Here is a 115,343-nt window from a genome sequence, read left to right as displayed (position 1 = left end):
GCTGGTCGCCCATACCGTAAAGCGCAACGATTTTGCCTTCCAGATTGAGATCGTCCAGTTGCTCCCAGACGGCTTCCCAGTCCTCCTGAATTTCGCCAAAATCCCAGGTGGGGATGCCTAAAATGAGCACGTCGTACTGCTCCATTAAGGCGGGGGCGTCATCCTTGAGGTTATGTAATGTCACCAGCTCCGGGCCGAGAATATCGCGAATTTTCTCTGCGGCCATCTCGGTGTAGCACGTGCTGGAACCGTAAAAAAGACCCATGTTCATTACGTTACATCTCGATTCTGCTATAGCGTTGCGGGTAGTGTAACAGAATCGCTGCATTCACGGCACAATGAGGCATAATGCACCCAAAGTCAGCGTGAAGTGGGGAGCGCGAATGGAACAGGATTTAGCGCGTATTGAGCAGTTTCTGGATGCCCTGTGGCTGGAACGAAATCTGGCGGAAAATACATTAAGCGCGTATCGTCGCGATTTATCGATGGTCGTTGCGTGGTTGCATCATCGCGGAAAAACGCTTGCGACGGCGCAGGCTGATGATTTACAAACGCTGCTGGCTGAACGGGTGGAGGGCGGATACAAAGCGACCAGTTCCGCACGCCTGTTAAGCGCTATGCGGCGCTTCTTCCAGCATCTGTACCGTGAAAAGTATCGTGAGGATGATCCGAGCGCGCAGTTGGCCTCGCCTAAGCTTCCGCAGCGTTTACCGAAAGACCTTAGCGAGGCGCAGGTTGAGCGGCTCTTGCAGGCGCCGCTTATTGATCAACCTTTGGAGTTGCGCGATAAAGCTATGTTGGAAGTGCTGTATGCCACCGGTTTGCGCGTGTCGGAACTGGTGGGGCTGACAATGAGCGATATCAGTCTGCGGCAGGGCGTGGTGCGGGTTATCGGTAAAGGCAATAAAGAGCGGTTGGTGCCGTTAGGCGAAGAGGCGGTATATTGGCTGGAAACGTATCTGGAGCATGGGCGTCCCTGGTTACTCAATGGCGTATCGATTGACGTATTATTCCCCAGCCAGCGTGCGCAGCAGATGACGCGGCAGACCTTCTGGCACCGTATTAAACATTATGCGGTACTGGCTGGAATTGATAGCGAAAAACTATCGCCGCATGTTTTACGTCACGCTTTCGCCACGCATTTGCTGAATCACGGCGCCGACTTGCGCGTTGTACAAATGCTACTTGGGCATAGCGATCTTTCGACGACACAAATTTATACGCATGTCGCAACGGAGCGTTTGCGTCAACTTCATCAACAGCACCATCCGCGGGCATGAGTGCTGACAGGAAAGGATAGTTTATGAAAAAGCGTTTTATGATGTTCACTTTACTGGCGGCGGCGTTTTCAGGCGTGGCCCATGCGGATGATGCGGCTATCCGTCAGTCGCTGGCTAAGTTGGGCGTTCAGAGTACGGAAATTCAGGCCTCGCCAGTGGCAGGGATGAAAACCGTCCTCACTCACAGCGGCGTACTGTACGTCACTGATGACGGCAAACATATTATTCAAGGGCCGATGTATGACGTGAGCGGCGCGCATCCGGTAAACGTGACGAACAAACTGCTGATGAGCCAGCTAAATGCGCTGGAAAAAGAGATGATCGTCTATAAAGCGCCGGATGAGAAACATGTCATTACTGTTTTTACCGATATCACCTGCGGCTATTGTCATAAGCTACATGAAGAGATGAAAGATTATAACGCGCTGGGGATCACGGTACGTTATCTGGCCTTCCCGCGCCAGGGGCTGGAAAGCCAGGCGGAGCAGGATATGAAATCTATCTGGTGCGCCAAAGACAAAAACAAAGCGTTTGATGACGCCATGGCAGGTAAGGGCGTGAAACCGGCAAGCTGTGACGTGAACATTGCTGATCATTATGCGTTGGGCGTGCAGTTGGGCGTTAGCGGTACGCCAGCCATTGTATTGAGTAACGGCTATGTGGTGCCTGGCTATCAGGGACCGAAAGAGATGAAAGCGTTTCTTGATGAGCATCAAAAACAGACCAGTGGTAAATAATACGCGTGAAACAACAGAGACAACTTCGTCGGCGCGAGGCTGATGAGACGGCGGAACTCCCCGCCGATCTTCCTCCATTACTACGACGTTTATATGCCAGCCGGGGCGTTCGTAGCGCCCGCGAACTGGAGCGCAGCGTGAAAGGAATGCTGCCCTGGCAACAGCTTAGCGGCATAGATAACGCGGTGGAGATCCTCTACAACGCCTTTCGCGAAGGTATCCGCATTATTGTTGTTGGCGATTTTGACGCCGACGGCGCGACCAGTACTGCGCTAAGCGTATTGGGAATGCGTGCGTTGGGATGTGACAACATCAGTTATCTGGTGCCTAATCGCTTTGAGGACGGCTACGGTTTAAGCCCGGAAGTGGTCGATCAGGCGAAGGCGCGCGGCGCGCAGCTTATCGTCACCGTAGACAACGGCATTTCATCCCACGCCGGCGTAGCGCATGCAAAGACGTTGGGGATTCCGGTGATCGTGACCGATCACCACCTGCCAGGCGACACGTTGCCGGAGGCCGAAGCGATTATTAATCCCAATCTGCGCGACTGCGAATTCCCGTCTAAGTCGCTGGCGGGCGTCGGCGTGGCGTTTTACCTGATGCTGGCGTTGCGAACATTTTTGCGCGACAAAGGATGGTTCGACGAGCGCAACATTGCGCCGCCGAATTTGGCGGAGCTGCTGGATTTAGTGGCGTTGGGAACGGTAGCAGACGTTGTGCCGCTGGACGCTAACAACCGTATTCTGACCTGGCAAGGGCTAAGTCGTATTCGTGCCGGGAAATGCCGTCCGGGAATTAAAGCGTTGCTGGAGATATCGAATCGCGATCCGCAGCAGCTTGCCGCCAGTGATTTAGGCTTCGCGTTGGGGCCTCGCCTGAATGCCGCCGGCAGGCTGGATGATATGTCCGTTGGCGTGGCGTTACTGTTGTGCGACAACCTCGGCGAAGCGCGTGTTCTGGCCAGCGAGCTGGATGCGCTTAACCAGACGCGCAAAGAAATAGAGCAGGGGATGCAGGCGGAAGCGCTTATCCTGTGCGAAAAGCTTGAGCGCAGTAGTGAAACGCTTCCGGGCGGTCTGGCGATGTATCATCCTGAATGGCACCAGGGCGTGGTCGGAATTCTGGCGTCGCGCATTAAAGAGCGTTTTCACCGCCCGGTGATCGCCTTTGCGCCTGCGGGCGACGGCACGCTAAAAGGCTCAGGCCGATCGATTCAGGGGCTGCATATGCGCGATGCGCTGGAACGGCTGGATACGCTTTACCCTGATCTGATGATCAAGTTCGGCGGTCATGCGATGGCGGCGGGATTGTCGCTGGAAGAGCATAAATTCGAGCAGTTTCAGCAACGTTTTGGCGAGCTGGTGACGGAATGGCTCGATCCTGCCCTATTGCAAGGCGAGGTGATCTCCGATGGTCCATTAAGCGCGGCGGAGATGTCTATGGAAGTGGCGCAACTGTTGCGGGATGCCGGACCGTGGGGGCAAATGTTCCCGGAACCGTTATTCGATGGTCGTTTCCGTCTGCTACAGCAGCGTCTGGTGGGCGAGCGTCACCTCAAGGTGATGGTGGAGCCTGTCGGCGGCGGCCCGCTGTTGGATGGCATCGCATTTAATATTGATACGACCTGTTGGCCGGATAACGGCGTGCGGGAGGTAGAACTGGCTTATAAACTGGACATTAACGAGTTTCGCGGCAACCGTAGTTTACAGATTATTATCGATGATATTTGGCCGCTATGATCGGGGCGATTTAACAACACTTTCGCTGTAATTAAGGGGCGAAATCCGCTAATATTTCGCCCTTATAACCGCATTTTGACAAGTCAAATAAAAGAAATCAGACCATGTTTGAAATTAACCCGGTGAATAACCGCATTCAGGACCTCACGGAACGCACCAACGTTCTTAGGGGGTATCTTTGACTACGATGCTAAGAAAGAGCGTCTGGAAGAAGTAAACGCCGAGCTGGAACAGCCGGATGTCTGGAACGAACCTGAGCGCGCGCAGGCGCTGGGAAAAGAGCGTTCATCGCTCGAAGCGATCGTCGATACGCTTGATCAAATGGCTCAGGGGCTGGACGACGTTTCCGGGCTGCTGGAACTGGCGGTAGAAGCTGACGACGAAGAGACGTTTAACGAAGCCGTCGCGGAACTGAATACGCTGGAAGAGAAGCTGGCGCAGTTGGAATTCCGCCGGATGTTCTCCGGCGAGTACGATAGCGCCGATTGCTATCTCGATATTCAGGCCGGTTCCGGTGGTACTGAAGCACAGGACTGGGCCAGCATGTTGCTGCGTATGTATCTGCGTTGGGCGGAAGCGCGCGGCTTCAAGACGGAAGTCATTGAAGAGTCGGAAGGGGAAGTCGCCGGCATTAAGTCCGCGACTATCAAAATCTCCGGCGAATATGCCTATGGCTGGCTGCGCACTGAAACCGGCGTACATCGTCTGGTGCGTAAAAGCCCGTTCGACTCCGGCGGTCGCCGTCATACCTCGTTTAGCTCCGCGTTTGTGTATCCGGAAGTGGACGACGATATCGATATCGACATTAACCCGGCGGATCTGCGTATCGACGTCTATCGCGCGTCTGGCGCAGGCGGTCAGCACGTTAACCGTACGGAATCCGCCGTGCGTATCACCCATATTCCAACCGGAATCGTGACGCAGTGCCAGAACGACCGTTCGCAGCACAAAAACAAAGACCAGGCCATGAAGCAGATGAAAGCGAAGCTTTATGAACTGGAGATGCAGAAAAAGAACGCTGAAAAACAGGCGATGGAAGACACTAAGTCCGATATCGGCTGGGGAAGCCAGATTCGTTCCTATGTCCTGGACGATTCCCGCATTAAAGACCTGCGTACTGGGGTGGAAACCCGCAATACACAGGCGGTACTGGACGGTAGTCTGGATCAATTTATCGAAGCAAGTTTGAAAGCAGGGCTATGAGGAATCAACATGTCTGAACAAAACGCACAGGGCGCTGACGAGGTAGTCGATCTTAACAATGAAATGAAGGCACGTCGCGAGAAGCTGGCTGCACTGCGTGAGCAGGGTATCCCGTTCCCGAACGATTTCCGTCGTGACCGTACCTCAGACCAACTGCACGCAGAGTTTGACGCGAAAGAAGCTGAAGAACTGGAAGCGCTGAATATTGAAGTGTCCGTCGCGGGCCGTATGATGACTCGCCGTATTATGGGTAAAGCCTCTTTTGTTACCCTGCAAGACGTAGGCGGCCGTATTCAGCTGTATGTGGCGCGCGATGATCTGCCGGAAGGCGTTTACAACGAGCAGTTCAAGAAGTGGGATCTTGGCGATATCCTCGGCGCGAAAGGTAAGCTGTTCAAAACCAAAACCGGCGAGCTGTCTATCCACTGCACCGAACTGCGCCTGCTGACGAAAGCGCTGCGTCCGTTGCCGGATAAATTCCACGGCCTGCAGGACCAGGAAGCGCGCTATCGCCAGCGTTATCTGGATCTCATCTCTAACGATGAATCCCGTAACACCTTCAAAACCCGTTCGAAGATCCTGGCCGGTATTCGCCAGTTTATGGTTGCTCGCGGCTTTATGGAAGTCGAAACGCCGATGATGCAGGTGATCCCAGGCGGCGCGTCTGCCCGTCCGTTTATCACCCATCACAACGCGCTGGATCTGGACATGTACCTGCGTATCGCGCCGGAACTGTACCTCAAGCGTCTGGTGGTTGGCGGCTTCGAACGCGTATTCGAAATTAACCGTAACTTCCGTAACGAAGGCATCTCCGTGCGCCATAATCCTGAGTTCACCATGATGGAACTCTATATGGCGTATGCGGACTACAAAGACCTGATCGAGCTGACTGAGTCTCTGTTCCGTACGCTGGCGCAGGATGTTCTGGGCACCACCCAGGTTCCGTACGGTGATGAAGTGTTTGACTTCGGTAAGCCGTTCGAAAAACTGACCATGCGTGAAGCGATCAAGAAATATCGTCCGGAAACGGATATGGCTGATCTGGACAACTTCGACTCCGCGAAGGCGATTGCTGAAAGCATCGGCATTCACGTCGAGAAGAGCTGGGGTCTGGGCCGTATCGTCACCGAGATCTTTGACGAAGTCGCTGAAGCGCATCTGATTCAGCCGACCTTCATCACCGAATATCCGGCTGAAGTGTCTCCGCTGGCGCGTCGTAATGATGTGAACCCGGAAATCACTGACCGCTTCGAGTTCTTTATCGGCGGTCGTGAAATCGGTAATGGCTTTAGCGAGTTGAACGATGCGGAAGACCAGGCGCAGCGTTTCCTGGATCAGGTTAATGCAAAAGCGGCGGGCGACGACGAAGCCATGTTCTACGACGAAGACTACGTGACGGCGCTGGAACACGGTTTACCGCCGACAGCGGGTCTGGGAATTGGTATCGACCGTATGGTGATGCTGTTTACTAACAGCCACACGATTCGCGACGTTATTCTGTTCCCGGCGATGCGTCCGGTGAAATAAGATGTAAATTGCCGGATGGGGCATCAGCCGCCATCCGGCATCTCTTCGTTCAGGCGTAGCGCCATCAGGCAATCTTTAACGCTGGCAGTAATTGAGCAGTCGTTCACGCGCTTGTTCGTCTGACGCTTGCATGACCATCCACGGGCTAAATGCCCACGGCGTAGCGAGAAGGCTTTTCCATACGCTTTTAAATTCGCTCCACTGATAGTCCATCACCTCTTCGCTGTTAACCTGTAACACACTGGTTGCCCGCGCGGCAAATACCGGACAGACTTCATTTTCCACAATACCGTTTGGATCTGTCGCTCGATAGCTGAAGTGCGGATAGACGGGGGTGAGATCGGTAATTTCCACGCCGAGTTCGAACCGACAACGGCGGATGATCGCCTCTTCGGTGGTTTCGCCTTGTTGCGGATGACCGCAAACCGAATTCGTCCACACGCCTGGCCAGGCTTTCTTGCTCAGCGACCGTCGTGTTACCAGCAACTGACCATCTTCGTTAAATAGCCAGCAGGAGAAAGCCAGATGCAAAGGCGTATTAAGCGTATGAGCCGCATACTTTTCCAGTGTGCCGGAAGGCTTATCCTGCTCATCCAATAAAACGACATGTTCCTCAGTCATGAAAGCTCCTGAAAATTAAAATGACCCGGCAGCATGGCCAGGCCATATACTCAGACGATCAGCGTAGCGCATAACAGAAAGAAAGGCATTACCAAAACAGGCCCTGACAGAACGCAGACGAGCGCCATTGTGCCGTGAGTCGATATTATGCTGGCATATCGGATATTCGCGGCATCATCATCCACGCGGCCCCTTTCCGGCGTCAATGGATTGGGCATACGGCATTTGGCTGCTATCATAAGGCGTCTGTCAATAGAGTGAGGAATGGTTTTGAGCGCAGGACGCCTGAACAAAAATAGCCTGGGTATTGCGGTGCTGTTATGCACAGGGCTGCTGCTGGCGGGGTGTTCCAGTAATTCCGGCTCAGGAACGTATTCCGGCTCCGTCTATACCGTTAAGCGCGGCGATACGTTGTATCGTATATCGCGCGCCACGGGAACCAGCGTGAAAGAACTGGCCCGACTGAATGGCATTTCTCCGCCTTATACTATTGAGGTGGGGCAGCGAATTAAAGTGCGCGGCAGCGCAAAGAGTAGCAGTTCAACACGCAAAACCAGCAATAAAACAGCAACAAAAACTGCCGCGGTCAGACCGTCATCTTCGGTGCCAAAATCCTCCTGGCCGCCGGTGGGGCAGCGCTGTTGGGTATGGCCTGCCAACGGTAAAGTGATTTTACCTTATTCCACCGCAGAGGGCGGAAATAAGGGCATCGATATTGCGGGCGCGCGCGGAACGCCTGTTTATGCGGCGGGAGCGGGTAAAGTTGTCTATGTCGGGAACCAGCTGCGTGGTTACGGCAATCTCATCATGATTAAGCACAATGAAGATTACATTACGGCTTACGCTCATAATGACACCATGCTGGTTAATAATGGGCAAAGCGTTAAAGCGGGGCAAAAAATCGCTACGATGGGCAGCACGGATGCCGCATCCGTAAGGCTACACTTCCAGATTCGCTACCGGGCGACGGCCATCGATCCGCTGCGTTATCTGCCGCCGCAGGGGAGTAAACCGAAGTGCTGACGGTGAATTAATCGCCAGTCAGCCAGTAAGTCTCTTGCCAACCAGAACGTAAGGTTTATAATGCCTTACGCATCTCAAAGCGGGCGTAGTTCAATGGTAGAACGAGAGCTTCCCAAGCTCTATACGAGGGTTCGATTCCCTTCGCCCGCTCCAGACAAATATCTTCTAATATTTACTAACCCCACGAATTTACAGCAATTTTTCCTGTCGGCCCCACAGTGAACAGGGTTTCAATGCCTATGTCGGACGGCTCTGGCGACTCTGGTAATGACTTTATCATTCAGCCCGCAGCACAACGATGCCTGGTCTGGAATGCATGTATTCCATAAACGGTGTGTCCACCACTTTTCTGTTTGCGGCCAATGAGGAGGCGTTCCGAAACCACACCTGTTCATCATGGCGAACTACGATACCCACATGTGAAACGTCCAGCCCGTCAAGCGGGGAGTAGACACCGATATAGTCCCCATTTTTTAGGTGGTTCATGACCTGCTGGTTGATGGCTCTTCCGGGAATATAATTTATTTTACGAGGATGGATGCCCAGACCAGGAATGTACTCGCCGCCATCAGGTTTATGGTTAAGCTGCTTGTCAACAACGATATAATCAGGGCTGATATACGGCGTTACATCCCGTGCATTACGCGGTACTGCGGCGAACCAGTCAGAGAAGAAGTGCCGGCGGCTGAGATAAGCAACTTTGCCTGCGGCGTAGCGAGTCCTGGCAAGATTATGCAGAAACGATTTCTGATTATCGCTGCGGGCCAGGGCCTCAACGTAATCAGCCAGGGTAAAGCAGTCCACGCCGTTGAAATTCGCTACAAGGACTTCGGGTGTGCCGGGCCCACCGATGAGCGTATTTGCCTGATAAGGTGTTCCGAGAAAAGCAGACGATACGCGGCTGATAACTTCTCCATGGTTTTCGCCTTTATAAGGAATGACATCCGACTGGATAATCCGACTTACTTTTTCTGCCGTAACGCTGTCCATGCTGGTCTGATATTTTTCTGTGCCAGGGACGGTACAGGCCGTCAGATGCGCCGACATAAGCAAAATTGTCCATGCATTTACCTTCATTATCATCTCCGGAAAGGTTCAAATCCCTTTTTTACCTTTACCGGAAATGGTTGTGATGGATACAGAAAAACGCCAGAGGTTGATTACAGGTTGAGTAATCTGAACGCTGATGATGATAAATGTGAAGATCATCATACGACTTTATTCGCAGTTGTTTTTTGCCTGATCCTCAAAGCCAACATGCCCATTCAGGCTGGCTTATAAGTCAGAGTGTAGATTGCGACGTGTCCGATCAGCGATTCTGACGCGTCCACCTCGGTGTGGCGGTCGTCGCTGACGATCACTTTGACATGGAGAATTTTGTATTCACTGAATGTTCGAACCGGACCACCTCCCAAGAGGTGAAGGAATAGTCCATCAGACGGATTTCCTGTCGCGCGGTCTCAATTATCTTAAGAACAAGCTGGAGATCTGTACCTTCCGGATAAAATCCTGCCTCAATGATGGCTGCGTAAGTATGTGGTACTGGCGCACACAGAGCCAGACCGAGCAAACCGGGCAGAAGCCATCGGCACATATGTTTTTTATGCATTGTTTGCATGGTATTTCCTTCATTGGATGTATTCAGAAATGCCGGAGTCGGGGAAACTCGTTTTCCCCGATTGCCGGGGTTGGACAAGGATGCCCTGCGGAGTGCGCGTTAAGCGACTGGATTATTTTTTCCTGTATATCTCTTTGACATATACATCGCCTCTACTCATAATGGATATACGCGTTGTATATCCAGAAAGGAGGCAGTTATGCACACAACACTTTTTTTTAGTAACCGGACCCAGGCAGTCAGATTGCCTAAATCGATATCCTTTCCGGAGGATGTGAAACATGTCGAAATCATTGCGGTTGGTAGAAGCAGAATCATTACTCCAGTCGGAGAATCCTGGGACAGCTGGTTCGATGGCGAAGGCGCCAGTACTGATTTTATGAGTACCAGAGAACAACCCGCAGTACAGGAACGGGAAGGATTTTGATGCTGAAATTCATGCTTGATACCAATACCTGTATTTTCACCATCAAAAATAAGCCCGAACACATCAGAGAACGCTTCAACCTCAATACATCCCGAATGTGTATCAGCTCCATCACCTTAATGGAGCTGATTTACGGTGCTGAAAAAAGCCTGGCGCCGGAGCGTAATCTTGCCGTCGTGGAGGGATTTATCTCCCGCCTTGAGGTTTTGGATTACGATACACAGGCAGCGATACATACCGGTCAAATCCGTGCCGAACTGGCCCGCAAGGGAACACCTGTCGGGCCTTATGACCAGATGATTGCTGGCCATGCCCGTAGCCGCGGACTGGTCGTCGTCACAAACAATCTCCGCGAATTTGAACGCATTCCGGGTATCCGAATCGAAGACTGGTGCTAATTTCTGCATCAGATGTTATCCCCGGATTCAAACTCTTTTCCGGATTGTAGTGGCACAGTCAATTTGGTTAGCTGCTTAATGGTGGTTTGCATCACATTTTTAGCTGGTGGTATTTTTTTATGTTGACTGGAGATATCTGCCAACAGCATAACTTTTACGGCCAGATAATAAATAAAAGAGTACCAAAATGTCGTATTCTGACATGTTTACGAAGGGAGTACCGCTCCCTTCTTTTTTTGTTTCCTGGATACTCACTGAACAATGCCGTTACTGCCCGATAACTGCCGCATCCCCCTCTCCATAGCCGTTTCCTGCAACTTAAATCACAGACGTTGATTTACCAGGCCGATAGGCCTTCTTTCCCGTTATATACCCTTCATACTTCAAGTGGCTTATGTGTTAGCTACGGATTACTCAGTCCATCCATGGGCCTCGCCCTGACGGGCCGTCGCATGCGACGTTCAAGTCTGCTCCCGGCAGATTTGTTGCTCTCCCCGGTCACAGCGTTATCTATGCTCCCGGGGACTCACTCCCTTGCCGCCTTTCAGCAACTCAAATTATTTTTGGTATATATCAGTGAACTTCTATTTTTGTCAGTTTTTATTTTCCAGTTTATTTATTATTAAATACTGTTTCTGGCCTGGATATATTTTCGTGAATAGCCTCCCGACAGCCGGAGATAAAGTTATTTGCTGGCGTAACAGTGCTCATAATTTAAAAGATTTATTTATAGTTTGTTATCACGGAAAGATTTTAACTTAATACATGCCAGTAAGGCATCAGGTAAAATAACCGGAGAGAAGAAGATGAACAAAATGCTATTAGCCGGAAGTACCGGTATTGTTCTGCTGTCTGCTGCAGCCAGTCCGGTATGGGCAGACGATAATGCCAGTACATTTTCACTTGGATACGCCCAGTCCCATACTAATCACGCCGGGACGTTGCGTGGGGTACGGCTGGCAAACAACTATGAAATGTCACCGGACTGGGGGCTGACAACCTCATTTGCATGGCTAAATGGAAGCCAGCGCTATTCCGATGAAAGCAGTAATGGTCGTGTAACAACCCGTTATTACTCCCTGCTTGCAGGCCCCTCATGGAAAATAAATAACCAGTTAAGTCTGTATAGTCAAGTGGGCCCCGTATTATTGCATCAGCGTGATCACGGGATAAATGAGTCTGACAGTAAGGTCGGATATGGTTATTCTGCTGGCGTGGCTTATACCCCGGTCAGTAGTGTCGCTATAACTCTGGGTTATGAGGGAGCGGATTTTGATGCTACCCATAACAGCGGAAGCCTTAATAGCAATGGTTTTAATCTTGGCGTGGGTTACCGGTTCTGAATAGGATAATCCGATAAAAAATGTTACTTTGTGGAGATGATGGATTATGAAAAGCCATATTATGCCAGGCGTTGCGCTGATGGTTATCCTGTTTTCAGGAAATATTATGGCCGCAACAAACATGACTGATAACGTTACTCTGAATAATGACAAGATATCCGGACAGGCCTGGCAGGCCATGCGTGATATCGGAATGTCGCGATTCGAGTTGTTTAATGGTCGCACCCAAAAGGCGGAACAACTGGCTGCGCAAGCAGAAAAACTCCTGAACGATGACAGCACTGACTGGAATCTGTATGTCAAATCAGATAAAAAAGCCCCAGTTGAAGGAGACCACTATATTCGGATAAATTCATCGATTACGGTAGCAGAAGATTATCTCCCTGCGGGCCAGAAAAATGATGCTATTAATAAAGCAAACCAGAAAATGAAAGAAGGAGATAAAAAAGGGACTATAGAGGCCCTGAAACTAGCAGGCGTCAGTGTTATTGAAAATCAGGAACTCATTCCTCTTCAGCAAACCCGTAAGGATGTGACCACAGCGCTTTCCTTGATGAACGAAGGAAAATACTATCAGGCAGGTCTGTTACTGAAATCAGCTCAGGATGGCATAGTTGTAGACTCTCAGTCAGTTCAGGAATCACCCACGCACTCCGTGCAGCACGACGCCGCGCATTAATATCCCCCAGCCTGCTGTATACATTACAGCAGGCAGCATTATGTCTGACAGCTATTACCAGTTTGTTCTTTGCTGTCGGCATTGTTTTTAAATTTCATCCGCGAAGTTCAGAAATGTCAGGGTACCTGCATTTATATCTATTGTGATGCCCATCACAAATACAGAAGAATATCATTTCATTTATTATTTTTTATTCCTTCCACTTATGATGGTTCATAATGATTTATTAAGTTAATGTTTTGGAATTAAATGCCTTTTACTTGCATTATATCCAGTTTTTTATGCTACCAGTAATTTCATTGTTATATATGATTAGTATTATGTTTTGTAAATATCCAGTGTAATGGAAAAGCAAAACATACATTCCAGATAATATATTACAAAATATTTCATGTCCGCTGCGAATATCTGTCTGTTAGGTATTCACCCGCTTATAATTACATTAAAAAGTATTTCTTTGATGATTATTCTTAAATTACGATCATAATCATCGATCGTATCGATCTATTTTTATTGTTTTAATTTGAATAAGAATTTTCTTACAACTGATTAGGCATTAGCTGAAATCAATATTTTTCGATGGAAAGTTCAGGTGCTTCGTTTAACACCAGGCGTTTATTATTCATACGAATCTTTTCTGAACGCTTTCATTAATACCCTCAGAGTTGTTTTCAGCCTTTGCAAAATAATTCTCATTCACCCAAAGGACATATTATCTATGCGTAATAAAATAATACTTGCCATGGCGGCTGCCGGTATGATGTATGGTGCTTCTGTATTTGCCGCCGATACTACACCCACAGCAGGCCCGTTCGGCTCAGGTAAAATTCTTTTCACTGGTACCATCACCAACTCACCCTGTGATATCGCACCGGGCGACGATGCGATCACCGTTCCGTTTGGACAGATTTCTTACCGTAAACTGAATACCGCCAATGCAACCACGGACTCAAAACCGTTCACCATTCATCTGCAGAACTGCGCCTTCGATCCGAATGAAACTACAATAGCCGGCTCCGCAGGGAAAATGTCTAAAGTAACCGTCTCTTTCAGTGGCACAGCAGATACCTCAGGTAAAGCTTACGTCAGCACCGGCAGTGCCCAGCATGTTGGTGTGCAGCTTCTGAAAGGTGACAACACCTCACTGATTACACCCAATACCCCGATGCCGGATGGCGACGCCCAGCAACTGCAGGCCGGGAATAACGAACTCAACTTCTTTGCCCGCCTGATAGCCCTGACAGATGCCGCAACTCCTGGCGATGTTAACGCATCCGTCACCTACACCCTGAAATACCTGTGATTTCACGCGGTAAATAACGACAGGGAGAAGCCGTCCACGGAGGGGATCGGACGGCTTTTATATCTGACTGTGCCTGCGGGCTGTCTGTTACACGGACGACAACACGAAAGCGCCATGCCATGAAAATTACCCGGCTTGCCATTCTGATTACCCTGACATTTTCCGTCCTGAAGTCGCAGGCCACGGAGTTCAATGCCAGCCTGCTGGACAGCGGGAACCTGTCTAACGTGGACCTCACGGCCTTCAGCCGCGAGGGGTATGTGGCGCCCGGTAACTATATTCTCGATATCTGGCTCAATGACCAGCCGGTACGGGAACAGTATCCGGTCAGGGTTGTACCGGTTGCCGGACTCGACGCGGCCGTCATCTGTGTGACAACAGACATGGTGGCCATGCTGGGTCTTAAGGATAAGATTATTCATGGCCTGAAACCCGTTACCGGTATCCCGGACGGGCAATGCCTTGAGCTGCGCTCCGCTGACAGTCAGGTACGGTACAGCGCTGAAAATCAGCGTCTGACCTTCATTATTCCCCAGGCCTGGATGCGTTATCAGGACCCGGACTGGGTGCCCCCTTCACGCTGGAGCGACGGCGTCACCGCCGGCCTGCTTGATTACAGCCTGATGGTCAACCGCTATATGCCGCAGCAGGGGGAAACCTCTACCAGCTACAGCCTCTACGGCACCGCCGGGTTTAATCTCGGCGCCTGGCGATTGCGGAGCGATTACCAGTACAGCCGTTTTGACAGTGGGCAGGGCGCATCACAGTCCGATTTTTATCTGCCGCAGACGTATCTGTTCCGTGCCTTGCCAGCACTGCGCTCAAAACTGACGCTCGGACAGACGTACCTCAGCTCCGCTATTTTTGACTCCTTCCGCTTTGCCGGGCTCACTTTGGCCAGCGATGAGCGCATGCTGCCGCCCTCTCTTCAGGGGTATGCCCCGAAAATTAGCGGCATTGCGAACAGTAATGCACAGGTCACCGTCAGCCAGAATGGTCGCATTCTGTACCAGACCCGGGTGTCGCCGGGGCCTTTTGAGCTTCCCGACCTGAGCCAGAATATCAGCGGCAACCTGGATGTCAGCGTCCGGGAAAGCGACGGTAGCGTCCGGACCTGGCAGGTCAACACGGCCAGCGTCCCCTTTATGGCACGCCAGGGACAGGTTCGCTATAAGGTGGCCGCCGGACGTCCGCTGTACGGCGGGACGCATAACAACAGCACGGTCAGCCCTGACTTTCTGCTCGGGGAGGCCACCTGGGGAGCATTTAACAACACGTCGCTGTATGGCGGCCTCATTGCCTCCACCGGCGACTACCAGTCCGCGGCGCTCGGGATCGGCCAGAATATGGGGCTGTTGGGCGCTCTGTCTGCGGACGTCACCCGCTCAGATGCGCGGTTGCCGCATGGGCAGAAGCAGTCCGGTTACAGCTACCGTATCAACTATGCCAAAACGTTTGATAAAACCGGCAGTACCCTGGCGTTCGTCGGATACCGCTTCTCGGACCGCCATTTTCTGTCCATGCCGGAGTACCTGCAGCGTCGGACCACTGACGGCGGCGATGCATGGCATGAAAAACAGAGCTACACCGTGACTTATAGCCAGTCCGTTCCGGTACTCAACATGAGCGCGGCCCTCTCGGTAAGCCGGCTCAATTACTGGAACGCACAGTCCAACAATAACTACATGCTCAGCCTCAACAAGGTGTTCAGTCTCGGCGACCTTCAGGGACTCTCGGCCTCGGTGTCGTTTGCCCGTAACCAGTACACCGGCGGGGGTAGCCAGAACCAGGTCTACGCCACCATCAGTATCCCGTGGGGAGACAGTCGCCAGGTGAGTTACAGCGTACAGAAAGATAACCGGGGCGGCCTGCAGCAGACCGTGAATTACAGCGATTTCCATAACCCGGACACTACATGGAACATCAGCGCCGGTCATAACCGTTATGACACCGGCAGCAACAGCAGCTTCAGCGGCAGCGTGCAGAGCCGTCTGCCGTGGGGCCAAGCGGCAGCGGACGCCACCCTGCAGCCCGGACAGTACCGCAGCCTGGGCCTGAGCTGGTACGGCTCGGTGACTGCCACCGCCCACGGTGCCGCTTTCAGCCAGTCGATGGCCGGGAATGAGCCCCGCATGATGATAGATACCGGAGACGTGGCCGGTGTGCCGGTGAACGGCAACAGCGGGGTGACCAACCGCTTCGGGGTGGGCGTGGTGAGCGCCGGCAGCAGCTATCGCCGCAGCGATATTTCGGTTGATGTGGCCGCCCTGCCGGAGGACGTGGACGTCAGCAGCTCCGTCATCAGCCAGGTGCTGACGGAGGGCGCGGTGGGCTACCGGAAGATTGACGCCAACCAGGGGGAGCAGGTGCTCGGTCATATCCGGCTGGCTGATGGCGCAAGTCCGCCGTTTGGCGCCCTGGTGGTGTCCGGGAAAACCGGCAGAACCGCGGGGATGGTCGGAGATGGCGGTCTGGCCTACCTGACAGGTCTCAGCGGGGAAGACCGCCGGACCCTGAATGTGTCCTGGGATGGCCGGGTGCAGTGCAGACTCACCCTGCCGGAAACGGTGACACTCAGCCGGGGGCCGCTGTTACTGCCCTGCAGATAAAAATATCCCTGTCACAGAGCAGGTCTAAAGGAGAAAACAGGTGAAAAACAGCAGAAGAAGCCGTGTGATTTTACTCGCACTGGCGGCGGCATGGAGCCAGTACAGCCCGGCGGCCGTCAATGTTGACCGGACCCGTATTATCATGGATGCGCCGCAGAAAACGGTGGCCATCACGCTGAATAACGATGACAAAACCACGCCGTTCCTGGCGCAGTCCTGGGTGACGGATGCTGACGGGGTGAGAACCGATGCGCTGATGGCGCTGCCGCCGCTGCAGCGTATTGATGCCGGACAGAAATCCCAGGTCCGTATCACCCAGGTTCGCGGGCTGACAGATAAGCTCCCTCAGGACAGGGAAACACTGTTCTGGTTTAACGTGCGGGGCGTTCCCCCGAAGCCGGAAGACGACAACGTCCTGCAGCTGGCCATGCAGAGCCAGCTGAAACTGTTTTACCGTCCGAAAGCCATTATCAGAAGCAGCAGTGACCAGCCGGAAAGAAAGCTGACTGCTGAGCGGAATGCGGGACATCTGACCCTCAGAAACCCGACGCCGTACTACATCACTGTGGCGTGGCTGGGAGCAGACCGTAGCCACAGGCTCAGCGGTTTCCGCGAGGGCGTGATGGTGCCGCCCCTGGGGAACCTGCCTTTAAAGGCTGTTCTGCCGGCAGAAACCCGGACGCTGTGGGTGGGGTATATTGATGATTACGGGGGACTGCAGATGAATCGCTACACCTGCGATGCCCTGAACTGCGCGTTTAAGGACGCAGGGGCGACATCATGACAGAATGGATTTTTAATCTGAAAACAAAACTGACCGTGCTGGTGATGATGTTGTGCTCTTTATGTGTGACTAAAGTGTATGCGGTTGAGCTAGGTATAAATGAATGTGCAGTCACTTCCGGTCAGAATATTAATTTAAGAAGTATAAATTTGACAACCGATGATTTTAAACCTGGCCCGGATTCGGTTATCTATACAATCAATCAGGATGCAGTTTTTAAATGTTACATGGGATATGACACGCAATTTCCACAGCTGGTATTTAATCAGGGCTACTTCAGTAAATTTACCAAGACACTAGATGCGATGGGACTTGGATTCAGAATGTCCATTCAAGAAACAGGAAATGCTTCAAGTGTTGTTTCGTTCTCCTGGGATGAAATAAAGAGTACTCAGTCAGGAAATGAGTTACGAAAAGAGTTTGGCACAAAACTACCTGTTGGGACTACAGAACGAAAAGTAAGGATAACACTGGATTTCTTATATACAAAAGCATATTCAGAGAGTAGTGCAGTTACAGCTTTTACGGGGATAAGTAATGTTTTAAATATTGTACCTTTTTCTTATTCTTTGAGACAAAACGGATTTGTTTTATCTGGTTTTAATGTGAGAATTCTCAGAAACGGATTGGGTAAAGTTGACATTGTTCCATTACAGGTCAACTTTGGGCATATTTATACGACTTATGAACCTTCACAGACCAGACAGGCAAATTTTACAGTGATCGCCAGGCAGGTTTTACGACCGGCTATGGGACAGGAATTCACGATCCCTCTGGCCATCACCTTCGGGAAAGGTGCACTGACACAGGATACCGGGCAAACTCTGAATCTTGTCAGCCTGGATGGCCCCAACAAAGGTCAGCCTAATGGGCTCCGGCTTTCAATAAAAGATGATAAAGGAAAAGAGATTACTTTTGATAAACAAGAAGTACTGGGGGATATTACTATTACAGGAGCTGTCACCGGTAATGTGTCGAAGGTATATACTGCAGTAATAACCCCGACCCCGGGGGGAAGTGTAAAGACAGGAACGTTTTCTGCTGCAATACCCGTTACTGTTACCTATAACTAATCGGGGGGGCAGATAATAAAAATAAAAGAACTGACTGAGTTATCGGGGAACTAATCCCGAATAAACACACATTAATAATAAATACTATTTAAGAGTTGTTCTTCACCTCCGGGAAATCATTTACCCAGTTATGGAGAGGTTTTATGTGCCCTGATAATACACACGCAAAAAAGCAGTACCTTACCCCTGGTAACGATATTCATTATCCCGGACAGACCAACCATGATGCCTGTTTTATTCCGGTAAGTGTCCGCCAGTATGCCGGCGAGCCCCTGTATATCATTGTGGCACACTGGTGCCTGTTGCAGCAGAACTGGGTTCAGCGTAACCAGATAGCAGAGGCGTTTCACATCACGGCCAGACGGGCCAGCTACCTGATTGCCTATCTGCGAAGCAAAACATCGCGGGTGGTCAGCATCTGCCGTCACCAGACCCTGCCTAATAAAGCACGACGCTATGAGATTTATGTTATCCGGGTTCTTGACAGTCCCACCCCGTCCACGCGCCGTGAAAAAGCCGGACCGCCGCTGGTATCAAAACGCCGGGTCGGTAATGGTGACAGGTCGATGGCAAATGAACTGTGGAACCGGCTGTGCAGTAACAGAAATGCGGGGAAGATCCTGAAAAAGAAGGAGGATGAGGATGACGGAACATAACCGGATACCGGCCCGGCAGATTATCGTTTACGGTGACTGCTGGCCGGTGACGATCGCCGTGGCACACCTGGTCCGGAGATTTATGCCGGGCTGCAACTGTGAAACCGCATACAGGCAGCCTGTTCTGTTGCAGCAATTACGTCGGAAACCGGAGGCCATACTGATACTGTGTCTGCGTCCCCGTGAACATCTCTTTTTGTTCTATTCCCTGAGACAGATACTGCCGGACTACCCGGTTATGATTATCAGCGATGAGCTGTTTTTCAGCGACCGGGTGGTACTGAAGGTATACGGCGGCATCCCGGCGCTGCTGGAGCAGGAACTGGCGGAGATACTTATTCGGTGGCGGCGGGATGAACAGTGGGCCGGGGGCGCACGCCTGCGCAGGACAGGAGCGCTGGACGCCTTTTTGTTATCTCCGGATCCGGTGACGGGCTTTCTGGAAGTGCCACCGATATTTAACAATCCGAAGCGGTTGATGAACTATATGGATCAGTTGATGCACCGGGAGATACTGGCATGCGGAGTGAGCCTGGCCCAGTTACGCTTGCTTCAGGAAGTTTACCGTGGACGAGGAAGGTTGTCAGCGTTGTGTGGAAGGCTGAATACACAGGAGAAGCAAATCTGGCAGGACAAATACCGGTTACTGGTGAAGCTGGGAATGCGGAACCGATTACGGGAACTGCTGTTTGGTACCCGGTTTTGTAAATCACTGCAGCGAACCCCGTTTATCGCTCCGCAATAACCCGCCTCCGGCGACCCTATCCGGAAACACTGACACGCCGGCTAAACCCGGTGGCGGTGGGGTATTTTTTGCCTGTGGTGTAGTGGAGTAAAATACAGAATTCAGGCGGGACGCTGAATGTATGGCCTTTCATACCGTTTGATAAGTAAAAACGCTTCTGGAATGAAACCCGACGTGAATGATACGGCCTGAGCAGAAGCGTTACATATTTACTGCATGATCCCGGTATAGCCATGAATTCCCATATACACGCCGACCAGACCAATCAGAATGCTCGAAAAATAGGGCGCCCGCCGGGCAAGCGTCGAAAAACCACTCCAGCGCTTTGCTGCCTGTTGAACGCTTATCGCCGCGCCCACGCCTACCGTCACCAGTGTTAATGCCAGGCCAAGACTAAAGCTCAGCACCATCGTGGCGCCCAGCGTAAACGCTTTAAGCTGGATACAAATCAGTAAAACGGTGATCGCAGCCGGACAGGGGATAAGCCCTCCGGTCAGGCCGAATAGCAGGATCTGTCCATTAGTCACTGTTTGACCATCAAAACGGCGTTGAATATCGGCAGCATGGGCGCGTTCATGGGCATCCTGATACGCTTTTGACGTTGCACCTTCCGGATGTATGTGACCATGATGGTCGTGGTCGTGGTCGTGGTCGTGGTCGTGGTCGTGGTCGTGGTCGTGGTCGTGGTCGTGGTCGTGGTTGTGATGATGGTTTCCCGCCAGCCACTGCTGCTCGCCTCGCCATGTCCGCCAGAACATCCAGCACGCGGTGCTCAGAATAATGATCGCAGAAATTAACTGCAGCCATGGTTCCACTGATTGTGCGGTGAATGCCCGGCTAAGATACATCCCACCCAGAGCGATTAACCAGACGATCGCGGTATGAGAAAGCGTTGCTGCCAGACCGAGCATGACAGCCTGTTTAACCGTACCTTTAATGGCAATGATAAAAGCCGCCATCATAGTTTTGGAGTGCCCTGGTTCAAGCCCGTGCAAAATACCTAATAAAATGGCGCTGGGAATGAAGAACCAGCCGTTTCCTTGCTGAAGAAGTGTCGAAAATTCACCCATGAGAATGATTCTTAGTTGTTTTATGTGGGGCGTCATTCTACTCCCCCCCAGTATGGAATACTACCCCCCAGTAGCATCGTAATGCTATAATTTGTATTCGTTAATGTTAGTGAGGTGTTGTAATGTCACATACCATCCGGGACAAACAAAAGCTTAAAGCCAGAACCAGCAAGATTCAGGGGCAGGTGATAGCGCTAAAAAAAATGCTGGATGAACCGCATGAATGCGCGGCCGTGTTACAACAGATCGCGGCGATTCGCGGCGCGGTAAATGGCTTAATGCGCGAGGTGATTAAAGGGCATCTGACCGAGCATATCGTTCATCAGAGTGATGAAGCCAGACGTGAAGAAGATCTGGACGTAATATTAAAGGTGCTGGATTCTTATATAAAATAGCCGGGAGTTATATCCCGGCTATCTTTTACTTTAGCCGAAAAACATCACCGATACGCAAAGTAAACCGACGACCAACGTAATGAAATTACCTACTGAACGGTAGGGTTTCAATGCCGGTATCAGGTACGTTGACAACGTGGGCATAATAAACAGAATCATCGCAATGAGCGGGCCGCTAATGGCATAAATCATAGAGATGGCATTCGGGTTAATACAGCAAATAATAAACGTAATCCCGGAAACCAGCATGATAGATAGTGCGCGATTGAACGCCCGGCTTTTTTTCACGCCAACCTGCTGTAGAGTGGTTCTTACCATTTCGGTTGCGCCCTCAATGACGCCGAAATAGGTGCCGAGGAAAGATTTCGACATGGCCACGACGGCAACGATAATACCGGAAATAGAGAGCCAGGCCGGCGCATTGGGCATCATCGAGAGCGCGGAAAGGATGGTAACGCCTTCGTTGCGCGCGTCTTCAATGTATGACGGCGGAATGGAGAGCAGGCAGCTAAAGACAAAGAACAGCACGCTCAGGCAGATAATCAGATAGGCGACCTTCATGATCTTTTTGCATTTATCCATGGCCTGATCGCCAAAATTTTCCCGTCTGTCGATGGCAAACGTCGAAATAATGGGCGTATGGCTAAAAGCAAAAACCATCACCGGAATAGAAATCCATACCTGGTGCAACGTGTGACTATCCAAAGACATCTGCCCGGTCAGTAACGAGGGTTGCCAGCTTCCGGTTAAGTAGAGCGAAAGGAACAAGAAGTAAGCGATAAGTGGAAAGACTAAAAAGCCCATTACGCGAAGAGTGGCATGTCTTCCCATTAAGAAAATCATATTCAGGATAAGTACTACGCCGAAGCTAACTGCCATCCGGATGCGAATATCTATCTGAATATGCTTCGCTAATTGCTCTGTCAGGGAATTGGTAATCGCCACCGCATAAATTAATACCACGACAAAAAACGCAATAAAATAAAGCGTGGTAATAATACTGCCGATTTTCTTGCCGTAATAATGGGTAACGGCGCCAGTAATTCCCTCACCTGCAGAAGTCTTTGAGGAAAGAATAAACTGACACAGCGCTTTATGCGGCCAGTATGTTAGAGGCCAGGCGACCAGCGCGGTAATAAATAGCACGATTGCGCCTGCCGATCCCAACTGGATGGGAAGGAAAAGAGTGCCTGCGCCTACAGCCGTTCCGTATAATGCAAAACTCCAGAGAGTCTCATCTTTTGACCAAATTTTAGACATTATTTGAATTTATCAACTATAAAACACACAAAAAGAAGCGCAATTTACCATAAATAGCGTCAGTTGGGGGCGTTTTAAGCAGATGGATGTCGTGGAGGAGGAGGGCCGGGAGCGTTGCGATCCCGGCAAAAAAGAGCAATATCATGCACTAACGCGCTGTTGGCGGCGGGTCACTATTCGCTGGCGTAAAACATCGTATGCCCAGTTGTACAGCATCGTGTACGGCAAAAAGAACAGGAAGAAACCAATTTCCAGGGTGAATGCTTGTAGCAGGCTGACATTCAGTACCCAGGCGACAATACTCACGCCAATGACAATAAACCCACTTTCAAATCCTAACGCATGGAGTGCGCGCACTTTGGCGGTTCGTCTCACCTGATGCGCGGGCCACAATCGATCAAACAGAGCGTTATAAATGATATTCCAGATCATGGCCGTCGTTGCCAGCAATATCGTCAGGCCGCCCATCTCCAGCACCGAGCGCTGCATTAGCCAGGCGGTCGTTGGCGCCAGTATCGCAGTCGCAATACCTTCAAAACAGACAGCATGGAAAATACGCTCCGGCAGCGAGCGACGTTGTATGGCGTCATGTTGCATAAACGAAAAAACCTTACTCTTAATCAAGCTAAAGAAATTTCCGCTATTTTATCGTTTAATGTGATACCTAAAAGATAACATCCATCGATAAAGTAGATAGGTTATGCGTTACTCACCTGAAGCGTTAATGGCATTTGTTGAGACCGTCTCTTGCGGTTCGTTTTCTGCGGCGGCGCGCCGCCTGCGTAAAAGCCAGTCCACCATTAGTACCGCCATTGCGCATCTGGAGGCGGATCTGGGATTTTCATTATTTGATCGATCTTCGCGCCAGCCCGTTCTGACCGAAGAAGGAAAACGGGTGCTTAGCTATGTTCAGGCTATTTTATCGGCGAGCGACCGTCTGGATGAGGTGGCGCTGACGTTATCCGGCGAGACGGAGGCAAGACTCACGTTCGTCCTCTCTGATACCCTGCACCCTGACAGTCTGGAAGAGTTAATGGCGCAGTTTGATCGTCAATTTCCGCATACCGAGTTTGAATGCTTGATCGGAGAAAATGATGATGTCATCGACCTGCTGCAAAAAGGGCGTGCCCAGATAGGTCTGATTGAAGCGCGTGATGACTATCCCACAGACATTGGCGCGACGCGTCTGCCTGTTCAAAGCTGGATGGGGGTTTATGTGGGGACCACGCATCCGTTGGCGTCGCAGACGAACCTGCAATGGGAGCAACTGCATACCTGGCGCGAGCTGCGTCTGAATACCTACCTTGACTCTAACGCCAACATTACGCGCGGCCCGGCCTGGTCAGCGCCAAACTATTTATTGCTGTTGAGCATGGCGGTTCAGGGATTTGGCTGGTGCGTATTGCCCTGCGCGCTGGTGGAAGAGTTTGCGGCGGAAAAACCGCTGGCGCAGCTGGATGTTCCTGGCTGGCCGAGGGCGATTGCTATTGATTTGTTGTGGAACAAGAAGACGCCGCCCGGAACGGCGGGGAACTGGCTTCGCTACCATTTGCAGCAGAAATAAGCTGCGTCACCGTCAAATCAGTGTCATTTCCTTTGTGATAAAACTCACTTTTTTTAAACAATCAAGATAACTAATTTTAACAATGCTCTACTATGGCGGTGTCATTTTGCGCTGAGGTGGTAATGAAAGAGGTTGTGATAGTGGGGGCTTTACGGACACCCATCGGCTGTTTTCAGGGAACGCTGGCCCGTCATTCCGCCGTCGAGCTGGGGAGCATGGTCGTAAAAGCGTTAATTGAGCGCACCGGCGTGGACGCTAACGCTATCGATGAGGTCATCCTCGGTCAGGTGCTGACGGCTGGCGCCGGGCAGAATCCGGCGCGCCAGTCAGCCATCAAAGGAGGGCTGCCGACTACCGTTTCCGCTATTACCATTAATGACGTTTGTGGTTCCGGTTTAAAAGCGTTGCACCTGGCGACGCAGGCTATTCAGTGCGGCGAAGCGGACATTGTTATTGCGGGCGGGCAGGAGAATATGAGCCGTGCGCCGCATGTCCTCAATGACAGCCGTACCGGCGCGTTGCCTGATGCCGACAATCTGGTGGATAGTCTGGTACATGATGGCTTATGGGATGCCTTCAACGATTATCACATTGGCGTGACGGCAGAAAACCTGGCGCGGGAATATGGCATCAGCCGCGAGTTACAGGATGCTTATGCGCTCAGTTCGCAGCAAAAAGCCAGGGCCGCGATTGATACCGGGCGTTTTAAAGATGAGATTGTCCCCATCGTCACGCAACGTAATGGGCAGACCGCAATTGTCGATACGGATGAACAACCGCGGGCCGACGCCAGTGCGGAGGGGTTAGCCCTGCTGCATCCGGCGTTTGATAGTTTAGGTTCGGTGACGGCGGGTAATGCCTCCTCAATCAACGATGGCGCCGCCGCGGTGATGATGATGAGCGAGACGAAAGCCCGGGCGCTGGGGCTGCCGGTGCTGGCGCGCATCCGCGCGTTTGCCAGCGTCGGCGTCGATCCTGCGCTAATGGGGATTGCGCCGGTATATGCTACCCGGCGCTGTCTGGAGCGTGCCGGCTGGCAATTGACGGAGGTCGACCTTATCGAAGCCAACGAAGCGTTTGCCGCCCAGGCGTTGTCGGTAGGAAAAATGCTGGAATGGGATGAGCGACGGGTAAACGTTAATGGCGGCGCGATTGCGCTGGGGCATCCCATTGGCGCTTCCGGCTGTCGAATTCTGGTTTCACTGGTGCACGAAATGGTTAAACGCGACGCGCGAAAAGGTCTGGCGACGCTGTGTATCGGTGGCGGCCAGGGCGTTGCTTTAACCATTGAACGCGACTGATCCTGCGCCAGCCATCCTTTTCCTGCTTCAGTATTCCGTTGTAAAAAGCCCTCTATCACGAGGGCAAAGCCAGTGACAGAACCCCCTTTTTCGTTATAGCGCAGAACGTCTTGCCGCGTCGGGCATTGCAGACGCATACCGCTTTTAATTCAATTCGCACATCAGACCCCGTTCCAAAATAAGCTCCAATTTTTATCTGGGTAACCGCATACAGCATCTGGCGCACATGTCTGAAAATCAGACATGTGCGTAAGTTTTAGCGCCGTTCGTGATCGCTAGAGCAGTTTTAAAAATAACCAACCATATAAATGAAACGTTGTTTTATTTATTGTTGAAAACCTTTATCCAGGCGACTATGATGCCGTTAAATAAATCAAAACAGTGTTTTGAATTTTATGCCATTGCGATCGATTTATCATTGGAGGGAAAAGTGGACGTAAGGCAAAGCATCCATAGCGAGCACGCTAAAACGCTGGACACCCAGGCGCTGCGACGCGAGTTTTTAATAGAAAATATTTTTGTCGCTGATGAATATACGATGGTCTACAGCCATATCGACCGTATTATTGTCGGCGGCATTATGCCCGTCAGCCATTCTGTTGAAATCGGCGGAGAGGTGGGTAAACAGCTTGGCGTTTCCCGGTTACTGGACCGCCGCGAGCTGGGCGTCATTAATATTGGCGGCGCGGGCGCCATTATCGTTGACGGGCAGCGCCATGATATTGGTCATCGTGATGCTCTGTATATTGGTAAAGGGGCGAAAGAGCTGGTCTTCGTCAGCAATGAGGCGAGCAGACCGGCGAAGTTTTATTACAACTGCGCGCCAGCGCATACCGCTTATCCGACGAAAAAAGTGTCGCCTGCCGACGTTGCGCCCGTCACCTTAGGCGATAACCTCACCAGTAACCGTCGCACCATCAATAAATACTTCGTACCGGATGTACTGGAAACCTGTCAGCTCAGCATGGGACTCACCGAACTGGCGCCCGGCAATCTATGGAACACCATGCCATGCCATACCCATGAGCGCCGTATGGAAGTGTACCTCTATTTCAATATGGAAGAGGACAGTTGCGTTTTCCATATGATGGGGCAGCCTCAGGAAACCCGTCATATTGTGATGCGTAATGAACAGGCGGTTATTTCCCCAAGCTGGTCAATACATTCCGGCGTTGGCACCAAAGCCTATACGTTTATTTGGGGCATGGTGGGAGAAAATCAGGTCTTCGATGACATGGATCACGTTGCGGTACAAGATCTGCGCTAGTCGCGACCGGTGATAACGCCTGTGCGTGACAGGCATGACAAAAATAAGGATTAACAATGATTTTGAATGCATTTTCTCTTGAAGGTAAAGTCGCGGTTGTGACGGGGTGCGATACCGGATTGGGGCAGGGGATGGCGTTAGGGCTGGCGGAAGCGGGCTGTGACATTGTCGGTATTAACATTGTTGAACCGACGGAAACTATTGCGCGCGTCACCGCTCTGGGACGTCGTTTTTTAAGCCTGACAGCCGATCTGCGTCAAATCGATGGCATTCCGGCGCTACTGGAACGGGCGGTGGCGGAATACGGTCATATTGATATTCTGGTGAATAACGCGGGTTTGATCCGTCGTGAAGATGCGATTGATTTCACGGAAAAAGACTGGGATGACGTCATGAACCTGAACATCAAGAGCGTGTTCTTTATGTCTCAGGCGGCGGCAAAACATTTTATTGCCCAGGGCAACGGCGGCAAAATTATTAATATCGCGTCTATGCTTTCCTTCCAGGGCGGCATTCGCGTTCCGTCTTATACCGCGTCGAAAAGCGGCGTAATGGGAATAACGCGTCTGATGGCGAACGAGTGGGCGAAACACAATATCAATGTGAACGCCATCGCGCCGGGCTATATGTCCACGAATAATACCCAGCAATTGCGCGCTGATGCACAACGTAGCGCCGAAATTCTCGACCGTATTCCGGCTGGACGTTGGGGACTACCGGGCGATTTAATGGGGCCGGTAGTCTTCCTGGCATCCAGCGCCGCTGATTATGTTAACGGCTATACCATAGCGGTAGATGGCGGTTGGCTGGCGCGTTAATCCGCTACTGACAAATGCGTTTCTGGGAAAATCGACGCTTTGGCCGAAAAACTGATAAAGCCCTGTCCTCGTACAGGGTTTTTTTATGATCTTATTAGCATAGTCCATATTGTGGGTTTAACTTAATCCATATATTGTTAAATAATAGCTATGATCAATGCTTTAACTTATTGAAATATTGGTGGTTTGAAAAAATACCCGGCAACGGCGTTAAATTTAAAAAGTGTAATATCCATCACATATCGCTATAGCGTAGCCATTTAATCCATATTTATGCCGTTTCCAGCCTGACACTTGAGGAAGAGTATCCCGTACTTTCAGGCTATGTCTTACTCTGTTGTGGCAGGAAAATATGGTCTCTATTAATCATGACTCTGCTTTAACGCCGCGTTCGCTTCGCGACACACGACGTATGAATATGTTTGTTTCGGTTTCTGCAGCGGTAGCGGGACTGTTATTTGGTCTGGATATCGGCGTTATCGCCGGGGCGCTGCCTTTTATTACCGACCATTTCGTACTGACCAGCCGGCTGCAGGAATGGGTCGTCAGCAGCATGATGCTTGGCGCGGCAATTGGCGCATTATTTAACGGCTGGCTTTCATTCCGGCTGGGGCGTAAGTATAGCCTGATGGCTGGCGCGATTTTGTTCGTGCTCGGCTCGCTGGGGTCGGCGTTTGCTTCCAGCGTGGAAGTATTGATTGGCGCCCGCGTGATACTGGGCGTAGCAGTAGGGATTGCGTCCTATACCGCGCCGCTTTATCTCTCTGAAATGGCAAGTGAAAATGTTCGCGGCAAAATGATCAGTATGTATCAACTGATGGTGACGTTAGGCATTGTGCTGGCTTTTTTATCCGATACGGCATTCAGCTACAGCGGCAACTGGCGCGCGATGTTGGGCGTGCTGGCGCTGCCTGCGGTGTTGCTCATTATTCTGGTGGTATTCCTGCCGAATAGTCCGCGTTGGCTGGCGCAAAAAGGTCGCCATATTGAAGCGGAAGAGGTGCTGCGTATGCTGCGCGATACCTCGGAAAAAGCCCGTGATGAACTGAATGAGATTCGGGAAAGCCTCAAACTCAAGCAGGGAGGGTGGGCATTATTTAAAGCTAACCGCAATGTTCGCCGCGCCGTGTTCCTCGGTATGCTGCTACAGGCAATGCAGCAGTTCACCGGCATGAACATCATTATGTACTATGCGCCGCGCATTTTTAAAATGGCCGGCTTTACCACCACGGAACAGCAAATGATCGCCACGCTGGTGGTCGGACTGACCTTTATGTTCGCGACTTTTATCGCCGTCTTTACGGTCGATAAGGCCGGTCGTAAACCGGCGTTAAAAATCGGTTTCAGCGTAATGGCGTTAGGGACATTGGTGTTGGGCTACTGCCTGATGCAGTTTGATAACGGTACGGCATCAAGCGGCCTCTCCTGGCTTTCCGTTGGGATGACGATGATGTGTATCGCCGGTTACGCGATGAGCGCCGCTCCGGTGGTGTGGATACTGTGTTCGGAAATCCAGCCGCTGAAATGCCGTGATTTTGGCATTACCTGTTCAACCACGACAAACTGGGTATCGAACATGATCATCGGCGCGACATTCCTGACACTGTTGGACAGCATTGGCGCGGCAGGTACATTCTGGCTTTACACCGCGCTGAATATCGCTTTTATCGGCATCACCTTCTGGCTGATTCCGGAAACCAAAAATGTCACCCTGGAGCATATCGAACGCAAGCTAATGGCGGGCGAGAAGCTAAGAAATATTGGCGTGTAATCACCCCTCCCATGCCGGATGACGCCTGTTATCCGGCATGATGAAAAATAGACTGGAAACGGATGTGTAAGTTTGTTTCACTGCCATAATGCTTTAAAAAAAGGAGAGCGCAGTGAAAACGATCGGGCTGTTGGGGGGGATGAGCTGGGAATCGACTATCCCTTATTACCGTTTAATCAATGAAGGCATTAAACAGCAGCTGGGAGGCCTGCACTCGGCGAGCTTACTGCTGCATAGCGTAGATTTCCACGATATTGAAGTATGTCAACGCCGCGGCGAGTGGGATAAAGCGGGCGATATCCTGGCGCAGGCCGCGCAGGGGTTACAGCAGGCGGGCGCAGAAGGCATTGTGCTGTGTACCAACACCATGCATAAAATCGCGCACATTATTGAATCTCGTTGTTCTCTGCCTTTCCTGCACATCGCGGATGCTACCGGGCGAGATATCGCTCGTCAGGGGTTGCATCGCGTGGCGCTATTAGGGACCCGCTATACGATGGAGCAGGATTTTTATCGCGGGCGGCTGGAACAGCAATTTGCGATTGAGACCATCGTGCCGGAGGCGGACGATCGGGCGCGTATCAATCAGGTCATTTTTGACGAGCTCTGTCAGGGGACATTCACCGACGCGTCGCGCCACTATTATTTACAGGTTATCGAACAACTGGCTGCGCAAGGCGCGCAGGGCGTTATTTTTGGCTGCACTGAAATAGGTTTGCTTGTTCCCCAGACGCAAAGCGCACTACCGGTTTTCGATACCACGGCAATTCATGCCGCAGATGCCGTGAGCTTTATGCTTTCGTCATCGGCCCCAGAATAACCTCCAGCGGTTCGACCAGGCGCGAAAGGTGCGTTTGTAAATGCTTACTGAAGGCGTCAACCAGCGCGGAGGCGGGGCGGTGTAGCGGGCGAATCAGGCTGACGGTAAAGGGCACGTCAATGCTGAAGCGGCGAACGGTGACGCCGCTGGCGGCATAGTCCAGCGCGGTCAGCGGGTTAACGATCGAAACGCCCGCCCCGGCGCGCACCATCGCGCAGACGGAGGCCGCGCTATGCGTTTCCACCACCATTCTGCGCTTCACCTGATGTTCGGCAAATAACGTATCCAACAACTGTCGATAGCTGTCCAGGCGGGAGAGGCTGATAAAGTTTTCCCTCTGAAAATCGTCTGGCGTCAGTACCGTTTTGGCGGCAAGCGGATGGTCGCAGGGCAGTACGCATACTTCATTTAGCGTTAGTAACTCGGTACGGGTTGTTCCTGCCGGGGCATGAAGCGTCTCCGTCAGCCCTAAGTCGTGGCGCTGGGCGGAGAGCCACTCTTCCAGCAACGGCGACTCCTGCGGCACAATATTCAGGCTGACATCCGGATAACGCGCCAGAAAAGGCGGTAGTAGCGGCGGCAAAAAGGATTGTGAAAAGACCGGCAGGCAGGCGATAGAGAGTTCGCCCTGACGGAACTCGCGCAGACTTTCCGCCGCGCTGACGATGCGATCCAACCCATACCAGGAGCGTTGTACCTCTTCGAACAGGCGTAGCCCTTGCACCGTCGGATGTAAGCGCCCGCGTGTGCGCTCAAACAGCGTTAATCCCAGCACTTTCTCAAAACGCGCCAGCTCGCGACTGACGGTAGGCTGCGAGGTATGCAGCAGCCGCGCCGCTTCGGTGAGATTTCCGGCGGTCATTACGGCATGAAAAATTTCAATGTGACGTAAATTAACGGCAGCCATACGTTTCCCTGAATCATTTATCCCATATCATTTTTGCATAGACTGACAATAAAACGATATTTTTTATTCTTTCTAAGGTATGGCGTAATCGTTAAAAAGCCTGTTCCGGAGTTTGTTATGTCATTGCCGCATTATTACGCTGAAACTGACCTTAACGCTGAAAATTTGCTCAGATTGCCAGCTGAATTCGGCTGTCCGGTCTGGGTCTATGACGCGCACATTATTCGCCGTCAGATAGCCGCCCTGCAGCAGTTTGACGTCGTGCGTTTTGCGCAAAAAGCCTGTTCGAACATTCATATCCTGCGCTTAATGCGCGCGCAGGGCGTCAAGGTGGATTCTGTTTCATTGGGGGAGATCGAACGTGCGCTGGCGGCGGGCTACGATCCGCAAACGTGCCCTGATGATATCGTTTTTACCGCCGATGTGATTGACGCCGCCACGCTGGCGCGCGTCAGCGAACTGCATATTCCGGTCAATGCCGGCTCGGTAGATATGCTGACGCAGCTTGGTCAGGTTTCGCCTGGGCATCGCGTCTGGTTGCGCGTGAATCCTGGCTTTGGTCACGGCCACAGCCAGAAAACCAACACCGGGGGCGAAAACAGCAAACACGGCATCTGGCATAGCGATCTTCCGGCGGCGCTGGCGATAATGCAGAAATACCGACTGAAACTTGTCGGTATCCATATGCACATTGGTTCCGGCGTCGATTATGGCCATCTGGAGCAGGTTTGCGGCGCGATGGTACGCCAGGTGCTGGAATGTGGTCAGGATGTGGAGGCGATTTCGGCAGGCGGCGGACTCTCGATACCTTATCGTGAGGGAGAAGAGCCCGTTGATACGCGCCATTACTATGGCCTGTGGAACGCGGCGCGCGAGCAAATCGCCCGCCATCTGGGACATGCGGTCAAACTTGAGATCGAACCCGGACGTTTTCTGGTGGCGCAATCGGGCGTGCTGGTAACGCAGGTGCGTAGCGTAAAACAGATGGGAAGCCGCCATTTCGTGCTGGTCGACGCTGGTTTTAACGATCTGATGCGCCCGGCGATGTACGGTAGCTATCACCGTATTTCGGCGCTGGCGGCGGATGGTCGCGCGCTTGAAAATGGCCCGTGGGTCGAGACGGTGGTCGCCGGGCCGCTATGCGAATCAGGCGATGTTTTTACGCAGCAGGAAGGGGGAATGGTTGAAACACGCGCCTTACCTGCGGTCATCCCCGGCGATTACCTCGTATTGCACGATACCGGCGCGTACGGCGCGTCTATGTCATCGAATTACAACAGCCGCCCGCTCCTGCCGGAAGTGCTGTTTGACAATGGACAGGCGCGGCTGATCCGCCGTCGTCAAACCATTGAAGAGCTGTTAGCGCTGGAGATGCTCTGAAGCGCATCATTAGGCCGGACGTTGAAAAAACGGGCCCGCGGCGACGGACTCGCGCAGAATCAGCGTGCCGGTAAAGGGCGGGATCGGGGCGACCGGCTCGCTGTTCGCCAGACGAACGGCCTGATCGATCGCGGTGGCTATCATATCCTCGATGGGTAAATAGACTGTTGAAAGCCCCGGTTCAAGCCAGGTTGCGCCCGGCGCATCGTCAAAACCAAACAGCGACACATCCTGCGGGATGCGTAATCCGGCCTGGCGCAGCGCTTTTGCCGCGCCCAGCGCCGTGTCATCATTACAGGCGAATAGCGCGCTAAACGTGACGCCTTCCTCCAGCAATTCCCGGCAGGCGTCATAGCCACGCGTCAGCGTGTAATCGCCGTATTTCACTTTTGCCGGTTGCCAGGGGATGCCGTATTTTTCCAGCGCCTTGCGATAACCCGCTACGCGTGATGTGCCGGTGGGAGTATGAACAGGCAGCGTAATACAGGCGATATCGCGATGGCCCTGCGTAATCAGATATTCCACCGCCTGGAATGCCGCCGTCTCCTGCTCGAAGAAAATAGCGCGATCGCGGGCCTGAGTGACGTTGCGATTAATAATCACCAGCGGCATTTCCGTGGCGTCAATCAACGACAAAATCGCCGGCTCATCCATATAGCGAGTGTAAAGAATAATAGCGTCGCACTGTCTGTCGGCCAGCATTTGTACGGCTTTCTGCTCTCGTTCCGGCGTATCGTGACCATCGGTGACGATCAACTGCTTGTTATGCAACTCCGCCTGGCGCGACGCCCGGCGCAACAAACTGCCAAAATAGAAGCCGTCAAACGTAGAGACGACCAGACCGATGCTGTTGCTGGTGCGATTCGCCAGCGAGCGTGCCAGCAGGTTGGGGCGATAGTCCAGAGCCTGCATCGCCGTAAACACTTTCTGGCGCGTGCTTTCTTTTACCTGCCCCGTCCCATTCAGCACTCGTGAGACGGTGGCCTTTGATACGCCCGCATGGCGGGAAACATCCAGCATTGTCGCCATCATGCTACCCTGATTAATCGGTTGTCGACAGGTGCCCGGTATCCGTCGGCGTGGACACCGAATGTCGGCGTACCAGTGTCGGACTAAATACATGAGTTACTTCTGGCGTAGGGCATTTCCCTGCCAGCGCTAAGGCCAGCTCCGCCGCCTGTGTCGCCATGGTGACGATCGGATACCGAATGGTGGTCAGTCGGGGACGCACATAGCGTGAGACCAGTACATCATCAAAACCGATGAGCGATACTTCGCCCGGCACCCCCACGCCATTATCATTTAATACTCCCATCGCGCCGGCCGCCATCGAGTCGTTATAGCAGGCCACCGCGGTAAAATTTCTGCCGCGACCTAATAACTCAGTCATCGCCTGCTCGCCGCCGCTTTCATCCGGTTCGCCGAACGTCACCAGCCGATCGTTAGCCGGGATATGGCTTTCCGCCAGCGCATCGTAATAGCCCCTCAGGCGATCTTCGGCATCAGAGATAGTGTGATTGGAACAGATATACCCAATACGCGTATGACCTTGCTGGATCAGATGCCGGGTCGCCAGCCATGCCCCGTAACGGTCATCCAGCGCGACACAGCGGTGTTCTAACCCCGGTAAAATGCGGTTAATCAGCACCATGCCGGGGATTTGCTTCATTAATGAGGCCAGGTCCGCATCCGGAATCATTTTGGCGTGTACCACTAACGCTGCGCAACGATGACGAATCAACTGTTCAATAGCCTGACGCTCTTTTTGTTCGTTATGATACCCGTTGCCAATCAGTAAAAAATTGCCGGTGTGATACGCCACCTGTTCAACGGCTTTCACCATCGCGCCGAAAAAAGGATCGGAAACGTCGCCGACCACCAGACCGAGGGTTTCCGTTGCCTGCTGTGCCAGCGCGCGCGCGTTGGCGTTAGGGTGATAGCTCAAGGACTCCATTGCGCTGGTCACCGCCAGCCGGGACGCTTCGCTGGCTTTTGGCGAATCGTTAATAACGCGAGAAACGGTGGCGACTGAAACACCGGCCAGTCGGGCTACATCTTTTATGGTCGCCATGATAATACCTATAGTGGGTAAACGCTTACATTACGCCAGTTTTACGGAAAATGAACGTCTGTTCAAGCCTCTTGCCCCGCCGTGTCGGGCAAATGTGACCTGCACGGGAGAAATGCGTCTGTAAAGTGACAATACAAATCTTTCGTTACAGTTTGCGAAGCGCTGTTGCGATTGTCTGCTGGCAGGCCAGCGAGTCAGGTTGATAGAGTGGTGATCCCAGAGGTATTGATAGGTGGAATCAACGTCATTGTTGATCACACGAATTACACCAACCTGCGTAGAGATGCGCAGGTTTTTTTTTGTTTCGCCTGAACCTGTAACAGTAACGGATAATTTACACAACTCGTTGCATTTCCGTTTATTCCTTTGCGTTTTCGGACTGGCGATGCAGACGCGCGAAGCCCACAATCAAGATCCCAGAGGTATTGATTGGTGAGATTATTCGGTACGCTCTTCGTACCTGTCTCTTGCACCAACCTGCGCGGATGCGCAGGTTTTTTTTCGAACCTATTTTGCTATCGCTCCTGTTACGCAACTCGTGTAATCTGCCACAATTCATGTTTTAGCGAATTGTCGGCCAAAGGGAGTTGAAATGCTGTTTGGATTTTTCCGTAACCTGTTTCGCGTGCTTTATCGTGTGCGCGTCACTGGCGATGTCCGGGCGCTACAGGGGAACCGGGTCTTAATTACCCCCAATCACGTTTCATTTATCGATGGTATGCTACTGGCGCTGTTTTTGCCGGTACGGCCTGTCTTTGCGGTATATACCTCCATCAGCCAGCAATGGTATATGCGCTGGTTAACGCCGCTGATCGATTTTGTGCCGCTCGACCCCACTAAACCCATGTCCATTAAACACCTGGTGCGTCTGGTGGAACAGGGGCGTCCAGTGGTGATTTTCCCGGAAGGGCGGATTTCCGTGACCGGCTCGCTGATGAAAATTTATGACGGCGCAGGCTTTGTGGCGGCAAAATCGGGCGCAACCGTCATTCCGCTCCGCATTGACGGCGCGGAGCTGACCCCTTTCAGTCGCCTGAAAGGTCTGGTTAAACGGCGCTTATTCCCCCGCATTCAGCTTCATATTTTACCGCCGACGCAAATACCGATGCCGGAAGCGCCGCGCGCGCGCGACAGACGTAAGATAGCGGGTGAGATGCTGCACCAGATCATGATGGAAGCGCGTATGGCGGTGCGCCCGCGCGAGACGTTATACGAATCGTTGCTGGCGGCGCAATATCGTTACGGCGCGGGTAAAAACTGTATTGAGGACATTAACTTTACGCCGGATACGTATCGTAAGTTACTGACCAAGACGCTTTTTGTTGGCCGGATTCTGGAAAAGTACAGCGTTGAGGGCGAGAAAATCGGTTTAATGCTGCCGAATGCCGCCATCAGCGCGGCGGTGATTTTCGGCGCGGTTTCTCGTCGCCGCATTCCGGCCATGATGAACTATACGGCGGGGGTAAAAGGGCTGACCAGCGCGATTACCGCGGCGGAAATTAAAACGATTTTTACCTCCCGCCCGTTCCTCGATAAAGGTAAATTGTGGCACCTGCCGGAGCAGCTAACGCAGGTTCGCTGGGTTTACCTGGAAGATTTAAAAGCGGACGTCACACCCGCCGACAAGATGTGGATTTTTGCCCACCTCCTGGCGCCGCGACTGGCGCAGGTAAAACAGCAGCCGGAAGACGCGGCGATCATTCTTTTTACCTCCGGCTCGGAAGGGCACCCGAAAGGGGTGGTGCACAGCCATAAAAGCATTCTGGCGAATGTCGAGCAGATAAAAACGATTGCGGATTTCACCGCCAATGACCGTTTTATGTCGGCGCTGCCGCTCTTTCACTCGTTCGGTTTGACGGTGGGCCTGTTTACGCCGTTGTTGACCGGCGCGGAAGTGTTTCTTTATCCAAGTCCGCTGCACTACCGCATTGTGCCGGAACTGGTCTATGACCGTAACTGTACCGTGCTGTTTGGTACGTCAACCTTCCTCGGCAACTATGCGCGCTTTGCCAATCCGTATGATTTTTATCGCCTGCGCTATGTGGTGGCCGGTGCGGAAAAACTTCAGGAGAGTACCAAACAACTGTGGCAGGATAAATTCGGTCTGCGCATTCTTGAGGGCTACGGGGTAACGGAATGCGCGCCAGTAGTCTCGATTAACGTGCCGATGGCGGCTAAGCCTGGCACTGTTGGCCGCATTCTGCCTGGCATGGACGCGCGTCTGCTGGCGGTGCCCGGTATTGAAAACGGCGGTCGGCTACAGCTGAAAGGGCCGAATATCATGAATGGCTATCTGCGCGTGGAAAAACCGGGCGTGCTGGAGGTGCCGTCGGCGGAAAACGCCAGAGGCGAAACTGAGCGCGGCTGGTACGACACGGGCGATATTGTACGCTTCGATGAAAATGGTTTTGTGCAGATTCAGGGGCGCGCGAAACGCTTTGCGAAAATTGCTGGCGAAATGGTCTCGCTGGAGATGGTCGAGCAACTGGCGCTTGGCGTTTCGGCGGACAAAATGCACGCTACCGCCATTAAAAGCGATGCCAGCAAAGGTGAAGCGCTGGTACTGTTTACGACTGACAGCGAACTCACCCGAGAAAAATTACAGCACTATGCCCGTGAACACGGTATTCCGGAACTTGCCGTCCCGCGTGATATCCGTTATCTGAAACAGCTTCCCTTGCTTGGCAGCGGGAAACCCGATTTTGTGACGCTGAAAAGTTGGATGGATGCGCCGGAACAACATCATGAGTGAGTCAGTACGTACTAACACCTCCATCTGGTCGAAAGGGATGCTGTCGGTGATTGTCGCGCAGTTTCTCTCGGCTTTTGGCGATAATGCGCTGCTGTTTGCGACGCTGGCACTGCTGAAAGCTCAGTTTTACCCGGACTGGAGCCAGCCTGTTTTGCAAATGGTGTTTGTGGGCGCTTACATTCTTTTTGCGCCGTTTGTCGGCCAGATAGCGGACAGCTTTGCCAAAGGCCGGGTGATGATGGTCGCCAATGGTCTTAAACTGGCGGGAGCGGCAGGTATCTGCCTCGGCGTAAATCCTTTTGTCGGTTATACGTTGGTCGGGATCGGCGCGGCGGCTTATTCTCCGGCGAAATACGGTATTCTGGGTGAACTGACGACGGGCGATAAGCTGGTGAAAGCCAATGGCATGATGGAAGCCTCTACGATTGCGGCGATTTTGCTCGGTTCTGTCGCGGGCGGCGTATTAGCCGACTGGCATGTCATCGCCGCGCTGGTTGCCTGCGCGTTGGCCTACGCTGGCGCAGTGGCGGCGAACCTGTTTATCCCGAAGCTTGTGGCGGCGCGTCCAGGACAATCCTGGCGGTTGTCGGCGATGACGCGTAGCTTCTTCAGCGCTTGCGTTGTCCTTTGGCGTAACGGTGAAACGCGTTTTTCGCTGGTGGGGACCGGGCTATTCTGGGGCGCAGGCGTGACGCTGCGTTTTCTGCTGGTGCTGTGGGTGCCGGTGGCGCTGGGGATTACGGATAACGCCACGCCGACTTACCTGAACGCCATGGTGGCGGTAGGCATTGTGGTCGGCGCGGGCGCGGCGGCAAAACTGGTGACGCTGGAGACCGTATCGCGCTGTATGCCCGCCGGGATTTTGATTGGCGTTGTGGTTGCGATCTTCTCATTACAGCACGCATTGCTGCCTGCTTATGCCTTGTTGCTGTTGATAGGTATGCTGGGCGGCTTTTTTGTGGTGCCGCTCAACGCTTTGCTCCAGGAGCGCGGTAAGAAGAGCGTTGGCGCCGGGAATGCCATTGCCGTACAAAATCTGGGCGAGAATAGCGCCATGCTATTAATGCTGGGACTGTACTCGCTGGCGGTGCTGGTTGGCGTTCCGGCAGTGGCGATAGGTATCGGCTTTGGCGTGCTGTTCGCGCTGGCGATCGCGGCGCTGTGGATCTGGCAGCGCCGGCAGGCATCATACTGAGTGAATATGCCGGGCGGCGAGTGCGCGTTATCCGGCTTACATTGTCTCTGTAAGCCCGGAAGCGTAGCGCCACCGGGCACTGACCATCACGGCGCCGGGTAGGTATAAACCTGATGCGCCGCCTCAATCTCCGCCAGAACCTCTTCGCTTAACGTCAGATGCAGACTTTCCACATTCGTCTTGAGCTGCGCCATCGTGGTTGCGCCCAGTAACGTACTGGCGACAAACGGCTGGCGGCGAACAAAGGCCAGCGCCATCTGCGCCGGATCAAGATTGTGACGCTTCGCGATATCGACGTAGGCGGCAACGGCTTTTTGCGCCTGTTCGCCGCTGTAACGTGTGAAGCGGCTGAACAAGGTATTCCGCGCGCCTGCGGGTTTGGCCCCGTTCAGGTATTTACCGGTTAATGTGCCAAACGCCAGACAGGAGTAGGCGAGCAATTCAACACCTTCATACTGGCTGACTTCCGCCAGCCCGACCTCGTAGCTGCGGTTTAACAGGCTATAGGGGTTCTGGATCGTGACAATACGCGGCAGGTCATGTTTTTCCGCCAGATGCAGATAGCGCATAACGCCAAACGCTGTCTCATTTGAAACGCCAATATAACGAATCTTACCCGCTCGCTGAAACTCACTTAGCGCGTCTAACGTCTCCAGCAGACTTACTACTGGCGTGGAGTCCGTCCAGTTATAGCCGAGTTTACCGAAGCAGTTAGTGGGGCGCTGCGGCCAGTGCACCTGATACAAATCCAGATAGTCGGTCTGCAATCGGGTCAAACTGTCGTGTAGCGCTTCGCGAATATTTTTACGATCCAGCGCCTGATGAGGCCGGATGCCTTGATCATTATTACGTGCCGGTCCGCTAACTTTGCTGGCGATGATCAGTTTTTCACGGTTGCCGCGTTTGGCGAGCCAGTTACCGATATAGGACTCCGTCAGCCCTTGTGTTTCCGGGCGCGGCGGTACCGGATACATCTCGGCGGCATCGATAAGGTTAATGCCATTTGCGATGGCATAGTCGAGCTGTGCGTGAGCGTCGGCTTCGCTGTTTTGTTCACCAAATGTCATTGTGCCCAGCCCTAGCGTACTTACTTCGAGCGAGCTGTGGGGTATACGGTGATAGTGCATAGCCGTTTCCTTTTTATTATGAAGTCAGAAATTCCCGACAAAGGACAATAAAAATGGCAGAGGGAAGGCAAAAGGGAAAGTAAAATTGCAGGCTGCGCGGCGTAATTGTTACCGGGCGTGGTCGCCACGCACCGTTACGGGACGCAGCCTGAAGGCTTGCAGAACGCTGACCTCGATCACAGGCCACCGCTTAACGTTCGATGATTTGAGACACTTCGTCACGGTTGATTTGCATCTCGTTTCCCTGTGCATCGGTATAGCTGACCAGACCGGTATCATCGTCAACTTGCGGTTTTCCATCGGTCAGGATCATACGACCATCTTTCGTCGCCATTACATAATCGCTGCTGCATCCGGATACCGCAAAAGCCAACCCTACTGCGGAAATTACAACTGCCCACTTTTTCATCCGTTTGTCCTCACATAGCCTGCATCTGATAATAGTCTGTTAATCATATGTCTGATAATAGTCTAGTAATAACGCGCAGCTCTGCATGTCGGAAGCAGCAAAATCTTAATCTGTGAGAAGAAAGGAAATAAAGTGAGTATTCGCTCCCCGGCGGGGGAGCGAGACAGGATTACAGCGGATTCTTTTTATTACGCAACAGGTTCAGGCTCTCTACTGCGATAGAGAAGAACATGGCGAAATAGATATACCCTTTCGGAACGTGAACGTCGAAACTTTCCAGAATCAGGGTAAAGCCAACCAGGATCAGAAAGGAGAGCGCCAGCATTTTTACCGACGGATGACGATCGACAAACTCGCCGATGGGCCGTGCCGCAAACATCATGACGCCCACGGCAATAACGACTGCCGCCATCATAATAAACAGATGATCGGAGAGGCCAACCGCTGTGATAACTGAATCAAGGCTGAAAATAATATCCAGCAGCATAATCTGCACTATTGCGCCCAGGAAAGAAGAAACCCGGGTTTTTAACCCTTCTTCTTCGCCTTCGATGGACTCATGGATCTCCTTGCTGGCTTTCCAGATTAAAAATAACCCGCCCAGTAACAGAATGAGATCGCGGGCGGAAATCGCTTCGCCGAAAAGCTCAAACAGCGGATTAGTCAGCCGGGTGACCCAGGCGATTGACGCCAGCAGCGCCAGGCGCATAACCATCGCCGCCGCCAACCCAAGCCGCCGTGCGTGGTTTCGTTGCGCCGTAGGAAGTTTTGCTACCACCAGAGAAAGAAAAATAATGTTGTCGATCCCAAGTACAATCTCCAGCAGCGTCAGCGTACCGAGCGCCAGCCAGGCATTAGGATCGGTTATCCATGCAAATAACATCGAACAAAGTCCTGCCAAAAAAAGAAGCGGTAATTATAGGCCCGTCGAGTGACGGGCGAAAGCCCAGGCTGAATTTGCGCAACCAGGAACGGTGTAAAATAGCGGCGACAATACGCTTACGTTTATCGAGCGTCGGTCCGACGCGTAGCCATAGCGGAGGCGCATTTGCGTGTAATGGACGTTACGGATTTTGCAATAAAAAATGGCGAGCCAGCAGCGCCTGCGTAAAATTTTTTTTCAGATAAAATCCACGCGGTAGCGTCAAAATAGGTTCCCCGCGCGCGCCGATAGCCTCGGTGAGCGCCCTGGCATTGGCGGCTTTGGGTCGCAGTTGCAAGACTTCGCCATGACGGGCGGTAATGCGTTCCACCTGGCCCAGCACTATCATGTCCATCAGCTCTTCCCAGTCGAGGCGTAGCTGCCTGTCCTCTTCTTCACTCGGACTCCAGAGTAGCGGCGAACCTACGCGGCGTTCGGCTAACGGTATGCTGCGATCGCCTTCGACCGGCACCCATAGCACGCGCTTCAATTTATGCCGTACGTGACTTGTCTCCCAGGTCACGCCGCTGTTACCGGTTAACGGCGCCACGCAGACAAAGGTTGTTTCCAGAGGACGACCCAGACTATCCACCGGGATGGTTTTCAGTTCTACGCCTAATGCGGCGAAATCCTGCTCCGGCTTGCTCCCGGCGCTGGCGCCGAGCCAGATCTCCAGCAAGACGCCGATCCAGCCTTTGTCTCGCTTCAAATCTTTAGGCGTGGTAATGCCGGCCATCGCCGCCAGCTCGCCTAACGTATAGCCGGAAAGCTGCCGCGCCTGGGCTAACAGCAATGCTTCCGAAGCAGGCGGAGTCAGTAGCGGACAAAGAGCGGACATGACAATTACCTTAGGTCAAAAAATGAGCAGTGATTTTATACCGTATGGGCAGAGTTTATCTTTTTCTGTGTCTTATATTCAATAGACTGATTTTTATTGCCTTTTTTGTGTTGTTTCTTCGTGTTGCGCAACGCTGAAGCGGGTTTTCCAATTCTGGTCACTGACAATGAACAGGATCTTACACTATGTTATCCACAGAAAGTTGGGATAACTGTGTAAAACCACCACTACTGTTTCCATTTACAGCCTTGACGTGCGACGAAAATCGAAAATTCAGACAAATAGTGCGTAAGTTATTGGCACAATCTGTGGATAAAACCGACGCTGGTTGATCTTTCATCAGCATAAGGATCTTAGATGTGATGCTGGTCACGCTTTATGAAGGTAGCATGTAAGATTTGTCTATAACGCAATGAATATAAGGCACTATTTTTACTGTCTCCAGCATGAGGAATTCAGACTGTTCTGGGTTTTCCCGTGGTAATTCCATACTTCTTCACAACTATATCCACAGAAAAGGTGAATAAAATGGCGCAAGGGCGTCATCATCTGTTTATAACTCGGCTATTTACTGTGAGTTATTCAATTGTTATTAGGCTGTGTCACTATTACAGAGTGGTTTACCGCCTCACTGGAGTATGAAACAATCGTTCATATATAAGGTTTATGTTGAGGTAGTCCGGTGATTGATGACGATGGCTACCGCCCAAATGTAGGTATCGTAATTTGTAATCGTCAGGGGCAGGTGATGTGGGCCCGGCGATTTGGTCAGCACTCCTGGCAGTTCCCGCAGGGCGGGATAAATCCAGGGGAGTCGGCAGAACAGGCGATGTACCGGGAACTGTTTGAAGAAGTTGGGTTAAGCCGTAAAGATGTGCGGATCCTTGCTTCTACTCGCAACTGGTTGCGTTACAAGTTACCAAAACGTTTGGTGCGTTGGGACACAAAGCCGGTATGTATCGGCCAGAAACAAAAGTGGTTTCTTTTGCAGTTAATGAGCGCCGACGCCGAAATCAATATGCAAACCAGCAGTACGCCGGAGTTTGACGGCTGGCGCTGGGTAAGTTACTGGTATCCGGTTCGACAAGTGGTGTCATTTAAACGCGATGTCTACCGCAGGGTAATGAAAGAGTTTGCAAGTGTTGTCATGGCGCTTCAGGATAATCCCCCTAAGCTACAAAGCGCGCCTGCTTATCGACGTAAAAGAGGTTAAGCCACGCAAATTATGCTCACTCGCCTGCGCGAAATAGTCGAAAAAGTGGCCAGTGCGCCGCGTCTGAACGAGGCGCTGAATATTCTGGTCACGGATATCTGTCTTGCGATGGATACTGAGGTTTGCTCGGTTTACCTGGCCGATCATGACCGACGCTGTTATTACCTGATGGCGACGCGGGGGTTGAAAAAACCGCGTGGTCGAACCGTTGCGCTTGCGTTTGATGAGGGGATCGTCGGTCTGGTGGGCAGACTGGCGGAACCTATTAACCTTGCCGATGCGCAAAAACATCCCAGCTTTAAATACATTCCTTCGGTAAAAGAGGAGCGTTTTCGCGCGTTTCTCGGCGTGCCGATCATTCAGCGTCGCCAACTTCTCGGCGTGCTGGTCGTACAGCAGCGCGAATTGCGCCAGTACGATGAAAGCGAAGAGTCTTTCCTCGTCACGCTCGCTACGCAGATGGCGGCTATCCTGTCACAGTCGCAGGTCACAGCGCTGTTCGGGCAATACCGGCAGACGCGAATCCGCGCGCTTCCTGCGGCGCCGGGCGTGGCTATCGCAACGGGCTGGCAAGACGCGACCATGCCGCTGATGGAACAGGTTTACGAAGCGTCTACGCTGGATACCTCTCTTGAACGCGAACGACTGACCGGCGCTCTGGAAGAGGCGGCGAACGAATTCCGACGATACAGCAAACGCTTTGCCGCCGGCGCGCAAAAAGAGACGGCGGCCATTTTCGATCTGTACTCACACCTGCTTTCAGACGCCAGACTGCGTCGCGAACTCTTCGCCGAGGTCGACAAAGGCGCTGTTGCGGAGTGGGCCGTTAAAAAAATCATCGAAAAATTTGCCGAGCAATTTGCGGCGCTAACCGATAACTACCTCAAAGAACGTGCGGGAGACTTACGCACGCTGGGGCAGCGGCTGTTATTCCATCTTGATGATTCAGTTCAGGGGCCAAACGCCTGGCCGGAACGTTTTATTCTGGTCGCGGATGAGCTGTCGGCGACCACCCTGGCGGAGCTGCCGCAGGACAGGCTGGCGGGCGTTGTGGTGCGCGACGGCGCGGCAAACTCGCATGCGGCGATTATGGTGCGCGCGCTCGGTATCCCGACCGTCATGGGCGCGGATATCCAACCTTCGGTGCTACATCGCCGTACGTTGGTGGTGGATGGCTATCGCGGTGAATTACTGGTCGATCCTGAACCCGTGCTTATTCAGGAATATCAGCGGCTCATTAGTGAAGAGATAGAACTCAGTCGTCTGGCGGAGGACGACGTCAATCTTCCCGCCCAACTGAAAAGCGGCGAGCGAGTCAAAGTGATGCTGAATGCCGGGCTCAGTCCCGAGCATGAGGAAAAGTTAGGCAGTCGGATCGACGGTATCGGCCTGTACCGTACTGAAATTCCCTTTATGCTGCAAAGCGGGTTTCCCTCGGAAGAAGAGCAGGTGGCGCAGTATCAAGGGATGCTGCAAATGTTTAACGATAAACCGGTGACGCTGCGGACCCTGGATGTGGGAGCGGATAAGCAACTGCCCTATATGCCGATCAGCGAGGAGAACCCGTGTCTGGGCTGGCGCGGGATCCGCATTACGCTGGATCAGCCGGAGATCTTTTTGATCCAGGTCCGCGCGATGCTGCGCGCCAATGCGGCGACTGGCAACCTCAGCATTTTGCTGCCGATGGTCACCAGTATTGATGAAGTCGATGAAGCGCGGCGTCTGATCGAACGCGCCGGGCGCGAGGTCGAGGAGATGATCGGCTATGCGATCCCGAAACCGCGTATCGGCATTATGCTGGAAGTACCATCAATGGTATTTATGCTGCCGCATCTGGCTAACCGGATCGACTTTATCTCGGTCGGCACCAACGATTTAACGCAATATATCCTGGCGGTAGATCGCAACAATACCCGCGTGGCCAGTATTTACGACAGTCTGCATCCGGCTATGCTGCGCGCACTGTCCATGATCGCGCAGGAAGCCGAAAAACATGGCCTCGATCTTCGCTTGTGCGGCGAGATGGCGGGCGATCCGATGTGCGTGGCGATTCTTATCGGTCTGGGATATCGCCATCTTTCGATGAATGGCCGTTCGGTAGCGCGTGTGAAATATCTGCTGCGGCATATCGATTTTGAAGACGCGCAAACCCTTGCCAGACGCAGCCTTGAGGCGCAGATGGCGACCGAAGTGCGTCATCAGGTGGCGGCGTTTATGGAGCGCCGCGGGATGGGGGGATTGATTCGAGGAGGGTTGTAACGACTGGAGCGGGAAAAGAGAGTGACTGTGGATTCACGGCGCAGACAACACGCCTGCAAGATGAAAGACAATGCGTATACATATCTTTTAACGGTAATCGGCATCTCGCTTTTAACCCTTGTGCTATTATTCGCACCTTTGGAGCGTCTGCAACGCGCAGGCGCGCTTATCAATCGCTATCTCTTCAGCGAAATAACAAGAAATTGTGGTGACAGATGACCAGTAGCTATCTGCATTTTCCGGACTTTGATCCGGTCATTTTCTCAATTGGGCCCGTCGCGCTTCACTGGTATGGCTTGATGTATCTGGTGGGGTTCGTTTTCGCGATGTGGTTGGCGGTGCGTCGCGCTAACCGTCCGGGAAGCGGTTGGACCAAAAACGAAGTTGAAAATTTACTCTATGCAGGTTTCCTGGGGGTCTTCCTGGGGGGGCGTATTGGCTATGTCCTGTTTTATAACTTCCCTCTGTTTCTGGATAACCCGCTCTATTTATTCCGCGTCTGGGACGGCGGCATGTCCTTCCACGGCGGGCTTATCGGCGTGATACTGGTGATGATTATCTTCGCCAGGCGCACGAAGCGCTCGTTCTTTCAGGTGTCTGATTTTATTGCGCCGTTAATTCCGTTCGGCCTGGGCGCCGGGCGTCTGGGCAACTTTATCAACGGTGAATTGTGGGGGCGCGTCGATCCTGACTTCCGGTTTGCCATGCTCTTTCCTGGCTCACGCGCGGAAGATATTGCGCTGCTGCCGTCACATCCGCAATGGCAGCCTATTTTTGATACCTACGGCGTATTGCCGCGCCACCCTTCCCAGTTGTATGAACTGGCATTAGAAGGCGTGGTGCTGTTTATCATCCTTAATCTCTTTATTCGCAAACCGCGTCCGATGGGCGCAGTCTCCGGATTATTCCTGATTGGCTATGGCGCGTTTCGTATCATTGTTGAATTCTTCCGCCAGCCGGACGCGCAATTTACCGGCGCGTGGGTACAGTACATCAGCATGGGGCAGATTCTCTCTATCCCGATGATTATCGCTGGCGCGATCATGATGGTTTGGGCATATCGCCGCCGCCCGCAGCAACACGTTTCCTGAGGAACCATGAAACAGTATTTAGAACTGATGCAAAAAGTGCTGGATGAAGGCACACAGAAAAACGACCGTACCGGCACCGGCACGCTTTCCATTTTTGGCCATCAGATGCGTTTTAACCTGCAGGAAGGCTTTCCTCTGGTGACGACGAAACGCTGCCATTTACGTTCAATTATTCACGAACTGCTATGGTTTTTGCAGGGCGATACCAACATCGCTTACCTGCACGAAAATAATGTCACCATCTGGGACGAATGGGCTGATGAGAACGGCGATTTAGGCCCGGTTTATGGTAAGCAGTGGCGTGCATGGCCAACACCGGATGGCCGCCATATCGATCAGATCGCCACGGTCTTAAGCCAGCTTAAAAACGACCCGGACTCTCGTCGTATTATCGTTTCTGCGTGGAACGTCGGCGAGCTGGATAAGATGGCGCTGGCGCCGTGTCACGCCTTTTTCCAGTTTTATGTCGCAGATGGAAAACTCTCCTGTCAGCTTTATCAGCGCTCCTGCGATGTGTTCCTCGGTCTGCCGTTCAACATTGCCAGCTACGCGTTACTGGTGCATATGATGGCGCAACAGTGCGACCTGGACGTCGGCGATTTTGTCTGGACCGGCGGCGACACGCACCTGTACAGCAACCATATGGAGCAGACGCACCTGCAATTAAGCCGTGAACCGCGCGCGCTGCCGAAATTGGTCATTAAGCGTAAACCCGATTCGCTTTTTGACTACCGGTTCGATGATTTCGAAATTGAAGGCTATGATCCGCACCCCGGTATTAAAGCGCCGGTCGCTATCTAAGCGCTGACGATCCTGCCATAACCGACGTCATTGCGCGTCGGTTTTTTTTACCCTTCGTCTCAATCTTCGGCGCGGATTCCTGAAATTTTGCAACGCGCTGCAAGACATGAACTTTTTTCCGTAACGTGCCGAACAATCTGTATTTGGCGCTCGTTATTTTTCTTCCGCCCGCCATACTGCCGACATGAAAAAACAACAGGGCTATACGCTCATTGAAACGGTGGTCGCGATGTCACTCATTATCATTCTCAGCGCCACAGGACTTTATGGCTGGCAACGCTGGCAGCAGCAACAGCGCCTGTGGCAAACCGCATGTCAGGTGCGGGATTACCTGCTGCAACTTCGTGAGGATGCTCACTGGCATAACCGCGATCACATTCTTCGCGTGGTCAGCGAAGGCGGTTCATGGTGCTTTGTCAGCTCTGTTGCTACGCAAACATCGTGTACGCCATCTTCCCCCTTTGTGTTTACGCCCGACTGGCGTGATGTCGTCCTTGCCGATATCACGCCGTCGTTAGCCTTCTTTGGCCTGCGCAATACGGCATGGGCAGGGCACATCGTACTGAAAAACGCTGCCGGAGAGTGGCGTCTGGTCGTCTCCTCCTGGGGGCGAATCAGGCTATGCGAGCGTAATGAGGCCGCCACGTGTCAATAACCACGCGGGGGTTCTCGCTACTGGAAGTTGTGCTGGCGATGGCGATAGGTTCCATTTTACTGCTTGGGTCCGCACGATTTTTACCGGCGCTACAGCGTGAAATCTGGCACAACACGCGACAGTTATCGCTGGAAGATGAAATCTGGCAGCGAACCTATACCGTAGCGAAGCATCTTCAACGTGCGGGTTACTGTCATGGCCACTGTATTGGCGAAGGGTTACATCTTGCCGAACAGGGGCAATGCGTCATCGTTCAGTGGGACGGGAATAATAACGGGGTCTGGGATACCATACCGGCGAAAGAGGCCGACCAGACCGGGTTCCGTATGAAGGATAACGTTCTGGAGACATTACGCGGAGCAACATCTTGCCAGGGTAAGGGATGGGAAAAAATGACCGATCCCAATACGGTACTCATCACGGCGTTTACCGTTGAGCGCCGGGATATAGCGGGATTCTCGCCAGTGCTCATGCTGCATCTGCGCGGCGCCAGCAAAGCCGAGCCTCAGACGGTTATTGACGCGCAATACAGCGTAACGGGATTTAATCTGTGAATCGGGAACGTGGCGCTTCTTCGCTAATACTGGCGCTTTTAATACTGATTCTGGGTAGTCTGCTACTGCAAGGCGTAAATCAGCAGCAGGCCAGCTATGCCGCCCGCGTGACGACGCAGAGCCTGGCGATACAACGCCAGGCGCTTGTGCAGTCGGCGCTGGAATGGGGGCGGGGGCAGCTATGGTCAGGCGTAACCGAAATGGAATGTCGGCGCTATTCCTCTTCAGGGGCAAGAGTCTGTTTGCGGAGGTTACCGGGGGATGAGGTGGTGATGGCGGCGCAAGATGACGGCATGACGTTATGGCGTTTGGGCAACGTCATTCAGGGAAGCATTGTCTTTTCTCCCCACGGCTGGAGCGATTTTTGTCCGTTAAAAGAGGTGGCGTTATGTCGCATCCCCTGAATTTACAACGCGGGTTTAGCCTCCCGGAAGTTTTAGTGGCGATGGTTCTAATGGTAATGATCGTCACCGCGCTGTCAGGCTATCAGCGGGTATTAATGCACAGTTTTGCATTACGACACCAGTATCTCCAGATCTGGCGGCAGGCGTGGCAGCAAACGGCGCTGTATCCATTTTCGCCTGCTGACAGCTGGAAGGCCAACCGGATGCAGACAACGCAATCGGGATGTGTCAGCATCAGCGTCACGATGGTTTCACCCTCTGGCAGGCAGGGGCAGATGACGCGCTTGCATTGTCCAAATCGTTAATCGTCAGGAGTAATTATGTTAAGGGTCTACCACTCCAATCGTCTGGATGTGCTGGAAGCGTTGATGGAATTCATCGTCGAACGCGAGCGGCTGGATGATCCCTTTGAACCAGAAATGATTCTGGTACAAAGCACGGGTATGGCGCAGTGGCTGCAGATGACCCTTTCACAAAAGTTTGGTATTGCGGCGAATATCGCTTTTCCGTTACCGGCGAGTTTTATCTGGGAGATGTTTGTCCGCGTGTTGCCGGATATTCCCAAAGAAAGCGCTTTCAGCAAACAAAGCATGAGCTGGAAACTGATGACCTTGCTGCCGCAGTTGCTGGATAAGGATGAGTTTGTACTGCTGCGCCATTATCTGACCGACGACACCGATAAACGCAAACTCTTTCAGCTTTCCGCGCGCGCCGCCGACCTGTTCGATCAGTATCTGGTTTATCGGCCTGACTGGCTTACGCAGTGGGAAGCGGGAAAAACCGTGGAAGGTCTGGGAGAGGCGCAAAACTGGCAGGCGCCGTTGTGGAAAGCATTGGTGGAATATACCGCCGCGCTGGGGCAGCCGCGCTGGCATCGCGCCAATCTCTACCAACGCTTTATTCAAACGCTGGAAAGCGCGACCGCCTGCCCGCCAGGGTTGCCGTCCCGCGTTTTTATTTGCGGCATTTCCGCGTTACCGCCAGTGTATCTCAGAGCATTGCAGGCGCTGGGTAAACATATTGAAATCCATCTCCTTTTTACTAATCCGTGTCGGTATTACTGGGGGGATATAAAAGACCCAGCCTGGCTGGCAAAACTCATGGCTCGCCAGCGTCGTCACAGTTTTGAAGACCGTCATTTACCGTTGTTCCGTGAAAACCAGAATCCGGAAGCCTTATTTAACAGCGACGGTGAACAGGATATCGGTAATCCGCTACTGGCCTCATGGGGAAAACTGGGGCGGGATTATATCTACCTGCTATCTGAACTGGAAAACAGCCAGGAACTGGATGCGTTTGTTGATATTACGCCAGATAATCTTTTGCATCGGATTCAGGCGGATATTCTTGAACTGGAAAGCCATGCGGTGGCGGGCGTAAATCTTGAGGAGTATTCGCGCAGCGACAATAAGCGTCTGCTCGATCCCGAGGATAACAGCCTCTCTTTTCACGTTTGTCACAGCCCGCAGCGCGAGGTGGAAATACTGCACGATCGCCTGCTGGCGATGCTGGAAGCCGATCCGACGCTAACGCCGCGCGACATTATCGTTATGGTGGCTGATATTGACAGCTATAGCCCGTTTATCCAGGCGGTATTTGGTAGCGCGCCAACGGAGCGCTATCTGCCTTATGCCATTTCCGATCGGCGGGCGCGTCAGTCACATCCGGTGTTACAGGCATTTATCAGCCTGCTTTCGTTACCGGACAGCCGCTTCGTCTCCGAGGATGTTCTGGCGTTGTTAGACGTACCGGTATTGGCTGCCCGCTTTACGATCAACGAAGAAGGGCTGCGTTATTTGCGCTTGTGGGTCAATGAGTCAGGCATTCGCTGGGGAATTGACGATGACAACGTACGCGAGCTGGAACTTCCTGCCACGGGGCAGCATACGTGGCAATTTGGCCTGACGCGTATGCTGCTGGGGTATGCGATGGAAAGCGCCCAGGGCGAGTGGCAGTCGGTTCTGCCTTATGACGAATCCAGCGGTCTGATTGCTGAGCTGGTCGGGCATCTGGCTTCGCTGCTGATGCAGCTTAATATCTGGCGGCGCGGTCTGGCGCAGGAGCGACCGCTGGAAGAGTGGCTGCCCGTTTGTCGCGATATGCTCAATGATTTCTTCCTGCCCGATGCGGACACGGAAGCGGCAATGACATTGATTGAACAGCAGTGGCAGGCCATTATCGCCGAAGGCGTCGCGGCGGAATATGGCGACGCGGTACCGATTTCGCTACTGCGGGATGAACTGGCGCAGCGTCTGGATCAGGAACGTATTAGCCAGCGCTTCCTGGCGGGCCCCATCAATATTTGTACGCTGATGCCGATGCGTTCCATTCCGTTTAGAGTCGTTTGCCTGCTGGGAATGAACGACGGCGTATACCCGCGCCAGCTTGCGCCGTTGGGCTTTGACCTGATGAGCCAAAAACCCATGCGCGGGGATCGTAGCCGTCGCGACGATGACCGCTACCTGTTTCTGGAAGCGTTAATCTCGGCGCAGCAGACGCTGTATATCAGCTACATCGGTCGCTCCATCCAGGATAATAGCGAACGCTTTCCCTCTGTACTGGTGCAAGAATTGGTGGATTACATCGGACAAAGCCACTATTTGCCGGGCGACGAAACGCTGACCTGCGATGAGAGCGAAGCACGAGTCAAAGCGCATATTACGCGTCTGCATACCCGTATGCCTTTTGATGCGCAAAATTACCAACCCGGCGAACAGCAAAGTTATGCCAGAGAGTGGTTGCCCGCGGCGAGTCAGTCGGGAAAAGCGCATTCTGACTTTGTGCAGCCGCTTCCTTTTACGATGCCGGAAACATTGACTCTGGAAAGTCTGCAGCGTTTTTGGGCCCATCCGGTACGCGCATTTTTTCAGATGCGGCTTCAGGTTAATTTCCGCTCGGAAGAGAGTGAGATTCCTGATGCGGAACCGTTTGAATTAGAGGGATTGACGCGATATCAACTTAACCAACAGTTGCTCAATACGCTGGTTGAAGAGGACGACGCCGAACGCTTGTTCCGCCGTTTCCGGGCTGCGGGAGAGTTGCCTTACGGCGCGTTTGGCGAAATATTCTGGGATGCGCAATGTCAGGAGATGCAGCAACTGGCAAGCCGGGTCATCGCCTGCCGTAAGCCGAGCCAAAGCCTGGAAGTGGATCTGCTTTGCAATGGCGTTCAGCTAACCGGCTGGCTGCCGCAGGTACAGGAGGATGGATTATTGCGCTGGCGTCCCGCTTTAATCAGCGTGGCGCAAGGTGTGCAACTTTGGCTGGAACACCTTGTCTATTGTGCCAGCGGCGGTAGTGGCGAAAGTCGCCTGTTTTTGCGTAAAGAGGGAGAGTGGCGATTTCCGCCTCTTGATAAAACGCAGGCAATGGCTTACCTGGCGCAACTGATTGAAGGCTACCGGGAAGGCATGTCTTCTCCGCTATTGGTACTGCCGGAAAGCGGCGGCGCATGGATAAAAGCCTGTTATGACGCTGAAAATGATGTCATGTTAGACGACGATGATACTTTACAGAAGGCCAGGACAAAGTTTCTACAGGCTTATGAAGGCAACATGATGGTGAGCGGCGAAGGCGAAGATATCTGGTATCAACGTCTTTGGCGTCAGCTGGAATCTGAAACGTTGCAGGCTATCATTGCGCAGTCACGGCATTACCTGTTACCGCTGTTTCGTTTTAATCAGTCTCGTTGATTGTATGAAAATCGCGCCATTAAAAGGCTTCGACTATGATGCGCTCTTCGTCACGGACTGATTACTGATAAAAAAATGCTGCCTGGTTCAGCACAATAATATCCCGTTCTGCTCAGGTCGATGGTTTACGTGACCATACAGATGAGTGGGAATGAAAGTTAATGATGAGGTCCGTGAATGCCCCGCAGCACCTGGTTCAAAGCGTTATTGTTATTGGTCGCCCTCTGGGGGCCTGCAGTTCAGGCGGATATCGGTTGGCAACCGCTGCAAGAAACTATCCGTAAAAGCGATAAAGATACCCGGCAGTATCAGGCGATACGTCTTGATAATGACATGGTGGTGTTGCTCGTATCCGATCCGCAGGCTGTAAAGTCGCTTTCAGCGTTAGTGGTGCCCGTTGGATCGCTTGAAGATCCTGAGGCTCATCAGGGGCTTGCTCATTATCTTGAGCATATGTGCCTGATGGGGTCAAAAAAATATCCGCAGGCGGATAGCCTTGCCGAATACCTTAAAAGACATGGCGGTAGCCACAACGCCAGCACCGCGCCTTATCGAACAGCCTTCTACCTGGAGGTTGAAAACGACGCGCTTCCAGGTGCCGTAGATCGACTGGCCGACGCCATTGCCGCGCCATTGCTCAATAAAAAGTATGCCGAACGCGAACGAAACGCGGTGAATGCCGAGCTGACGATGGCGCGCACCCGCGACGGTATGCGTATGGCGCAGGTAAGCGCCGAAACCATTAACCCGGCGCATCCAGGCTCGCACTTTTCTGGCGGCAATCTGGAAACGCTAAGCGATAAGCCGGGAAATCCGGTGCAACAGGCGTTGATCGCTTTTCATGAAAAATACTATTCATCTAATCTGATGAAGGCGGTGATTTACAGTAATAAACCCTTGCCGGAACTGGCGAGTATTGCCGCCGCAACCTATGGTCGCGTGCCGAATAAACAGATTAAAAAACCGGAAATTACCGTACCTGTCATCACCGAGGCGCAGAAGGGCATCATTATTCATTACGTGCCGGCACTACCGCGTAAAGTGCTGCGCGTGGAGTTTCGTATTGATAACAATAGCGCGCAGTTCCGCAGCAAGACCGATGAACTGGTCTCTTATCTAATTGGCAATCGTAGCCCAGGGACGCTCTCTGACTGGCTGCAAAAACAAGGACTGGTCGAAGGTATTAGCGCGGATTCCGATCCGATTGTTAATGGTAACAGCGGCGTATTTGCCATTTCGGCAACGCTGACCGATAAAGGTTTAGCCAATCGTGATGAAGTCGTCGCGGCTATTTTCAGCTATCTCAATATGTTACGTGAAAAAGGGATAGATAAACGTTACTTTGACGAGCTGGCGCATGTGCTGGATCTCGACTTCCGCTATCCGTCGATTACCCGCGATATGGACTATGTCGAATGGCTGGCGGACACTATGATCCGCGTCCCGGTAGCGCATACGCTGGATGCGGCGAATATCGCCGATCGTTACGATCCTGCCGCTATCAAAAATCGCCTGGCGATGATGACGCCGCAGAATGCGCGCATCTGGTACATCAGTCCCCAGGAACCCCATAATAAGACGGCGTATTTTGTGGATGCGCCTTATCAGGTCGATAAGATTAGCGAACAGACGTTTAAAAACTGGCAGCAAAAAGCACAGGGCATTGCGTTGTCGCTGCCGGAGTTAAACCCCTATATTCCTGATGATTTTACGCTTGTTAAGAATGACAAAAACTACGTGCGGCCAGAACTGATTGTCGATAAAGCGGATTTGCGCGTGGTTTATGCGCCGAGTCGTTATTTCGCCAGCGAGCCAAAAGCTGACGTGAGCGTGGTATTGCGTAACCCGCAGGCGATGGACAGCGCCCGCAATCAGGTACTGTTCGCCCTTAATGATTATCTGGCGGGAATGGCGCTCGATCAGCTCAGCAACCAGGCGGCAGTGGGCGGCATTAGCTTTTCTACTAACGCCAACAATGGTCTGATGGTCACTGCGAACGGTTATACCCAGCGTTTGCCGCAGCTTTTCCTGGCGTTGCTGGAAGGATATTTTAGCTACGACGCCACGGAGGAACAGCTGGCGCAGGCGAAATCCTGGTATACGCAGATGATGGATTCTGCGGAGAAGGGAAAAGCCTACGAGCAGGCGATTATGCCGGTGCAGATGATTTCGCAGGTGCCTTATTTTTCCCGTGATGAACGTCGCGCTTTGCTGCCGTCCATTACGTTGAAAGAGGTAATGGCCTATCGTAATGCGTTAAAAACGGGCGCTCGTCCGGAATTTCTGGTTATAGGGAATATGAGCGAAGCCCAGGCGACCTCTCTGGCGCAAGATGTTCAAAAACAGCTCGCGGCGAACGGATCGGCGTGGTGTCGCAACAAAGACGTGGTGGTTGAGAAAAAGCAGTCCGTAATATTTGAAAAAGCGGGCAGTAGCACCGACTCCGCGTTAGCCGCGGTCTTTGTTCCGGTCGGCTACGACGAGTACGTCAGCGCTGCCTACAGCGCGATGTTAGGTCAGATTGTTCAACCGTGGTTTTACAATCAGCTACGAACCGAAGAGCAACTGGGATACGCCGTTTTCGCCTTTCCGATGAGCGTTGGCCGTCAGTGGGGAATGGGGTTCCTGCTACAGAGCAACGATAAACAGCCCTCTTACCTGTGGCAACGCTATCAGGCATTTTTCCCTGACGCCGAGGCGAAGCTGAGGGCGATGAAGCCGGAAGAGTTCGCCCAAATTCAGCAGGCGATCATTACGCAAATGCGCCAGGCGCCGCAAACGTTGGGCGAAGAAGCATCCCGTTTAAGCAAGGATTTCGATCGGGGTAATATGCGCTTTGACTCGCGTGATAAAATCATCGCTCAGATAAAATTGCTGACGCCACAAAAGCTTGCCGATTTCTTCCACCAGGCGGTGGTGGAACCACAAGGTATGGCAATATTGTCACAGATTGCCGGTAGCCAGAATGGAAAAGCAGAATACGTGCATCCGACAGGCTGGAAAGTGTGGGATAACGTCAGCGCTTTGCAGCAAACGTTACCTCTAATGAGCGAAAAGAATGAATGATGTCGCCGAGACTCTTGATCCTCTGCGCTTGCCCCTGACAGGCGAGCGTTTGATTGAAGCATCAGCGGGCACAGGCAAAACGTTTACTATCGCGGCGCTGTATCTGCGGCTACTGCTCGGTTTAGGCGGCAGCGCCGCATTTCCCCGTCCGTTGACCGTTGAAGAACTGCTGGTGGTAACCTTTACGGAGGCCGCCACTGAAGAGCTGCGTGGGCGAATCCGCAGTAATATCCATGAGTTGCGCATCGCCTGTCTGCGGGAAAGCACGGATAATCCGCTTTATGCCCGCTTGCTGGAAGAAATTAGCGACAAAAAGCAGGCCGCACAGTGGTTATTACTGGCGGAACGACAAATGGACGAGGCCGCGGTTTTTACCATCCACGGTTTTTGCCAGCGTATGCTCAGCCTGAACGCTTTCGAATCCGGTATGTTGTTTGAGCAACAGCTTATTGAAGACGAATCTTTGTTGCGTTATCAGGCCTGCGCCGATTTCTGGCGGCGTCATTGCTATCCGCTGCCGCGCGACATCGCGCAGGTGGTGTTTGACGTGTGGAAGGGACCGAAGGCGCTCTTAAAGGATATCGATCGTTATCTGCAGGGCGAAGCGCCGGTCATTAAAGCGCCGCCATCGCAGGAGGAGACGCTGGCATCGCGTCATGAACAGATCCTGGCGCGCATCAACCAGGTGAAGCAGCAGTGGTGTGAGGCGGTTAGCGAGCTGGACGCGCTGATCGAATCATCCGGCATCGATCGCAGAAAGTTCAACCGCGGCAATCAGGCGAAATGGATCGAAAAGATCACCGCGTGGGCGCAAGAAGAGACGAAAAACTATCAATTACCCGAGGCGTTGGGAAAATTTTCACAGCGTTTTTTAGCTGAGCGCACCAAAGCTGGCGGCGTGACGCCCCAGCACCCATTGTTTGTCGCCATCGATAACCTGTTGGGCGAACCGCTATCGATTAAAGATCTGGTTCTTACCCGAGCGCTATCAGAGATCCGTGAAACGGTGGCTCAGGAAAAACGCCGGCGCGGCGAGCTGGGGTTTGACGATATGCTCAGCCGTTTAGATACCGCGCTGCGTAGTGAAAGCGGCGAGGCGCTGGCTGCGGCGATTCGTACCCGTTTTCCGGTGGCGATGATCGATGAATTTCAGGATACCGACCCACAACAGTACCGTATTTTTCGCCGTATCTGGCGACATCAACCCGATACGGCGCTATTGCTGATTGGCGATCCTAAACAGGCGATTTATGCGTTTCGTGGCGCGGATATCTTTACCTACATGAAGGCTCGCAGCGAAGTGAGCGCGCACTATACCCTTGACACTAACTGGCGCTCCGCGCCGGGGATGGTGAATAGCGTTAACAAGCTGTTCAGTCAGATGAATGACACCTTTATGTTCCGCGATATTCCCTTCAGTCCGGTAAAGTTTGCGCCCAGAAACCAGTCGCTGCAATTTAAAGTGAATGACGCGCCTCAACCGGCGATGACCCTGTGGCTAATGGAGGGAGAAAGCTGCGGTTCGGGCGATTATCAAAGTTATATGGCGCAGGTGTGCGCCACGCAAATTCGCGACTGGCTGCGTGCCGGGCAAACGGGCGACGCGCTGCTGACGAACGGCGATTCGTCGCGGCCCGTTCGCGCCTCGGATATTAGCGTGCTGGTGCGCAGCAGGCGGGAAGCCGCGCTGATACGGGATGCGCTGACCTTACTGGCGATCCCCTCCGTCTATCTTTCTAACCGCGACAGCGTATTCGAAACGCTCGAAGCGCAGGAGATGCTGTGGGTGTTGCAGGCGGTGATGGCGCCCGAACGTGAGAATACGCTGCGTAGCGCTCTGGCGACATCAATGATGGGCCTTACCGCGCTGGATATCGAAACGCTTAACAATGATGAAAATGCGTGGGATACGGTTGTCGAAGAGTTTGATGGCTACCGGCAGATTTGGCATAAACGCGGCGTGATGCCTATGCTGCGCGCGCTAATGTCGGCGCGCAATATTGCTGAAAACCTGCTGGCGACGGCGGGAGGCGAACGTCGGCTGACGGATATTTTGCATATTAGCGAGCTGTTACAGGAAGCCGGTTCGCAGCTGGAAAGCGAACATGCGCTGGTGCGTTGGCTGGCGCAACATATCCTTGAACCCGATAGCAATGCTTCCAGCCAGCAACTACGTCTGGAAAGCGATAAGCATCTGGTGCAAATCGTCACCATTCATAAATCGAAAGGTCTGGAATACCCGCTGGTCTGGTTACCTTTTATCACCCATTTCCGCGTGCAGGACCAGGCTTTTTATCACGACAGGCACTCCTACGAGGCGGTGCTGGACCTTAGTCACGCCGAAGAGAGCATAGCACTGGCGGAAGCCGAACGCCTGGCGGAAGACCTGCGCCTACTTTATGTCGCGCTGACCCGTGCAGTGTGGCATTGCAGCCTCGGCGTCGCGCCGCTGGTACGGCGTCGCAGCGATAAGAAAGGCGAGACGGATGTGCACCAAAGCGCGCTTGGGCGACTCCTGCAAAAAGGCGAACCGATGGATGCCGCAGGCCTTCGCGCCTGTATTGAGGCGCTATGCGACGAGGATATCGTGTGTCGAACGCCAGGCAACACGGATAACGACCGCTGGCAAATTGCCGCTGCATCGCACGCGGAACTCAGCGCCAGAACGCTGCAACGCCTGCTTTATGATAGCTGGCGCGTCACCAGTTATTCCGGTTTGCAGCAGCGGGGACATAGCGTGGCGCAAGATCTTATTCCTCGTCTCGACATTGACGCCGCAGGCGTTGGCGAAGCGGCGGAAGCGCCGGCAATGACGCCGCATCACTTTCCTCGCGGGGCATCGCCGGGAACATTTTTGCACAGCCTGTTTGAAGAGCTTGATTTTACTCAACCGATAGACCCCCAATGGGTACAGGAAAAACTGGAGCTGAGTGGTTTTGAAACGCGATGGGAGCCCGTACTTACCCGCTGGCTGGACACCGTGTTACACGTTCCCCTTAACGAGACGGGCGTTAGTCTGAGCGTGCTGACCGAGCGTGAAAAACAGGTCGAAATGGAGTTTTATCTGCCGATTGCCCAGCCGCTTACCGCCGGAGAGCTGGATGCGTTGATTCGTCGGTACGACCCGCTTTCAGCAGGTTGCCCTGCGCTGGATTTCATGCAGGTTCGCGGCATGTTAAAGGGCTTTATCGACCTGGTGTTCCGTTATGAGGGGCGCTATTACTTGCTCGACTATAAATCTAACTGGCTGGGCGAGGATAGCGCCGCTTATACCCAGACGGCGATGGCTGCGGCGATGCAGGCGCATCGCTATGATTTGCAGTACCAGCTTTATACGCTGGCATTGCACCGTTACCTTCGTCATCGAATGGCGAATTACGACTATGAACGCCATTTCGGCGGCGTCATCTATCTCTTTTTACGCGGGGTGGATAGCGAACGTCCGCAGCAGGGTATTTTTACCACTCGTCCTGCGGCGGCGTTAATTAACCAACTGGATGATATGTTTGCAGGTGAAATGAGTGAGGAGGCGCAATGACAATCCAGGAGCGGTTGCTGGAGGCCGTTGAACAAAAACTCTTACGGCCCATTGATGCCCAGTTTGCTTTAACCGTCGCCGGTAACGACGATCCCGCCGTGACGCTGGCGGCAGCGCTGCTTAGTCATGACGCAGGTGAAGGTCACGTGTGTCTGCCGTTGTCGCGTTTAACGTTAACGGAGGAGGCGCATCCCTTACTGGTCGCCTGGATAAGCGAAACGACTACGCCAATCGACTGGAAAAAACGGTTACTGGCGTCTGCGGCGGTTAGCTGTGGCGATAGCCCCGCGCCGTTAATTCTGTGCGGCGAGCGTCTCTACCTGAATCGCATGTGGTGCAACGAACGTACGGTTGCGCGCTTTTTTAACGAGGTTAACCAGGCCATCGCCGTAGATGAAGATCAGTTATCCCGTATTCTGGACGCGCTATTCCCTCCGACAGACGAGGTGAACTGGCAAAAGGTGGCCGCCGCCGTAGCGCTAACTCGCCGTATCTCCGTGATTTCAGGCGGTCCCGGCACCGGTAAAACCACCACCGTCGCGAAGCTGCTGGCGGCATTAATTCAAATGGCGGATGGCGAACGTTGCCGTATCCGGCTGGCGGCGCCGACCGGGAAAGCGGCCGCACGCCTGACGGAGTCGCTTGGCGCGGCGTTGTGTCAGCTTCCTCTTACCGATGCGCAGAAAAAGCGTATACCGGAGGACGCCAGTACGCTGCACCGACTGCTGGGCGCACAGCCCGGCAGCCAGCGATTACGCCATCATGCGGGCAACCCGCTGCATCTGGACGTGCTGGTGGTCGATGAGGCATCAATGATTGATTTGCCGATGATGTCACGTTTGATTGACGCTCTGCCGCCGCACGGACGGGTCATTTTTCTTGGCGATCGCGATCAGTTGGCATCCGTTGAGGCGGGCGCTGTGTTGGGCGATATTTGCGCCTATGTCAACGCAGGGTTTACGGCGGAACGCGCCCGACAGCTAAGTCGACTAACAGGGAGCGCCATTCCGGCGGGGGCCGGAACGCAAGCCGCGTCTTTACGCGATAGCCTCTGTTTGTTGCAAAAGAGCTACCGTTTCGGCAGCGATTCTGGTATCGGCAAGCTGGCGGCGGCGATTAACTGCGGCGACAGGTCGGCAATCCAGGCTGTTTTTCAGCAGGGGTTTAGCGATATAGAGAAGCGTACATTGCAAAGCAGCGACGATTATGCCGGGATGCTGGATGAAGCGCTGGCGGGCTATGGTCGCTACCTGCGGTTGCTGCATGAAAAAGCGACGCCGGAGGCAATCCTTCAGGCTTTCAATGAGTATCAACTGCTTTGTGCGCTGCGCGAAGGCCCATTTGGCGTGAGGGGATTGAATGACCGCATTGAGCAGGCGATGGTGCAGCAACGAAAAATTCAGCGGCACCCGCATTCTCGCTGGTACGAAGGGCGTCCGGTAATGATTGCGCGCAACGATAGCGCGTTGGGGCTATTTAACGGCGATATTGGTATTGCGCTCGATCGCGGGCAGGGGTTACGCGTCTGGTTTGTGATGCCGGACGGCACGATCAAGTCCGTTCAGCCCAGCCGTCTGCCGGAACATGATACAACCTGGGCGATGACGGTACATAAATCACAGGGGTCTGAATTTGATCACGCCGCGCTGATTTTACCCAGCCAGCGTTCGCCGGTCGTGACGCGGGAGCTGGTGTATACCGCGGTTACGCGAGCGCGGCGGCGGTTATCGCTGTATGCCGATGAACGGATCCTGGCAGGCGCGATTGTGACGCGTACGGAGCGGCGCAGCGGGCTAGCCACCTTATTTGATGAAGTCAGTCGTACCGGATAAGACGAGTTCTCGCCGGATGGCGACGCGTAGCGTCTTATCCGGCCTCCAAATGATGCTTTCGAGCGTAGGCCTGATAAGCGCAGCGCCATCAGGCCCCCCTTGTTATCCTAAATCTGCCATCAGCACCTTTGAACGTCGCTGATAGTTATACATTTTTTTCTTGCTCTCAGGCAGTAACTCTATATCGACAGGCGTAAAACCGCGCTCCTGGAACCAGTGAATACTGCGCGTCGTCAGCACAAACAATTTACGCAGCCCCATTTGCCGCGCCTGGGCGGCAACCCGCTCCAGAAGCACTTCTCCACGCGATGAGCTGCGGTAATCCGGATGTACCGCTACGCAGGCCATTTCGCCTATTTTCTCTTCCACAAAAGGATACAGCGCCGCGCAGGCGATAGTCATATTATCGCGCTGAATAATGGTAAATTTATCGATCTCCATCTCCAGTTGTTCACGGGAACGGCGTACCAGAATGCCCTGCTGTTCCAGTGGGCGGATAAGCTCCAGAATACCGCCAATATCGTTGATGGTGGCGCGGCGGATCTGCTCGGCGCTCTCCATGACGATCTGCGTACCGATACCATCACGCGAGAACAATTCCTGTAATAGCGAGCCATCTTCCTGATAGCTGATCAGATGGCAACGACGAACGCCGCTACGACAGGCTTTTACCGCGCCGCGCAAAAAACGTACGGTTCCGGAGTTGTAATCGCCCTGCGCTTCCAACTCTTCCACCCGCGCCTGTGCTTCATTCGGGAAGAGTTCAGAAATGATGCCGCCCTCGCTGTTGGTAACGCCCTGAGAAGAACAGAAACCGATCATTTTTTCCGCTTTCAGTTTAACGGCGAGTTGAGTGGCAATCTCTTCTGAGGTCAGATTAAAACTTTCGCCGGTCACTGAGACGGCGACCGGCCCCATCAGAACGATCGCGCCGTTATCCAACTGGCGGTTGATCGCATCTTCATCAATGCGCCGGATACGGCCGCTATGACAGTAGTCCACGCCATCATCAACGCCCAGCGGCTGCGCAATGGTGAAATTGCCACTGACGACATTAATGTGCGCGCCCTGCAACGGCGTATTGTTCAGACTCATCGACAGACGGGCGGTAATATCAAGCTGGAGTAAACCGGCGGCCTGTTTCACCAGCTCCAGTGCTTTGGCGTCCGTCACCCGCGTGTTTTTGTGGTAAATCGGTTCATGATGATGCGCGGCCAGATTGGCGTCGATTTGCGGTCGCGCGCCATACACCACGACAAGGCGAATACCGAGGCTATGCAGTAGCCCGATATCGCTAACGATGCTGGAAAAATTGTCATGCTCAATGGCTTCGCCGCCGAGCATAATGACAAAGGTTTTTCCGCGATGGGTGTTGATATAGGGAACTGAATGGCGAAACCCTTCTACCAGTTCGGTTTTACGTTCCTTTATCATTGCGCGCCCCACTAGTGAATTATTATTCGAAATTAGTGTATTTTTATTCTGTTTTTGCCCTCTGTGCAAGCGTAAATTTTATGCGGTCCGATCGCTTTTCTTAGTAATGCCGTGAATATAAAAAGAATGTTTACCCTTTTATAGATGACAGATTATGCGTCATTCGCTAAAGTTTCCGGTCAATTTGGATGAACTTTGTATGATCTCTATTTAGTTTTTGCTCGGGAGAAGCATGTCGGGAGCCAATTCAGCAATCAGCCGTCGCCGTTTACTACAAGGCGCGGGCGCCATGTGGCTATTAAGCGTGAGCCAGGTCGGGCTGGCTGCCGTAAGCCAGGTCGTTGCGGTGCGTATCTGGCCTGCGTCCAGCTATACCCGCGTCACGGTAGAGTCGAATCGTCTGCTGAAATATAAACAATTTGCCTTAAGTAACCCGGACCGCGTGGTAGTAGATATTGAGGATGTGAATCTGAACTCGGTGCTTAAAGGCATTGGCGCGCAGATTCGCAGCGACGATCCGTATATCAAATCCGCAAGGGTAGGGCAGTTTGATCCTAAGACTGTGCGTATGGTCTTTGAGCTAAAACAAAACGTGAAGCCGCAGCTATTTGCGCTGGCGCCTGTGGCAGGCTTTAAAGAACGTCTGGTGATGGATCTTTATCCTGCCAATGCGCAGGATATGCAGGATCCGCTGCTGGCGCTGCTGGAAGACTACAATAAAGGCGATCTGGATAAACAGGTGCCGCCTTCGCAAAGCGGGCCGCAGCCCGGTAAAGCGGGGCGCGATCGTCCCATTGTCATTATGCTTGATCCGGGACACGGCGGCGAAGACCCCGGCGCGATAGGCAAATACAAAACGCGTGAAAAAGACGTGGTGCTCCAGATAGCCCGCCGCCTGCGCGCGTTGATCGAAAAAGAAGGCAACATGAAGGTCTATATGACGCGCAATGAAGACATCTTCATTCCGTTAAAAGTCCGGGTGGCGAAAGCGCAGAAACAGCGCGCCGACCTGTTTGTCTCTATTCATGCGGATGCCTTCACCAGCCGGCAGCCTAGCGGTTCATCCGTATTCGCGCTATCGACCAAAGGCGCCACCAGTACCGCGGCGAAATATCTGGCGCAAACGCAGAACGCCTCGGACTTAATTGGCGGCGTGAGCAAAAGCGGTGACCGTTATGTCGACCATACGATGTTCGATATGGTGCAATCGCTGACCATTGCCGATAGTTTGAAATTCGGTAAAGCGGTGTTGAAGCAGCTTGGTAAAATTAATGACCTGCATAAAAACAAGGTCGAGCAGGCGGGGTTTGCGGTGTTAAAGGCGCCCGATATTCCATCTATTCTGGTCGAGACGGCGTTTATCAGTAACATTGAAGAAGAACGCAAGCTCAAGACCGCGACGTTCCAGCAACAGGTCGCAGAGTCGATTCTGGCGGGCATTAAAGCGTATTTTGCCGATGGGGCGACGCTGGCGAGAAGAAGTTAACCTGAGATGACGGCGAGTTTATTGCGCGGGTAAGTAGGATGCTGCCCGCACTGTCGTTGCGGACCAGACGACAGATACAAAAAAACACCCGTAAGGGTGTTCATTAAGTTGGTTGCGGGGGCCGGATTTGAACCGACGACCTTCGGGTTATGAGCCCGACGAGCTACCAGGCTGCTCCACCCCGCGTCCGTCTAAACTTGCATTCTCATTGTAATTGGTTGCGGGGGCCGGATTTGAACCGACGACCTTCGGGTTATGAGCCCGACGAGCTACCAGGCTGCTCCACCCCGCGTCCGTGGATGCGCACTATACTCCGCTGAGCTTTTGTTGCAACCCTTTTTTCATATAAATCGCTAATTTCTCATGAATTGCGCAAATACACCGCAGATAGCGCGATTTTTAAACGAATTTACATAATGAGATCGCGATCGCATTTCATTACTCCGGACGGTTTGTTATCTTCACCGGGCACTTTCGATTACGCAGAAGACGAGACACCATGAAAGGACGTTGGGCAAAATATGTGGCGACAGGCGTAATGCTGGCAATGCTGGCTGCCTGTTCATCAAAACCGACCGATCGCGGTCAGCAATATAAGGACGGGAAATTTACCCAGCCCTTCTCCCTGGTAAACCAGCCGGACGCGGTGGGCGCGCCGATTAATGCTGGTGACTTTGCCGAGCAGGTCGACCAGATCCGTTCCGCGTCGCCGCGTTTATACACCAATCAAAGCAACGTCTATAACGCTGTCCAGAACTGGTTACGTTCCGGAGGCGATACGCGCACTATGCGTCAGTTTGGTATCGATGCCTGGCAGATGGAAGGTACCGACAACTACGGTAACGTCCAGTTCACGGGCTACTATACGCCCGTCGTTCAGGCTCGCCATACGCGCCAGGGCGCGTTCCAGTACCCTATCTATAGTATGCCGCCAAAACGCGGGCGCTTACCGTCCCGCGCCCAGATCTACGCAGGCGCGCTGAGCGATAAGTACATCCTGGCCTGGAGTAATTCGCTGATGGATAACTTTATTATGGATGTCCAGGGCAGCGGCTATATTGATTTCGGTGACGGTAGTCCACTGAACTTCTTTAGTTATGCCGGTAAAAACGGCTGGCCTTATCGCAGTATTGGTAAAGTGCTTATCGAGCGCGGTGAAGTGAAAAAAGAAGATATGTCGATGCAGGCTATACGCGAATGGGGAGAGAAGCACAGCGAAGCGGAAGTGCGTGAATTACTGGAGCAGAACCCGTCGTTCGTCTTCTTTAAGCCGCAATCTTTTGCGCCGGTCAAAGGCGCCAGCGCTGTACCGCTGATTGGGCGAGCATCCGTCGCCTCCGACCGCAGCATCATTCCGCCTGGCACGACCTTGTTGGCGGAAGTACCGTTGCTGGATAACAACGGTAAATTTAGCGGTCAGTATGAGCTACGTTTGATGGTCGCACTGGATGTCGGCGGAGCGATTAAAGGCCAGCACTTTGATATTTACCAGGGAATTGGCCCGGATGCCGGGCATCGTGCCGGATGGTATAATCACTATGGTCGCGTCTGGGTGTTAAAAAGCGCGCCGGGCGCCGGTAACGTGTTTAGCGGCTGATTGTGGTATTCTGCGACAACCGGATTGCCCGATAACGCGATCGCTATCGGGCCTGAAAATAGTGAGCAGGGGTGAGGAATAACCTCACCTTTTTTTATTCTGAGGTCATATGTCAGTGGTGATAAGTGATGCCTGGCGCCAACGCTTTGGCGGCACCGCGCGTCTGTACGGTGAAAAAGCGCTGCAGCGGTTTGCTGAGGCGCATATCTGCGTCGTAGGAATCGGCGGGGTGGGATCATGGGCGGCAGAGGCGCTGGCGCGTACGGGCATCGGCGCGATTACGCTGATTGATATGGACGATGTCTGCGTGACCAATACGAACCGTCAGATCCATGCGTTGCGTGATAACGTCGGGTTGGCGAAAGCGGAAGTGATGGCCGAACGGATTCGGCAAATTAACCCGGAGTGCCGGGTAACGGTTATCGATGATTTCATCACGCCGGATAATGTGGCGGGTTATATGAACGCGGGTTTTACCTATGTCATTGACGCCATTGACAGCGTTCGTCCAAAAGCCGCGCTGATTGCGTACTGTCGCCGATATAAGGTTCCTTTAGTGACCACTGGCGGCGCAGGCGGGCAGATCGATCCGACGCAAATCCAGGTCGCTGATTTGGCGAAAACCATCCAGGATCCGCTGGCGGCAAAACTGCGTGAGAGATTGAAACATAATTTTGGCGTAGTGAAGAACAGTAAAGGTAAGCTGGGCGTGGACTGTGTTTTTTCCACCGAAGCGCTGGTTTACCCACAGGCGGACGGTTCCGTATGCGCGATGAAAGCTACCGCAGAAGGGCCAAAACGGATGGATTGCGCCTCTGGCTTCGGCGCGGCGACGATGGTGACGGCAACGTTCGGTTTTGTCGCCGTTTCCCATGCGCTGAAGAAGATCATGGCTAAAGCGGCGCGACAAGAATAAAAGGACGGGGCGGAGTGTCACGCAGACGCGTATCCGGCCCTGCGCCCTTCGTTAGCGAAAGAAGCGCTGTACCCTGCCGAACACCGGTTTCAGACGGGCGCGGAGATAATGGGAATATAAATTTTCAGATATGCATAGAAACAACCCGAACCATACTGCACAAAAGCAGAGCAGTTCCGCATAATTAATGTGTTCGCCAAATATCATAATGGCAAGTAAGAACTGTAAAGACGGCTCTATATATTGCGCCAGTCCGGTCACAATCAACGAGGTGTGATTTAACGCGATGGCAAATAATACCAGTGGAATGATCGTCACTGGCGCCGTCATGACATACAAAAAGAAAGGAGTATTAGCGGATATAATTGGTCCGCTATCGCTAAAGAGAAAAATTAATAGTGATACAGGCAATGCCCATAATGTTTCAATCGTTATCGATGTCATCACATCATAATGTATAAACTTTCGCGCCAGGCCATATAGCGCAAATGATAATCCCATGGTTAGCGCCAGCGCCGGGAAATGCCGTAACATGATAATTTGAAAAGTCAGGCCACAGACACCAGAAAAAACGGCGATGGCCTGAAACAAAGACAGTTTTTCTTTAAGAAAAATGCATCCCAGCGCAATAACAAATAGCGGGTTGATAAAATAGCCGAGGCTGGCATCAAGCACCAGATGATGGGTTAGCGCATAAATAAAAGATGACCATGAGACAATCATCAAAAGTCCGGCGATCATGCAGAAGAAAAAAGATTTTTTATCTTTCCAGGCATCATGAAATCGCGTTCGCTGCCGAAATAACAATCTTACTGCCAGTAATAATGGGATTGACCAGAACACCCGGTATATCAATATTTGTGCGAGATTTCCCCCTGATAAATATTGATAATATAAGGGTGTTAACCCCCATAATATAAATGCCAGTACCACAAACATGGTACCGCTACGCAGATATTTTTCCACTTATCCATATCCTGTTATAACTTCACCCGATGCGTATGAATTTTCCAGTTCTCCTGCTACGCTACATCGAGTGGCTTTATTTACTCTAAAATCTTCACGCCGTTTTAACATGGATTCTAACATTGTAATTTCATTGTGATAGCTGATAAAAATCAAAAGAATGTTTATCAGGGAAATCTGACGCCGAAACTAATAAAGTGACTGGATTATTTTATCTGCATCGCCTGACCGCCGCGGACGGCGCTGTCAGGCGACAGAATATTTACGCTATTTCAACGCTTATGCGTTGCGGCAACAATCGCTTCGCTCAGCGCGTTCAGCCCCTGACTGCGTGAGGCGCTAAGCTGGGCGCGTAAACCCAGCTCATCAAACAGCGCCAGCGGTGAACGAGCCTGTAATTCGGCGGCGTTTTTTCCTTCCACCGCGGTGAGCAATACCGCCAGCAGGCCGCGGACAATCCGCCCCTCACTGTCGCCGAAAAAGTGCATCGTTCCGTTATCTGATCGGGTAAAGCCCAGCCAGACGCGGTTCTCGCAGCCGGCTATCTCCTTCGCCTGCGCTTTGCATTCATCCGGCAGAGCGGGGAGCTGTTTTCCTAACAGAATCAACTGACGATATTTATCCTCCCACTGGGTCAGCGGGAGAAAGATAGCGCGTAACGTCTCTTCCGTTACCGTTGTGCCGAACGGGTGTCCGGTATAAAGAGGGTTTGTCATTAATCCACCAGCAGTTCCAGCGCGCGGTCAACGGCGTTAACCAACGCATCCACATCATGTTGGGTATTATACGGCGCAAAAGAGGCGCGCAGAGTCCCTGTGACGCCAAGTTCCGCCAGCAATGGCTGGGCGCAATGTTGCCCGGCCCGGAGCGCAATACCGTATTCCGCCAGCAGTGTCACCATATCGCCGTGGTGCACGCCGACAAAATCAAAGGCCAGAAGGCTGGAGTCCTGGCAGCGGAACGAACGAAAGCCCGGGCGTTTCGCCAGTGCGTCTTCCGCCAGCGTTGCCAGCCCCCGGCTCCAGTTTTCGGCCTGTTCAATATCGATATCGGACAGCCATTCCAGCGCAGCGCTCAGGCCGATGACCCCGGCGACGTTCGGCGTCCCCGCTTCCAGTTTCCAGGGAGCGCTTTGAGTGGTGAAGCCTTCAAAGCTAACGTCACGGATCATCTTGCCGCCGCCGAGCCAGGGCGACATCGCCTCAAGAAGCTCCGGCTTACCGTACAGCACGCCGATACCGGTTGGACCATACAGTTTGTGAGCGGAAAAAGCATAAAAATCGATATCAAGCTGCTGAACATCCGCCGGGAAGTGTACCGCGCCTTGCGCGCCATCTACCATCACGACCATTCCCGCCGCGTGAGCGGCGCTGATAGCGCCTGTGAGATCCGGACAGCCGCCCGTTACGTTCGACATTTGCCCCAGCGCCAGTATCCGGCTGCGCGACGTGATCAGTTCCGGCAGACGCTCAACATCAGGAAGACGCCGGTCATTAAGCGGCAGTTTTATGACCTGCGCGCCGGTTTGTTGCGCCACCATCAGCCAGGGCACAAGGTTGGCGTGATGCTCGGCGACGCTAACGATAATTTCATCGCCGGGACGCAGACGAGGACGGGTGTAACACTGCGCCACCATGTTGATCGCTTCGGTGGTGCCGCGTGTCCAGACGATACTTTTTTCATCGGGCGCGTTTAACAGCCGCGCTGCTTTTGCTCTGGCCGCTTCATATTGCGCCGTCAGGCGCTGCGCCTGCGCAAACTGGCTACGATGAACGTTACCGGCGCTCAAACAATAAAACTGGTGCGTGGCGTCAATGACTGCCTGTGGCTTTAATGCCGTGGCGGCGCTATCGAGATAAACACCCGCATCGGCTAGCGCGGGAAACTGCGCGCGAAACTGCGTGGGATTAAAAGCGTTCATGATATTCCTCGGTTCAGTTTACCGATCGTGGCGTAAAAGCGCGGCTGATACAAGGTTTGTCCTAACCATCGGAATCGTCTGTATATCCTGGCGAATTATGTAAAGGAGGTTATGCTGAATAATGTTAGGCGAATGTTTAAGCCTGTTACGGAGTCCGCTTTAAATAGCACAAACAGCTTTAAGGAGAAGAAGATGAAAAAGACTGCCGCAATTATCTCTGCATGTATGCTGACTTTTGCCCTGAGCGCCTGTTCCGGTCCTAATTACGTTATGCACACCAATGATGGACGTAGCATTGTGACCGACGGTAAACCCCAGACCGATAACGATACCGGTATGATTTCGTATAAAGACGCTAATGGCAACAAACAGCAGATCAATCGTACTGACGTGAAAGAGATGGTGGCTCTGGAAAACTAACCGTTTGTTATACAAAAAAAAGCACCGCAATATGGCGGTGCTACATTAATCACTATGGACAGACAGGGTAAATGTACAGGAAGTGAAAAAGGGTAGTCTCGCTACCGTGGTCTGAATCGCAGACCAATTGCAAACACAACAACACAACATCACAACCGTAAGCCAAAAGCCCATCAGAACACGCATTCCGATAAAACTTTTCGTTCCGGCTCAGGAAGTGCCGCCACTATAGGTATTTGCTGGTAGAACCTCAACGGACAATTTATAATGTCTCAGATTAAAAAAACTAATAGGTTACATGTTGTTACCTATTTGTTAAATTCATTCGACATTAAGTCCAGAGGCCATGTCAAAACGATTACCTCCTTTAAATGCGTTACGCGTTTTTGATGCTGCCGCGCGCCATTTGAGCTTTACGCGAGCAGCGGAAGAACTTTTTGTGACGCAGGCCGCAGTAAGCCACCAAATTAAGTCACTTGAGGATTTTTTGGGGCTAAAACTGTTCCGCCGCCGCAATCGTTCGCTGCTGCTGACGGAAGAAGGCCAAAGCTATTTTCTCGACATTAAAGAGATATTTTCCCAGCTCACGGAAGCAACGCGTAAGCTCCAGGCGCGCAGTGCTAAAGGGGCGCTGACGGTGAGTTTACCACCCAGTTTTGCCATCCAGTGGCTGGTGCCCAGGCTCTCCAGCTTTAACTCAGCTTATCCGGGAATTGACGTTCGGATACAAGCCGTTGACCGTCAGGAAGATAAACTGGCAGACGATGTCGATGTCGCGATTTTTTATGGCCGGGGAAACTGGCCGGGCTTGCGCGTCGAAAAATTATACGCAGAATATTTACTGCCCGTCTGTTCTCCTTTATTACTCACAGGCGAAAAACCGTTAAAAACGCCGGAAGATCTGGCGAAACACACGTTATTGCACGATGCCTCCCGGCGTGACTGGCAGGCCTATACTCGTCAGTTAGGGCTCAACCATATTAACGTTCAGCAAGGGCCGATATTTAGCCACAGCGCGATGGTGCTACAGGCCGCTATTCACGGACAGGGGATCGCGCTGGCGAATAATGTTATGGCGCAGTCGGAAATTGAAGCCGGGCGACTGGTGTGTCCATTTAACGATGTTCTGGTGAGTAAGAATGCTTTTTATCTGGTTTGTCATGACAGCCAGGCAGAACTGGGTAAAATAGCCGCCTTCCGTCAGTGGATTTTGGCGAAGGCGGCGACGGAGCAAGAAAAATTCCGTTTTCGTTACGAACAATAATTAACTTAGGGTATGACCATGACCAGCCGTTTTATGCTGATTGTCGCCGCTATCAGCGGTTTTATTTACGTTGCTCTGGGCGCGTTCGGGGCGCATGTTTTGAGTAAAACCCTGGGCGTGGTTGAAATGGGCTGGATTCAGACCGGCCTGCAATATCAGGCGTTCCATACGCTGGCGATCTTTGGCCTGGCGGTGGCGATGCAGCGCCGTATCAGCATCTGGTTTTACTGGAGCAGCGTTTTTCTGGCGCTGGGCACGGTGCTGTTTAGCGGCAGCCTGTACTGCCTTGCGCTTTCGCATCTGCGCCTGTGGGCGTATATCACGCCTGTCGGCGGCGTCAGTTTCCTGGTGGGCTGGGCGCTATTGCTGATTGGCGCCATTCGTATGAAACGTAAGGGCGCGAGCCATGAATAAAGTTGTATTGCTCTGCCGTCCGGGGTTTGAAAAAGAGTGCGCTGCAGAAATTACCGATAAAGCGGGAAAACGGGAAATATTTGGTTTTGCACGCGTAAAAGAGAACGCAGGCTATGTCATTTATGAATGCTACCAGCCGGAAGATGGCGAAAAGCTGATTTCAGAACTGCCGTTCAGTTCGCTGATTTTCGCCCGCCAGTGGTTTGTGGTGGGGGAACTGCTGCAACATTTACCGCCGGAAGACAGAATTACGCCGATTGTCGGCATGTTGCAGGGCGTAGTGGAAAAGGGCGGCGAGCTGCGAGTTGAAGTCGCCGACACCAATGAAAGTAAAGAACTGATGAAGTTCTGCCGCAAATTTACGGTGCCGCTGCGCGCGGCTTTGCGTGATGCGGGCGTATTGACGAATTATGAAACGCCGAAGCGTCCGGTCGTTCATGTCTTTTTTATCGCGCCAGGATGCTGCTATACCGGTTATTCGTTCGCGCATAACAATTCACCGTTTTATATGGGCATCCCGCGTTTGAAGTTTCCGTCTGATGCGCCGAGCCGCTCAACGCTGAAACTGGAAGAGGCGCTCCACGTTTTCATCCCGGAAGATGAGTGGGATGAACGTCTGGCGAACGGCATGTATGCGGTGGATTTGGGTGCCTGTCCCGGCGGATGGACGTACCAGTTAGTGAAGCGCAATATGTGGGTCTACTCCGTAGATAACGGCCCGATGGCGCAAAGCCTGATGGACACCGGGCAGGTGACCTGGTTGCGTGAGGATGGCTTCAGGTACCGTCCGAACCGGAATAATATTTCATGGATGGTCTGCGATATGGTGGAGAAGCCGGCCAAAGTCACCGCGTTAATGGCGCAGTGGCTGGTGAACGGCTGGTGTCGGGAGACGATTTTTAACCTTAAACTGCCGATGAAAAAACGCTATGAAGAGGTGTCGCATAACCTGGCGTATCTTCAGGCGCAGTTGGATGAGCACGGCGTTAATGCGCAGATCCAGGCGCGTCAGCTTTATCACGATCGCGAAGAAGTGACGGTACACGTGCGTCGGTTGTGGGCGGCTGTTGGCGGGCGTCGCGACGAGCGATAAAAACGCGTTGCCGTCGTCCGGCGCGTCATCAGCGCCGGATGACGCACGCTTATCCGGTCTACGATTGCGGCGCATCTGAAACAATATGCGTCACGTCATCCAGATGGCCGATGCGCGCCTCTCCTGAACGATTAAATTTACTTTTATCAATCAATAATAAAGACTGCGAGGCGCGCCTGAGCAGGATAGATTTAAAATCGGCGTTGATCGCATTGGAGTCCCACAGATCGCCGCCGCTGTCGATCCCCTCGCAGGAAAAGATGAACAGATCGATATCAAGCGATTTTAGCTGTGAGATAAGCGACGGATTAACGTAACAGCCATATTTACGTTCAAGCTGGCCGCCGGAACTTATCAGCGCAATGCGTTCGCGTTTTCCCAGCTCCTGACAGATAGGATGGCTATTGGTAAAAACCTGAATGGGAATATCCGGCAACTGGCGGGCCAGATACCAGCAGGTTGAACTGGCATCCAGCGCAATCGTCATTCCTTCTTCTATCCACGCTAACGCTTCACGGGCAATATCGGCTTTATGCGCATAATGGCTTTTCAGGCGGATATGGAATGGATCGCCGCTGTCCTGATTTTCACGATGAATATATTTAGCTCGTCCGTGATTACGCAGCACTTTTCCCTGCGTCTGTAGTTCACTGAGATCGCGGCGGATGGTCTCTTTACTGACGTTAAGCCGGGTGGCCAGCGCTTCGGTGGTCAGACTTTTATGATTGATCAGCAGATCGACTATCGCTTGTTGGCGTGCCGCTTTCATTTTTCTCACCCCATCATTCGATGAACGCCCGCGTCATGCGGGCGCACCGGCAAGAGATTACGGCGTTACCCCTTTTTTTAAAAGAATATTTCCGTACTTCGCGCACTCACCTGTGATAACGATCGCAAACGCTTTTTGCGCCCGCTCATAAAACGCATAGCGGTCGATACGAACGATATCCGGGCACGGCGCTTCTAATGACAAAGCATCGCGATAGCGCGCTTCAACGCTGGGATCGAGCGTGTCGCCTTCCACGGCGGCCATCATCACCAGCGGCGGGGCGTAGCTATCCAGCTCAAAGAGCGGAATAATTGCCCGCAGTAGATCGCTGACGCTAAGACCATCGGCGCGAATCACCTGCGGGCCCAGGCTATGCGCGGGAAAGTGAGCGTCGGAAAAAATGATTTCGTCCCCGTGGCCCATCTCGGCCAGCACTTTGAGCAGTGTCGGGGAAATTAACGGTGAAATGGTTTTTAGCATTTCATACTCCCTCAATAATTTCAGGTTCGGTTTGCGGCCAGAAATAGCGATACTGATAATTGACCTGCGCGCGCGCCTGCTCGGGGCTACTAAATTCGCCTACGCCGTACCAGCCAAACATGGCAGCGCCGGCCACGGTGGTTTCCGCGTCGTCCAGCACCTTGATAGGGAGAGCAAGCTGATTCGCTTTAATTTGATTCCACAAAGCGTTGCGACTGCCGCCGCCAACCAGTAACAGTTCTGTGGCGTTAAAATGGCCGATTTTCTCCAGCGTGCGCAGATTACGCTGCAGTTGCGCCGTCAGGCCTTCCAGCGCGGCGCGATAGAAATGGCCGCGGGTGGTATTGAGCGTCACGCCCTGCCAGCCTGCATTTTGGCAGGCGAGCAGATCGCACTGCATCCGCACGCCTTCCGCGCCAGCGGGAATAGCGCGCGCTTCGTCGATCAGCGTTTGCCATGGCGTTTCCGGCGTCCACAGCAGTTTTCGTACCCATTCGAGTACGCCGGAGGCCAGCCACTGCATTCCGGGGTTATAAAGCCCCGACTGACTGTCCAGTTCACAGGTCGAGCCCGGATACTGGCTGAGCAGCGAGGTATCCACCTGACCGCTGCGCACCATCAGAATCTCCCAGGTTCCGGAGGAGAGCACTGGTTCACCTTGCTGCGCGCCAGCGCCGAATAACGCGAACTGAGTATCGTGTCCGGCAGAGATCACCGGCACACCCGCCGGGAGACCGAGTAGCCTGGCCGCGTCTGTCTGTAGCGTGCCTATCGGGGCGCCCGCTTCCACGATACGCGGGAACAGGCGGCGCGCCAGGCCCGTCGCCTGCAGGATTTCCGGACTAAAGTCGCGCTGATGGATATCCAGTAGTTGGCTGGTGCCTGCCATAGTGATATCGGTCGTAAACTCACCGGTCAGACGGTGGTTAATCAGCGACGAGATAAACAGCCAGCAGTGAGCTTGTTCCAGCAGGCGCGGATGATTCTCTTTAAGCCAGACCAGTTTATACAGCGTGTTAAAGCTGAACGCGCCGACGCCGGAGAGCGTCTGCAATTGCCGGGGCGAGATAAAGCGCTCAATCGTTTCCATCACGGCAGCGGTTCGCGGGCATTTCCAACTGATGACCGGGTAGAGCAGCTTACCCTGCGCATCGACCAGCGCGCCATCGACGCCGAAAGTAGTCACCGTAATACCGCGAACAACACACTCCGACAGGGCGCTGGAGAGTGACCTGCAGCAGTCGGCGAAACGTTGCAGGATGGCGTCCAGCGACCACTGATGCCAGGCGCTATTTTCTGCGGCAATGTCGCTGGCGTTAGCGGTTGAGGCGCGGGCGACAATTTTCCCCTGGCGATCAACGGCGATCGCCCGAACGTTAGTCGCACCGCAGTCGAGAACCAGGATAACGTCTTGTTTCATAGATAACTCCATAAACGCCGCCTGATGGCGCTACGCTTATCCGGCCTACGGTTCACGCGCCCGTAGGCCCGGTAAGCCTGCGCCACCGGGCTAAGCCGCATTAACGTTTATACAGCGGGCCATAATTCTGGCAGGCGCGATAATCCTGGCCTTCGATATCCATACCGTGAGCCGCCCAGGCGGAAGGACGGTAGATCTTCGCCTCCTCCACGTTGTGCATACATACCGGGATACGCAGCATTGCGGCGAGAGTAATAAAATCCGCCCCTACATGGCCGATGGTGAGTACGCCGTGGTTAGCGCCCCAGTTCGCCATCACCGAATAGACATCGGTAAACGGGCCTTTGCCGGTAAGACGCGGCGCAAACCAGGTGGTAGGCCAGGTAGAGTTGGTGCGGGCATCAAGCTGATCGTGCATCGCTTTCGGCAGTTCGACGCTCCAGCCCTCGGCGATTTGCAGTACTGGTCCCAGGCCTTTGATGATATTCACGCGGGTCATGGTGAATGGCACGCCGCCTTCGGTCAGGAAACGGGATGAGTAGCCGCCGCCGCGGAAGTATTCGTGAATCGCCGGGCACCATTCGGTGGCCGCCAGACACGCATCCGCCTCTTGTTGGCTGATTTCCCAGTGTGGTTTCATGGTCGGCTTGCCTTCGCTGTCGCGCTGTTTACAGGCACCGTCCAGAGCGGCAGAACCGGAGTTAATCAGGTGAATAATGCCGTGCTCCGCCAGTCCGCTGAGCGCCTGGCCGGTGACGCGTTCTACGGCTTCCGGCGACCAGTAGGTTCGCACGTCGGCGAAGATCTGCGCGGTACCGGTGAGTTGATGGCCGAACAGCATCGCTACGCCGTTCAGACTGTCATTTTCGGTGGCGACGACAAACGGTTCGCGTACGCCATTCCAGTCAAAAGAGCTATTGAGCAGCGCTTCGGCGGTATCGCCATTCGGGTATTGATCGGTCCAGTGGCGCTGGCCCTGGAAGCCGGCGGCAATGGCGTTGTAGCCCAGCGATTCTTCAACTAACCCTTTGTCCGCCAGCGTCTTGTTGCCCTGCATCATGTCGCGAATACACATCGCCATCAGCAGGCTCTCTTTTAGCACCGCGCGGTTCTGGGCTTCATTGCGCTTATACTGCGAGGCGTTTTGATCTTCGCCGTAGCGGAAGTTTTTATCCGCCCACGCTAGCGCCATCTCCAGTTCGGCCTCATCATAAATTTTTTGATCGATACGGCGGCGCAGTTCGGTCATATCTACCGCTTGCACCTTCATGCCCAGCCAGGACTCAAAGAAGTTATGATCGACAATGGAACCCGCGATCCCCATCGACACGCCGCCGACGGAGAGGTAGCTTTTGCCTTTCATGCTGGCTACCGCTAACCCTGCCCGCGCAAAACGCAGCAGTTTTTCTTCGACGTCGGCAGGAATGGAGGTATCGTCGGCATCCTGCACGTCATGGCCATAAATGGAGAACGCTGGAATGCCTTTCTGGCTGTGCGCCGCCAGCGCTGCGGCAAGGTAAACCGCCCCGGGACGCTCTGTGCCGTTAAAGCCCCAGATGGCTTTCGGACGCATCGGGTCCATATCAATGGTTTCGCTGCCATAGCACCAACACGGCGTAACGGTAATGGTCACGCCCACGTTCTGGCTGCTGAATTTTTCTTCACAGGCGGCGGATTCCGCCATTCCGGCAATACAGGTATCCGCAATGACGCACTCCACCTGAGCCCCGCAGGCGTGGCGGATTTTCTCGGTGATGAGCGCCGCCGTCGCTTTCGCCATGTTCATGGTTTGCTCTTCGAGCGACTCGCGTACGCCCATACGACGTCCATCAATCACCGGGCGGATACCGATTTTCGGTAAGCTGATTTTTTTCATGACAGATTCCTCACGTTATTCGGATAAATGTTCAGTTTGTCGCCGCTTGTGAACGGAAACGGGCAAAAATGAAGATGACGGCAAAGCACAATGCCGGAACCAGTTCGGCGGTCGGGATTTTGCCTGCAGCGTCGCTAACGAAGCCCATTACTGGCGTGACAATACCGCCGCCAATGATGGTCATGACGATAAAAGACGAGCCGTACTTAGTGTCCTGTCCCAGATTTTTGATACCCAGCGAGAAGATGGTCGGGTACTGGATTGACATAAATGCGCTACACAACGTCAGCGCCAGCAGGCCGATATGTCCGCCGCTAAAGGCGGAAATCAGACACAGGAGCATGGCAAACAGGGCGTAGGCGGCCAGCACTTTATGCGGCGCGAAGCGGCTGATAAGCCAGGTCCCGGTGAAACGGCCGATAAAGAAGCACACCATCGTGCCGGTCAGGTAGTTGGCGGCGAAACCGGGCGTCATTCCAGGGATCTCCTCAATGGCGTAGCGGATCAGATAGCTCCAGCAGGCGGTTTGCGCCCCCACGTAGCAGAACTGCGCCAGCACCGCCCAGCGCCAGTGGCGGATACGGATGAGTCGGGAGAGAGAAGATAAGAAAGAGCTTTGTTTAGCATCGCTATGATCGTCACTTTGCAGGGCCGGAAATTTGGTCAGCATAATCAGCAGCGCAACTACTAATACGATGGCGACGATAATCATGTATGGCGTTTGTACCGATAACACCAGGCTGTGTTTATAGGCGCTAAGCTGATCCGGCGTCATTTTATCAAGCGCTTCTTGCGATTGATGCGGCACGTTAGACAAAATAAGGCTTTGCCCAAACACAACGGCGATAATAGCGCCAAAGGAGTTAAAAGTTTGCGCCAGATTAAGCCGGAAATGTCCGCCGCTTTCTGGACCTAATACCGTAACAAAAGGGTTGGCTGCAGTTTCAAGGCAACCTAAACCGGCGGCGATGATAAACAGGCCAATTAAAAACAATGTGTAATTCATTATCTCGGCGGCAGGCCAGAATAATGCGGCGCCAACAGCATACAAAAAAAGCCCGGTGATAATCCCTGCTTTATAACTGAGTTTTTTCATCAAAATCCCAGCGGGGATTGGAATGACGAAATAACCGAAATAAAACGCTGACTGAATAAGCCCAGCCTGAAAGTTAGTTAGCGTAAAAGCTTGTTGAAACTGCGGTAATAAAATGTCATTCAGATTATTGGCGACGGCCCACAGAAAAAATAGCGAGCAAAGTAAGGCGAATGGAATAATGTAGCGCTTGCTCTTGCTTTGCTCTGCATCCACAGCACGAAAACTCTGCGTTTGTATTGTTGTGTTTCCCATAGCATCCTCATCGGTTCAGAAGCTTTTGCGTGCGGTCGGTTCTGGTCACCAGACCGTAAAATTAGGTGAGTTCGCTTTTCTTTCCGGTAATAAATTGGCGTCCGGAATGAACTCATGGATTCATTTTCAAATAAAAAAGGCCTTTTAATATGATGGCGGTCACATTTATACCTGAGAGCAGAGCGTTCTGTGATTATCATCACTTTAATTTCCATAAAAAAATGACCGTTTGAGATGTTTAATTTAAAAAACCACAGACTGAATGCCCGAATTAAATTATTGCCACGAAAACGGGCAGTAGTAACTTATTCTTCATTTTTGCCCGTTTTAAAAAATATTATTAAGAGCGGGCATTTATCGGCGAGAGAAACGGTAGTCGTCTGGTTTATCGTGGCGAATTAATTGATGTGAATCACAAAATATCGTTATTTAAATTCCCTTCTCTTTATTCAGTATGATGATAGTTGCTAACTATTTGATTATTTCAACAGGACAGCAGCGCGATGCGAAAGGCGGTTTTGTTGTCTCATTTTGAATCACAGAGAGAGGTAAATAATGGAACGGAATAGACTGGCGCGGCAGATTATTGATACCTGTCTGGAAATGACGCGGTTAGGGTTAAATCAGGGGACGGCAGGTAACGTGAGCGTACGCTATCAGGGCGGAATGCTGATTACGCCGACGGGGATCCCCTACGAGAAGCTGACAGAGTCGCACATTGTCTTTATTGATGCAGACGGTCAGCATGAGCAGGGCAAGCTGCCTTCCAGCGAGTGGCGTTTTCATATGGCGGCATACCAGACGCGCCCTGACGCCAATGCCGTGGTACATAACCACGCTGTCCATTGTACGGCAGTCTCGATCCTCAATCGCCCGATTCCGGCGATTCACTACATGATTGCCGCCGCAGGAGGAAACTCTATTCCCTGCGCGCCCTACGCCACTTTTGGCACCCGCGAACTTTCTGACCATGTTGCCGTGGCGCTTAAAAATCGTAAAGCGACGCTGTTACAGCATCACGGGCTTATCGCTTGTGAAGAAAATTTAGACAAAGCGTTGTGGCTGGCGCATGAAGTGGAAGTGCTGGCGCAGCTCTATTTAAGTACGCTGGCCATTGTCGATCCGGTACCGGTACTGGATGACGAGGCGATCGCTATCGTACTGGAGAAATTTAAAACTTACGGATTACGTATTGAAGAGTGATGTAAGGAGACTGGCGATGGCGAACAGAATGATTCTGAATGAAACGGCATGGTTTGGCCGGGGAGCGGTGGACGCATTAACCGATGAGGTGACGCGCCGCGGTTATCATAAAGCGCTGATTGTTACCGATAAAACGCTGGTGCAATGCGGTGTGGTCGATAAAGTGACAAGCAGAATGGATGCCGCAGGGCTGGCGTGGGAGATCTATGCGGGCGTGATCCCTAATCCTACGATTTCTGTTGTCCAGGAAGGGCTTAAGGTCTTTACCCAAAGTGGCGCGGACTATCTCATCGCCATTGGCGGCGGTTCTCCGCAGGATACCTGCAAAGCGATCGGTATTATCAGTAACAATCCGGAATTTGCCGATGTGCGCAGTCTGGAAGGGCTATCGCCGACCCGTAAACCCAGCGTGCCGATTATGGCGATCCCGACAACGGCGGGAACCGCGGCGGAAGTCACTATCAATTATGTGATTACCGATGAAGAGAAACGGCGCAAATTCGTTTGTGTCGATCCACATGATATTCCGCAGGCGGCATTTATCGATGCCGATATGATGGACGGTATGCCGCCCGCGCTGAAAGCGGCAACGGGCGTGGATGCGCTAACCCATGCTATTGAAGGCTATATTACCCGGGCCGCATGGGCGCTGACGGATGCCTTACATATCAAAGCCATTGAGATTATTGCTGGCGCGCTACGCGGCGCCGTAGCCGGAGAAAAAGAGGCCGGTGAGGCGATGGCGCTGGGGCAATACGTTGCCGGGATGGGGTTTTCCAATGTGGGGCTGGGACTGGTGCATGGGATGGCGCATCCGCTGGGCGCGTTTTACAACACGCCGCACGGCGTCGCGAATGCTATTTTGCTTCCGCATGTGATGCGTTTTAATGCCGGGTATACCAACGAGAAATTCCGTGATATCGCCCGGGCGATGGGGGTGAAGGTAGAAGGATTGAGTCTTGAAGAGGCGCGTAATGCCGCAGTGGAAGCCGTATTTACGCTAAATCGCGATGTGGGAATTCCGCTGCATTTGCGTGATGTTGGCGTTCGAAAAGAGGATATCCCGGCGCTGGCACAGGCGGCGTTCGATGATGTCTGTACGGGCGGCAATCCGCGTGAAGCGAGTCTGGCGGATATTGTCGAACTGTATCATACCGCCTGGTAATTTTGCCGGATGGCGCAGCGCTTATCCGCTCTACATTTCGTGCAGTTCTGTAGGCCGGATAAGGCGTTCACGCCGCCATCCGGCAACAAAACTACCGCGCCAGCCGTAGCTGCTGTAAGTTTCCGTCAATATGTAAATCGGTTTGCAGACGTGCAATATCGCGGCAGAGAAATGCCATTTCTTTATGCGTCTCAAGCTTTTTGCGCCACTTTTCCGGCACCTCGTCCGGATGGGCGTAAATTCCCTCCAGATTTTGAAACTGAATCAATAGCTGGGTCGCGCTTTTGGGGCCGATACCGGCAACGCCGGGGACTTTCGAACTGCTGATTCCTGCCAGCCCCCAGTAATCCGGCAACTGCCGGGGGAGTACGCCAAACTCTTTTTCAATAAACGGCGCGTCCAGCCAGCGTTTCTGGAAGTAGTCGCGAATGCGCAATCCCGGAGAGAGCAACTGGCAATAGCCTTTATCGGTTGACACAATGGTTGCCTGGTGTCCGGCTTCGGTAACTTTTAGCGCCAGCGTCGCCGCCAGATCGTCCGCTTCGTTACCATCTGATGCCCAACAGCGTACGCCGCGCTGTTCAAACGCGGCGCGTAGGGCGGGCATTTCATTATGTAAATCGTCAGGCATCGGCGGACGTCCTGCTTTGTAGTCCGGTAAACGCTGATGACGCCAGCCGCTGCTGCGCGCGTCGTCATCAAATACCGCTACGGCATGGGTTGGCTGGCTGTGGATAATCAATTGATCGAGCGCGTGTTGGCAGGTTTCCACACAGGGCGATCCCTGAACGGCGTGAATACGGCGAATCAAATTGAGCGCGTCGACGATAAGCAGATGAGCAGCCACGGTGTTCTCCCTTACAAACCTGCGCGTAGGGTAACATTCACGGCGGGGGGAGGCGAGCATTGCGAAATAGCGCTATCCGTAGGCCTGATAAGCGAAGCGACATCAGGCAACAAAGCCGGATGGCGGCGAGCGCCTTATCCGGCCTACAGATCCTAAAATGTGCTGAGAATTAATCGCAGGTAACGATCTTCATCGCCAGGCCGCCGCGCGAAGTTTCGCGGTACTTAGCGTTCATGTCTTTACCGGTTTCGTACATGGTCTCAATCACTTTATCGAGGCATACACGCGGTTCGCTGGTACGGCGCAGCGCCATACGCGCGGCGTTGACCGCTTTGACTGAAGCAATCGCGTTACGCTCAATGCAGGGAACCTGGACCTGGCCGGCAACCGGATCGCAAGTTAACCCCAGATTATGCTCCATGGCGATTTCTGCGGCGATGCACACCTGCGCCGGGCTACCGCCCAGCAGCTCGGCCAGACCCGCTGCCGCCATGGAACAGGCCACGCCGACCTCTCCCTGACAACCCACTTCGGCGCCGGAAATAGAGGCGTTCATCTTATACAGCGAGCCAATCGCGCTGGCGACCAGCATATAGCGAGCAAGCGAGTTAGCATTTACTTCGCGGATAAACTTGTCATAGTACGCCAGCACCGCCGGAACAATACCACATGCGCCGTTAGTCGGGGCAGTGACTACTCGTCCGCCTGCGGCATTCTCTTCGTTCACCGCCAGAGCGAACATATTGATCCAGTCGACGACCGCCATCGGATCGGTGGTGGTCTTATCCTGACTGACCAGCATCCGACGCAGCGCCGCCGCGCGACGCGGAACGCGCAGTTTGCCCGGCAATACGCCCTCGGTGGTGATACCGCGCTCAATACCGCTGCGCATCACCTCCCAGACCCTGGCGAAGTGCTGCTCCAGCGCTTCTTTACTGTGCAGAGCCAGTTCGTTTTGCATCATCAGACCGGAGAGCGACAGACCCGTCTCCTGGCAATGGCGCTGTAAATCCGCGGCGGTTTTATAAGGATATGGTACGTTAACGGGTTCGCTATTCGTCAAACCAAAGTGCTCTTCATCGACGATAAAGCCGCCGCCAATGGAGTAGTAGGTTTGGCTGTAGAGCACTTTATCGCCCGCCAGCGCGGTAATACGCATCCCGTTCTCATGCAGAGACAGGTTGTCGGCGTGGAAATTCATGCACTTATCGACCGGAAATTCGACTTCATGCTGCCCATTGGCCAGTAGTAAACGCCCATGGGTGTTCACATCCTGGATAAAGGACGGAATGGCGTCGATATCGACGGTGTCCGGCAGATTCCCCGCCAGGCCCATAATAATGGCGATATCAGTGTGGTGGCCTTTACCCGTCAATGACAGAGAGCCGTAGACATCCACCACGACGCGGGTGACATCTGTAAGGATATGGCGGGCAATCAGATCGTCCGTGAACTGCTTGCCTGCTTTCATTGGTCCGACGGTGTGAGAACTGGAAGGGCCAATGCCGATTTTAAAAATATCGAATACGCTAATCATAGGGCATCCATTGCGGTTGTATCATAGAGAAGCGCCGCGGTAAGCGGCGCTAAAGGACTTAGCTGAACAGTGAGTAGAAAATAGCGGAGATGGCAATCAGGCCCATAATCACAACGAATACGTTGCTGATATGACCGCTGTACTTACGCATTGCCGGTACTTTCTGGATGGCATACATCGGCATCAGGAACAGAATCATCGCGATGATCGGGCCGCCCAGGGTTTCAATCATGCCCAGGATGCTGGGGTTCAGCGTCGCCACAATCCAGGTGGTGACCAGCATGAACAGCGCGGTAATTTTATTCAGTTTGTTGATTTCGATGGATTTACCTTTACCACGCAGCGATTTAATCACCATCCCGTTAAAGCCTTCACGCGCGCCCAGGTAGTGGCCGAGGAAAGATTTGGTGATAGCAATCATCGCAATGATCGGCGCCATCCAGGCGATGATCGGCGCGTTAAAGTGGTTCGCCAGGTAAGACAGAATAGAGATGTTCTGCTCTTTTGCCGCTGCCAGATCCGCCGGCGTCAGGCTCAGCACGCAGCTGAAGACGAAGAACATCACGGTCAGCACCATCATGATGTGGGCGAAGGCCAGAATTTTAGAACATTTCTTCTCTGCGCCTTCACCGTACTCTTCACGCTTCGCAACCGCGAAGGAGGAGATGATCGGGGAGTGGTTGAAAGAGAAAACCATCACCGGAATCGCCAGCCACAGCGTCATCCACAGACCGTTGCCGGTAGACGCGGCGGAATCAAAGGACAGCGTTTCCAGCGCCGCGCCGTTCCACTGCGGGATCAGGTACAAGGCCAGCAGCATCAGCGCAGCGACGAACGGGAATACCAGGATACTCATCGCCTTAACGATCATTTGCTCGCCGAAGCGCACGATGGTCATCATGCCAACAATCAGGATCAGTGAAAGAATCGCCCGCGGCGGCGGATTAATCGCTAACTGGTGGGTCAGGAAGCTTTCCACGGTATTAGTAATCGCCACGCTGTAAACCAGCAGGATGGGGTAAATCGCGAAGAAGTAGAGCAGGGTAATCAGTTTACCTGCGCCGATACCGAAGTGTTCCTCAACGACTTCAGTGATGTCTTCACCCGGGTTTTTACCGGACAGCACGAAGCGGGTTAAACCACGGTGTGCGAAAAAGGTCATCGGGAAAGCGAGAATCGCCATGATGATGAGCGGAATCATGCCGCCGACGCCTGCGTTGATCGGCAGGAACAGAACGCCCGCGCCGATTGCCGTGCCGTAAAGGCCCAGCATCCACATGGTATCCGTTTTGCGCCATGCGCTTCGAGAGTCAATCGAAGCAATCGTGCTGGTCTGAGTGGTTTCCATCTATTTCTCCTGGAGGATGCTAAAAATCAGGTTGCTGGTCTAATCCAATGAAAAAAGACCTGATCGTAAAATGAAATCTGCTTAGGGACGCTTTTTATATAATTTTTCGCCGTAATAATTTTCGGGCGGAAAGATACATTTAAGTGATGAATCTATCAGTGATCCCGATCTCAAATGCAATAATCCGCTTCTTACATGGATAAATTTGGACCATTAATCTATTAAAAAAACGTCATAACGAATTTCCGGGCGCGAAGGCTACCATTAACGATATAAGGCCGGAAAGATTGGGGCGCAAGATACGGAGGTTTGACTATAAAAATCAAGGTTTTTAGTGGATTCTTGCGAAGAATGAGAGTTTGAACCGATAAATCACGGTAAGAGGAGTCAGGTAAACGTTTGCCTGGCAATCTATTTATGGTGAATTATAAATGGTGTTTATAAAACAATGCGGGCTATGCCTCTGATGATCATCATAAAAAATGAAGGCATACGTGAATCGCCATACCGCAATGAAAGGAATGGGAGAAGCGCCCGGCTGCTGGCGGCAACCGGGCATAAGCGTTAAGCGCAGATCTCGTAACAGGGGATGTAGGCGGAACCCGGCAATTTCATACGATGCTGCGCGACGAATCCCTGCAGCAGATCGTCCATGCGACGCATCATCTCTCGATCGCCGTGGATTTTATACGGACCATTAGCTTCAATGGCGCGTATCCCGACCTCCTTCACGTTCCCCGCGACAATACCGGAGAAGGCGCGCCGCAGATCCGCCGCCAGAATCTCAACCGGCTGATCCGGGTACAGTTTCAGGTTGGCCATATTCTCATGCGACGGCTCAAACGGCACCTGCAGATCCGGTGCAATACGCATCGACCAGTTAAAACTATAGGCGTCGCCGGTATCGCGGCGATTCTCTTTCACTTGCGGCATCGCTTTCTTCATCAGCCGCGCTACCTCCGCCGCATCGTCAATGATGATGCGGTAATGACGGCGGGCCGCTTCGCCCAGCGTATGGGTAATAAACTCATCCAGCACGCGGAAGTAATCGGCGCTCTCTTTTGGTCCGGTCAGGATCAGCGGCAGCACCTGATTTTTATTGGCTGGATTCATCAGAATCCCCAGCAAATAAAGCAGCTCTTCCGCCGTACCCACGCCGCCCGGGAAGATGATGATACCGTGTGCGATACGGACGAACGCTTCCAGGCGTTTTTCGATATCCGGCATGATGATCAGTTCATTCACCAGCGGGTTAGGCGGTTCAGCCGCAATAATGGAAGGTTCAGTCATGCCGATAAAGCGGCTGTCTTTATAACGCTGTTGCGCGTGACCGACCGCCGCGCCCTTCATGGGGGCTTCCATCGCCCCAGGGCCGCAGCCGGTGCAGATGTTCAGCTCGCGTAATCCCAACTGCGTGCCGACGCGACGGGCATACAGGTACTCGTTTTCGTTAATTGAGTGGCCGCCCCAGCATACCACCATGTTTGGCGCTTCGCCGACGTGCAGCGCCCGGGCGTTGCGCAAAATGGAGAACACCAGATTGGTGATATGTGTTGAGCTTTCAAGATCCAGATGCTGGAAACGACCAGCATTGTGGATCTGTCCATTCACAAAGAGAATGTCGCGCAGCACCGCGAACAGGTTAGCCTGTAGCGCACGAATAATCCGCCCGTCAACAAAGGCGTCTTCAGGCGGATTAATCAATTCCAGCTTCACGCCGCGCTCGCGGCGCAGTACGTTAATATCGAAATTTTCAAAGCGGGACAGCAGCTCTTTGCTGTTGTCGGTCAGGCTGCCGGAGTTAAGAACGGCAAGTGAACAGTTACGAAACAGTTGATACAGGTCGCTACTGGCCGTGCGTTTCAGCATGTCCACTTCCAGTTGCGACAACATATCCATTGAGCCAAGCGGGCTAATATGTGTAATCAAGTAAACTCCTTATGGGACGCAACACGCCATTCCCTGTTGATTACAATAGCCCTGGCTGATGACCTTTCACAACCTTACATGCGCAATCCGGCACGCAAAATTGACAAAAAAATTACTGTCGCGCCAGCCTGCCCGTGGCGGGCACGAAATCGGTATTGCTGCGCCAGGGATTAATGTCCAGCCCGCCGCGGCGGGTATAGCGCGCATAAACGCTTAGCGTTTCCGGCTGGCAGAAGCGCAGAATGTCATTGAAAATACGCTCTACGCACTGTTCGTGAAATTCATTATGGTGACGGAAGGAGACCAGATAACGCAGCAGTTTTTCCCTGTCGATTTTGCGCCCGCGATACTGAATTTGTATCGAGCCCCAGTCCGGCTGGTGGGTGATCAGGCAGTTGGATTTCAACAGATGGCTGACCAGCGTTTCTTCTACTTGCTTCTCGCCGCTGACCGCATGTTGCAGATAGTCGGTAGTAAACTGGTAGTTGTCGATACTGATATCCTGATCGTCAATACAGGCGCCGTGGAAATGGGCGACAGGCTGTCCTTCCAGCTCATCAAGACGATGAAGCCTCACGCTAACGTTGCCCTGCGCGCAGGCGCGCAGATCGCGCTCCAGCGTCTGGCGCACCGTCTCCCAGGTGTCAAAGCGCGTCTGGTTAAAGCTGTTCAGATACAGTTTAAAGCTTTTGGATTCGATTAAATTAACGCTGGTGTAATCCAGTTCGACATGCCCGACGGCGACCTGCGGAAGACCCTGGCTGTTAAGCCAGGAAAGTTCATACAACGTCCAGATATCCGCGCCGTGGAACGGCAAATTATCGGCTGTTAATCCGAGCGGGTCGCGATTCAAACTGCGCGGTACGCCCTGCAGCAGGCTGGCGTCATAATTGTCCCGGTAATCCGTTGATTTTCCGAGAGTCAGGCCATCGAGAGCCTGATGGTTTTCATAAGAAGACATGTTTCACCGTCATAAACCAGATACACTATGCGCCAAGTGTATCCTGGCTTTTATGAAGAGAGAAACTGGTGGACGAACTGACAGCGCAGGCATTGAAAGCCTTTACGACGCGTTACTGCGACGCGTGGCAAGAAAAACACGGTAGCTGGCCGTTGAGCGAAGAACTGTATGGCGTACCTTCTCCGTGCATTATTTCTTCAACCCGCGATGCCGTTTACTGGCAGCCGCAACCTTTTGAAGGCGAAGAAAATGTAAACGCGGTTGAACGCGCCTTTGATATTATGGTACAACCTGCGCTCCACGCGTTTTACACCACGCAGTTTGCTGGCGACATGCCCGCGCAGTTTGCGGATGAAAAGCTTACGCTACTGCAAACCTGGAGTCAGGATGACTTTCGGCGCGTGCAGGAAAATCTGATAGGCCACCTGGTCACGCAAAAGCGGCTCAAGCTTCCTCCCACGCTTTTTATTGCGACGCAGGAAAATGAGCTTGAGGTCATTTCGGTCTGTAATCTGTCCGGCGAGGTGATTAAAGAAACGCTGGGCACCCGCAATCGTACCGTTCTTGCCGCAACGCTTGCGGAATTCCTTACGCAACTTAATCCTCTTCTGTAATCGTTTGCCCTAACAGGTGTGAGAGATCTCTTACAAAGTCTGTAGGAGATCGCCAGGATATCAGCGGATACTGAGCCCCGTTTTCTTATGTAAGTCTATATAAAACAACTAATTAAAATGTTTTTGCGCACTTTCATATGAAAATTTACTTAAGGTATTGTCTGTAAGCGTCTTGTAAGACAAGGTGAAACAGGCGATTCTATCTTCGTCGACAGGGAGTCGTACAACGAAGCGAACGTCAGGATGATGACGCTTCAGCAGGACACGCCAGGATGGTGTTACAAGGAAAGGCTTCAGGATGAAGCAAAGTGGAAAGCGCAGGATGCGTTAAAGGACACCTCCAGGACGGAGAACGAGAGCCGATCAGGATGTTCGGCGGGTCTGGATGACCAGGGACGCTTCAGGAAGAAGCTATCACATCGGGCGATGTGCGCAGGATGCAAACGTTCAGGATGAACAGGCCGTAAGGTCACAGGAAAAGTTGTCACGGATGAGCAGGGAGCACGAAAAGTAGCTGGAATGCTGCGAAACGAACCGGGAGCACTGTTTATACAGTGCTCCCTTTTTTTTGTTATTCTTCGCGCCAGATTTTCATCATTGAGGTTTTAACATGACGACTCATGACCGTGTGCGTCAGCAGTTACATGCGCTTGAAACGCTGCTGCGCGAGCATCGCCACTGGCGGCAGGATGCGCCGCAGGCGCACCTGTTTACCAGCACCCAACCATTTTTTATGGATACCATGGAACCGCTGGAATGGCTGCAATGGGTATTGATCCCACGTATGCATACCCTACTTGATAATGCGCAGCCGCTGCCCGAGGCGTTTGCCGTCGCCCCTTATTATGAAATGGCGCTGGCGGCGGATCATCCGCAGCGGGAGGCGATCCTGGCGGTTTTGCAGGATCTGGATGCGCTATTCGCCCGCGATGAATCCTGATGCTGGAGATCCTCTATCAAGACCCGTGGCTGGTTGCCGTGAATAAACCCGCAGGCTGGCTTGTTCACCGGAGCTGGCTGGATCGCGACGAAAAAGTCGTGGTCATGCAAACGGTGCGCGACCAAATCGGCCAGCATGTTTTTACCGCCCACCGTCTCGACAGACCCACGTCGGGCGTACTGTTAATGGGGCTGTCCAGCGAAGCGGGACGCCGTCTGGCGCAGCAGTTCGAGCAGCACCACATCCGTAAACGCTACCATGCCATTGTGCGCGGCTGGCTGATGGATGACGCGGTACTGGATTATCCGCTGGTGGAAGAGCGCGATAAAATTGCCGATAAATTCGCCCGCGAAGATAAAGCGCCCCAGCCGGCTGTAACGCAGTATCGCGGACTGGCGACGGTCGAAATGGCGGTGCCGACCGGACGTTATCCCACCACGCGTTATGGTCTGGTTGAGCTGGAACCAAAAACGGGACGCAAGCACCAGCTTCGTCGTCATCTGGCGCATCTGCGTCATCCTATCATCGGCGACAGCAAGCATGGCGATTTGCGACAAAACCGCAGCGCCGCAGAGCATTTTGCCTGTCGTCGCCTGATGCTTCATGCCAGTCGGCTTGAACTGACGCACCCCTTTACCGGACAGCCGTTGATAATTCAGGCCGGGTTGGATGAAACCTGGATGCAGGCGCTGACACAGTTTGGCTGGCGTGGACTTCTCCCTGACAATGAAAGGGTTGAGTTTACGGCGGCGTCCCGGCAGGATGAGACTCATCAGGCATAATTCAGGGAGATACGCATAATGGCAGAAATTGGTATTTTTGTCGGGACCATGTATGGCAACTCACTGCTGGTGGCGGAAGAAGCGGAAGCGATCCTCGCCAGACAGGGCCACAGCGCGACCGTGTTTGAAGATCCTGAACTGTCCGACTGGCAGCAATATCAGGATAAGGTTGCGCTGGTCGTTACCTCGACGACCGGGCAGGGCGATCTACCGGATAGCATTGCGCCGCTCTTTCACGGCATTAAAGATACGTTGGGTTTTCAGCCAAACCTGCGTTACGGGGTGATTGCGCTAGGTGATAGCAGCTACCCCAATTTCTGTAATGGCGGTAAACAGTTTGATGCCCTGTTGCAAGAGCAAAGCGCGCAGCGGGTGGGGGAGATGTTATTCATTGACGCCAGCGAACATCCGGAGCCGGAGAGCCAGTCCAATCCCTGGGTTGAAAACTGGGGAACTTTACTTTCCTGAGGTAAATCCCTCCCCCCTACGGGAGGGTACCTTTTCGTTTGCTTGCGTTGCCAGTAAGCAAAATCACGACCTGTATACAGTGTAAAGTAACTGAATCGTGTTAGCTTTGGGCATATGCCCGCAAAAGCGGCAGTTTTTTACGGGCGTTTTCATGTAATCAAGCGACCTGTTTCACATTCTTCTCTTTTTACTCCTCCTGCGTCGACGCCTGACGCCTTCTGATTTCATTTCCGTGAAGTGGCTTCCACTGTCCTGGGCTTTTGCCATAAACAGGCGTAATTCATCGCCAAAATACTGTGTTGTTGCACGGTGAGTGTGTGTGGCGCGCTTTTTATACTTCTCCTGCCAGTGAATAAAAGCATGCAGCGTGCAAAGCAAACGACCTAATAAAAGCTGCAACAAGGAAACGTTATCTCTGATTCCCTACCGGTTGTGCAGTTCAGAGTGAGCGTAGCTAACGCGAAATTTCAGGAGTGCAACAATGAGTTCATTAAGTCACGCGGCGAGCAGTGCGGAGAAACGCACGAACGCCCGCTACTGGATAGTGGTGATGCTGTTTATCGTCACATCCTTCAACTACGGCGACCGCGCCACATTGTCCATTGCCGGCTCAGAAATGGCCAAAGATATCGGCCTTGATCCGGTAGGCATGGGCTATGTTTTTTCTGCTTTTTCATGGGCCTATGTTATCGGGCAGATCCCGGGCGGCTGGCTGCTGGACCGCTTTGGTTCCAAACGCGTCTATTTCTGGTCTATTTTTATTTGGTCAGTCTTCACCCTGTTGCAGGGTTTTGTCGATATCTTTAGTGGTTTCGGCATTATTGTCGCCCTCTTTACGCTTCGTTTCCTGGTTGGTCTGGCGGAATCGCCTTCTTTCCCGGGCAACAGTCGCATTGTTGCAGCCTGGTTCCCGGCGCAGGAGAGGGGAACGGCGGTGGCCATCTTTAACTCCGCGCAATACTTTGCCACGGTTATTTTCGCGCCGATTATGGGCTGGCTGACGCACGAAGTGGGCTGGTCGCATGTCTTCTTCTTTATGGGCGGGTTAGGGATCATCATCAGCTTTATCTGGTTGAAAGTTATCCATGAACCAAATAACCATCCGGGCGTAAATAAGAAAGAATTGGAGTACATCGCAGAAGGCGGCGCGCTGATCAATATGGATCAGAAAGACACCAAAGCGAAAGTACCGTTTAGCGTCAAATGGGGCCAGATCAAACAGCTGCTGGGCTCTCGTATGATGATTGGCGTTTACATCGGTCAGTACTGTATTAACGCATTGACCTATTTCTTTATTACCTGGTTCCCGGTCTATTTGGTCCAGGCGCGCGGCATGTCGATTCTCAAAGCGGGCTTTGTCGCCTCGGTTCCTGCGGTCTGCGGCTTTATCGGCGGCGTGTTGGGCGGCATCATTTCCGACTGGCTGATGCGTCGTACTGGCTCCCTGAATATCGCGCGCAAGACGCCGATTGTGCTGGGAATGTTGCTGTCAATGGTTATGGTGTTCTGTAACTATGTGAACGTGGAATGGATGATCATTGGCTTTATGGCGTTGGCCTTCTTCGGTAAAGGTATCGGCGCGTTGGGCTGGGCAGTAATGGCGGATACCGCGCCGAAAGAGATCAGCGGTCTTTCCGGCGGCTTGTTTAATATGTTCGGCAATATCTCCGGTATTGTGACGCCAATCGCGATTGGTTACATCGTTGGCACCACCGGTTCCTTCAACGGCGCGTTGATCTATGTCGGCGTACATGCCCTGGTGGCCATCATCAGCTATCTGGTGCTGGTAGGTGATATTAAGCGTATTGAACTGAAACCTGTCGCAGGACAATTATCATGACAACGCAATCTAGTCCCGTTATTACGGACATGAAGGTCATTCCGGTTGCCGGACATGACAGTATGCTACTCAACATCGGCGGCGCGCATAACGCGTACTTCACCCGTAACATCGTCGTCCTCACCGATAACGCCGGGCATACTGGCGTCGGCGAGGCGCCGGGCGGAGAAGTGATTTATCAGACGCTGGTCGATGCTATTCCGATGGTATTAGGCCAGGAAGTCGCCCGCCTGAACAAAGTGGTGCAGCAGGTGCATAAAGGCAACCAGGCCGCTGATTTTGACACCTTTGGCAAAGGCGCATGGACGTTTGAACTGCGGGTTAACGCGGTGGCGGCTTTGGAAGCGGCGCTGCTTGATCTACTGGGACAGGCGCTTAATGTGCCGGTCTGTGAACTGTTAGGGCCAGGTAAACAGCGCGATGCCGTCACCGTGTTGGGCTATCTCTTCTATATTGGCGATCGCACTAAAACCGATCTGCCGTATCTGGAAAGCACGCCGGGCAGTCATGAATGGTATCGTCTGCGCCATCAGGAAGCGCTGAACAGCGACGCGGTCGTGCGGCTGGCGGAAGCGTCTCAGGATCGCTACGGCTTTAAAGATTTTAAACTCAAGGGCGGCGTGCTACCGGGCGAACAAGAGATTGATACCGTTCGCGCGCTAAAAAAACGCTTCCCGGACGCGCGTATTACCGTGGATCCGAACGGCGCCTGGCTACTGGATGAAGCCATTGCGTTGTGCAAAGGGCTGAAAGATGTACTGACCTACGCGGAAGATCCGTGCGGCGCGGAGCAAGGATTCTCTGGTCGTGAAGTCATGGCGGAGTTCCGCCGCGCGACAGGACTGCCGGTGGCGACCAATATGATTGCCACCAACTGGCGCGAAATGGGGCATGCAGTGATGCTCAACGCGGTAGATATTCCTCTTGCCGACCCGCATTTCTGGACTCTCACCGGCGCCGTTCGCGTGGCGCAACTGTGCGATGACTGGGGGCTAACCTGGGGCTGCCATTCGAATAACCATTTTGATATTTCACTGGCGATGTTTACCCATGTCGGCGCGGCGGCGCCAGGCAAACCCACCGCTATTGATACGCACTGGATCTGGCAGGAGGGCGATTGCCGCCTGACTAAAAATCCGCTGGAAATTAAAAACGGCAAAATTGCCGTTCCGGATGCGCCAGGACTGGGCGTGGAGCTTGACTGGGAACAGGTGCGAAAAGCGCATGACGCGTATAAAAAGCTGCCAGGCGGCGCGCGTAATGATGCAGGCCCGATGCAATACCTGATCCCCGGCTGGACTTTTGACCGCAAACGCCCTGTTTTTGGTCGTCACTAATTCTGAATAAGGACACAGTTATGAGTACTCAATTTACGACGCCTGTAGTGACTGAAATGCAGGTTATCCCGGTTGCGGGTCATGACAGTATGCTGATGAACCTGAGCGGCGCGCACGCCCCGTTCTTCACGCGCAACATCGTCATTATTAAAGATAACTCCGGCCATACCGGGGTCGGCGAGATTCCGGGCGGCGAAAAAATTCGCAAAACGCTGGAAGATGCGATCCCACTGGTGGTGGGAAAAACGCTGGGTGAATATAAAAATGTCCTGACCGCCGTTCGCAACCAGTTTGCCGATCGCGATGCGGGCGGACGCGGTTTACAAACATTCGATCTCCGTACCACTATCCATGTAGTGACTGGCATTGAAGCGGCAATGCTTGACCTTTTGGGCCAACACCTGGGCGTCAACGTCGCTTCGCTGTTAGGCGACGGTCAGCAGCGCAGCGAAGTCGAAATGCTGGGTTATCTGTTCTTTGTCGGCAATCGCAAGGCTACGCCGCTGCCGTATCAGAGCCAGCCGGATGAGCAATGCGACTGGTATCGTCTGCGCCATGAAGAGGCGATGACGCCGGAAACGGTAGTGCGTCTGGCGGAAGCGGCCTATGAAAAATACGGCTTCAACGACTTCAAACTGAAAGGCGGCGTGCTGGCGGGCGAAGAAGAGGCCGAGTCAATAGTAGCGCTGGCGAAACGTTTCCCACAAGCGCGCGTCACGCTCGATCCAAACGGTGCCTGGTCGCTGAACGAAGCGATCAGCATTGGTAAATACCTGAAAGGTTCTCTGGCCTATGCAGAAGATCCGTGTGGCGCGGAACAGGGTTTTTCCGGGCGTGAAGTGATGGCGGAATTCCGTCGCGCGACCGGATTACCGACGGCCACCAATATGATAGCGACCGACTGGCGTCAAATGGGGCATACGCTGTCGCTGCAATCCGTCGATATCCCGCTGGCGGACCCGCACTTCTGGACTATGCAAGGCTCTGTACGCGTGGCGCAAATGTGTCATGAGTTCGGTCTGACCTGGGGCTCGCACTCTAACAACCACTTTGATATTTCGTTGGCGATGTTTACCCATGTTGCCGCGGCGGCGCCGGGCAAGATCACCGCGATCGATACCCACTGGATCTGGCAGGAAGGCAACCAACGTCTGACTAAAGAACCGTTTGAAATTAAAGGCGGCATGGTGCAAGTACCGACCAAACCGGGGCTGGGCGTTGAGCTCGATATGGATCAGGTGATGAAAGCGCATGAGCTCTATCAAAAACATGGCTTAGGCGCGCGTGACGACGCGATGGGAATGCAGTACTTAATTCCTGGCTGGACGTTTGATAATAAGCGTCCTTGCATGGTGCGTTAAGTCAGAACCGGTTCCGTAAGGAACCGGTGCTTCTCTGGGTGTATGCTTAACAGGATCAACATGCGTAAGGACGACTTATGAAAATAGTGATCGCACCAGACTCGTATAAGGAAAGTTTGAGTGCTCTTGAGGTAGCGACCGCCATTGAACAAGGATTTCGCGAGATCTGGCCTGACGCCGATTACCTGAAATTGCCGCTGGCTGATGGCGGAGAAGGTACTGTCGAAGCGATGGTTGAAGCGACGGCGGGTCGAATCGTGCATGTTGAGGTCACCGGGCCGTTGGGGCATCGCGTCAATGCGTTTTATGGGCTTTCCGGCGATGCGCGTTCCGCGTTCATTGAAATGGCGGCCGCCAGCGGGCTGGAGCAGGTGCCGCCCGCGCAACGCGATCCGCTGAAGACCACGTCATGGGGAACCGGCGAGCTGATCCGTCATGCGCTGGATGCGGGCGTTGAGCATATCATTATTGGTATCGGCGGTAGCGCCACCAACGATGGTGGCGCGGGGATGGTACAGGCGCTGGGGGCCAGGCTACGGGATGCGCAGGGCAATGATATTGCGCAAGGCGGCATTGGGCTGGAAACACTCGCCAGCATTGATATCAGCGGCCTGGATAAGCGTTTGTCGGCGTGCCATATAGAGGTCGCCTGCGATGTCACGAATCCCCTTACCGGCAAAGAGGGCGCGTCTGCGGTTTTTGGTCCGCAAAAAGGGGCGACGCCGGAAATGATTGAACGCCTGGATACGGCATTGACTCGCTATGCGCATTTGATTGCCCGCGATCTGCATGTCGATGTGTTGGATCTGGCAGGCGGCGGCGCGGCAGGCGGCATGGGGGCGGCGTTATACGCGTTTTGCGGCGCGCAGCTACGGCGTGGTATTGAGATTGTCACCGATGCGCTTCATCTGGAAGCGTGTCTTGCGGATGCTGATTTAGTCATCACCGGCGAGGGACGCATCGACAGCCAGACCATTCACGGTAAAGTCCCTATTGGCGTGGCAAACATCGCCAAACGGTATAACAAGCCGGTAATTGGTATTGCGGGTAGCCTGACGGCGGACGTTGGCGTGGTTCATGAACATGGGCTTGATGCCGTTTTCAGCGTGATTTATACCATCTGCACGTTGGAGGACGCGCTGAAGAATGCGAGTGAAAACGTACGAATGACCGCGCGCAACGTGGCTGCAACGCTGAAAGCGGGGCAACAATTACGCTGAGTTGTAGGCCGGATAAGGCGGTCACGCCGCCATCCGGCGAATATCAGCCTAATATCTTCTTCGCTTCACGCGCGACATTATCCATCTCATCCAGCAGCTCCAGAAACTCAGGCTCCAGCTCCTCTTCGTGGACGCCGCTGCGAAGCTGTTGCTCAATAAGCTGGCAAAGGTTCTTCATCCGCGGTACGCCGCTATAGCCGCAGCTCCCGTGTAGCTTATGGACCAGATCGACCAGACCGTTGGGATTTTCTCCCACCAGTTGTTCTTCAATTTTGTTGCGCACTTCCGGCAGAAAATCAATCAGCATTTGCAGCATATCCCGTGCCAGATCGGGCTTACCGGCAGCCTGGCGGAGCGCAAGCTGCCAGTCGAGCGTCGCATTCGGATTGAAGATAAACTCAGCCGGTTCCGGCGCCATCAGGCGCGCTGCTACGTTGGCGCCAGGTTTATAGCGCAGCAACAGATTATGCAACTTCTCTTCTTCTATCGGTTTAGCCAGATAGTCGTTCATGCCCGCGCTGAGCAACTTCTCTTTTTGCCCGGCCATCGCATGTGCCGTAACGGCAATAACCGGTGTTTGCTGCTGATGAGGAAGCTGGTGAATCAATTCGCAGGCGCGTATGCCGTCCATATCCGGCATCTGAATATCCATCAAAATCAGATCAAACTGCATTTGTTTCGCCCGATCCACCGCCTGATGTCCGCTATCACAAAGCTCTACGTGCTGGACTTTATCTTCCAGTAACGCGCCGATAAGTTTCAGATTGGCGGGATTATCATCAACCGCCATAACCGTCATGGTGATTTTACTGGTATCCATTAGCAGCGGTTCAGGATGGTGATTCAACTGGCAATATTCCGTCAGCGCTGGCAACAGGCGCGTTGACGTCAATGGTTTTAACAGACAGGCCGCCGCGCCTCCTTGTTTCAGCTTTTCGGCGTTAATTTGCGCATGGCAAGGTAGCGCCAGCAGTAGAAAGTCCGTCATTGACGCCGCTTTCGCCAGACGTTCATGCTGCATGGTGAGCGGCTCGCGGAAGGTCACCGGAACGCTCAAAATCATAATATCGTAGTGCGCTAACGGCAGCGCGGAGAAGGTCGGGCTGTAAACCACCTCCACCGGCGTGTCGCTCAGTAGATCCAGGGTACATTGCGCGGCGGTAGCATTCGGTTCGACATAAGCCAGCCGTTTTCCGGCCAGACATGCGGTCGACGGCCCGTCAATAATAACATTTGGGTTAAGATCAAGATTAATATGAAACCAGAAGGTCGAGCCGCGATTAGGCTGGCTGTGGAAAGAGATATCCCCGCCCATTTCGTTGACCAGCTTTTGCGTAATCACCAGCCCAAGCCCGGTGCCGCCGTGACGGCGAGAAATACTGGCATCGGCCTGGCGAAACGCCTGAAACAGTCGCGACTGGTCGCGTTCCGGAATGCCGATCCCCGTATCGCGGATCTGCACTTCAATCTGTACTTTGGTGTTACTAAGCGCCCGCTTTTCTACCAGAATGTCGATATTGCCACTCTCGGTGAACTTAATGGCATTACCCACCAGATTAGTAATGACCTGTTGCAGGCGCAGCGGGTCGCCAATCACATTATCCGGGACGTCGTTTTTAATATTTAACGTCAACTCCAGCCCTTTATCATGCGACGAGTGGGCCAGCAGCGTAACCACTTCATCCAGCGTGTTGCGCAGTGGAAAAGGGATACTTTCCAGAATGAGCTTACCGGCTTCCAGCTTGGAGAAATCAAGCACGTCATTAATGATCGCCAGCAGATTATTCGCGGAACGCTCAATGGTGTTCAGATGGTCGCGCTGGGTGGGATTCAGCTCCGTTTTTAATGTCAGGCGGGTAAAGCCAATGACGCCGTTCAGCGGCGTTCGCAGTTCGTGCGACATGTTCGCCAGGAACTCCGACTTAATACGCGCCGCTTCCTGGGCGCGCTTTTTCGCCAGATCGAGCTCAACGTTTTGGATTTCCATCTGCTCAAGGGTTTCACGCAGGTCTGAAGTGGCCTGATCGATATTATGCTGCATCTCTTCGTGATAGGCGGCAAGCGACATCGCCATGGAATTAATGCCGTTTTTCAGCATATCCAGTTCGCCCAGCATAAATCCTTCCACACGGCTATCCAGTTGTCCGCGGCGAATGCGGTCAACGGTATTCACCATATTACGGATAGGCCCGGTGACATCGCGCATAAGCCGCCAGCCAAAGATTAGCGCAATACCAATACAAAAAAGCATCATCACGCTGGAGATAAAAATCTCTTTGTATTGCTGTAGCCTGACCGACTTGAGATCCAGTTCAAGCGCCACATACCCCAGCATATTTTTGGTATTTTTCGCGTCAGCAATCGCTGACTCGTCCGGCGAATAGCTCTCCGAGATAATCGGGGTGCGCAGAATCATAATATCGCCGTGGCGATCAACGCTCAGACGACGTGGAAACGGCGCTCCGGCAGGAAGCTGCATCTGTGAGGGGTCCAGATGGAAATTAGACGTTACAAACAGACGGTTATGATCGTCATAAACGGAAATCGCCCGCACAATATCAGAGTGTCTGCGGTGCAGGACGCTGATAAGTTGGCCGATAGACTCCCGGTTTTGTAAGTTCATACCATATTCGCTGGAGACGGCGAGCGGTTCAATAATACTGGCGCCGGCATCTTCCAGTTGACGCTGCAGGTCGTTATAGCGGTGCACTACAAAAAAGATACTGAGCAGCAAACCTATCAGGACGGTTGGGGCCAGGATCAGAATCATCATGCGTGCGCGCAGGCTGTAGTTGGTCATGGAGTTCCGTTATGGGACAATTAGGGTCACACTGTTAAATTGAGAAAAAGCTGGTCGATGGCGCAATTCTACTCTGCAAAACGGCGCGTGACGACGCGTCAGATCATAACCGTTAAAGTCAATGACCTCGATTCATTTGGTCAGGGCGTAGCCCGTCATAACGGAAAGGCGCTGTTTATCCCCGGTTTATTGCCTGAGGAAAGCGCAGAAGTCATTATTACAGAAGATAAAAAGCAATTTGCCCGCGCACGCGTTTCGCGCCGTTTGAATGATAGCCCGGAACGAGAAACGCCGCGCTGCCCGCATTTTGGCGTCTGCGGCGGTTGTCAGCAGCAGCATGTCAGCATCGCCCTGCAACAACGTAGCAAAAGCGCGGCGCTGGCGCGTTTGATGAAACACGAGGTGAATGACATCATCGCCGGCGCGCCCTGGGGTTATCGGCGTCGTGCGCGGTTAAGTCTGAATTGCCCGCCGGATAAACCGCTGCAAATGGGATTTCGCAAAGCGGGTTCCAGCGATATCGTCAATGTCGAACAGTGCCCTGTTTTGGCGCCCCAGCTTGCAGCATTGCTGCCCCGAATCAGGGCGTGTCTGGCGAGTTTACACGGCACCCGACATCTTGGGCATGTTGAGCTGGTACAGGCGGGAAGCGGTACGCTGATGATTCTGCGCCATACCGCGCCATTAAGTGCGGCGGATAAAGAAAAACTGGAACGCTTTTCGCATTCTGAGGGATTGTCTCTGTTTCTGGCGCCGTTTAGCGAGATACTGGAAACGGTATCTGGCGAGGCGCCCTGGTATGATTCGCACGGCTTACGTTTAGCCTTCAGTCCGCGAGACTTTATTCAGGTTAATGAGGCGGTAAACCAGCAAATGGTCGCCCGCGCGCTGGAGTGGCTTGATGTGCGCGCCGAGGATCGTGTCCTGGATCTGTTCTGCGGAATGGGGAATTTTACGCTGCCGCTGGCAACGCGCGCGGCAAGCGTGGTAGGGGTTGAGGGCGTTCCGGCGCTGGTAGAAAAAGGCCGTGAAAACGCCATCCGCAATGGTTTACATAATGTGACATTCTTCCATGAGAACCTGGAGGAAGATGTCACGAAGCAGCCGTGGGCGAAAAACGGCTTTGACAAAGTCTTACTCGATCCTGCGCGTGCGGGGGCTACAGGAGTGATGCGACATATTATAAAATTAAAACCTATTCGCATTGTTTATGTATCCTGTAACCCGGCGACGCTGGCGCGCGATAGTGAAGCGCTAGTCAATGCGGGATATGAGGTTACGCGTTTAGCGATGCTCGACATGTTCCCGCACACAGGACATCTGGAATCAATGGTTCTGTTCGAGCGCATGTAATGATTACCGGCTTACCGACTTCGGTAGGCCTGGTCCCTTAAGGAGAGGACGATGGTCGCGGTAAGAAGTGCACATATTAATAAAGCTGGTGAATTTGATCCGAAGAAGTGGATCGCAAGCCTGGGAATTTCCAGCCAGCAGTCGTGTGAGCGCTTAGCCGAAACCTGGGCGTATTGCCTGCAACAGACACAAGGACATCCGGATGCGGATCTGTTGCTGTGGCGTGGCGTGGAGATGGTAGAAATTCTTTCCACGCTGAGTATGGATATCGACACGCTGCGGGCGGCGCTACTGTTCCCTCTGGCCGACGCCAACGTAGTCAGCGAAGATGTACTGCGCGAAAGCGTCGGCAAATCTATCGTTACCCTGATTCATGGCGTGCGCGATATGGCGGCGATCCGCCAGTTAAACGCCACTCATAACGACTCTGTTTCTTCGGAGCAGGTTGATAACGTCCGTCGAATGTTATTGGCGATGGTGGATGATTTCCGCTGCGTGGTGATCAAACTGGCCGAGCGAATCGCTCATTTGCGCGAAGTGAAAGAGGCGCCGGAAGATGAGCGCGTGCTGGCGGCGAAAGAATGTACCAACATCTATGCGCCGCTCGCTAATCGTCTGGGCATCGGGCAACTGAAGTGGGAACTGGAAGACTACTGTTTCCGCTACCTGCATCCGGCGGAATACAAACGCATCGCCAAACTGCTGCATGAGCGCCGTCTCGATCGCGAACATTACATCGAAGAGTTTGTTGGACATCTGCGCGCCGAAATGAAAAACGAAGGCGTGCAGGCGGAAGTCTACGGACGACCAAAACATATTTATAGCATCTGGCGCAAAATGCAGAAAAAGCATCTGGCGTTTGATGAACTCTTTGACGTGCGCGCCGTGCGTATCGTCGCTGAACGTCTGCAAGACTGCTACGCCGCGTTGGGGATAGTGCATACGCACTATCGTCACCTGCCGGATGAATTCGATGATTATGTCGCTAACCCCAAACCGAACGGTTACCAGTCTATCCACACCGTGGTCCTGGGGCCGGGCGGTAAAACCGTTGAGATCCAGATCCGTACCAAACAGATGCATGAAGACGCCGAACTGGGCGTGGCGGCACACTGGAAGTATAAAGAAGGCGCCGCGTCCGGCGGCGTGCGTTCCGGTCATGAAGACAGAATTGCGTGGCTGCGTAAGCTGATCGCCTGGCAGGAAGAGATGGCCGACTCCGGCGAAATGCTGGATGAAGTGCGCAGCCAGGTGTTTGACGATCGGGTCTACGTTTTTACGCCAAAAGGCGACGTGGTTGACTTGCCTGCCGGATCTACGCCGCTCGATTTTGCTTACCACATCCACAGCGATGTTGGGCACCGCTGCATTGGCGCTAAAATCGGCGGCCGTATTGTGCCATTCACCTATCAGTTGCAGATGGGCGATCAGGTTGAAATTATCACGCAGAAGCAGCCGAATCCCAGCCGCGACTGGCTGAATCCAAACCTGGGCTATGTGACGACCAGCCGCGGACGCTCGAAAATTCACGCCTGGTTCCGCAAGCAGGATCGTGACAAAAATATCCAGGCTGGACGGCAGATCCTCGACGATGAGCTGGCGCATTTGGGGATTAGCCTGAAAGAGGCCGAGAAACATCTGCTGCCGCGCTACAACTTTAATGAGCTGGAAGAGTTGCTGGCGGCGATAGGCGGCGGCGATATCCGTCTTAATCAGATGGTGAATTTCCTGCAATCACAGTTCAATAAGCCGAGTGCAGAGGAGCAGGATGCAGCGGCGCTGAAACAGCTTCAGCAAAAAACATACGCGCCGCAAAATCGTCGTAAAGACGACGGGCGCGTGGTGGTAGAAGGCGTGGGTAATTTGATGCACCACATCGCCCGCTGCTGCCAGCCGATTCCGGGGGATGAAATTGTCGGCTTCATTACTCAAGGGCGAGGGATTTCCGTGCACCGGGCCGACTGCGAACAGCTGGCGGAACTGCGCTCCCATGCGCCGGAGCGGATCGTAGAGGCGGTATGGGGCGAAAGCTACTCGGCGGGATATTCGCTGGTGGTGCGCGTCCAGGCCAACGATCGCAGCGGCTTGCTGCGCGATATCACCACTATTCTGGCTAACGAAAAAGTCAACGTGCTGGGCGTCGCCAGCCGCAGCGACATTAAACAGCAGATCGCCACCATTGATATGACCATCGAGATCTACAACCTGCAGGTGCTGGGCCGCGTGCTCGGTAAGCTGAACCAGGTGCCGGATGTGATTGATGCACGGCGACTGCACGGGGGGTAAAGTGAAACGTTATTATCTACAAAGTAGTCTGATATATCTACCCGTTATACTTTACGTTGCCTGTGTGTTTGCATGGCCCGGCTCTCCGGGCCTCGCCCTAAAGGGCCGCCGTAAGTGGCGTTCACATCGGCCTTGCCAATTTGTCCTCGCTCCCCCCAGTCACTGACCAGCGTAAGCCCCGGGGATTGATGGGGGACATCCTTGTCCCCCACCGCAGGCAGCCTTCGGCTGTTCAAATTCGTATTAGACGAATTTGTCACTGCGTCGCCGCCTGCCTGCAACTCGAATTATTTAGGGTATATGAGTATAAAAGTATGCAATCGTAAACTCAGATCTATTAAGAAAAATACTATTGCCAGGGCAAAATAACTGTCACGCTGCAATTAGTATCAACGTTTATTCGTTCCCAGTTGCCGATTATTCTTCCCAGTTCGCCATTGTTGCATGCCCCCATATCACCATTCCTACATTGATAATCTACATTTGTTTTAATCCTGCTATCAGCACAAACTACATTGATCGTGCTATTTTCCAATGTATAATCGAATCCTTCACCCCACGTGACATTTTTCTCCTTATACATCAAATAAATTTTCCCTAGTTCTATATTTTCTGCCTTATCGTTATAATGAAGTTCATTATAATTTAACACGGAGTTCTTATCCAAAGACGCAGTTATGAAACCAATCGGCGATGCAACCGTATAAGTTGAATTGTTATTCGTAAAAACAGAACCTGTCCCAGAATGATATTTGTATTGACCGCATCCAGGTACCGTAAAAATAAACCCGGGATCATATAGTGGTGGCATTGTTATGTTAGAAATAACACCCGTATTAGGGGTTGGTGTTATTGCGCCTGTATTAATTACTACTGCACCACCAATCGCCATACCCTGAAAGCCACTGCCATCCATCGGGATCTCTGTTGTATATCTCATTGTTCCTGTAGCATATAATTTACTTTCGATAATTGACATGCCATTATCTGTCCTTACAGGTACAGCTTTGTCTGTGTCATAACCAGTAACAAAGCATGTTATGCCGTAATAACCAGGAAAATTACCATTGAGTAATGTACACTGGGCATCTGTATTAACTTTGACATCTGCTGTTGTATATAAATTAACTGTTATGCCACCAATAAACATAGATATGAGACTTCCATTAAGCAGGGTTGCCTCATATTTTGCTGGAATAACAGTGCTATCATGCGGCCAGCTTTTGCATTGTGAGAATTCAGCCTGTTGAGCCTGAGGTAGTACTAAATAATTTGTTGAGTCACGTATTACTAATGGTTCAATCATTACATTTTGGTTAATGGCCTGAGTTATCCCAGGATATGCAATTATACTTAGAAAAAATAATACTTTTTGATTCATTTAAATTTCCATTATTTAAATAAAATATTAGAAATGAGTATATAACTTGAGAAGTTACTGATATTCAAAACTCACTGTTGCGCTACCCGAAAATTCCCCCGGCATAACCTCTTCACCAGCGTATTTTTGCAGCCTGGCCTGCAAGTTGATGGTGGTAATCCCTTCTTTCAGCACAAAAGCTGTACCCACTGTTGCATTGATACTCACTGGTTGCTGTGCAGCCGTTTCCACGCCAATCGCAAAACCACTGGCTTCCGACGAGGGCTCCAGCGCCAGCAGTCCGGGCAGGGTACTGTCTTCAACGCCCTGAAAGGTCACCAGCACGCCGTTGGCTAGCGCTGTTTTGCAATCCTGGAGGCTAAGTTTGAATGGAACAGGAGTCGTTTGCCCGCTGGCGTCGAAATTGTCACTGCCAATAGTATGAAAATCCACCGTCGCCATCGTGTCATTATCCACTACCAGGTTACAGGCGCCGGCAACCAGCTTACCGCTGTAGTGCACATTAGGCGTGGCGGCAGGTAACGTATTGCAAACCGCCCATAACATTACGCCTCCGATCAAATGCCCGGCAGTTTGAAAAATACGGTTCATTGGTAATCCACCTGTAACGTGGCAAAAGCCTCAAAATCGCCTTCGGCAGGCTCTTTACCGGGCTGTTTTACCGGCACGGCTTTTAATGTGGGAAGCGATGACTCATCGATGGTTAGCGACGTGCCGGGAGGAAATACCGTGCCGTTCTGCTGAAGTTCAATGCTCAGCTCAGGGACATTGGTGGTTAAGGCATTTGCGGAGTAAGGCGTCGCCGTGCCCAGATAGCTCAACGTAAAAGTTAATGCGTCATCGCGAAAGCTGCTGTCGCAGGTAAGGGTCCACGGGATCTCGGTCAGGTAATTGACGCCGTCAATATTATCAATAATCACGCTACCAAAACTGACCTCCAGCGTTTCACCATTATTGATAGTACAGGCGGGCGGGTTTATCAGTTTGCCGTGAAAGGTCAAATTGTCGGCGCAGGCAAACTGGGTGATTAAAAGCGTCAGGATAAGCACCCTTTTCACTATGAATCTCTCCATCACTGGTAATCCACGACTAACGTCGCACTGGCGTTAAAATCGCCACCCGCTAACTGCGTGGTGGGCTCTTTAACCGGTACGGCTTCCAGCTCCGGCCCATTGCTGCCGCTCAGGGTGAAGTTCAGCCAATCCGTTATGCCAACCGGAACCAGTTGCTTATTGCCCGCCTGCTGAATACGGATGCCTAACCCCTGCACCGAAGTTTGCAGAACCTGCTCCCCGCTGATGGTGGTGGTGGTTCCCTGAATTTGTAGCTTCAGATAGTCACTCGCTCTGCCATCGCAGTTCAGGCTGTAGCCCACAGGTTTCGTTTGAGAAGCATCGCCAACTTTGGTGGTCAGGACATCGCCAAACTCTACGGAAGCGCCGCCTACCGTACAGGGCGGTGGTTGAGTGACGACCAGATGCAGCTCCAGTTGCACGGTTTTTGTGCCGGCAGCCTCGGTGCCGGTAACGAATCCACCGCACAGCAGCACCAGCATTTTCCAGCGAGTCAACATCGTCATAGATCTCTTTCGCACAGGATTACTTATTCGCTTTCTTCTCAGCGTCACGGGTTTTTTCCTCATTGACCTTGCAGGTATTCCCTGAGCAGGTAAAAACCAGCAGGCGATGGCCGCCGTAATCATCGACGTAGCCCACCACCGGCGAGCTGCCGAGCGAGGCACCTTTGATGGGAGAGGTCACTTTTTCACGCGGGGCAATCAGCAGGTTTTTAAAGCCGGAGGCGGTTTCGTTCTCTTTGCTACCGGCATTGCTGATGACGAGGTAAAACGGTGTGGGGTTGTCGAAGATCACACCATCGCCCTGGTAGGTCAGCGTGAGCTTCGTCTGCCACGGGTGCGTCTTATCCACCTGCCGGGCGACGGCTACCGGGCGGTAGAAAAACTTAATACGCGTTTGCAGCGCCAGCTGGAGCGTATTAGGCTTATCGCTTTTCGGCGGAATTTCCCGCACGTTGAAATAAAACAGACTTTCCCGGTCCTGCGGTAGGCTAGCCGCGGCTGGTAACGGCTGGACTTTAACCTGCCCGTCGGATTTTGGCTCAATACGCTGCAGCGGCGGCAGGGCGGTAAAATAGCGGGTATCTTTGGCGAACTTATCGTCTTCCAGCCACGCCTGTGCGAGGTAGGGCAGAGTGGCGTTGCCGTTTTTCAGCGTGACGGTGATTGAATTTTCATTGCCGTTAAAAATAACGCGGGTACGATCCGGCACAATCGCGCTGTGCGATACCAGCGGCGCAGCCAGTAATACCGAAGCGATAAGCGCCTGGCGCTTAAAATGGTTGGTCTTGTTCATTACAGGTTCCCTTTATTCCATATCCTTGCGATTCACCGCATGGTTGTCAGCCAGCGGTATGGGCGGGGTTTGAGTGGTTGTCGCCACCGGCGCGGCCGGTTGGCCATCGGTTTGCGTATGTTCCTGGATTAGCGGTTGCGCAGGCAGCGGAGAACTTTTCTGCGGTGCGGTGGGGGGCTGACCTTCCAGAATTTTGCACGGCAGCAATAGCGCGTTAGCCAATAGCTCCGGTGTAAACGTGGGCGGGAGTGATGCTTCACACTGCGCCGCGCCGTCCCAGAATACTTTCAATGTTTCCCCGGCTTTTACGCCCGCCAGCCACGCGTTGCCGTCATCGGCCACCAGGCCCAACTGCTGCTGGCGCTCGTTTTTCACTTCGGCGCCGAACGGTGGGAAGTCGCCGTCTGCCAGCCGGAAAACCGCCATCATTTTCTCGCCGCTGACCACGTCAAAGTGACGGTAGCCGATGGCGCCTTCGGTGAGCGTGATCTGCACAACCGACTTAGTAGCTTCCGCCTTCTCCGGCAATTTGTTCAGATCGATACGCGCCAGGCTGCGCGAATAGCTTCCGACATCCGCAATCACGGCCTTGCCGAAAATGTTGGTTGAGGTTGGCGAGCCGTTACCGCTAACGGGGACGTCCGCAATGCCGTCGGTATCAACCAGCAAACGTGTGCTGCCCGCTAAACTTCCCCGGTGTAGCGCGCCGCCCTGGGTGGTCAGCGTCATGCCGCCGCGCAGCGACATGCCCAGCGAACGGTACGATCCTTCTTCATAATCCGCGCTCAGATCGATGTCCGTCAGCGCGCCCTGATGGCTGTAATAACCGTCTGCCTGTGCGCCTTGTTCATCCTGCCCGACGTGAAGCTGCCAGTTATCGCCGTTCTGGCTGTGGCCGGAATAGCCGAGCTGATTACGGTGTTGACTACCGTTAAACGTACCGTTGTAGCTGATGGAATCATTGCCCCAGGGAACAGACAGCGAGATATAGACGCCATCATCTTTATCACCGTTATATTCGCTGCGATAGCCGTTCAGCGACGCACTGAGATTTTTTATCGACCCTAAGTCGAAGTACCAGGAAAGAGACAGGTTATAGTTACTCTGATCCGGGCTGTCCCAGAAGGTACTGCGTGAGTAGCTGAAATAGGCGCTCATGCCCTGTTCACGGAAGTTCTGGTTATAGGTGACCGTATAGCGTTCTTTTTCGTGACCGGCATTGAGATGATGATAGGTTTTCGCATCCAGATAGTCGCTCATGCTCATAAAGTTCTTTTCTGAGAAGCGGTATCCGGCAAAGGTTAGTCGGCTGTCGATTTCATCAAAGTCACGGGAGTAGCTGATGCGATATGAGTTACCCTGCAGCGTTTCGCCGTCAAACCCGTCGTCTTGCGGCATGTGGGCGATGGAGTGCGTAATGTCAACCGCCACCGCGCCCACCACGCCAAGATCCTTACCGCTTCCCAACGCCACGGCCTGATAGCTGCTTTCTCCAATTGCGCCGCCATATAGCGACCAGCCGTTGGTGACCCCCCACGAAGCTTCCGCCGAGGCGAATGTGCCGGTAATAGGGTGATGATCCCAGTCCTGCGGGCGGCCCAGCGCCATCTTGTAGCGCACCATGCCGGGGCGCGTCAGGAAGGGAACCGATGCGGTGTTAACGTCAAACTCCTGGGTCTGACCGTTCTGCTCTTCCACGGTGACGTGCAACGTACCGGAAACGGACTGGTTGAGATCCTGAATACGGAACGGTCCTGCGGGCACCTGCGTTTCATACAGTACGCGCCCCTGCCAGGAGACTTTGACTTTTGCATTAGAGCGCGCAATACCCACGATCTCCGGCGCATAGCCGCGCAGTTTCGGCGGCAGCATCTGATCGTCAGAAACGACGCTGGCACCGATATAGTTAAAGCTGTCGAAAACATCGGACTGGAGATAGCTTTCGCCCAGCGTAAGTTTGGCCCCGAGCGTCGGTAGTGCGCGATAGGCGTAGTAGCGGCTCCAGCTCTGATCGTGGAGAGTGGAAGTGTTCTCGTCATCGTCACGATGGTCGTAGCTGGCCTGCCAGTCGGCCCGCAGTCGCCATGCGCCCAGGTTCGCGCCTAACGTCCCGTTGCCGCTGATGCTTTGCTCTTCGCTGCCGCTTTCTTGATCGTGGCGGAGCTGATTATTAATGTTGTAATCCAGAATGATGCCGGGAATACCATTATCCCAGCGGGCGGGTGGGTCCCAGTCGACATCGCTGTATTCCATATACGCCTGGGGTAAATTCACCAACAGCGTGGAGTGCCCCAGGTCGGCCTGAAAATCCATGCCTTTCAGTGAATCTGGCGCCAGACATTGTCGTTCGCCGTGCGTTATCCAGACGAGTTTTTCCGCGAGTTCCGGCTTTATACCCAATTGCGTAACTAATTCTGGTTCTGCGCAAACCTCACTTCCTTGTGGATCATGTTCTGGAATAACCCAGTTAACAGGAAATTCCTGCGGCAGAGTCTGTCCGTTAATTTTAATTTGTAAAAGGTAGACGCCTGGCAGAATAAAACCCTTACGAGAAAACTGTGCAATGTTAACGTTATCGCGATTTTTTACATCGAGGAAATCGGTATTAAATTCGATGTCTTTGCCTGACGCGCTATAAGGGGAGACGCTTAGAAGCATTCCCACTCCGCACGCTATTGGGCAAAGAACACTTTTCCATGTGTTATTCATCAAATATATTCCGCAATAAAACTCAACAGGAATACCCTACCTAAAGCGGCAGGGTATTATCGTCGTGACTCTGTTAACTGAATTACAGGTAAGAGATAGTGACGTTGGCGGCGCTGCTGAATTCACCTGTGCCTACGGTGCCGGTTGCTGCGCCAACCAGCCAGGCGGTGAAATTCAGGCTTTGCTTCTCATCAAGAATGGTATCTCCGTCCAGGTCCGCAATGGCCTGTGTATAGGTATCACCCAGTTTGATATTGTTTTTGCCAGCATCGCCGATTGCCAGGCTTACATTGCTAATAGCGCCGGTGCCGTCAGTCTTCATCAGCGCGAGATTATCCGTGGCGCCTGTAGCCGCTGTGGTTCCACTACCTGTAGTGAATACCACATTCATATTTTTCTCGGTAGCCCAGGTACAACCCTCAAGATCGATATGAAAGGTACGGGCATTGTTGATGGTCGTTTTACCATTACTCAGCGTGCCATTACCGATACTTGAACCCATATTGACTGTTTGATCTTCCGTATCCAATGTGACGGAGCAGGGGGAGTCAACAATATTACCAAGGAAAGTGACCTTCGCTGTGTTGCTACCCGCGGCTTGAGCGCCGGAGACAATTCCCATAACTAAAGATGCAGTTACTGCCAGTTTACAAAAATGAGATGACTTCATCGTGTTATCCTTAATTAACGTGTTTTATGGCAACATTTTGTACGCGTATACCAAGGGATATGCGGCATAGAGCCATGCTGCGGGCTTTGGGTAAAAAATAGGTCATAATAAAAATATTATATTTCTACATTTTTATGAGTATATTCTTATGAGCTGAATGATCGTACCTGCTCATAGAATATTATATGTAATACTTTCAATATATTTATTTCATGTATGTTCCAGAAAAAACAAAAAAGCGGTCTTTTTTGAATATTAAACTGGCGTGCATGCTACTCGTTTTTCCGTAAAAGTGAAATAATTTATTTTTTTTTGAAAGGGAAGGCTCTTTGGGGGGGGAGGCTTATAGTGTTTGCATAATTTTTTTACTTAATTGATGTTATTTATAATGCCTGGTGCAAATATCTGTTTTTTTAATAAATTAGTTATATGATATATTATATTGTTGTGTATCGATTAATAATTTTAAAGTTATACGGGAAAGGTAGCATTCAACGCCTGTTAACAATATATTTTATTATATAGGCGTTGTCGTAGTGTCTCTGTGCGTGAATGGTTAAGAATAATACGTTACAATTGTCGCTAGTATTTACAACCGATTAAAAACCATGACAACTAACCATCAAATTGACCGTCTTCTCACCCTCATGCAGCGCCTGCGCGACCCGGAAAACGGCTGCCCGTGGGATAAAGAGCAGACCTTCGCCAGCATCGCGCCTTATACGCTGGAAGAAACCTATGAAGTACTGGATGCGATTGCGCGTGAGGATTTTGACGATTTGCGCGGCGAACTGGGCGACCTGTTGTTCCAGGTGGTGTTTTACGCGCAGATGGCGCAGGAAGAAGGCCGCTTCGATTTTAATGATATCTGCGCTGCCATCAGCGACAAGCTGGAGCGCCGCCATCCGCATGTTTTCGGCGAGCTTTCCGCGGATAATAGCGAAGAAGCATTAGTTCGCTGGGAGCAAATCAAAACGGAAGAGCGCGCGCAAAAAGCGCAGCATTCCGCGCTGGACGATATTCCGCGCAGCTTACCGGCCTTGATGCGCGCGCAAAAAATCCAGAAACGTTGCTCAAACGTGGGCTTTGACTGGACGACGCTGGGACCGGTCGTCGATAAGGTCTATGAAGAGATCGATGAGGTGATGTTCGAGGCGCGGCAGGCGGTTGTTGATCAGGCTAAACTGGAAGAGGAAATGGGCGATTTGCTCTTTGCCACGGTCAACATGGCGCGTCATTTAGGTACGAAAGCGGAGCTCGCTTTGCAAAAAGCGAACGATAAATTTGAACGTCGTTTTCGCGAAGTTGAACGTATTGTCGCAGCCAGAGGCCTGGAAATGACCGGGGTAGACCTGGAAACAATGGAAGAAGTTTGGCAGGAAGTAAAACGCCAGGAAATTGATCTCTAAAGGTTTTAGGCGGTCAAGAGCGATTTGTGTGATTTTTTAAATAACAAGCGCTTGATTTACGTCAAAAACATTTACCTCAAAGGGGCTATTTTCTCCCTCCCTGTGTGAATGTCAGCCTGACGAAGAGGAGGAATAATGAAAGTTTGTGGCGTAGGTCATGTTCGGGTATACTGCTTTCCCGTCCTGGTTATTCCATCGTCTTTTAAACCTAACTTCTCAGGTTCCGCATGACAACGAACTATATTTTTGTGACCGGCGGGGTCGTATCCTCTCTGGGTAAAGGCATTGCCGCAGCCTCCCTCGCAGCCATTCTGGAAGCCCGTGGTCTCAACGTGACCATCATGAAACTGGATCCGTACATCAACGTCGATCCGGGTACTATGAGCCCAATCCAACACGGGGAAGTGTTCGTTACTGAAGACGGCGCTGAAACCGACCTGGACCTGGGGCACTACGAGCGTTTCATCCGCACCAAGATGTCTCGCCGCAACAACTTCACGACTGGCCGCATCTACTCCGACGTTCTGCGTAAAGAACGCCGTGGCGACTATCTGGGCGCAACCGTACAGGTAATCCCTCACATCACTAACGCGATTAAAGAGCGCGTGCTGGAAGGTGGCGAAGGCCACGATGTGGTACTGGTGGAAATCGGCGGTACCGTCGGTGATATCGAATCGCTGCCGTTTCTTGAGGCGATTCGTCAATTGGCGGTAGATATCGGTCGTGAACACGCGCTGTTTATGCACCTGACGCTGGTACCTTACCTGGCGGCTGCGGGCGAAGTGAAAACTAAACCGACTCAGCACTCCGTGAAAGAGCTGCTGTCTATCGGTATTCAGCCCGATATTCTGATTTGTCGTTCCGATCGCGCGGTTCCTGCCAACGAGCGTGCAAAAATTGCATTGTTCTGTAATGTGCCGGAAAAAGCCGTTATTTCAATGAAAGATGTCGATTCCATTTATAAAATTCCAGGCCTGTTGAAATCTCAGGGGCTTGATGATTATATTTGTAAACGATTCAGCTTGAACTGTCCGGAAGCTAACCTGTCTGAATGGGAACAGGTCATTTACGAAGAAGCGAACCCGGCAGGCGAAGTGACTATCGGCATGGTCGGCAAATATATTGAACTGCCGGATGCCTATAAGTCGGTGATCGAAGCGCTGAAACACGGTGGTCTGAAAAACCGCGTTACCGTCAACATCAAATTGATCGATTCGCAAGATGTTGAAACGCGCGGCGTCGAAATTCTGAAAGATTTGGACGCTATCCTGATCCCCGGCGGCTTCGGCTATCGTGGCGTTGAAGGTAAAATCGCCACTGCGCGCTATGCGCGTGAAAACAATATTCCTTATCTGGGCATTTGCCTGGGGATGCAGGTTGCGTTGATTGAGTTCGCTCGTAACGTGGCCGGCATGGACAACGCCAACTCAACGGAATTTGTGCCAGACTGTAAGTACCCGGTTGTGGCGTTAATTACCGAGTGGCGCGATGAAGACGGTAACGTTGAAGTCCGTAACGAGAAGAGCGATCTGGGCGGCACCATGCGCCTGGGCGCGCAGCAGTGCCAGCTTAGCGATGACAGTCTGGTACGTCAGTTGTACGGCGCGTCGACGATTGTTGAACGTCATCGTCATCGTTACGAAGTCAACAATATGTTGTTGAAACAAATTGAAGCAGCGGGTCTGCGTGTCGCAGGCCGTTCCGGTGATGATCAGTTAGTCGAGATCATTGAGGTACCGAATCATCCGTGGTTCGTGGCCTGTCAGTTCCATCCGGAATTTACTTCCACGCCGCGTGATGGACATCCGTTGTTCGCTGGCTTTGTTAAAGCCGCCAACGAGCATCAGAAACGTCAGGCGAAGTAAAAAAGTTAGAACGGCGGTGCACCCTCAGCGGTGCACCGTTTGTCTGAAGTTTTAGTTTAACTAGTGACTTGAGGAAAACCTAATGTCCAAAATCGTTAAAGTCATCGGTCGTGAAATCATCGACTCCCGTGGTAACCCGACTGTTGAAGCTGAAGTACACCTGGAAGGTGGTTTCGTAGGTATGGCGGCGGCTCCGTCAGGTGCTTCTACTGGTTCCCGCGAAGCGCTGGAACTGCGCGATGGCGACAAATCCCGTTTCCTGGGTAAAGGCGTAACCAAAGCTGTTGGCGCGGTTAACGGCCCGATCGCTCAGGCTATTCTTGGCAAAGACGCTAAAGACCAGGCTGGCATCGACAAAATCATGATCGACCTGGACGGTACTGAAAACAAATCTAACTTCGGTGCAAACGCCATTCTGGCTGTCTCTCTGGCTAACGCCAAAGCTGCTGCTGCCGCTAAAGGTATGCCGCTGTACGAGCACATTGCTGAACTGAACGGCACTCCGGGCAAATACTCCATGCCGGTTCCGATGATGAACATCATCAACGGCGGCGAGCACGCTGACAACAACGTCGACATCCAGGAATTCATGATCCAGCCGGTTGGCGCGAAAACGGTTAAAGAAGCCATCCGTATGGGTTCTGAAGTTTTCCATCACCTGGCAAAAGTGCTGAAAGGCAAAGGCATGAACACCGCTGTGGGTGACGAAGGCGGCTATGCGCCGAACCTGGGCTCCAACGCGGAAGCGCTGGCTGTTATCGCTGAAGCGGTTAAAGCGGCTGGTTACGAGCTGGGTAAAGACATCACCCTGGCGATGGACTGCGCAGCATCTGAATTCTACAAAGACGGTAAATACGTTCTGGCTGGCGAAGGCAACAAAGCGTTCACCTCCGAAGAATTCACCCACTTCCTGGAAGAACTGACCAAACAGTACCCGATCGTTTCCATCGAAGATGGTCTGGACGAGTCTGACTGGGACGGTTTTGCATACCAGACCAAAGTACTGGGCGACAAAATCCAGCTGGTTGGTGACGACCTGTTTGTAACCAACACCAAAATCCTGAAAGAAGGCATCGAGAAAGGCATCGCTAACTCCATCCTGATCAAATTCAACCAGATCGGTTCTCTGACCGAAACTCTGGCTGCAATCAAGATGGCGAAAGACGCTGGCTATACTGCTGTCATCTCTCACCGTTCTGGTGAAACTGAAGACGCTACCATCGCTGACCTGGCTGTTGGTACCGCTGCAGGCCAGATCAAAACCGGTTCTATGAGCCGTTCTGACCGCGTTGCTAAATACAACCAGCTGATTCGTATCGAAGAAGCTCTGGGCGAAAAAGCACCGTACAACGGTCGTAAAGAGATCAAAGGCCAGGCGTAATCCTGCTTTTACCTCTTAACGTATAAACCCGCTTCGGCGGGTTTTTTTGTATCTGTTCAATAGCGCAGCCGCTGTGCATGACCGGGCAGACGAAATCTGCAATAATTAACGATTATCCCCTTAACAGAGAACGCTATGCAGTACCCGATTAACGAGATGTTCCAGACCCTACAAGGCGAGGGTTATTTTACCGGCGTCCCCGCTATTTTTATTCGTTTACAGGGATGTCCGGTCGGCTGTGCCTGGTGTGATACTAAGCATACCTGGGATAAACTGAGCGATCGGGAAGTGTCTCTGTTCAGCATTCTGGCAAAAACCAAAGAGAGCGACAAATGGGGTGCTGCGAGCAGTGAAGACTTGCTGGCAGTAATTAATCGTCAGGGCTATACCGCGCGTCACGTTGTCATCACCGGTGGAGAACCCTGTATTCACGACCTCATGCCGCTCACCGATCTGCTTGAAAAGAGTGGTTTTAGTTGTCAGATTGAGACCAGCGGGACGCACGAAGTGCGCTGTACGCCTAACACCTGGGTCACGGTTTCACCAAAAGTGAATATGCGCGGGGGATATGACGTGCTTTCCCAGGCGCTGGAGCGCGCCAATGAAATCAAGCATCCCGTTGGGCGAGTTCGTGATATTGAGGCGCTGGATGAACTGTTAGCCACGTTGAGCGATGATAAACCGCGCGTGATTGCTTTGCAGCCCATTAGCCAGAAAGAAGACGCGACGCGTCTGTGTATTGAAACTTGTATTGCACGTAACTGGCGGCTGTCTATGCAAACGCATAAATATTTAAATATCGCCTGATGCTCTATCAATTTTACGGACGGCCTGCCGATGCCGTCTGTGACTCATCCATTACCTTGCATTGTTTATTTTCTCTATGTGAATTTCGATGAGTGTATAAAAGCGCTGATAAATTTTTCCATAGCGATGCACGGATCACGCTATTTTGGTAAATTTAAAGAAAAAATCATTCTATGAACTTTTTTGCATCAAAATCAGCAAATTAGCTGTTCTTTAATAATTTAAATTGTTGCGATTATGTTGGTAGAATGTAATGCTGATAAAAAGTAGTTTATAAACAATGATATCCGTTTAGTGTGTTCCCCGCGCCAGCGGGGATAAACCGTGCTGGCGGCAAAAGAACTCGCTAAATGGGAAGTGTTCCCCGCGCCAGCGGGGATAAACCGCAGTGCGGCAGCGCGCAATCGAGACACGCCATGTGTTCCCCGCGCCAGCGGGGATAAACCGTCATGCTTTCGACTAAATACTACCGCGACAACGTGTTCCCCGCGCCAGCGGGGATAAACCGAAAATAACAACATTATCAGTGTGAAAAGTCTCGTGTTCCCCGCGCCAGCGGGGATAAACCGAAAATAACAACATTATCAGTGTGAAAAGTCTCGTGTTCCCCGCGCCAG

The 115,343-nt window shown here is 52.8% G+C and carries 97 protein-coding genes, 3 tRNA genes and 1 CRISPR repeat array (1 of these 101 only partly in view); of the genes, 62 read left to right on the top strand and 38 right to left on the bottom strand.

Annotation, left to right across the window (positions count from 1 at the left end):
• Window positions 1–271, bottom strand: the 5' portion of a protein-coding gene (fldB, locus tag ACLJRS_RS09240; RefSeq protein ID WP_410957786.1) for a flavodoxin FldB. 251 nt of this gene lie to the left of the window's left edge; only the first 271 of its 522 coding nucleotides appear in the window; it begins with the start codon at window positions 269–271; its stop codon lies beyond the left edge, outside the window.
• Window positions 272–383: 112 nt separating this feature from the next.
• Here fldB and xerD point away from each other — a divergent pair, with 112 nt between their 5' ends.
• The 5 genes from xerD to lysS all read left to right on the top strand — a co-directional run bounded on the left by xerD (window position 384) and on the right by lysS (window position 6,486).
• Window positions 384–1,280, top strand: coding sequence for a site-specific tyrosine recombinase XerD (gene xerD / locus ACLJRS_RS09235; RefSeq protein WP_000434302.1), 897 nt, complete (start codon window positions 384–386; stop codon window positions 1,278–1,280).
• 23 nt (window positions 1,281–1,303) lie between these two features.
• Entirely contained in the window at window positions 1,304–2,017 is a 714-nt protein-coding gene (gene dsbC, locus ACLJRS_RS09230) for a bifunctional protein-disulfide isomerase/oxidoreductase DsbC (protein WP_000745614.1), read from the top strand.
• Window positions 2,018–2,022: 5 nt separating this feature from the next.
• On the top strand, window positions 2,023–3,756 hold the full coding sequence (gene recJ, locus ACLJRS_RS09225; RefSeq protein WP_000813389.1) for a single-stranded-DNA-specific exonuclease RecJ: 1,734 nt from the start codon (window positions 2,023–2,025) through the stop codon (window positions 3,754–3,756).
• A 104-nt stretch (window positions 3,757–3,860) separates the two neighbouring features.
• Window positions 3,861–4,959 (top strand): peptide chain release factor 2 gene (gene prfB, locus ACLJRS_RS09220; protein WP_410957785.1). Its coding sequence is split into 2 segments (ribosomal slippage): window positions 3,861–3,935 and window positions 3,937–4,959, totalling 1,098 coding nucleotides; the frame shifts between segments, so codons are not numbered across the junction.
• A gap of 9 nt (window positions 4,960–4,968) precedes the next feature.
• Window positions 4,969–6,486, top strand: coding sequence for a lysine--tRNA ligase (gene lysS, locus ACLJRS_RS09215; RefSeq protein WP_000003339.1), 1,518 nt, complete (start codon window positions 4,969–4,971; stop codon window positions 6,484–6,486).
• A 75-nt stretch (window positions 6,487–6,561) separates the two neighbouring features.
• On the opposite strand, the gene idi is transcribed toward lysS, so the two are convergent.
• Window positions 6,562–7,107: an isopentenyl-diphosphate Delta-isomerase gene (idi, locus tag ACLJRS_RS09210; protein ID WP_000133994.1), complete on the bottom strand. Its 546-nt coding sequence runs from the start codon at window positions 7,105–7,107 to the stop codon at window positions 6,562–6,564.
• A 264-nt stretch (window positions 7,108–7,371) separates the two neighbouring features.
• Here idi and actS point away from each other — a divergent pair, with 264 nt between their 5' ends.
• On the top strand, window positions 7,372–8,130 hold the full coding sequence (gene actS / locus ACLJRS_RS09205; RefSeq protein WP_000244328.1) for an amidase activator ActS: 759 nt from the start codon (window positions 7,372–7,374) through the stop codon (window positions 8,128–8,130).
• Between the two features lie 79 nt (window positions 8,131–8,209).
• Window positions 8,210–8,283: transfer RNA gene (locus ACLJRS_RS09200), tRNA-Gly, on the top strand.
• Window positions 8,284–8,406: 123 nt separating this feature from the next.
• Here the strand turns inward: ACLJRS_RS09200 and ACLJRS_RS09195 are convergent.
• Both ACLJRS_RS09195 and ACLJRS_RS09190 read right to left on the bottom strand, forming a co-directional pair.
• Window positions 8,407–9,213: a DUF1460 domain-containing protein gene (locus ACLJRS_RS09195; protein WP_077906611.1), complete on the bottom strand. Its 807-nt coding sequence runs from the start codon at window positions 9,211–9,213 to the stop codon at window positions 8,407–8,409.
• Between the two features lie 274 nt (window positions 9,214–9,487).
• Window positions 9,488–9,739, bottom strand: a complete 252-nt coding sequence (locus tag ACLJRS_RS09190; protein ID WP_001673708.1) for a hypothetical protein — start codon at window positions 9,737–9,739, stop codon at window positions 9,488–9,490.
• Window positions 9,740–9,947: 208 nt separating this feature from the next.
• Here ACLJRS_RS09190 and vapB point away from each other — a divergent pair, with 208 nt between their 5' ends.
• The 10 genes from vapB (at window position 9,948) to ACLJRS_RS09140 (ending at window position 19,765) form a co-directional block, all read left to right on the top strand.
• Window positions 9,948–10,175 carry a toxin-antitoxin system antitoxin VapB gene (vapB, locus tag ACLJRS_RS09185; protein ID WP_000557549.1) on the top strand — a complete coding sequence of 76 codons (228 nt, stop codon included), beginning with the start codon at window positions 9,948–9,950 and terminating at the stop codon, window positions 10,173–10,175.
• Window positions 10,175–10,573: a tRNA(fMet)-specific endonuclease VapC gene (gene vapC / locus ACLJRS_RS09180; protein WP_000911337.1), complete on the top strand. Its 399-nt coding sequence runs from the start codon at window positions 10,175–10,177 to the stop codon at window positions 10,571–10,573. The genes vapB and vapC overlap by 1 nt, the downstream gene beginning before the upstream one ends.
• 806 nt (window positions 10,574–11,379) lie before the next feature.
• Window positions 11,380–11,916, top strand: coding sequence for an STM3031 family outer membrane protein (locus ACLJRS_RS09175; RefSeq protein WP_001038506.1), 537 nt, complete (start codon window positions 11,380–11,382; stop codon window positions 11,914–11,916).
• 46 nt (window positions 11,917–11,962) lie between these two features.
• Window positions 11,963–12,595, top strand: a complete 633-nt coding sequence (locus ACLJRS_RS09170; RefSeq protein ID WP_000835265.1) for a YfdX family protein — start codon at window positions 11,963–11,965, stop codon at window positions 12,593–12,595.
• Between the two features lie 718 nt (window positions 12,596–13,313).
• Window positions 13,314–13,898: a fimbrial protein gene (locus ACLJRS_RS09165; protein WP_001244638.1), complete on the top strand. Its 585-nt coding sequence runs from the start codon at window positions 13,314–13,316 to the stop codon at window positions 13,896–13,898.
• A 119-nt stretch (window positions 13,899–14,017) separates the two neighbouring features.
• Window positions 14,018–16,507, top strand: coding sequence for a fimbrial outer membrane usher protein StdB (gene stdB / locus ACLJRS_RS09160; protein ID WP_000705483.1), 2,490 nt, complete (start codon window positions 14,018–14,020; stop codon window positions 16,505–16,507).
• A gap of 40 nt (window positions 16,508–16,547) precedes the next feature.
• On the top strand, window positions 16,548–17,291 hold the full coding sequence (gene stdC / locus ACLJRS_RS09155) for a fimbrial biogenesis chaperone StdC (RefSeq protein ID WP_000798504.1): 744 nt from the start codon (window positions 16,548–16,550) through the stop codon (window positions 17,289–17,291).
• Window positions 17,288–18,364, top strand: a complete 1,077-nt coding sequence (locus ACLJRS_RS09150) for an outer membrane protein (protein ID WP_000141329.1) — start codon at window positions 17,288–17,290, stop codon at window positions 18,362–18,364. Before stdC ends, ACLJRS_RS09150 begins: the two co-directional genes overlap by 4 nt.
• A 143-nt stretch (window positions 18,365–18,507) precedes the next feature.
• A complete protein-coding gene (locus ACLJRS_RS09145) occupies window positions 18,508–19,020 on the top strand; it encodes a CaiF/GrlA family transcriptional regulator (RefSeq protein WP_000336259.1) in 513 nt (170 codons plus the stop codon).
• Complete coding sequence (locus ACLJRS_RS09140) at window positions 19,007–19,765, top strand: transcriptional regulator (RefSeq protein WP_000134791.1); 759 nt, start codon at window positions 19,007–19,009, stop codon at window positions 19,763–19,765. Before ACLJRS_RS09145 ends, ACLJRS_RS09140 begins: the two co-directional genes overlap by 14 nt.
• A gap of 209 nt (window positions 19,766–19,974) precedes the next feature.
• Here the strand turns inward: ACLJRS_RS09140 and ACLJRS_RS09135 are convergent, their stop codons facing one another.
• On the bottom strand, window positions 19,975–20,835 hold the full coding sequence (locus tag ACLJRS_RS09135) for a nickel/cobalt efflux protein RcnA (RefSeq protein WP_000503707.1): 861 nt from the start codon (window positions 20,833–20,835) through the stop codon (window positions 19,975–19,977).
• A gap of 122 nt (window positions 20,836–20,957) precedes the next feature.
• Here ACLJRS_RS09135 and rcnR point away from each other — a divergent pair, with 122 nt between their 5' ends.
• Window positions 20,958–21,230: a Ni(II)/Co(II)-binding transcriptional repressor RcnR gene (gene rcnR / locus ACLJRS_RS09130; RefSeq protein WP_000019953.1), complete on the top strand. Its 273-nt coding sequence runs from the start codon at window positions 20,958–20,960 to the stop codon at window positions 21,228–21,230.
• A 30-nt stretch (window positions 21,231–21,260) separates the two neighbouring features.
• On the opposite strand, the gene ACLJRS_RS09125 is transcribed toward rcnR, so the two are convergent.
• Entirely contained in the window at window positions 21,261–22,490 is a 1,230-nt protein-coding gene (locus tag ACLJRS_RS09125) for an amino acid permease (RefSeq protein WP_000036837.1), read from the bottom strand.
• A 141-nt stretch (window positions 22,491–22,631) separates the two neighbouring features.
• A complete protein-coding gene (locus tag ACLJRS_RS09120) occupies window positions 22,632–23,087 on the bottom strand; it encodes a multidrug/biocide efflux PACE transporter (RefSeq protein ID WP_001519547.1) in 456 nt (151 codons plus the stop codon).
• A 103-nt stretch (window positions 23,088–23,190) separates the two neighbouring features.
• Between ACLJRS_RS09120 and ACLJRS_RS09115 the strand changes: the two genes are divergently transcribed.
• The 6 genes from ACLJRS_RS09115 (at window position 23,191) to ACLJRS_RS09090 (ending at window position 30,031) form a co-directional block, all read left to right on the top strand.
• On the top strand, window positions 23,191–24,054 hold the full coding sequence (locus ACLJRS_RS09115; protein ID WP_001270777.1) for a LysR family transcriptional regulator: 864 nt from the start codon (window positions 23,191–23,193) through the stop codon (window positions 24,052–24,054).
• Between the two features lie 122 nt (window positions 24,055–24,176).
• Window positions 24,177–25,355 carry an acetyl-CoA C-acetyltransferase gene (locus tag ACLJRS_RS09110; RefSeq protein ID WP_000665984.1) on the top strand — a complete coding sequence of 393 codons (1,179 nt, stop codon included), beginning with the start codon at window positions 24,177–24,179 and terminating at the stop codon, window positions 25,353–25,355.
• A gap of 430 nt (window positions 25,356–25,785) precedes the next feature.
• The gene (gene kduI, locus ACLJRS_RS09105; RefSeq protein WP_000383274.1) at window positions 25,786–26,622 is read left to right on the top strand and encodes a 5-dehydro-4-deoxy-D-glucuronate isomerase; all 837 of its coding nucleotides are present in this window, start codon (window positions 25,786–25,788) and stop codon (window positions 26,620–26,622) included.
• Window positions 26,623–26,678: 56 nt separating this feature from the next.
• Window positions 26,679–27,440: a 2-dehydro-3-deoxy-D-gluconate 5-dehydrogenase KduD gene (gene kduD / locus ACLJRS_RS09100; protein ID WP_000602491.1), complete on the top strand. Its 762-nt coding sequence runs from the start codon at window positions 26,679–26,681 to the stop codon at window positions 27,438–27,440.
• A 352-nt stretch (window positions 27,441–27,792) separates the two neighbouring features.
• Window positions 27,793–29,211, top strand: a complete 1,419-nt coding sequence (araE, locus tag ACLJRS_RS09095) for an arabinose-proton symporter AraE (protein ID WP_000253650.1) — start codon at window positions 27,793–27,795, stop codon at window positions 29,209–29,211.
• 112 nt (window positions 29,212–29,323) lie between these two features.
• Entirely contained in the window at window positions 29,324–30,031 is a 708-nt protein-coding gene (locus ACLJRS_RS09090; RefSeq protein WP_410957784.1) for an aspartate/glutamate racemase, read from the top strand.
• Here ACLJRS_RS09090 and ACLJRS_RS09085 read toward each other — a convergent pair.
• Window positions 30,003–30,938, bottom strand: coding sequence for a LysR family transcriptional regulator (locus ACLJRS_RS09085; protein ID WP_000741802.1), 936 nt, complete (start codon window positions 30,936–30,938; stop codon window positions 30,003–30,005). The two genes, ACLJRS_RS09090 and ACLJRS_RS09085, sit on opposite strands and share 29 nt — an antisense overlap.
• Before the next feature lie 117 nt (window positions 30,939–31,055).
• On the opposite strand from ACLJRS_RS09085, the gene lysA reads away from it, so the two are divergent.
• Entirely contained in the window at window positions 31,056–32,318 is a 1,263-nt protein-coding gene (gene lysA, locus ACLJRS_RS09080) for a diaminopimelate decarboxylase (RefSeq protein ID WP_000056597.1), read from the top strand.
• 9 nt (window positions 32,319–32,327) lie between these two features.
• On the opposite strand, the gene ACLJRS_RS09075 is transcribed toward lysA, so the two are convergent.
• A complete protein-coding gene (locus tag ACLJRS_RS09075) occupies window positions 32,328–33,350 on the bottom strand; it encodes a LacI family DNA-binding transcriptional regulator (RefSeq protein ID WP_000968346.1) in 1,023 nt (340 codons plus the stop codon).
• A gap of 10 nt (window positions 33,351–33,360) precedes the next feature.
• Window positions 33,361–34,389 carry an HTH-type transcriptional regulator GalR gene (gene galR / locus ACLJRS_RS09070; RefSeq protein WP_000201030.1) on the bottom strand — a complete coding sequence of 343 codons (1,029 nt, stop codon included), beginning with the start codon at window positions 34,387–34,389 and terminating at the stop codon, window positions 33,361–33,363.
• Between the two features lie 592 nt (window positions 34,390–34,981).
• Here galR and aas point away from each other — a divergent pair.
• Together aas and lplT are read left to right on the top strand one after the other, a co-directional pair.
• On the top strand, window positions 34,982–37,141 hold the full coding sequence (gene aas, locus ACLJRS_RS09065; protein ID WP_410957783.1) for a bifunctional acyl-ACP--phospholipid O-acyltransferase/long-chain-fatty-acid--ACP ligase: 2,160 nt from the start codon (window positions 34,982–34,984) through the stop codon (window positions 37,139–37,141).
• Window positions 37,134–38,336 (top strand): lysophospholipid transporter LplT, encoded by a 1,203-nt coding sequence (lplT, locus tag ACLJRS_RS09060; RefSeq protein ID WP_000004689.1) that lies wholly within the window; start codon window positions 37,134–37,136, stop codon window positions 38,334–38,336. The genes aas and lplT overlap by 8 nt, the downstream gene beginning before the upstream one ends.
• Before the next feature lie 86 nt (window positions 38,337–38,422).
• Here the strand turns inward: lplT and ACLJRS_RS09055 are convergent, their stop codons facing one another.
• From ACLJRS_RS09055 to mutH, 4 genes are all read right to left on the bottom strand, one after another.
• Window positions 38,423–39,463: an NADP(H)-dependent aldo-keto reductase gene (locus tag ACLJRS_RS09055; RefSeq protein WP_000558960.1), complete on the bottom strand. Its 1,041-nt coding sequence runs from the start codon at window positions 39,461–39,463 to the stop codon at window positions 38,423–38,425.
• 190 nt (window positions 39,464–39,653) lie between these two features.
• Complete coding sequence (locus tag ACLJRS_RS09050; protein ID WP_000758662.1) at window positions 39,654–39,872, bottom strand: YgdI/YgdR family lipoprotein; 219 nt, start codon at window positions 39,870–39,872, stop codon at window positions 39,654–39,656.
• Between the two features lie 169 nt (window positions 39,873–40,041).
• Window positions 40,042–40,755 carry a TerC family protein gene (locus ACLJRS_RS09045; RefSeq protein WP_000895635.1) on the bottom strand — a complete coding sequence of 238 codons (714 nt, stop codon included), beginning with the start codon at window positions 40,753–40,755 and terminating at the stop codon, window positions 40,042–40,044.
• A gap of 181 nt (window positions 40,756–40,936) precedes the next feature.
• Window positions 40,937–41,632 (bottom strand): DNA mismatch repair endonuclease MutH, encoded by a 696-nt coding sequence (gene mutH, locus ACLJRS_RS09040; protein ID WP_001274930.1) that lies wholly within the window; start codon window positions 41,630–41,632, stop codon window positions 40,937–40,939.
• Between the two features lie 682 nt (window positions 41,633–42,314).
• On the opposite strand from mutH, the gene rppH reads away from it, so the two are divergent.
• The 12 genes from rppH to recD all read left to right on the top strand — a co-directional run bounded on the left by rppH (window position 42,315) and on the right by recD (window position 60,737).
• On the top strand, window positions 42,315–42,845 hold the full coding sequence (gene rppH, locus ACLJRS_RS09035) for an RNA pyrophosphohydrolase (protein ID WP_000564481.1): 531 nt from the start codon (window positions 42,315–42,317) through the stop codon (window positions 42,843–42,845).
• Between the two features lie 12 nt (window positions 42,846–42,857).
• Complete coding sequence (gene ptsP, locus ACLJRS_RS09030) at window positions 42,858–45,104, top strand: phosphoenolpyruvate--protein phosphotransferase (protein ID WP_000957887.1); 2,247 nt, start codon at window positions 42,858–42,860, stop codon at window positions 45,102–45,104.
• Between the two features lie 215 nt (window positions 45,105–45,319).
• Complete coding sequence (gene lgt, locus ACLJRS_RS09025; protein WP_000204645.1) at window positions 45,320–46,195, top strand: prolipoprotein diacylglyceryl transferase; 876 nt, start codon at window positions 45,320–45,322, stop codon at window positions 46,193–46,195.
• Between the two features lie 6 nt (window positions 46,196–46,201).
• Window positions 46,202–46,996, top strand: a complete 795-nt coding sequence (thyA, locus tag ACLJRS_RS09020; protein ID WP_000816247.1) for a thymidylate synthase — start codon at window positions 46,202–46,204, stop codon at window positions 46,994–46,996.
• 184 nt (window positions 46,997–47,180) lie between these two features.
• Entirely contained in the window at window positions 47,181–47,651 is a 471-nt protein-coding gene (locus tag ACLJRS_RS09015) for a prepilin peptidase-dependent protein (protein ID WP_000744668.1), read from the top strand.
• Window positions 47,642–48,205: a prepilin peptidase-dependent protein gene (locus ACLJRS_RS09010; RefSeq protein ID WP_000029149.1), complete on the top strand. Its 564-nt coding sequence runs from the start codon at window positions 47,642–47,644 to the stop codon at window positions 48,203–48,205. The genes ACLJRS_RS09015 and ACLJRS_RS09010 overlap by 10 nt, the downstream gene beginning before the upstream one ends.
• Window positions 48,202–48,609, top strand: a complete 408-nt coding sequence (locus ACLJRS_RS09005) for a DUF2509 family protein (RefSeq protein ID WP_001078530.1) — start codon at window positions 48,202–48,204, stop codon at window positions 48,607–48,609. The genes ACLJRS_RS09010 and ACLJRS_RS09005 overlap by 4 nt, the downstream gene beginning before the upstream one ends.
• The gene (locus ACLJRS_RS09000) at window positions 48,594–48,914 is read left to right on the top strand and encodes a prepilin-type N-terminal cleavage/methylation domain-containing protein (protein ID WP_000019290.1); all 321 of its coding nucleotides are present in this window, start codon (window positions 48,594–48,596) and stop codon (window positions 48,912–48,914) included. Before ACLJRS_RS09005 ends, ACLJRS_RS09000 begins: the two co-directional genes overlap by 16 nt.
• Before the next feature lie 15 nt (window positions 48,915–48,929).
• Entirely contained in the window at window positions 48,930–52,301 is a 3,372-nt protein-coding gene (recC, locus tag ACLJRS_RS08995) for an exodeoxyribonuclease V subunit gamma (protein WP_000946832.1), read from the top strand.
• A 177-nt stretch (window positions 52,302–52,478) separates the two neighbouring features.
• Window positions 52,479–55,367, top strand: a complete 2,889-nt coding sequence (gene ptrA, locus ACLJRS_RS08990; protein WP_001138254.1) for a pitrilysin — start codon at window positions 52,479–52,481, stop codon at window positions 55,365–55,367.
• Window positions 55,360–58,905, top strand: a complete 3,546-nt coding sequence (gene recB / locus ACLJRS_RS08985) for an exodeoxyribonuclease V subunit beta (protein WP_001000545.1) — start codon at window positions 55,360–55,362, stop codon at window positions 58,903–58,905. Before ptrA ends, recB begins: the two co-directional genes overlap by 8 nt.
• A complete protein-coding gene (recD, locus tag ACLJRS_RS08980; RefSeq protein WP_410957782.1) occupies window positions 58,902–60,737 on the top strand; it encodes an exodeoxyribonuclease V subunit alpha in 1,836 nt (611 codons plus the stop codon). The genes recB and recD overlap by 4 nt, the downstream gene beginning before the upstream one ends.
• A gap of 102 nt (window positions 60,738–60,839) precedes the next feature.
• On the opposite strand, the gene argA is transcribed toward recD, so the two are convergent.
• Window positions 60,840–62,171 carry an amino-acid N-acetyltransferase gene (gene argA, locus ACLJRS_RS08975; RefSeq protein WP_000588964.1) on the bottom strand — a complete coding sequence of 444 codons (1,332 nt, stop codon included), beginning with the start codon at window positions 62,169–62,171 and terminating at the stop codon, window positions 60,840–60,842.
• Window positions 62,172–62,403: 232 nt separating this feature from the next.
• On the opposite strand from argA, the gene amiC reads away from it, so the two are divergent.
• Window positions 62,404–63,657, top strand: coding sequence for an N-acetylmuramoyl-L-alanine amidase AmiC (gene amiC, locus ACLJRS_RS08970; protein ID WP_000011919.1), 1,254 nt, complete (start codon window positions 62,404–62,406; stop codon window positions 63,655–63,657).
• A gap of 109 nt (window positions 63,658–63,766) precedes the next feature.
• Here amiC and ACLJRS_RS08965 read toward each other — a convergent pair.
• Both ACLJRS_RS08965 and ACLJRS_RS08960 read right to left on the bottom strand, forming a co-directional pair.
• Window positions 63,767–63,843 (bottom strand) — tRNA-Met (locus ACLJRS_RS08965).
• Window positions 63,844–63,872: 29 nt separating this feature from the next.
• Window positions 63,873–63,949 (bottom strand) — tRNA-Met (locus ACLJRS_RS08960).
• 207 nt (window positions 63,950–64,156) lie between these two features.
• On the opposite strand from ACLJRS_RS08960, the gene mltA reads away from it, so the two are divergent.
• Window positions 64,157–65,254 (top strand): murein transglycosylase A, encoded by a 1,098-nt coding sequence (mltA, locus tag ACLJRS_RS08955; RefSeq protein WP_000678622.1) that lies wholly within the window; start codon window positions 64,157–64,159, stop codon window positions 65,252–65,254.
• 109 nt (window positions 65,255–65,363) lie between these two features.
• Window positions 65,364–66,170, top strand: a complete 807-nt coding sequence (tcdA, locus tag ACLJRS_RS08950; protein WP_000117748.1) for a tRNA cyclic N6-threonylcarbamoyladenosine(37) synthase TcdA — start codon at window positions 65,364–65,366, stop codon at window positions 66,168–66,170.
• Between the two features lie 51 nt (window positions 66,171–66,221).
• On the opposite strand, the gene rarD is transcribed toward tcdA, so the two are convergent.
• From rarD to csdA, 3 genes are all read right to left on the bottom strand, one after another.
• A complete protein-coding gene (gene rarD, locus ACLJRS_RS08945) occupies window positions 66,222–67,109 on the bottom strand; it encodes an EamA family transporter RarD (protein WP_077248417.1) in 888 nt (295 codons plus the stop codon).
• Between the two features lie 299 nt (window positions 67,110–67,408).
• Entirely contained in the window at window positions 67,409–67,852 is a 444-nt protein-coding gene (csdE, locus tag ACLJRS_RS08940; RefSeq protein ID WP_000184199.1) for a cysteine desulfurase sulfur acceptor subunit CsdE, read from the bottom strand.
• A complete protein-coding gene (gene csdA, locus ACLJRS_RS08935) occupies window positions 67,852–69,057 on the bottom strand; it encodes a cysteine desulfurase CsdA (protein ID WP_410957781.1) in 1,206 nt (401 codons plus the stop codon). Before csdA ends, csdE begins: the two co-directional genes overlap by 1 nt.
• A 192-nt stretch (window positions 69,058–69,249) precedes the next feature.
• Between csdA and ACLJRS_RS08930 the strand changes: the two genes are divergently transcribed.
• The 4 genes from ACLJRS_RS08930 (at window position 69,250) to rlmM (ending at window position 72,248) form a co-directional block, all read left to right on the top strand.
• Entirely contained in the window at window positions 69,250–69,477 is a 228-nt protein-coding gene (locus ACLJRS_RS08930) for a YgdI/YgdR family lipoprotein (protein ID WP_000750393.1), read from the top strand.
• Window positions 69,478–69,823: 346 nt separating this feature from the next.
• A complete protein-coding gene (gcvA, locus tag ACLJRS_RS08925) occupies window positions 69,824–70,741 on the top strand; it encodes a glycine cleavage system transcriptional regulator GcvA (RefSeq protein ID WP_000044409.1) in 918 nt (305 codons plus the stop codon).
• 18 nt (window positions 70,742–70,759) lie between these two features.
• Window positions 70,760–71,155, top strand: coding sequence for a DUF423 domain-containing protein (locus ACLJRS_RS08920; protein WP_000203913.1), 396 nt, complete (start codon window positions 70,760–70,762; stop codon window positions 71,153–71,155).
• Window positions 71,148–72,248: a 23S rRNA (cytidine(2498)-2'-O)-methyltransferase RlmM gene (rlmM, locus tag ACLJRS_RS08915; RefSeq protein WP_001045494.1), complete on the top strand. Its 1,101-nt coding sequence runs from the start codon at window positions 71,148–71,150 to the stop codon at window positions 72,246–72,248. The genes ACLJRS_RS08920 and rlmM overlap by 8 nt, the downstream gene beginning before the upstream one ends.
• A 58-nt stretch (window positions 72,249–72,306) precedes the next feature.
• Here the strand turns inward: rlmM and fucR are convergent, their stop codons facing one another.
• From fucR to fucP, 5 genes are all read right to left on the bottom strand, one after another.
• Window positions 72,307–73,017, bottom strand: coding sequence for an L-fucose operon activator (fucR, locus tag ACLJRS_RS08910; protein WP_000642331.1), 711 nt, complete (start codon window positions 73,015–73,017; stop codon window positions 72,307–72,309).
• 57 nt (window positions 73,018–73,074) lie between these two features.
• On the bottom strand, window positions 73,075–73,497 hold the full coding sequence (gene fucU, locus ACLJRS_RS08905; RefSeq protein ID WP_000920848.1) for an L-fucose mutarotase: 423 nt from the start codon (window positions 73,495–73,497) through the stop codon (window positions 73,075–73,077).
• A 1-nt stretch (window position 73,498) separates the two neighbouring features.
• On the bottom strand, window positions 73,499–74,917 hold the full coding sequence (fucK, locus tag ACLJRS_RS08900; protein ID WP_001670246.1) for an L-fuculokinase: 1,419 nt from the start codon (window positions 74,915–74,917) through the stop codon (window positions 73,499–73,501).
• A gap of 100 nt (window positions 74,918–75,017) precedes the next feature.
• Complete coding sequence (gene fucI, locus ACLJRS_RS08895; RefSeq protein WP_000724126.1) at window positions 75,018–76,793, bottom strand: L-fucose isomerase; 1,776 nt, start codon at window positions 76,791–76,793, stop codon at window positions 75,018–75,020.
• A 31-nt stretch (window positions 76,794–76,824) separates the two neighbouring features.
• On the bottom strand, window positions 76,825–78,141 hold the full coding sequence (fucP, locus tag ACLJRS_RS08890) for an L-fucose:H+ symporter permease (protein ID WP_000528622.1): 1,317 nt from the start codon (window positions 78,139–78,141) through the stop codon (window positions 76,825–76,827).
• Between the two features lie 555 nt (window positions 78,142–78,696).
• Between fucP and fucA the strand changes: the two genes are divergently transcribed.
• A complete protein-coding gene (fucA, locus tag ACLJRS_RS08885) occupies window positions 78,697–79,344 on the top strand; it encodes an L-fuculose-phosphate aldolase (protein ID WP_000440828.1) in 648 nt (215 codons plus the stop codon).
• A gap of 16 nt (window positions 79,345–79,360) precedes the next feature.
• Window positions 79,361–80,509 (top strand): lactaldehyde reductase, encoded by a 1,149-nt coding sequence (gene fucO, locus ACLJRS_RS08880; RefSeq protein ID WP_000013570.1) that lies wholly within the window; start codon window positions 79,361–79,363, stop codon window positions 80,507–80,509.
• 91 nt (window positions 80,510–80,600) lie between these two features.
• On the opposite strand, the gene xni is transcribed toward fucO, so the two are convergent.
• From xni to queF, 5 genes are all read right to left on the bottom strand, one after another.
• Window positions 80,601–81,356 (bottom strand): flap endonuclease Xni, encoded by a 756-nt coding sequence (gene xni, locus ACLJRS_RS08875; protein ID WP_001670245.1) that lies wholly within the window; start codon window positions 81,354–81,356, stop codon window positions 80,601–80,603.
• A gap of 169 nt (window positions 81,357–81,525) precedes the next feature.
• Window positions 81,526–82,893, bottom strand: coding sequence for an L-serine ammonia-lyase II (sdaB, locus tag ACLJRS_RS08870; RefSeq protein WP_000626381.1), 1,368 nt, complete (start codon window positions 82,891–82,893; stop codon window positions 81,526–81,528).
• Between the two features lie 58 nt (window positions 82,894–82,951).
• Window positions 82,952–84,241 carry an HAAAP family serine/threonine permease SdaC gene (gene sdaC, locus ACLJRS_RS08865; RefSeq protein ID WP_000450462.1) on the bottom strand — a complete coding sequence of 430 codons (1,290 nt, stop codon included), beginning with the start codon at window positions 84,239–84,241 and terminating at the stop codon, window positions 82,952–82,954.
• A 564-nt stretch (window positions 84,242–84,805) separates the two neighbouring features.
• Window positions 84,806–86,170, bottom strand: a complete 1,365-nt coding sequence (ppnN, locus tag ACLJRS_RS08860) for a nucleotide 5'-monophosphate nucleosidase PpnN (RefSeq protein ID WP_000627973.1) — start codon at window positions 86,168–86,170, stop codon at window positions 84,806–84,808.
• Between the two features lie 112 nt (window positions 86,171–86,282).
• A complete protein-coding gene (queF, locus tag ACLJRS_RS08855; RefSeq protein ID WP_000100459.1) occupies window positions 86,283–87,131 on the bottom strand; it encodes an NADPH-dependent 7-cyano-7-deazaguanine reductase QueF in 849 nt (282 codons plus the stop codon).
• A gap of 68 nt (window positions 87,132–87,199) precedes the next feature.
• Between queF and syd the strand changes: the two genes are divergently transcribed.
• The 8 genes from syd to ACLJRS_RS08815 all read left to right on the top strand — a co-directional run bounded on the left by syd (window position 87,200) and on the right by ACLJRS_RS08815 (window position 95,693).
• On the top strand, window positions 87,200–87,745 hold the full coding sequence (gene syd / locus ACLJRS_RS08850) for a SecY-interacting protein (protein ID WP_000343990.1): 546 nt from the start codon (window positions 87,200–87,202) through the stop codon (window positions 87,743–87,745).
• A 610-nt stretch (window positions 87,746–88,355) separates the two neighbouring features.
• On the top strand, window positions 88,356–88,685 hold the full coding sequence (locus ACLJRS_RS08845) for a YqcC family protein (RefSeq protein WP_000207014.1): 330 nt from the start codon (window positions 88,356–88,358) through the stop codon (window positions 88,683–88,685).
• Window positions 88,685–89,467 (top strand): tRNA pseudouridine(65) synthase TruC, encoded by a 783-nt coding sequence (gene truC / locus ACLJRS_RS08840; protein ID WP_000890028.1) that lies wholly within the window; start codon window positions 88,685–88,687, stop codon window positions 89,465–89,467. The genes ACLJRS_RS08845 and truC overlap by 1 nt, the downstream gene beginning before the upstream one ends.
• 18 nt (window positions 89,468–89,485) lie before the next feature.
• On the top strand, window positions 89,486–89,935 hold the full coding sequence (locus ACLJRS_RS08835) for a flavodoxin (RefSeq protein WP_000807736.1): 450 nt from the start codon (window positions 89,486–89,488) through the stop codon (window positions 89,933–89,935).
• Window positions 89,936–90,416: 481 nt separating this feature from the next.
• Window positions 90,417–91,775, top strand: a complete 1,359-nt coding sequence (gene gudP, locus ACLJRS_RS08830; RefSeq protein WP_000097015.1) for a galactarate/glucarate/glycerate transporter GudP — start codon at window positions 90,417–90,419, stop codon at window positions 91,773–91,775.
• Window positions 91,772–93,112 (top strand): enolase C-terminal domain-like protein, encoded by a 1,341-nt coding sequence (locus ACLJRS_RS08825; protein ID WP_000211801.1) that lies wholly within the window; start codon window positions 91,772–91,774, stop codon window positions 93,110–93,112. The genes gudP and ACLJRS_RS08825 overlap by 4 nt, the downstream gene beginning before the upstream one ends.
• Window positions 93,113–93,132: 20 nt before the next feature.
• The gene (gudD, locus tag ACLJRS_RS08820) at window positions 93,133–94,473 is read left to right on the top strand and encodes a glucarate dehydratase (RefSeq protein WP_000107113.1); all 1,341 of its coding nucleotides are present in this window, start codon (window positions 93,133–93,135) and stop codon (window positions 94,471–94,473) included.
• Window positions 94,474–94,550: 77 nt separating this feature from the next.
• The gene (locus ACLJRS_RS08815) at window positions 94,551–95,693 is read left to right on the top strand and encodes a glycerate kinase (protein WP_000706477.1); all 1,143 of its coding nucleotides are present in this window, start codon (window positions 94,551–94,553) and stop codon (window positions 95,691–95,693) included.
• A gap of 43 nt (window positions 95,694–95,736) precedes the next feature.
• On the opposite strand, the gene barA is transcribed toward ACLJRS_RS08815, so the two are convergent.
• Complete coding sequence (gene barA, locus ACLJRS_RS08810; protein WP_000186400.1) at window positions 95,737–98,493, bottom strand: two-component sensor histidine kinase BarA; 2,757 nt, start codon at window positions 98,491–98,493, stop codon at window positions 95,737–95,739.
• Window positions 98,494–98,550: 57 nt separating this feature from the next.
• Between barA and rlmD the strand changes: the two genes are divergently transcribed.
• Together rlmD and relA are read left to right on the top strand one after the other, a co-directional pair.
• Entirely contained in the window at window positions 98,551–99,846 is a 1,296-nt protein-coding gene (gene rlmD, locus ACLJRS_RS08805) for a 23S rRNA (uracil(1939)-C(5))-methyltransferase RlmD (RefSeq protein WP_000046852.1), read from the top strand.
• 51 nt (window positions 99,847–99,897) lie between these two features.
• Window positions 99,898–102,132, top strand: a complete 2,235-nt coding sequence (relA, locus tag ACLJRS_RS08800; protein ID WP_000226842.1) for a GTP diphosphokinase — start codon at window positions 99,898–99,900, stop codon at window positions 102,130–102,132.
• A 349-nt stretch (window positions 102,133–102,481) separates the two neighbouring features.
• Here relA and ACLJRS_RS08795 read toward each other — a convergent pair whose 3' ends face one another.
• The 7 genes from ACLJRS_RS08795 to ACLJRS_RS08765 all read right to left on the bottom strand — a co-directional run bounded on the left by ACLJRS_RS08795 (window position 102,482) and on the right by ACLJRS_RS08765 (window position 109,264).
• Complete coding sequence (locus ACLJRS_RS08795) at window positions 102,482–103,513, bottom strand: hypothetical protein (protein WP_001750138.1); 1,032 nt, start codon at window positions 103,511–103,513, stop codon at window positions 102,482–102,484.
• Window positions 103,514–103,567: 54 nt separating this feature from the next.
• Window positions 103,568–104,104 (bottom strand): fimbrial protein, encoded by a 537-nt coding sequence (locus tag ACLJRS_RS08790; RefSeq protein WP_001079642.1) that lies wholly within the window; start codon window positions 104,102–104,104, stop codon window positions 103,568–103,570.
• The gene (locus tag ACLJRS_RS08785) at window positions 104,101–104,571 is read right to left on the bottom strand and encodes a fimbrial protein (RefSeq protein ID WP_000832398.1); all 471 of its coding nucleotides are present in this window, start codon (window positions 104,569–104,571) and stop codon (window positions 104,101–104,103) included. The genes ACLJRS_RS08790 and ACLJRS_RS08785 overlap by 4 nt, the downstream gene beginning before the upstream one ends.
• Before the next feature lie 14 nt (window positions 104,572–104,585).
• On the bottom strand, window positions 104,586–105,092 hold the full coding sequence (locus ACLJRS_RS08780; RefSeq protein WP_000178270.1) for a fimbrial protein: 507 nt from the start codon (window positions 105,090–105,092) through the stop codon (window positions 104,586–104,588).
• A gap of 19 nt (window positions 105,093–105,111) precedes the next feature.
• Window positions 105,112–105,885, bottom strand: a complete 774-nt coding sequence (locus tag ACLJRS_RS08775) for a fimbria/pilus periplasmic chaperone (RefSeq protein ID WP_001044459.1) — start codon at window positions 105,883–105,885, stop codon at window positions 105,112–105,114.
• A gap of 12 nt (window positions 105,886–105,897) precedes the next feature.
• Complete coding sequence (locus ACLJRS_RS08770; RefSeq protein WP_071529822.1) at window positions 105,898–108,594, bottom strand: fimbrial biogenesis outer membrane usher protein; 2,697 nt, start codon at window positions 108,592–108,594, stop codon at window positions 105,898–105,900.
• A gap of 82 nt (window positions 108,595–108,676) precedes the next feature.
• Entirely contained in the window at window positions 108,677–109,264 is a 588-nt protein-coding gene (locus ACLJRS_RS08765; protein WP_000842512.1) for a fimbrial protein, read from the bottom strand.
• Between the two features lie 608 nt (window positions 109,265–109,872).
• Here ACLJRS_RS08765 and mazG point away from each other — a divergent pair.
• The 4 genes from mazG (at window position 109,873) to queE (ending at window position 114,726) form a co-directional block, all read left to right on the top strand.
• The gene (gene mazG, locus ACLJRS_RS08760) at window positions 109,873–110,673 is read left to right on the top strand and encodes a nucleoside triphosphate pyrophosphohydrolase (protein WP_000210451.1); all 801 of its coding nucleotides are present in this window, start codon (window positions 109,873–109,875) and stop codon (window positions 110,671–110,673) included.
• A gap of 227 nt (window positions 110,674–110,900) precedes the next feature.
• On the top strand, window positions 110,901–112,538 hold the full coding sequence (gene pyrG / locus ACLJRS_RS08755; protein WP_000210859.1) for a glutamine hydrolyzing CTP synthase: 1,638 nt from the start codon (window positions 110,901–110,903) through the stop codon (window positions 112,536–112,538).
• A gap of 82 nt (window positions 112,539–112,620) precedes the next feature.
• Window positions 112,621–113,919 (top strand): phosphopyruvate hydratase, encoded by a 1,299-nt coding sequence (gene eno, locus ACLJRS_RS08750; RefSeq protein WP_000036734.1) that lies wholly within the window; start codon window positions 112,621–112,623, stop codon window positions 113,917–113,919.
• Window positions 113,920–114,054: 135 nt separating this feature from the next.
• Window positions 114,055–114,726 (top strand): 7-carboxy-7-deazaguanine synthase QueE, encoded by a 672-nt coding sequence (gene queE, locus ACLJRS_RS08745; protein WP_001199961.1) that lies wholly within the window; start codon window positions 114,055–114,057, stop codon window positions 114,724–114,726.
• A 296-nt stretch (window positions 114,727–115,022) separates the two neighbouring features.
• A CRISPR array of direct repeats spans window positions 115,023–115,295; the repeat unit is 29 nt; unit sequence GTGTTCCCCGCGCCAGCGGGGATAAACCG.
• Window positions 115,296–115,343 lie beyond the last annotated feature (48 nt).

Origin of the sequence: Salmonella sp. SAL00670, assembly GCF_046552235.1 — a bacterium.
Lineage (GTDB): Bacteria > Pseudomonadota > Gammaproteobacteria > Enterobacterales > Enterobacteriaceae > Salmonella > Salmonella enterica.
Note: the sequence above shows the minus strand (reverse complement) of the source record. Positions and strands in the feature narration are given on the sequence as shown.

Excerpts from the sequence above, each read along its gene's own strand:
- mutH (WP_001274930.1), bottom strand. The coding sequence starts at position 41,632 with ATGTCCGCTCTTTGTCCGCTACTGACTCCGCCTGCTTCGGAAGCATTG.
- queE (WP_001199961.1), top strand. The coding sequence starts at position 114,055 with ATGCAGTACCCGATTAACGAGATGTTCCAGACCCTACAAGGCGAGGGT.
- ACLJRS_RS09145 (WP_000336259.1), top strand. The coding sequence starts at position 18,508 with ATGTGCCCTGATAATACACACGCAAAAAAGCAGTACCTTACCCCTGGT.
- rcnR (WP_000019953.1), top strand. The coding sequence starts at position 20,958 with ATGTCACATACCATCCGGGACAAACAAAAGCTTAAAGCCAGAACCAGC.
- ACLJRS_RS09165 (WP_001244638.1), top strand. The coding sequence starts at position 13,314 with ATGCGTAATAAAATAATACTTGCCATGGCGGCTGCCGGTATGATGTAT.
- kduD (WP_000602491.1), top strand. The coding sequence starts at position 26,679 with ATGATTTTGAATGCATTTTCTCTTGAAGGTAAAGTCGCGGTTGTGACG.
- ACLJRS_RS09140 (WP_000134791.1), top strand. The coding sequence starts at position 19,007 with ATGACGGAACATAACCGGATACCGGCCCGGCAGATTATCGTTTACGGT.
- ptrA (WP_001138254.1), top strand. The coding sequence starts at position 52,479 with ATGCCCCGCAGCACCTGGTTCAAAGCGTTATTGTTATTGGTCGCCCTC.
- sdaC (WP_000450462.1), bottom strand. The coding sequence starts at position 84,241 with ATGGAAACCACTCAGACCAGCACGATTGCTTCGATTGACTCTCGAAGC.
- idi (WP_000133994.1), bottom strand. The coding sequence starts at position 7,107 with ATGACTGAGGAACATGTCGTTTTATTGGATGAGCAGGATAAGCCTTCC.
- recB (WP_001000545.1), top strand. The coding sequence starts at position 55,360 with ATGAATGATGTCGCCGAGACTCTTGATCCTCTGCGCTTGCCCCTGACA.
- amiC (WP_000011919.1), top strand. The coding sequence starts at position 62,404 with ATGTCGGGAGCCAATTCAGCAATCAGCCGTCGCCGTTTACTACAAGGC.
- ACLJRS_RS09125 (WP_000036837.1), bottom strand. The coding sequence starts at position 22,490 with ATGTCTAAAATTTGGTCAAAAGATGAGACTCTCTGGAGTTTTGCATTA.
- ACLJRS_RS09000 (WP_000019290.1), top strand. The coding sequence starts at position 48,594 with ATGTCGCATCCCCTGAATTTACAACGCGGGTTTAGCCTCCCGGAAGTT.
- actS (WP_000244328.1), top strand. The coding sequence starts at position 7,372 with ATGGTTTTGAGCGCAGGACGCCTGAACAAAAATAGCCTGGGTATTGCG.
- queF (WP_000100459.1), bottom strand. The coding sequence starts at position 87,131 with ATGTCTTCTTATGAAAACCATCAGGCTCTCGATGGCCTGACTCTCGGA.
- rlmD (WP_000046852.1), top strand. The coding sequence starts at position 98,551 with ATGGCGCAATTCTACTCTGCAAAACGGCGCGTGACGACGCGTCAGATC.
- fucR (WP_000642331.1), bottom strand. The coding sequence starts at position 73,017 with ATGAAAGCGGCACGCCAACAAGCGATAGTCGATCTGCTGATCAATCAT.
- argA (WP_000588964.1), bottom strand. The coding sequence starts at position 62,171 with ATGATAAAGGAACGTAAAACCGAACTGGTAGAAGGGTTTCGCCATTCA.
- rarD (WP_077248417.1), bottom strand. The coding sequence starts at position 67,109 with ATGTTTGTGGTACTGGCATTTATATTATGGGGGTTAACACCCTTATAT.
- ACLJRS_RS09110 (WP_000665984.1), top strand. The coding sequence starts at position 24,177 with ATGAAAGAGGTTGTGATAGTGGGGGCTTTACGGACACCCATCGGCTGT.
- ACLJRS_RS08770 (WP_071529822.1), bottom strand. The coding sequence starts at position 108,594 with ATGAATAACACATGGAAAAGTGTTCTTTGCCCAATAGCGTGCGGAGTG.
- fucO (WP_000013570.1), top strand. The coding sequence starts at position 79,361 with ATGGCGAACAGAATGATTCTGAATGAAACGGCATGGTTTGGCCGGGGA.
- ACLJRS_RS09045 (WP_000895635.1), bottom strand. The coding sequence starts at position 40,755 with ATGTTATTTGCATGGATAACCGATCCTAATGCCTGGCTGGCGCTCGGT.
- ACLJRS_RS09050 (WP_000758662.1), bottom strand. The coding sequence starts at position 39,872 with ATGAAAAAGTGGGCAGTTGTAATTTCCGCAGTAGGGTTGGCTTTTGCG.
- recC (WP_000946832.1), top strand. The coding sequence starts at position 48,930 with ATGTTAAGGGTCTACCACTCCAATCGTCTGGATGTGCTGGAAGCGTTG.
- ACLJRS_RS09150 (WP_000141329.1), top strand. The coding sequence starts at position 17,288 with ATGACAGAATGGATTTTTAATCTGAAAACAAAACTGACCGTGCTGGTG.
- ACLJRS_RS09135 (WP_000503707.1), bottom strand. The coding sequence starts at position 20,835 with ATGGGTGAATTTTCGACACTTCTTCAGCAAGGAAACGGCTGGTTCTTC.
- rlmM (WP_001045494.1), top strand. The coding sequence starts at position 71,148 with ATGAATAAAGTTGTATTGCTCTGCCGTCCGGGGTTTGAAAAAGAGTGC.
- stdB (WP_000705483.1), top strand. The coding sequence starts at position 14,018 with ATGAAAATTACCCGGCTTGCCATTCTGATTACCCTGACATTTTCCGTC.
- ACLJRS_RS08775 (WP_001044459.1), bottom strand. The coding sequence starts at position 105,885 with ATGAACAAGACCAACCATTTTAAGCGCCAGGCGCTTATCGCTTCGGTA.
- aas (WP_410957783.1), top strand. The coding sequence starts at position 34,982 with ATGCTGTTTGGATTTTTCCGTAACCTGTTTCGCGTGCTTTATCGTGTG.
- dsbC (WP_000745614.1), top strand. The coding sequence starts at position 1,304 with ATGAAAAAGCGTTTTATGATGTTCACTTTACTGGCGGCGGCGTTTTCA.
- mltA (WP_000678622.1), top strand. The coding sequence starts at position 64,157 with ATGAAAGGACGTTGGGCAAAATATGTGGCGACAGGCGTAATGCTGGCA.
- galR (WP_000201030.1), bottom strand. The coding sequence starts at position 34,389 with ATGGCGACCATAAAAGATGTAGCCCGACTGGCCGGTGTTTCAGTCGCC.
- eno (WP_000036734.1), top strand. The coding sequence starts at position 112,621 with ATGTCCAAAATCGTTAAAGTCATCGGTCGTGAAATCATCGACTCCCGT.
- ACLJRS_RS08815 (WP_000706477.1), top strand. The coding sequence starts at position 94,551 with ATGAAAATAGTGATCGCACCAGACTCGTATAAGGAAAGTTTGAGTGCT.
- csdE (WP_000184199.1), bottom strand. The coding sequence starts at position 67,852 with ATGACAAACCCTCTTTATACCGGACACCCGTTCGGCACAACGGTAACG.
- ACLJRS_RS09075 (WP_000968346.1), bottom strand. The coding sequence starts at position 33,350 with ATGATGGCGACAATGCTGGATGTTTCCCGCCATGCGGGCGTATCAAAG.
- lgt (WP_000204645.1), top strand. The coding sequence starts at position 45,320 with ATGACCAGTAGCTATCTGCATTTTCCGGACTTTGATCCGGTCATTTTC.
- ACLJRS_RS08825 (WP_000211801.1), top strand. The coding sequence starts at position 91,772 with ATGACAACGCAATCTAGTCCCGTTATTACGGACATGAAGGTCATTCCG.
- recD (WP_410957782.1), top strand. The coding sequence starts at position 58,902 with ATGACAATCCAGGAGCGGTTGCTGGAGGCCGTTGAACAAAAACTCTTA.
- ACLJRS_RS09015 (WP_000744668.1), top strand. The coding sequence starts at position 47,181 with ATGAAAAAACAACAGGGCTATACGCTCATTGAAACGGTGGTCGCGATG.
- ACLJRS_RS09195 (WP_077906611.1), bottom strand. The coding sequence starts at position 9,213 with ATGATAATGAAGGTAAATGCATGGACAATTTTGCTTATGTCGGCGCAT.
- mazG (WP_000210451.1), top strand. The coding sequence starts at position 109,873 with ATGACAACTAACCATCAAATTGACCGTCTTCTCACCCTCATGCAGCGC.
- ptsP (WP_000957887.1), top strand. The coding sequence starts at position 42,858 with ATGCTCACTCGCCTGCGCGAAATAGTCGAAAAAGTGGCCAGTGCGCCG.
- araE (WP_000253650.1), top strand. The coding sequence starts at position 27,793 with ATGGTCTCTATTAATCATGACTCTGCTTTAACGCCGCGTTCGCTTCGC.
- ACLJRS_RS09170 (WP_000835265.1), top strand. The coding sequence starts at position 11,963 with ATGAAAAGCCATATTATGCCAGGCGTTGCGCTGATGGTTATCCTGTTT.
- ACLJRS_RS09120 (WP_001519547.1), bottom strand. The coding sequence starts at position 23,087 with ATGCAACATGACGCCATACAACGTCGCTCGCTGCCGGAGCGTATTTTC.
- ACLJRS_RS09115 (WP_001270777.1), top strand. The coding sequence starts at position 23,191 with ATGCGTTACTCACCTGAAGCGTTAATGGCATTTGTTGAGACCGTCTCT.
- pyrG (WP_000210859.1), top strand. The coding sequence starts at position 110,901 with ATGACAACGAACTATATTTTTGTGACCGGCGGGGTCGTATCCTCTCTG.
- thyA (WP_000816247.1), top strand. The coding sequence starts at position 46,202 with ATGAAACAGTATTTAGAACTGATGCAAAAAGTGCTGGATGAAGGCACA.
- ACLJRS_RS09190 (WP_001673708.1), bottom strand. The coding sequence starts at position 9,739 with ATGCATAAAAAACATATGTGCCGATGGCTTCTGCCCGGTTTGCTCGGT.
- relA (WP_000226842.1), top strand. The coding sequence starts at position 99,898 with ATGGTCGCGGTAAGAAGTGCACATATTAATAAAGCTGGTGAATTTGAT.
- gudD (WP_000107113.1), top strand. The coding sequence starts at position 93,133 with ATGAGTACTCAATTTACGACGCCTGTAGTGACTGAAATGCAGGTTATC.
- lysA (WP_000056597.1), top strand. The coding sequence starts at position 31,056 with ATGTCATTGCCGCATTATTACGCTGAAACTGACCTTAACGCTGAAAAT.
- vapB (WP_000557549.1), top strand. The coding sequence starts at position 9,948 with ATGCACACAACACTTTTTTTTAGTAACCGGACCCAGGCAGTCAGATTG.
- fucK (WP_001670246.1), bottom strand. The coding sequence starts at position 74,917 with ATGAAACAAGACGTTATCCTGGTTCTCGACTGCGGTGCGACTAACGTT.
- fucP (WP_000528622.1), bottom strand. The coding sequence starts at position 78,141 with ATGGGAAACACAACAATACAAACGCAGAGTTTTCGTGCTGTGGATGCA.
- fucA (WP_000440828.1), top strand. The coding sequence starts at position 78,697 with ATGGAACGGAATAGACTGGCGCGGCAGATTATTGATACCTGTCTGGAA.
- vapC (WP_000911337.1), top strand. The coding sequence starts at position 10,175 with ATGCTGAAATTCATGCTTGATACCAATACCTGTATTTTCACCATCAAA.
- barA (WP_000186400.1), bottom strand. The coding sequence starts at position 98,493 with ATGACCAACTACAGCCTGCGCGCACGCATGATGATTCTGATCCTGGCC.
- lysS (WP_000003339.1), top strand. The coding sequence starts at position 4,969 with ATGTCTGAACAAAACGCACAGGGCGCTGACGAGGTAGTCGATCTTAAC.
- ACLJRS_RS08790 (WP_001079642.1), bottom strand. The coding sequence starts at position 104,104 with ATGAACCGTATTTTTCAAACTGCCGGGCATTTGATCGGAGGCGTAATG.
- fucU (WP_000920848.1), bottom strand. The coding sequence starts at position 73,497 with ATGCTAAAAACCATTTCACCGTTAATTTCCCCGACACTGCTCAAAGTG.
- ACLJRS_RS09055 (WP_000558960.1), bottom strand. The coding sequence starts at position 39,463 with ATGCACTATCACCGTATACCCCACAGCTCGCTCGAAGTAAGTACGCTA.
- csdA (WP_410957781.1), bottom strand. The coding sequence starts at position 69,057 with ATGAACGCTTTTAATCCCACGCAGTTTCGCGCGCAGTTTCCCGCGCTA.
- ACLJRS_RS08765 (WP_000842512.1), bottom strand. The coding sequence starts at position 109,264 with ATGAAGTCATCTCATTTTTGTAAACTGGCAGTAACTGCATCTTTAGTT.
- lplT (WP_000004689.1), top strand. The coding sequence starts at position 37,134 with ATGAGTGAGTCAGTACGTACTAACACCTCCATCTGGTCGAAAGGGATG.
- ACLJRS_RS08930 (WP_000750393.1), top strand. The coding sequence starts at position 69,250 with ATGAAAAAGACTGCCGCAATTATCTCTGCATGTATGCTGACTTTTGCC.
- tcdA (WP_000117748.1), top strand. The coding sequence starts at position 65,364 with ATGTCAGTGGTGATAAGTGATGCCTGGCGCCAACGCTTTGGCGGCACC.
- ACLJRS_RS09175 (WP_001038506.1), top strand. The coding sequence starts at position 11,380 with ATGAACAAAATGCTATTAGCCGGAAGTACCGGTATTGTTCTGCTGTCT.
- ACLJRS_RS08780 (WP_000178270.1), bottom strand. The coding sequence starts at position 105,092 with ATGACGATGTTGACTCGCTGGAAAATGCTGGTGCTGCTGTGCGGTGGA.
- ACLJRS_RS08920 (WP_000203913.1), top strand. The coding sequence starts at position 70,760 with ATGACCAGCCGTTTTATGCTGATTGTCGCCGCTATCAGCGGTTTTATT.
- fucI (WP_000724126.1), bottom strand. The coding sequence starts at position 76,793 with ATGAAAAAAATCAGCTTACCGAAAATCGGTATCCGCCCGGTGATTGAT.
- gudP (WP_000097015.1), top strand. The coding sequence starts at position 90,417 with ATGAGTTCATTAAGTCACGCGGCGAGCAGTGCGGAGAAACGCACGAAC.
- truC (WP_000890028.1), top strand. The coding sequence starts at position 88,685 with ATGCTGGAGATCCTCTATCAAGACCCGTGGCTGGTTGCCGTGAATAAA.
- ACLJRS_RS08795 (WP_001750138.1), bottom strand. The coding sequence starts at position 103,513 with ATGAATCAAAAAGTATTATTTTTTCTAAGTATAATTGCATATCCTGGG.
- xerD (WP_000434302.1), top strand. The coding sequence starts at position 384 with ATGGAACAGGATTTAGCGCGTATTGAGCAGTTTCTGGATGCCCTGTGG.
- ACLJRS_RS08835 (WP_000807736.1), top strand. The coding sequence starts at position 89,486 with ATGGCAGAAATTGGTATTTTTGTCGGGACCATGTATGGCAACTCACTG.
- gcvA (WP_000044409.1), top strand. The coding sequence starts at position 69,824 with ATGTCAAAACGATTACCTCCTTTAAATGCGTTACGCGTTTTTGATGCT.
- ACLJRS_RS09085 (WP_000741802.1), bottom strand. The coding sequence starts at position 30,938 with ATGGCTGCCGTTAATTTACGTCACATTGAAATTTTTCATGCCGTAATG.
- ACLJRS_RS08845 (WP_000207014.1), top strand. The coding sequence starts at position 88,356 with ATGACGACTCATGACCGTGTGCGTCAGCAGTTACATGCGCTTGAAACG.
- sdaB (WP_000626381.1), bottom strand. The coding sequence starts at position 82,893 with ATGATTAGCGTATTCGATATTTTTAAAATCGGCATTGGCCCTTCCAGT.